Source organism: Arthrobacter sp. NPDC058288 (genome assembly GCF_042880995.1).
Lineage (GTDB): Bacteria > Actinomycetota > Actinomycetes > Actinomycetales > Micrococcaceae > Arthrobacter.
Genome location: NZ_JBHVYH010000011.1, coordinates 1 through 96,403, shown reverse-complemented (window position 1 = coordinate 96,403; position 96,403 = coordinate 1). Strand labels below are relative to the sequence as shown.

The 96,403-nt window shown below is 65.7% G+C and carries 93 protein-coding genes and 2 pseudogenes; 47 read left to right on the top strand and 48 right to left on the bottom strand.

Annotated features, from left to right (window positions below):
* The 7 genes and pseudogenes from aspA to ACFVWT_RS21545 form a co-directional block, all read left to right on the top strand.
* A pseudogene (gene aspA, locus ACFVWT_RS21575) lies at nt 1–303 on the top strand (aspartate ammonia-lyase); the annotation flags it as partial.
* A gap of 146 nt (nt 304–449) precedes the next feature.
* Nucleotides 450–1,754: a dicarboxylate/amino acid:cation symporter gene (locus ACFVWT_RS21570; RefSeq protein WP_390251523.1), complete on the top strand. Its 1,305-nt coding sequence runs from the start codon at nt 450–452 to the stop codon at nt 1,752–1,754.
* 68 nt (nt 1,755–1,822) lie between these two features.
* Nucleotides 1,823–2,116, top strand: a complete 294-nt coding sequence (locus ACFVWT_RS21565; RefSeq protein ID WP_209742383.1) for an ArsR family transcriptional regulator — start codon at nt 1,823–1,825, stop codon at nt 2,114–2,116.
* Between the two features lie 249 nt (nt 2,117–2,365).
* Nucleotides 2,366–3,967, top strand: a complete 1,602-nt coding sequence (locus tag ACFVWT_RS21560) for a PucR family transcriptional regulator (RefSeq protein ID WP_390251521.1) — start codon at nt 2,366–2,368, stop codon at nt 3,965–3,967.
* Complete coding sequence (locus ACFVWT_RS21555; protein ID WP_390251519.1) at nt 3,964–4,908, top strand: glutaminase; 945 nt, start codon at nt 3,964–3,966, stop codon at nt 4,906–4,908. Before ACFVWT_RS21560 ends, ACFVWT_RS21555 begins: the two co-directional genes overlap by 4 nt.
* A 76-nt stretch (nt 4,909–4,984) precedes the next feature.
* The gene (locus ACFVWT_RS21550) at nt 4,985–6,499 is read left to right on the top strand and encodes an amino acid permease (protein WP_390251517.1); all 1,515 of its coding nucleotides are present in this window, start codon (nt 4,985–4,987) and stop codon (nt 6,497–6,499) included.
* A 226-nt stretch (nt 6,500–6,725) separates the two neighbouring features.
* Complete coding sequence (locus ACFVWT_RS21545) at nt 6,726–8,501, top strand: thiamine pyrophosphate-dependent enzyme (RefSeq protein WP_390251515.1); 1,776 nt, start codon at nt 6,726–6,728, stop codon at nt 8,499–8,501.
* On the opposite strand, the gene ACFVWT_RS21540 is transcribed toward ACFVWT_RS21545, so the two are convergent.
* Complete coding sequence (locus ACFVWT_RS21540) at nt 8,470–9,174, bottom strand: DUF2306 domain-containing protein (protein WP_390251513.1); 705 nt, start codon at nt 9,172–9,174, stop codon at nt 8,470–8,472. The genes ACFVWT_RS21545 and ACFVWT_RS21540 overlap by 32 nt on opposite strands.
* Before the next feature lie 416 nt (nt 9,175–9,590).
* Between ACFVWT_RS21540 and ACFVWT_RS21535 the strand changes: the two genes are divergently transcribed.
* Nucleotides 9,591–9,788 (top strand): hypothetical protein, encoded by a 198-nt coding sequence (locus tag ACFVWT_RS21535; protein ID WP_011693996.1) that lies wholly within the window; start codon nt 9,591–9,593, stop codon nt 9,786–9,788.
* Nucleotides 9,789–9,904: 116 nt separating this feature from the next.
* Here ACFVWT_RS21535 and ACFVWT_RS21530 read toward each other — a convergent pair whose 3' ends face one another.
* The 3 genes from ACFVWT_RS21530 to ACFVWT_RS21520 are packed head-to-tail and all read right to left on the bottom strand — an operon-like array spanning nt 9,905 to nt 12,167.
* Nucleotides 9,905–10,402 carry an SRPBCC domain-containing protein gene (locus ACFVWT_RS21530; protein ID WP_390251510.1) on the bottom strand — a complete coding sequence of 166 codons (498 nt, stop codon included), beginning with the start codon at nt 10,400–10,402 and terminating at the stop codon, nt 9,905–9,907.
* Complete coding sequence (locus ACFVWT_RS21525) at nt 10,399–10,749, bottom strand: ArsR/SmtB family transcription factor (protein ID WP_390251508.1); 351 nt, start codon at nt 10,747–10,749, stop codon at nt 10,399–10,401. The genes ACFVWT_RS21530 and ACFVWT_RS21525 overlap by 4 nt, the downstream gene beginning before the upstream one ends.
* Before the next feature lie 41 nt (nt 10,750–10,790).
* Nucleotides 10,791–12,167, bottom strand: coding sequence for an NtaA/DmoA family FMN-dependent monooxygenase (locus tag ACFVWT_RS21520; protein WP_390251506.1), 1,377 nt, complete (start codon nt 12,165–12,167; stop codon nt 10,791–10,793).
* Nucleotides 12,168–12,329: 162 nt separating this feature from the next.
* Between ACFVWT_RS21520 and ACFVWT_RS21515 the strand changes: the two genes are divergently transcribed.
* Genes ACFVWT_RS21515 through ACFVWT_RS21505 form a run of 3 tightly spaced genes read left to right on the top strand, consistent with a single transcriptional unit; the run spans nt 12,330 to nt 14,316 of the window.
* Nucleotides 12,330–12,764: a hypothetical protein gene (locus tag ACFVWT_RS21515; protein WP_390251504.1), complete on the top strand. Its 435-nt coding sequence runs from the start codon at nt 12,330–12,332 to the stop codon at nt 12,762–12,764.
* Nucleotides 12,761–13,510, top strand: coding sequence for a cyclase family protein (locus ACFVWT_RS21510; protein WP_390251502.1), 750 nt, complete (start codon nt 12,761–12,763; stop codon nt 13,508–13,510). The genes ACFVWT_RS21515 and ACFVWT_RS21510 overlap by 4 nt, the downstream gene beginning before the upstream one ends.
* A gap of 44 nt (nt 13,511–13,554) precedes the next feature.
* Nucleotides 13,555–14,316, top strand: coding sequence for an IclR family transcriptional regulator (locus ACFVWT_RS21505; RefSeq protein WP_390251500.1), 762 nt, complete (start codon nt 13,555–13,557; stop codon nt 14,314–14,316).
* Here ACFVWT_RS21505 and ACFVWT_RS21500 read toward each other — a convergent pair.
* Together ACFVWT_RS21500 and ACFVWT_RS21495 are read right to left on the bottom strand one after the other, a co-directional pair.
* Nucleotides 14,309–15,121 (bottom strand): IclR family transcriptional regulator, encoded by an 813-nt coding sequence (locus tag ACFVWT_RS21500; protein WP_390251498.1) that lies wholly within the window; start codon nt 15,119–15,121, stop codon nt 14,309–14,311. The two genes, ACFVWT_RS21505 and ACFVWT_RS21500, sit on opposite strands and share 8 nt — an antisense overlap.
* Before the next feature lie 75 nt (nt 15,122–15,196).
* Nucleotides 15,197–16,654, bottom strand: coding sequence for an amino acid permease (locus ACFVWT_RS21495; RefSeq protein WP_390251496.1), 1,458 nt, complete (start codon nt 16,652–16,654; stop codon nt 15,197–15,199).
* A 300-nt stretch (nt 16,655–16,954) separates the two neighbouring features.
* Here ACFVWT_RS21495 and ACFVWT_RS21490 point away from each other — a divergent pair, with 300 nt between their 5' ends.
* Both ACFVWT_RS21490 and ACFVWT_RS21485 read left to right on the top strand, forming a co-directional pair.
* A complete protein-coding gene (locus ACFVWT_RS21490; RefSeq protein ID WP_390251494.1) occupies nt 16,955–18,004 on the top strand; it encodes a homoserine dehydrogenase in 1,050 nt (349 codons plus the stop codon).
* Nucleotides 17,997–19,406, top strand: a complete 1,410-nt coding sequence (locus ACFVWT_RS21485; protein ID WP_390251492.1) for an aldehyde dehydrogenase family protein — start codon at nt 17,997–17,999, stop codon at nt 19,404–19,406. Before ACFVWT_RS21490 ends, ACFVWT_RS21485 begins: the two co-directional genes overlap by 8 nt.
* A gap of 13 nt (nt 19,407–19,419) precedes the next feature.
* Here the strand turns inward: ACFVWT_RS21485 and ACFVWT_RS21480 are convergent, their stop codons facing one another.
* A complete protein-coding gene (locus tag ACFVWT_RS21480) occupies nt 19,420–19,893 on the bottom strand; it encodes an Lrp/AsnC family transcriptional regulator (protein WP_390251490.1) in 474 nt (157 codons plus the stop codon).
* 170 nt (nt 19,894–20,063) lie between these two features.
* On the opposite strand from ACFVWT_RS21480, the gene ACFVWT_RS21475 reads away from it, so the two are divergent.
* Complete coding sequence (locus ACFVWT_RS21475) at nt 20,064–21,311, top strand: NYN domain-containing protein (RefSeq protein ID WP_390251488.1); 1,248 nt, start codon at nt 20,064–20,066, stop codon at nt 21,309–21,311.
* 98 nt (nt 21,312–21,409) lie between these two features.
* On the opposite strand, the gene ACFVWT_RS21470 is transcribed toward ACFVWT_RS21475, so the two are convergent.
* Nucleotides 21,410–21,673, bottom strand: a complete 264-nt coding sequence (locus ACFVWT_RS21470) for a GlsB/YeaQ/YmgE family stress response membrane protein (protein ID WP_043484223.1) — start codon at nt 21,671–21,673, stop codon at nt 21,410–21,412.
* A 760-nt stretch (nt 21,674–22,433) separates the two neighbouring features.
* Between ACFVWT_RS21470 and ACFVWT_RS21465 the strand changes: the two genes are divergently transcribed.
* Both ACFVWT_RS21465 and ACFVWT_RS21460 read left to right on the top strand, forming a co-directional pair.
* Nucleotides 22,434–23,429: a hypothetical protein gene (locus ACFVWT_RS21465; RefSeq protein WP_390251486.1), complete on the top strand. Its 996-nt coding sequence runs from the start codon at nt 22,434–22,436 to the stop codon at nt 23,427–23,429.
* The gene (locus ACFVWT_RS21460; protein ID WP_390251484.1) at nt 23,416–24,885 is read left to right on the top strand and encodes a hypothetical protein; all 1,470 of its coding nucleotides are present in this window, start codon (nt 23,416–23,418) and stop codon (nt 24,883–24,885) included. The genes ACFVWT_RS21465 and ACFVWT_RS21460 overlap by 14 nt, the downstream gene beginning before the upstream one ends.
* Nucleotides 24,886–24,894: 9 nt before the next feature.
* Here ACFVWT_RS21460 and ACFVWT_RS21455 read toward each other — a convergent pair whose 3' ends face one another.
* Nucleotides 24,895–25,668: an oxygenase MpaB family protein gene (locus tag ACFVWT_RS21455; protein WP_390251482.1), complete on the bottom strand. Its 774-nt coding sequence runs from the start codon at nt 25,666–25,668 to the stop codon at nt 24,895–24,897.
* Nucleotides 25,669–25,733: 65 nt separating this feature from the next.
* Here ACFVWT_RS21455 and ACFVWT_RS21450 point away from each other — a divergent pair, with 65 nt between their 5' ends.
* Nucleotides 25,734–26,210, top strand: a complete 477-nt coding sequence (locus ACFVWT_RS21450) for an NUDIX domain-containing protein (RefSeq protein WP_390251480.1) — start codon at nt 25,734–25,736, stop codon at nt 26,208–26,210.
* Between the two features lie 55 nt (nt 26,211–26,265).
* Here the strand turns inward: ACFVWT_RS21450 and ACFVWT_RS21445 are convergent, their stop codons facing one another.
* Together ACFVWT_RS21445 and ACFVWT_RS21440 are read right to left on the bottom strand one after the other, a co-directional pair.
* Nucleotides 26,266–26,628 carry a TfoX/Sxy family protein gene (locus tag ACFVWT_RS21445; RefSeq protein WP_390251478.1) on the bottom strand — a complete coding sequence of 121 codons (363 nt, stop codon included), beginning with the start codon at nt 26,626–26,628 and terminating at the stop codon, nt 26,266–26,268.
* 40 nt (nt 26,629–26,668) lie between these two features.
* Nucleotides 26,669–27,715: a hypothetical protein gene (locus tag ACFVWT_RS21440; protein WP_390251476.1), complete on the bottom strand. Its 1,047-nt coding sequence runs from the start codon at nt 27,713–27,715 to the stop codon at nt 26,669–26,671.
* A gap of 178 nt (nt 27,716–27,893) precedes the next feature.
* Here ACFVWT_RS21440 and ACFVWT_RS21435 point away from each other — a divergent pair, with 178 nt between their 5' ends.
* The 3 genes from ACFVWT_RS21435 to ACFVWT_RS21425 all read left to right on the top strand — a co-directional run bounded on the left by ACFVWT_RS21435 (nt 27,894) and on the right by ACFVWT_RS21425 (nt 32,821).
* On the top strand, nt 27,894–29,768 hold the full coding sequence (locus tag ACFVWT_RS21435) for a Na+/H+ antiporter (protein WP_390251474.1): 1,875 nt from the start codon (nt 27,894–27,896) through the stop codon (nt 29,766–29,768).
* Between the two features lie 123 nt (nt 29,769–29,891).
* Entirely contained in the window at nt 29,892–31,544 is a 1,653-nt protein-coding gene (locus tag ACFVWT_RS21430) for an alkaline phosphatase D family protein (RefSeq protein ID WP_390251472.1), read from the top strand.
* Complete coding sequence (locus ACFVWT_RS21425; protein WP_390251470.1) at nt 31,541–32,821, top strand: alkaline phosphatase family protein; 1,281 nt, start codon at nt 31,541–31,543, stop codon at nt 32,819–32,821. The genes ACFVWT_RS21430 and ACFVWT_RS21425 overlap by 4 nt, the downstream gene beginning before the upstream one ends.
* A 65-nt stretch (nt 32,822–32,886) precedes the next feature.
* Here ACFVWT_RS21425 and ACFVWT_RS21420 read toward each other — a convergent pair whose 3' ends face one another.
* Complete coding sequence (locus ACFVWT_RS21420) at nt 32,887–33,264, bottom strand: nuclear transport factor 2 family protein (protein WP_390251468.1); 378 nt, start codon at nt 33,262–33,264, stop codon at nt 32,887–32,889.
* A gap of 105 nt (nt 33,265–33,369) precedes the next feature.
* Between ACFVWT_RS21420 and ACFVWT_RS21415 the strand changes: the two genes are divergently transcribed.
* On the top strand, nt 33,370–33,942 hold the full coding sequence (locus ACFVWT_RS21415) for an MOSC domain-containing protein (RefSeq protein ID WP_390251466.1): 573 nt from the start codon (nt 33,370–33,372) through the stop codon (nt 33,940–33,942).
* 75 nt (nt 33,943–34,017) lie between these two features.
* Here ACFVWT_RS21415 and ACFVWT_RS21410 read toward each other — a convergent pair whose 3' ends face one another.
* The 4 genes from ACFVWT_RS21410 to ACFVWT_RS21395 form a co-directional block, all read right to left on the bottom strand.
* Nucleotides 34,018–34,281, bottom strand: a complete 264-nt coding sequence (locus ACFVWT_RS21410; RefSeq protein ID WP_390251464.1) for a hypothetical protein — start codon at nt 34,279–34,281, stop codon at nt 34,018–34,020.
* Complete coding sequence (locus tag ACFVWT_RS21405) at nt 34,278–35,081, bottom strand: putative hydro-lyase (protein WP_390251462.1); 804 nt, start codon at nt 35,079–35,081, stop codon at nt 34,278–34,280. Before ACFVWT_RS21405 ends, ACFVWT_RS21410 begins: the two co-directional genes overlap by 4 nt.
* The gene (locus ACFVWT_RS21400; protein ID WP_390251460.1) at nt 35,078–36,439 is read right to left on the bottom strand and encodes an MFS transporter; all 1,362 of its coding nucleotides are present in this window, start codon (nt 36,437–36,439) and stop codon (nt 35,078–35,080) included. Before ACFVWT_RS21400 ends, ACFVWT_RS21405 begins: the two co-directional genes overlap by 4 nt.
* A 365-nt stretch (nt 36,440–36,804) precedes the next feature.
* On the bottom strand, nt 36,805–37,401 hold the full coding sequence (locus ACFVWT_RS21395; RefSeq protein WP_390251458.1) for an adenylate kinase: 597 nt from the start codon (nt 37,399–37,401) through the stop codon (nt 36,805–36,807).
* A 195-nt stretch (nt 37,402–37,596) separates the two neighbouring features.
* Between ACFVWT_RS21395 and ACFVWT_RS21390 the strand changes: the two genes are divergently transcribed.
* Both ACFVWT_RS21390 and ACFVWT_RS21385 read left to right on the top strand, forming a co-directional pair.
* Nucleotides 37,597–37,770: a CsbD family protein gene (locus ACFVWT_RS21390; protein WP_209742355.1), complete on the top strand. Its 174-nt coding sequence runs from the start codon at nt 37,597–37,599 to the stop codon at nt 37,768–37,770.
* 174 nt (nt 37,771–37,944) lie between these two features.
* Nucleotides 37,945–38,193, top strand: coding sequence for a hypothetical protein (locus ACFVWT_RS21385; protein WP_390251456.1), 249 nt, complete (start codon nt 37,945–37,947; stop codon nt 38,191–38,193).
* Between the two features lie 107 nt (nt 38,194–38,300).
* Here the strand turns inward: ACFVWT_RS21385 and ACFVWT_RS21380 are convergent, their stop codons facing one another.
* Together ACFVWT_RS21380 and ACFVWT_RS21375 are read right to left on the bottom strand one after the other, a co-directional pair.
* The gene (locus tag ACFVWT_RS21380; RefSeq protein WP_390251454.1) at nt 38,301–39,506 is read right to left on the bottom strand and encodes an acyl-CoA dehydrogenase family protein; all 1,206 of its coding nucleotides are present in this window, start codon (nt 39,504–39,506) and stop codon (nt 38,301–38,303) included.
* A 117-nt stretch (nt 39,507–39,623) separates the two neighbouring features.
* Nucleotides 39,624–40,532, bottom strand: a complete 909-nt coding sequence (locus ACFVWT_RS21375) for a LysR substrate-binding domain-containing protein (RefSeq protein WP_209742352.1) — start codon at nt 40,530–40,532, stop codon at nt 39,624–39,626.
* A 174-nt stretch (nt 40,533–40,706) separates the two neighbouring features.
* On the opposite strand from ACFVWT_RS21375, the gene ACFVWT_RS21370 reads away from it, so the two are divergent.
* The 7 genes from ACFVWT_RS21370 (at nt 40,707) to ACFVWT_RS21340 (ending at nt 47,556) form a co-directional block, all read left to right on the top strand.
* Complete coding sequence (locus ACFVWT_RS21370) at nt 40,707–41,957, top strand: CaiB/BaiF CoA transferase family protein (RefSeq protein ID WP_390251452.1); 1,251 nt, start codon at nt 40,707–40,709, stop codon at nt 41,955–41,957.
* Nucleotides 41,950–42,414: an acyl-CoA thioesterase gene (locus ACFVWT_RS21365; protein WP_390251450.1), complete on the top strand. Its 465-nt coding sequence runs from the start codon at nt 41,950–41,952 to the stop codon at nt 42,412–42,414. Before ACFVWT_RS21370 ends, ACFVWT_RS21365 begins: the two co-directional genes overlap by 8 nt.
* Nucleotides 42,411–43,607, top strand: coding sequence for an acyl-CoA dehydrogenase family protein (locus ACFVWT_RS21360; protein WP_390251448.1), 1,197 nt, complete (start codon nt 42,411–42,413; stop codon nt 43,605–43,607). The genes ACFVWT_RS21365 and ACFVWT_RS21360 overlap by 4 nt, the downstream gene beginning before the upstream one ends.
* Nucleotides 43,608–43,669: 62 nt before the next feature.
* Nucleotides 43,670–44,446, top strand: a complete 777-nt coding sequence (fabG, locus tag ACFVWT_RS21355; protein ID WP_390251446.1) for a 3-oxoacyl-ACP reductase FabG — start codon at nt 43,670–43,672, stop codon at nt 44,444–44,446.
* Complete coding sequence (locus ACFVWT_RS21350) at nt 44,446–45,639, top strand: thiolase family protein (RefSeq protein ID WP_390251444.1); 1,194 nt, start codon at nt 44,446–44,448, stop codon at nt 45,637–45,639. The genes fabG and ACFVWT_RS21350 overlap by 1 nt, the downstream gene beginning before the upstream one ends.
* Nucleotides 45,640–46,092 (top strand): MaoC family dehydratase, encoded by a 453-nt coding sequence (locus ACFVWT_RS21345; protein WP_390251442.1) that lies wholly within the window; start codon nt 45,640–45,642, stop codon nt 46,090–46,092.
* Between the two features lie 87 nt (nt 46,093–46,179).
* The gene (locus ACFVWT_RS21340) at nt 46,180–47,556 is read left to right on the top strand and encodes an MFS transporter (RefSeq protein WP_390251440.1); all 1,377 of its coding nucleotides are present in this window, start codon (nt 46,180–46,182) and stop codon (nt 47,554–47,556) included.
* A 136-nt stretch (nt 47,557–47,692) separates the two neighbouring features.
* Here ACFVWT_RS21340 and ACFVWT_RS21335 read toward each other — a convergent pair.
* From ACFVWT_RS21335 to ACFVWT_RS21310, 6 genes and pseudogenes are all read right to left on the bottom strand, one after another.
* A pseudogene (locus ACFVWT_RS21335) lies at nt 47,693–48,726 on the bottom strand (mannitol dehydrogenase family protein).
* A gap of 28 nt (nt 48,727–48,754) precedes the next feature.
* Nucleotides 48,755–49,720, bottom strand: coding sequence for a carbohydrate kinase (locus ACFVWT_RS21330; protein WP_390251438.1), 966 nt, complete (start codon nt 49,718–49,720; stop codon nt 48,755–48,757).
* 2 nt (nt 49,721–49,722) lie between these two features.
* Nucleotides 49,723–50,784, bottom strand: a complete 1,062-nt coding sequence (locus ACFVWT_RS21325; protein ID WP_390251436.1) for an NAD(P)-dependent alcohol dehydrogenase — start codon at nt 50,782–50,784, stop codon at nt 49,723–49,725.
* A gap of 35 nt (nt 50,785–50,819) precedes the next feature.
* The gene (locus tag ACFVWT_RS21320) at nt 50,820–51,737 is read right to left on the bottom strand and encodes a carbohydrate ABC transporter permease (RefSeq protein ID WP_390251434.1); all 918 of its coding nucleotides are present in this window, start codon (nt 51,735–51,737) and stop codon (nt 50,820–50,822) included.
* Nucleotides 51,734–52,702 carry a carbohydrate ABC transporter permease gene (locus ACFVWT_RS21315; RefSeq protein ID WP_390251432.1) on the bottom strand — a complete coding sequence of 323 codons (969 nt, stop codon included), beginning with the start codon at nt 52,700–52,702 and terminating at the stop codon, nt 51,734–51,736. Before ACFVWT_RS21315 ends, ACFVWT_RS21320 begins: the two co-directional genes overlap by 4 nt.
* A gap of 26 nt (nt 52,703–52,728) precedes the next feature.
* Entirely contained in the window at nt 52,729–54,075 is a 1,347-nt protein-coding gene (locus tag ACFVWT_RS21310) for an ABC transporter substrate-binding protein (RefSeq protein ID WP_390251430.1), read from the bottom strand.
* A 284-nt stretch (nt 54,076–54,359) separates the two neighbouring features.
* On the opposite strand from ACFVWT_RS21310, the gene ACFVWT_RS21305 reads away from it, so the two are divergent.
* From ACFVWT_RS21305 to ACFVWT_RS21295, 3 genes are all read left to right on the top strand, one after another.
* On the top strand, nt 54,360–55,283 hold the full coding sequence (locus ACFVWT_RS21305) for an AraC family transcriptional regulator (RefSeq protein WP_390251428.1): 924 nt from the start codon (nt 54,360–54,362) through the stop codon (nt 55,281–55,283).
* A gap of 162 nt (nt 55,284–55,445) precedes the next feature.
* Nucleotides 55,446–55,745 carry a DUF4193 domain-containing protein gene (locus ACFVWT_RS21300; protein WP_390251426.1) on the top strand — a complete coding sequence of 100 codons (300 nt, stop codon included), beginning with the start codon at nt 55,446–55,448 and terminating at the stop codon, nt 55,743–55,745.
* A gap of 60 nt (nt 55,746–55,805) precedes the next feature.
* A complete protein-coding gene (locus tag ACFVWT_RS21295; RefSeq protein ID WP_011693407.1) occupies nt 55,806–56,189 on the top strand; it encodes an RNA-binding S4 domain-containing protein in 384 nt (127 codons plus the stop codon).
* Between the two features lie 16 nt (nt 56,190–56,205).
* Here the strand turns inward: ACFVWT_RS21295 and ACFVWT_RS21290 are convergent, their stop codons facing one another.
* From ACFVWT_RS21290 to ACFVWT_RS21235, 12 genes are all read right to left on the bottom strand, one after another.
* Nucleotides 56,206–57,297 (bottom strand): L-idonate 5-dehydrogenase, encoded by a 1,092-nt coding sequence (locus tag ACFVWT_RS21290; RefSeq protein ID WP_390251424.1) that lies wholly within the window; start codon nt 57,295–57,297, stop codon nt 56,206–56,208.
* Complete coding sequence (locus ACFVWT_RS21285) at nt 57,297–58,067, bottom strand: SDR family oxidoreductase (RefSeq protein WP_390251422.1); 771 nt, start codon at nt 58,065–58,067, stop codon at nt 57,297–57,299. The genes ACFVWT_RS21290 and ACFVWT_RS21285 overlap by 1 nt, the downstream gene beginning before the upstream one ends.
* Nucleotides 58,064–59,008, bottom strand: coding sequence for a 2-hydroxyacid dehydrogenase (locus tag ACFVWT_RS21280; RefSeq protein ID WP_390251420.1), 945 nt, complete (start codon nt 59,006–59,008; stop codon nt 58,064–58,066). Before ACFVWT_RS21280 ends, ACFVWT_RS21285 begins: the two co-directional genes overlap by 4 nt.
* A gap of 46 nt (nt 59,009–59,054) precedes the next feature.
* Nucleotides 59,055–59,804, bottom strand: coding sequence for an SDR family oxidoreductase (locus ACFVWT_RS21275; RefSeq protein ID WP_390251418.1), 750 nt, complete (start codon nt 59,802–59,804; stop codon nt 59,055–59,057).
* 57 nt (nt 59,805–59,861) lie between these two features.
* Nucleotides 59,862–61,202 (bottom strand): MFS transporter, encoded by a 1,341-nt coding sequence (locus ACFVWT_RS21270; RefSeq protein WP_390251416.1) that lies wholly within the window; start codon nt 61,200–61,202, stop codon nt 59,862–59,864.
* A 51-nt stretch (nt 61,203–61,253) separates the two neighbouring features.
* Nucleotides 61,254–62,267, bottom strand: a complete 1,014-nt coding sequence (locus ACFVWT_RS21265; RefSeq protein ID WP_390251414.1) for a biotin-dependent carboxyltransferase family protein — start codon at nt 62,265–62,267, stop codon at nt 61,254–61,256.
* Nucleotides 62,264–62,989, bottom strand: a complete 726-nt coding sequence (locus ACFVWT_RS21260; protein ID WP_390251412.1) for an allophanate hydrolase subunit 1 — start codon at nt 62,987–62,989, stop codon at nt 62,264–62,266. The genes ACFVWT_RS21265 and ACFVWT_RS21260 overlap by 4 nt, the downstream gene beginning before the upstream one ends.
* Nucleotide 62,990: 1 nt before the next feature.
* Nucleotides 62,991–63,779, bottom strand: a complete 789-nt coding sequence (locus ACFVWT_RS21255; protein WP_390251410.1) for a LamB/YcsF family protein — start codon at nt 63,777–63,779, stop codon at nt 62,991–62,993.
* A 135-nt stretch (nt 63,780–63,914) separates the two neighbouring features.
* The gene (locus ACFVWT_RS21250) at nt 63,915–64,730 is read right to left on the bottom strand and encodes an ABC transporter permease (RefSeq protein WP_052500618.1); all 816 of its coding nucleotides are present in this window, start codon (nt 64,728–64,730) and stop codon (nt 63,915–63,917) included.
* Nucleotides 64,731–64,732: 2 nt separating this feature from the next.
* Entirely contained in the window at nt 64,733–65,653 is a 921-nt protein-coding gene (locus tag ACFVWT_RS21245) for an ABC transporter permease (protein ID WP_390251407.1), read from the bottom strand.
* Entirely contained in the window at nt 65,650–66,780 is a 1,131-nt protein-coding gene (locus ACFVWT_RS21240; RefSeq protein ID WP_390251405.1) for an ABC transporter ATP-binding protein, read from the bottom strand. The genes ACFVWT_RS21245 and ACFVWT_RS21240 overlap by 4 nt, the downstream gene beginning before the upstream one ends.
* 48 nt (nt 66,781–66,828) lie before the next feature.
* Nucleotides 66,829–67,911, bottom strand: coding sequence for an ABC transporter substrate-binding protein (locus ACFVWT_RS21235; protein ID WP_390251403.1), 1,083 nt, complete (start codon nt 67,909–67,911; stop codon nt 66,829–66,831).
* A 319-nt stretch (nt 67,912–68,230) separates the two neighbouring features.
* On the opposite strand from ACFVWT_RS21235, the gene ACFVWT_RS21230 reads away from it, so the two are divergent.
* Entirely contained in the window at nt 68,231–69,151 is a 921-nt protein-coding gene (locus ACFVWT_RS21230; protein WP_390251401.1) for a LysR substrate-binding domain-containing protein, read from the top strand.
* Between the two features lie 150 nt (nt 69,152–69,301).
* The gene (locus ACFVWT_RS21225; RefSeq protein ID WP_245198976.1) at nt 69,302–69,514 is read left to right on the top strand and encodes a hypothetical protein; all 213 of its coding nucleotides are present in this window, start codon (nt 69,302–69,304) and stop codon (nt 69,512–69,514) included.
* Between the two features lie 92 nt (nt 69,515–69,606).
* On the opposite strand, the gene ACFVWT_RS21220 is transcribed toward ACFVWT_RS21225, so the two are convergent.
* Nucleotides 69,607–70,284 carry a 4-carboxy-4-hydroxy-2-oxoadipate aldolase/oxaloacetate decarboxylase gene (locus ACFVWT_RS21220; RefSeq protein ID WP_209742324.1) on the bottom strand — a complete coding sequence of 226 codons (678 nt, stop codon included), beginning with the start codon at nt 70,282–70,284 and terminating at the stop codon, nt 69,607–69,609.
* 25 nt (nt 70,285–70,309) lie between these two features.
* Nucleotides 70,310–71,518 (bottom strand): aspartate transaminase, encoded by a 1,209-nt coding sequence (locus tag ACFVWT_RS21215; RefSeq protein WP_390251398.1) that lies wholly within the window; start codon nt 71,516–71,518, stop codon nt 70,310–70,312.
* 260 nt (nt 71,519–71,778) lie between these two features.
* On the opposite strand from ACFVWT_RS21215, the gene ACFVWT_RS21210 reads away from it, so the two are divergent.
* Together ACFVWT_RS21210 and ACFVWT_RS21205 are read left to right on the top strand one after the other, a co-directional pair.
* Nucleotides 71,779–72,321 (top strand): hypothetical protein, encoded by a 543-nt coding sequence (locus tag ACFVWT_RS21210; protein ID WP_390251396.1) that lies wholly within the window; start codon nt 71,779–71,781, stop codon nt 72,319–72,321.
* 322 nt (nt 72,322–72,643) lie between these two features.
* Complete coding sequence (locus tag ACFVWT_RS21205; protein ID WP_390251394.1) at nt 72,644–73,084, top strand: hypothetical protein; 441 nt, start codon at nt 72,644–72,646, stop codon at nt 73,082–73,084.
* Nucleotides 73,085–73,095: 11 nt separating this feature from the next.
* Here ACFVWT_RS21205 and ACFVWT_RS21200 read toward each other — a convergent pair whose 3' ends face one another.
* Both ACFVWT_RS21200 and ACFVWT_RS21195 read right to left on the bottom strand, forming a co-directional pair.
* The gene (locus tag ACFVWT_RS21200) at nt 73,096–73,881 is read right to left on the bottom strand and encodes an alpha/beta fold hydrolase (protein ID WP_390251392.1); all 786 of its coding nucleotides are present in this window, start codon (nt 73,879–73,881) and stop codon (nt 73,096–73,098) included.
* A gap of 137 nt (nt 73,882–74,018) precedes the next feature.
* A complete protein-coding gene (locus tag ACFVWT_RS21195) occupies nt 74,019–74,672 on the bottom strand; it encodes a GPP34 family phosphoprotein (RefSeq protein WP_390251390.1) in 654 nt (217 codons plus the stop codon).
* 145 nt (nt 74,673–74,817) lie between these two features.
* Between ACFVWT_RS21195 and ACFVWT_RS21190 the strand changes: the two genes are divergently transcribed.
* Genes ACFVWT_RS21190 through ACFVWT_RS21170 form a run of 5 tightly spaced genes read left to right on the top strand, consistent with a single transcriptional unit; the run spans nt 74,818 to nt 80,888 of the window.
* The gene (locus ACFVWT_RS21190; protein WP_390251388.1) at nt 74,818–75,717 is read left to right on the top strand and encodes a MurR/RpiR family transcriptional regulator; all 900 of its coding nucleotides are present in this window, start codon (nt 74,818–74,820) and stop codon (nt 75,715–75,717) included.
* 45 nt (nt 75,718–75,762) lie between these two features.
* Complete coding sequence (locus ACFVWT_RS21185; protein ID WP_390251385.1) at nt 75,763–76,680, top strand: NAD(P)-dependent oxidoreductase; 918 nt, start codon at nt 75,763–75,765, stop codon at nt 76,678–76,680.
* Nucleotides 76,681–76,715: 35 nt separating this feature from the next.
* Nucleotides 76,716–78,263, top strand: a complete 1,548-nt coding sequence (locus tag ACFVWT_RS21180) for an aldehyde dehydrogenase family protein (RefSeq protein ID WP_390251383.1) — start codon at nt 76,716–76,718, stop codon at nt 78,261–78,263.
* Nucleotides 78,264–78,291: 28 nt separating this feature from the next.
* Nucleotides 78,292–79,518 (top strand): amidohydrolase, encoded by a 1,227-nt coding sequence (locus tag ACFVWT_RS21175; protein WP_390251381.1) that lies wholly within the window; start codon nt 78,292–78,294, stop codon nt 79,516–79,518.
* Nucleotides 79,515–80,888: a DUF3100 domain-containing protein gene (locus ACFVWT_RS21170; protein WP_390251379.1), complete on the top strand. Its 1,374-nt coding sequence runs from the start codon at nt 79,515–79,517 to the stop codon at nt 80,886–80,888. Before ACFVWT_RS21175 ends, ACFVWT_RS21170 begins: the two co-directional genes overlap by 4 nt.
* 134 nt (nt 80,889–81,022) lie before the next feature.
* Here ACFVWT_RS21170 and ACFVWT_RS21165 read toward each other — a convergent pair whose 3' ends face one another.
* From ACFVWT_RS21165 to ACFVWT_RS21150, 4 genes are all read right to left on the bottom strand, one after another.
* Nucleotides 81,023–81,691 (bottom strand): GntR family transcriptional regulator, encoded by a 669-nt coding sequence (locus tag ACFVWT_RS21165; protein ID WP_390251377.1) that lies wholly within the window; start codon nt 81,689–81,691, stop codon nt 81,023–81,025.
* A 44-nt stretch (nt 81,692–81,735) separates the two neighbouring features.
* Nucleotides 81,736–82,722, bottom strand: a complete 987-nt coding sequence (locus ACFVWT_RS21160) for an ornithine cyclodeaminase family protein (RefSeq protein WP_390251375.1) — start codon at nt 82,720–82,722, stop codon at nt 81,736–81,738.
* Nucleotides 82,723–82,800: 78 nt separating this feature from the next.
* On the bottom strand, nt 82,801–84,138 hold the full coding sequence (locus tag ACFVWT_RS21155; RefSeq protein WP_390251373.1) for an amidohydrolase family protein: 1,338 nt from the start codon (nt 84,136–84,138) through the stop codon (nt 82,801–82,803).
* Between the two features lie 191 nt (nt 84,139–84,329).
* Nucleotides 84,330–85,817, bottom strand: coding sequence for an amidohydrolase family protein (locus tag ACFVWT_RS21150; RefSeq protein ID WP_390251371.1), 1,488 nt, complete (start codon nt 85,815–85,817; stop codon nt 84,330–84,332).
* 165 nt (nt 85,818–85,982) lie between these two features.
* Here ACFVWT_RS21150 and ACFVWT_RS21145 point away from each other — a divergent pair, with 165 nt between their 5' ends.
* From ACFVWT_RS21145 to ACFVWT_RS21135, 3 genes are all read left to right on the top strand, one after another.
* Nucleotides 85,983–87,440, top strand: a complete 1,458-nt coding sequence (locus tag ACFVWT_RS21145) for a DUF3100 domain-containing protein (protein ID WP_390251369.1) — start codon at nt 85,983–85,985, stop codon at nt 87,438–87,440.
* Between the two features lie 86 nt (nt 87,441–87,526).
* Nucleotides 87,527–88,759 (top strand): amidohydrolase family protein, encoded by a 1,233-nt coding sequence (locus tag ACFVWT_RS21140; protein ID WP_390251367.1) that lies wholly within the window; start codon nt 87,527–87,529, stop codon nt 88,757–88,759.
* Between the two features lie 153 nt (nt 88,760–88,912).
* Nucleotides 88,913–89,197, top strand: a complete 285-nt coding sequence (locus ACFVWT_RS21135) for a DUF427 domain-containing protein (RefSeq protein ID WP_390251365.1) — start codon at nt 88,913–88,915, stop codon at nt 89,195–89,197.
* An 82-nt stretch (nt 89,198–89,279) separates the two neighbouring features.
* On the opposite strand, the gene ACFVWT_RS21130 is transcribed toward ACFVWT_RS21135, so the two are convergent.
* The 4 genes from ACFVWT_RS21130 to ACFVWT_RS21115 form a co-directional block, all read right to left on the bottom strand.
* Nucleotides 89,280–90,173, bottom strand: coding sequence for an NAD(P)-dependent oxidoreductase (locus ACFVWT_RS21130; RefSeq protein ID WP_390251363.1), 894 nt, complete (start codon nt 90,171–90,173; stop codon nt 89,280–89,282).
* A gap of 19 nt (nt 90,174–90,192) precedes the next feature.
* Nucleotides 90,193–92,112, bottom strand: a complete 1,920-nt coding sequence (locus ACFVWT_RS21125; protein ID WP_390251361.1) for a TRAP transporter large permease subunit — start codon at nt 92,110–92,112, stop codon at nt 90,193–90,195.
* An 85-nt stretch (nt 92,113–92,197) separates the two neighbouring features.
* Nucleotides 92,198–93,229, bottom strand: a complete 1,032-nt coding sequence (locus tag ACFVWT_RS21120) for a DctP family TRAP transporter solute-binding subunit (protein ID WP_390251359.1) — start codon at nt 93,227–93,229, stop codon at nt 92,198–92,200.
* A gap of 94 nt (nt 93,230–93,323) precedes the next feature.
* Complete coding sequence (locus ACFVWT_RS21115; RefSeq protein WP_390251357.1) at nt 93,324–94,676, bottom strand: NAD(P)H-dependent oxidoreductase; 1,353 nt, start codon at nt 94,674–94,676, stop codon at nt 93,324–93,326.
* 247 nt (nt 94,677–94,923) lie between these two features.
* Here ACFVWT_RS21115 and ACFVWT_RS21110 point away from each other — a divergent pair, with 247 nt between their 5' ends.
* Together ACFVWT_RS21110 and ACFVWT_RS21105 are read left to right on the top strand one after the other, a co-directional pair.
* A complete protein-coding gene (locus ACFVWT_RS21110) occupies nt 94,924–95,958 on the top strand; it encodes a LacI family DNA-binding transcriptional regulator (protein ID WP_390251355.1) in 1,035 nt (344 codons plus the stop codon).
* Between the two features lie 9 nt (nt 95,959–95,967).
* Nucleotides 95,968–96,279 (top strand): putative quinol monooxygenase, encoded by a 312-nt coding sequence (locus ACFVWT_RS21105; RefSeq protein ID WP_390251353.1) that lies wholly within the window; start codon nt 95,968–95,970, stop codon nt 96,277–96,279.
* The last annotated feature ends 124 nt before the right edge of the window (nt 96,280–96,403 follow it).

Sequence of the window (96,403 nt, the reverse complement as noted above, 5' to 3'; positions counted from 1 at the left end):
ATCGTCCACAGCCTCCACAAGAGCATCTCCCACCTCGAAGCCGCCTGCCGCACCCTCACCGCACGCTGCATCCGGGGCATCACCGCCAACACCGAACACCTCCGCCAAACCGTGGAACAATCCATCGGCCTCGTCACCGCCCTGAACCCCCACCTCGGCTACACCACCGCCACCGCCATCGCGCAGGAAGCCCTCACCACCGGCAAAGGCGTCGCCGAACTCGTCCTCGAACACAACCTGCTCACCGCCGAGCAACTCGAAGACCTCCTCAGCCCCCAACGCCTCGCCAACCTCAGCAAGTAGTCCCCAACCGCCCCCTAACCTCGCAAGCTCGGTCAGGGAACCCGGAGTCCGTGGGCCCCCCAACCCGAGCCACACCCCACCCGACCACGGGAGCAGGGGCACACCGCCGTGCCCAAATGTCCCCGTCCCCTACCCAAGGACTGACTATGAAAAACAAATCAACGATGTGGATCCTGGCCGCACTCGTCTTCGGAATCCTCAGCGGGCTGCTCTTCCACTGGCTGCTGCCGGCGGACACACGCGGGTCCGTCGTGGCGGTCCTCGACACCGTGACGCACATGTTCCTGAACCTCATCAAAATGATCATTGCCCCGCTGATCTTCGCCACCCTCGTCTCCGGCATCGCGGGGGCGGCCAAATCCGCCGGCGTCGGCAAGCTCTTCGGGCGCTCCATGGTCTGGTTCCTGTCCGCCTCCGTCCTGGTGGGCGCCTTCGGTTTCATCACCGCCCACGTGCTCAACGTCGGTGACGGGCTCAACCTGATGCCGGGCGGTGATGCGGGGATGGAAACGAAGCCCCTCGATTACCAGGCGTTTGTTACCCACATCATCCCCACGAGCGTCTTCGCTGCACTGACCGAAAACAACCCGCTTCAGATCCTGGTCTTCGGCGCTCTCTTCGGCATCGCCCTGCTGAACCTCCGGAAGAAAGGCCGCTCCTCCATAGCGGATGCCATCGACGAACTGATGGGCGTCATGCTGAAGGTCACCGGATATGTGATGATGGCGGCCCCGGTGGGCGTTTTTGCCGGCATTGCGGCAGCCTTCACGGCCAAGGGCCTGGATGCGTTTGCCACCTACGCCTCATTCATCGGCGGCTTCTACGTTTCCCTCTCCGCGCTCTGGGCGATCATGATCGCCGTCGCGGTCGCTTTCTTGGGGCGGGCGGCCTTCCGCCTGGTCCGGATTGTGCGTGAACCCATGGTGATCGCGTTCGCCACCTCCAGCAGCGAAGCCGCACTGCCCAAGCTCATCGAAGGCCTGACCAAGTTCGGCATCGAAAAGCGCACCACCGGCTTCGTGCTGCCCCTGGGTTACTCGTTCAACGTGGACGGCTCCATGATGTACATGACCTTTGCCTCGGTCTTCCTGATCAACGCCTACGGCATCGACATGGACCTTGGCCAGCAGATCGCGATGACCGCCATGCTCCTCCTCAGCAGCAAAGGCATGGCCGGCGTGCCCCGCGGGTCACTCGTCGTGGTCGCCGCCGTGGTCCCCGGCTTCGGTATCCCCGCCGCCGGCATTGGCGTGCTGCTGGTGATCGACCAGCTCCTGGACATGGGCCGCACTGCCACCAACATCCTGGGAAATGCCATCGCCACCGCGGTCATCGGCCAGAAACACGACAGGTCCGCCTCCCGCCCCGAAGCGGCGCCTTCCTCCGGAACGTCCCCCGACGCGCTGGACGCTGAATTCAGCAGGGAGCCTGCGCGCGTTTCGATGCACTAACGGACCTCGTCCGGCCACCCTCGTTCCAACCAATTCCCACCACCCCACCGAATGAAAGGCCATAGCCAATGACCGCTGATTTTGAGCTGCAGCGCCCGAAGGACGTGCAAACCCTCGAGCGGACGGCAAGGACGCGGAGAACACCGATCAGGGCACAAATCATCGACTACCTGGCAAGCAATGGCGCTAGCAAAGTAGCCGATATCAGTAACGGCATCGCCTCCTGCCGCGACTCCGTAAGGCACCATCTGGCCGCCCTTGAGAGCGCTTCGATCGTCCGCTCTAACATCGCCCCCGGCGAAAGGGGCCGGTTCACGCCCTTCTACGCCCTCGCCCCTGGAAAAACAGAGCCGGATTCCTGACCGGCGGCGCCGGCCACTAAGCAATCGGACGACGGCGGGACCACCCGCCGTCGTCCGCTGTGCGTTAAGCGGCGTGCCGCAAGAGCCGACGTTCCTTGTCCGCTCCCCCGGCCGGCAGCGCCTTGGTACGGGGACCTAAAACGCAGCGCCGGATTTAGTCCGGCATCCATATTTTCCGCGAAATGCCCTGGATAGCATGGGGTGACCGGACAGAGCCGTCCGGCGGGGTATCAACGCAGAAGGAAGCCCATGGCCGCAGCTACAGTGGACGACATCCTGTCGGATCTCCCCCTGGGTTTCGCCAGCCTCATCCTCCGGCCGTCCCGTGCGGATTCCCCGATTGAACGTTTCCTGATCGTTGACTCCGACGACGAGACGTCCGACGGCGGCGCCGCCTTTGTCCTGCTGATCGGGGTTCGCGGGCGCTCCGCTTTGCCCGCGCTGCGGCGTCTCCTGAAGAATCCGCCCCTGGTGATTGCCGTCAAGGGCAGTCCGGGTGAACTTGAGGAAGCCGAAGAGCTGCTCCGCGCGGCAGGAACAGGCCTTCTCCTGGTGGACCCCGCCGCCGATTGGGACCGGCTCCTGTCCATCGCCAAGGACCGCATCACGCCGCGCAGCTACCAGAGCGAAGTGCTGACGCTGCTGGAAGAAGACCTGTTCGCCATCGCGCAGACGACGGCACGCCTGACGTCCAGCCACGTGGTCATCGAAGACGCCGCCAACAAGGTCCTGGCGTACTCCACGGTGACGAATGACATCGACGAACTCCGTAAGGCATCGATCCTTGCCCGCCGCGGTCCGCGGAAATACGAACTCCTCCTCAAGGACCTCGGCGCCTACCGCGAACTGCACCGGACACGCCTGCCGGTCAGGGTTCCGGCCCGGCCACAGGACGGACTCAGGGAGCGCATAGCGATCACGCTGTTCGCCGGCGACCGCATCATGGGGTACATCTGGCTGCAGGAAACCGGAGGCGGTTTCGGGCCCGACGTCGACTACGTCCTCACGGGGTCCGCAGCACGGGCATCGGCCGAGCTGATCCGCTACCGCAACCAGCAGTCCGTGCACATGCGCCAGGACAGGATTGCGCGGATCCTCTCCGGTCCGGCAGAAGCCGCGGCGAGCGCCCACAGCGAGAAGATCCCGGCGGATCGCCCCGCAGCGCTCATTCTGATCGGAATGTCAGCAACTGATGCGCAGGCCGACGATGCAGCGCTCAAACACGGGGAACTCGCCAACCTCGCCTCCATCCATGCAGCCGCCTACAAACAGTCAGCTGTCGTGGGACAGTTCAACGGCGATACCGCGGTGATCATCCCGGCACTCCAGTCCGCCAACGCCGAAGCCGGACTGCGGAGCCTCGCCGAAGCCATCGTGCGGGACGCCGGAAAGCACCTGGGCATCAGTCCCTTCGCTGCCGTTGGTCCCGTCGCCCCTGATTTGCTGTCCATCCACTCGGTGACCGCCAAAACGGAGGCACTCCTCGGCTGCATGCGGCGCTCCCGGACCGCCGGCGTGGCCACCGTGGACGATTTCGAAGTGGACATCCTCTTCCAGGAAGCCCTGGAGAACTTCACCGCTTCGGCTTTCCGCCACCGCAGCCTCTGGTCCCTCCTCCGCGATGACGGGGAACTGGCCGAGACCCTTCGGGTGTATTTCGAGGCGTCCCTGGACGTCAGCGAATGCTCCAGGCGCATGAAGCTGCACAAGAACACCGTCTATTACCGGATCAGCAAGGCCAGCCGCGTGACCGGCCTGAACTTCACCGATCCCCGCCATTCATTGGTCGCCCTGCTCCACATCCAGGAGTGGGCCGGCAAGCATCATAAGGAGCACCCGGACAACCCATGACGACAGCACTCGACTCGCCGCCCCTCGACCTGGTACTGGACGACATCGTGCGAAACCACCGGCCGCGGAGTGAAGAAGGATCAGTTCCCGCAGGCATCCCCCATCTCTCGCACCCGCCGTTCAGCCGCTTCGGCATTGCAGTGGCCACCTCGGCCGGGGACGTGTTCAGCGCCGGCGACGCCGATGTTCCCTTCTCCATCCAGAGCATCTCCAAGGTCTTCACGCTGGCCCTGGCTCTCAGCGCGGATGACCCCGGCGCGCTCTGGTCCAGGGTCCTTCGCGAACCGTCCGGCACGTCCTTCAACTCCCTGGTGCAGCTTGAAGTGGAGCACGGGATCCCCCGGAACCCGTTTATCAACTCGGGCGCCCTGGTGGTCACCGACCATCTCATGGAGGGATATCCCGACGCCGCCGAACACCTCCTGCGCTTCCTCTCCCGGGAAGCGGGCCGCCGCATTGGCGGGCAGGGCCCGTTCATCGACGAGGATGCCGCGAAGAGCGAGCTCACCAACAGCAGCCGCAACCTTGCATTGGCGCACTTCCTGAAGGACTTCGGCAACCTGCGGCGCCCGGCGCAGGCGGTAGTGGAGAACTATGTCAGGCAGTGCTCCATCATGATGACCTGCGTGGAGACGGCGAAGGCCGCGCTCTTCCTCGCGCAGGACGGCCGGGGCGCGCAGGGCACTGTCGTCTCCCGGAGCGAGGCCAAACGCATCAGCTCCATCATGCTCACGTGTGGCATGTATGACGCGGCCGGCGAATTTGCCTATCGCGTGGGACTTCCGGGGAAGAGCGGTGTGGGCGGCGGCATCCTGGCGATCGTGCCCGGCGAAGGGGCCATCTGCGTCTGGAGCCCCCGGCTGGATTCCAAAGGCAACTCCCTGGCCGGTACAGCGGCCCTCGCGGACCTGGCCGACCGCACCGGCTGGTCCGTGTTCTGACCCGCTCTCCGGCTTTTTCCGATAACTCCCGCTAGAACCCCCCATTTAGATCTTTGACAGGTCGAAAGGAACACCCATGTCCAACAACCCCAATGGCGAGGTTGCTTTGTACGAGGCCGACGGCGGCCACGCCCACGCACCCGATTCCCTCATCCACGCGGAAGACGCCGGCTACCACAAGGGCCTCAAGGCGCGGCAGATCCAGATGATCGCGATCGGCGGCGCGATCGGCACCGGCCTGTTCCTTGGCGCCGGCGGCCGCCTCAACGCGGCCGGCCCCTCCCTGGTGATCGCCTATGCCGTCTGCGGATTCTTCGCTTTCCTGATCCTCCGTGCGCTGGGCGAGCTGGTGCTGCACCGGCCGTCCTCAGGCTCGTTCGTGTCCTACGCCCGGGAGTTCTTCGGTGAGAAGGCCGCCTTCATCTCCGGATGGTTCTACTGGATCAACTGGGCCACCACCACCATCGTGGACATCACCGCCGTGGCGCTCTACATGAACTTCTTCGGCAAGTACGTCCCGTGGATGGGCGCGGTGCCGCAGTGGACCTGGGCCCTGATCGCGCTGGTCGTAGTTCTCTGCCTCAACCTCGTTTCGGTGAAGGTCTTCGGCGAGCTGGAGTTCTGGTTCGCCCTCATCAAGGTGGCAGCACTGGGGGCATTCCTCATCATCGGCACGTACTTTGTCATCTTCGGCACGCCGGTGGACGGGCAGGACGTCGGACTGAGCCTGATCTCGGACAACGGAGGCATCTTCCCCACCGGCCTGCTGCCCATGATCATCCTGATGCAGGGTGTGCTGTTCGCCTACGCCTCCATCGAGCTCGTGGGAACCGCCGCCGGTGAAACCGAGAACCCGGAGAAAATCATGCCCAAGGCCATCAACTCAGTGGTGTTCCGCATCGCGGTGTTCTACGTCGGGTCCGTCCTCCTGCTGGCGCTGCTGCTTCCCTACACGTCGTACGAGAAGGGCGTCAGCCCGTTCGTGACGTTCTTCGGCTCGCTGGGCATCGAGGGCGTGGACGTCATCATGAACCTGGTGGTCCTCACGGCCGCCCTGTCCTCCCTCAATGCCGGCCTCTACTCCACCGGCCGGATCCTGCGTTCCATGTCCATGGCCGGCTCCGCCCCCAGGTTCGCTGCCCGCATGAACAAGGCAGGCGTTCCGTACGGCGGCATCGCCCTCACTGCGGTGGTTTCGCTGCTGGGCGTACCGCTGAACTACCTCGTCCCGGCACAGGCCTTCGAAATCGTGCTGAACGTGGCCTCGGTGGGCATCGTTGTCACATGGGCAACCATCGTGGTGTGCCAGATCCAGCTGAAACGCTGGGCGGACAAGGGCTGGGTGGAGCGTCCGGCCTTCCGGATGTTCGGTGCGCCCTACACGGGCTACCTCAGCCTGCTGTTCCTGCTGGGCGTGCTGGTCATGGTGTTCATCGATTCCCCGCTTACTTTGCTGGTGACCGTCGTGGCCTGCGCGCTGATGGTGGCGGGGTGGTACTCCTGCCGGAAGCGGATCCATGAGATCGCCGAGGTCCGGAACGGATACACGGGCGCAGCGCCCGTGGTGGCCAACAGGACCCCCATTCGATAGTCAAAACACCCGCAGTCCCCAACCACCAACAACCGACGAAAGCCCGCCATGAACCGACAAGACCTGCTAAGCCCCCAACCCAGCGGGGCGCCAACGGAAAACCAGACGACGGACAGTTGCGAGGACGGCTGCTTCTTCTGCACCGGACCGGAAACCGACTAGGCGCCCACCGCAGCCTCCACCCAACGCACGTAAACCAACACCCAACCCCAGAAGACAAGCAGAGATGACAACGGAATCCGCATCCACCATGACAGCAACTGACATCAGGTCCGTCGACGCCGGCACTATTAATCACCTCGCGGTACAGACGGCCTCCGCGGCTGACCCCGGAACACAGAGCCCCCGCGGCAGTAAGGCAGGCTCCGGGACCCTGAAATCCGCCGGGCACGTGATTGTGGACTCCCTCGCGGCCCACGGGGTGGAACGCACCTACGTTGTTCCCGGCGAAAGTTTCCTGGACGTGCTGGACGGGCTGCACGGCTCCGGCATCGACACGGTGGTCTGCCGCCATGAAGGAGGCGCCGCGTACATGGCCGAAGCCGACGGCAAGATGAACCAGCTCCCGGGGGTAGCCATGGTGACCCGCGGACCCGGCGCGGCCAACGCCCACGTGGGGCTGCACACCGCCTGGCAGGATTCCACCCCCATGCTGCTCTTCGTGGGGCTCATTCCGTTTGCGCACCGTGACCGCGAAGCGTTCCAGGAATTCGACATCAAGGCCTGGTTCGACACCGGGGCGAAGCGCGTCATGGTGCTGGACCACGCCGAGCGTGCGTCCGAGATCGTTGCGGAAGCCATGTTTGCAGCGATGAGCGGGCGGCCCGGGCCCGTCGTGGTGGGCCTGCCGGAAGACATCATCCGGCAGCAGATCGATCCGGCGCTGCACCCGGCCATCCCCGTGGCTGCGGGCGGCATGAGCACCACGGATGCCGAAGCACTCGCTGGCGCCCTTGCACTGTCCAGGAAGCCGCTGTTTGTCACCGGCGGCAACGACTGGACCCAGGAAGCGGCCGCCCAGCTCACCGGCTGGCTCGAAAAGCACCACATCCCGGCCGCCGCGGAATGGCGCACGCAGGGTACGGTCTCCTTCGATTCGCCGTCGTATGTGGGCCCGATCGGCTACGGACGCCCCCGCCCCACGTATGACCTCCTGGAGGAAACCGACCTGCTCGTCTTTGTCGGTACGGTGCCCGGGGACGTCATCACGGACGGTTTTGTCTGCCGCCAGGACTGGAACAAGCAGAACTTCCTGGTGACCATCGACCCCTCCCTGCGCGGCCGGTCGGGGCCCGTCTCACGGCAGATCGTGGCGAAGCCGGATGCCTTCGTCCGCGATCTGCTGGGCATCGACCTGCCCGTCAAGGATGAATGGAAAGCCTGGACGGCCAGGATGCGCGCCGAACAGGCCTCCTTTGCCGCCCTGCCGCCGGCCGCGCCGGCTGAAGGGCCCGCCAGGATGGACACCCTGATGGCCAACCTCGTCCCGCGGCTGCCTGAGGACGCCATGGTGACGTTCGGGGCAGGCGAGCACACCAACTGGGCGCACCGGTACTTCCCCACCCGCCGTTACGCCTCCATGATCAGCGCCAGGAACGGCTCCATGGGCTACTCCATCCCGTCCGCCATCGCGGCCTCGCTGGCCAGTCCGCAACGCCGGGTGGTGACCATCGCGGGCGATGGCGAGTTCTTGATGAACGGGCAGGAGTTGGCCACGGCAGCCCAATACGGGGCCACCCCGCTCATCATCGTGATGGACAACCAGGAATACGGCACCATCCGCACCCACCAGGAACGGCACTACCCCTCAAGAGTGTCGGGGACCCAGCTGAAGAATCCCGACTTCGGCCTCATGGCCAGGGCCTTCGGCGGATTCGGCATCACGGTCACCCGTGACGAAGACGTGCCGGCCGCCCTCGACGCGGCGTTCCGTGCCATCGACCGGGACGGGACCTTCGCGCTCATTCACCTCATCGTGGAACAGCGGGTGAAGGCGTACTGACCGTCCGGCGGACCCTGCCCGCCGCCCGCCGGGCGCGGCGGTGGATGACGTACTCGGCCACCGCCATGTTGATCAGCCACCCCGCTCCCAGCAGCACTGCCCGCGTGGGCACATCGCTGGGGCCGACCAACAGCAGCCACGCAATACCCACAAACGCCTGGGTTCCCGCGCCGACGGCGATAGCGTAACCGCGCGTCATCCAGGCGCTGTGTCCCGCGAAGTCCCGGCGCCTGATGGCGAGGATCCCCAGGACGATGCTCACCAGCATGGCCGAGCCGAAGAAGAGCCGGAGCGGGACATCGGTGTAACCATCCGGGAGTGGGTAGAAGACGGACATCCACAGCCCGGAGAGCGCCGCGAGCAGGCCGGCCGGGATGAGCACGTAGCCGGCGATGCGGTGCCAGCCGCGCCTGCCGCGGAGCGAGGGAACGAACTGGAACGCTCCGAGCAGGGAGTAGACGGTGACGCTGACAATGTGTGTCACCACCGGGACAGGAGAGGCGAAGAACCGCGCATTCTGCGGCGTAACCGCCGCACCGGACGTCAATTCACTGAGCCGAAGTGCCCCGAAGATGACCGGAATGAGGCTGAGCAGGATCAGGCCGGCGGGCACGGGCCAATGACGCCGGGGGCGCCGGACGGATGCGGCGGGGGTGATGGTTACGGTTGACATGGCCGGTCCTTCGCAGGGCTGGTGTACGGCGTACACCTCTTGCGATCGACGATAGGTGTACGACGTACACTTGTCAATGGAAGCGCTCCGCCCCGCCCCGCGGACAGCCACACCCGGGGGCTTGTGATGAGTCTCACGCGCAATGAACGGATCCTGGCTTGAGCCGCCGCCACCCCTCCATGCATCATGGAAAGGACGGTTGAGAATGCGATTTCACAGCCGCGCCAGCCCTTGTTTCCGTGCTCAGGCGCAGGAAATGCAGCGGCTTGGAACAACCCAACCTGGTGGACGCAACGAGGCCAAACCAGTGAGCTCGCCGAGCTGAGCATGGCCTCTGAGCGTTCATGGATAGACCCGTCCCGGGCTCCGCGCCGACGCGAAGCCCATGACCAAATTGATGAATGAGGCACCGAATAATGACGTTCGAAACCAATCACTCCGTGACCCTTAAGATCTGGGACCGCTCCGCGATCGACCACACGCTGGACGCCCTGGTGCACGACATTTCCACAAAGGCCAACGCCCACCGGAACGATGTTGCCGTCACCCTCAGCGGGCCGAACACCTTCACGGTGAGCCTGAACCGCAGCGCCGCCCAGGGCGCCGCTGTCTAGTAAAGCCGCCGTTCAGTAAGTCAGGACCAACACAACGCAAGCGGACGACGGCGGGATGTCCCGCCGTCGTCCGCTTGCGTTGCCAGCCTTAACAGTTAGCCACGGTCCGGCCCCTGTCAGGCGTGGGAGTGCTCGGCGAGGAGGGCATCGATCTGCCCGGCTGCTTCCTTCATGCCTTCCTCCATGCCCATGTCCACCATCTGCTGCATCTGTTCTTCGGACTCGAAGGTGGAATGGACGGTCATTCGGGTGCGGTCGTCGATGTCCTCGAGGAGCACCACCATGCGGGTGATGCCCACGGCCTCAACGTGCTCGCCGTTTTCGTCGGCAAAACCGTCGTCGAGCTCCAGGCGGTTCGGAGCCTGTATGGAGGTGAAGCGCCACCAGCCGCGTGCCTTGGTGCCGTCCGGCCCGGTCATGTAATACGCGGCGTTGCCTCCGGGCTGGAAGTCGAGCTGTTCGAACGTGGCCGGCCAGGTGGGCGGACCCCACCAGCGTTCGAGCTGCCGCGGGTCTTCCCAGAGCTGCCAGACGCGCTTGACGTCGGCGTCGAACTCGGTGACGAGGGTGAAGCTCAGTGCTTCAAGATTCTTGGTGGAACTGATAACAGTCATTGCGGAACCCCTTTTTGTTCTTCAGCGAGAATGTCCGCGATCCGCTCGGCACGCTGCCGCCAGATCGCCTCGTACTCATCAAGCAGCCGCCGGGCGTTCTGCAGGCCTTCATGGTTGCCCCGCACGATCTGCTCCCTTCCGCGCTTCTGCTTCGTGACCAGGGAAGCGCGCTCCAACACCGCGACATGCTTCTGAACTGCGGCGAAACTCATGGCGTAGAGGGCGGCCAGGCCGGAAACCGAGTACTCGCCCACCGTCACGCGCCGCACTATGTCGCGGCGGGTGGCGTCGGCGAGCGCCTGGAAGAGGCGGTCGAGTTCGGCTTCACCCATCTGATCTACAACCATTTGGTTGTAGAATACGACCGCCATGCATGGGTGTCAATGGGTTAGCGCTGGCGGAAACCTGCCCCGTAACTGGAAGCGGCCATCAGGTCGGCGCCGTCGGCGCGGAGCCTGGAGCGCAGGGTGCCCTTCTTCGGTTCCGTGTCGTAGAGACCCCTGCTGGCAAGCTCCGGCACCACCAGTTCGGCAAAGTCGTTCAGGGAACCCGGACTGACCAGCGGGTTGATCATGTAGCCATCCAGCCCGGACACCGCCGAGTGCTCCTGGATCTGCGAGGCGACATCATCCGGCGTGCCGATGAACAGCAGGTCCGTTCCGCGCGTGACCTCGGAGAATTTGCGCCGCACATCCCCGGCGGTCAGCGGCCGGTCCTGCGGCGCCCCCTTGACCACATAGGAAGTGAGTCCGTTGGATGCCGTGGCCAGCGGCTCGTCGTCGGCGTACTTGCTGAGGTCGATCCCGGTGTCGCCGGCATAGCTGACCAACTGCGCCTCCAGGTGGTAGTTGCGCTGCAGTTCCTCGTACTTTTCCTGCGCTTCGATCGCCGTGGGCGCGGTGATGATCCGGGCGAGCGCCATGGAGCGGACCTCGCCGGCGGGGCGGCCGCCCGCCTGCGCCCGGCGGTCGATGTCCGCCAGTCCCGCGGCGATTTCCTGCGGGTCCTTCTTGGGCAGCAGGATCACTTCGGCATGCTTGGCGGCGAATTCGCGGCCCCGCGGCGACCACCCCGCCTGGAACAGGACGGGGGTCCGCTGCGGCGACGGGGACGTCAGCGACGGTCCGTCCACGCGGAAATGCTCGCCGTCGTGGTTGATCGGTTGGACGGCACCGGCACGCGCGTACACCTTTTCGCTCTTGCTTGCGACGACGGCGTCGCCCGCCCAGCTGCCTTCCAGCAGTTTGTAGAACACATCCATGAACTCATCGGCGCGGCCGTACCGGTCCGCGTGCTTGAGCATCTCGTCCATGCCGAAGTTCCTGGCCGCGCTGGAAAGGTAGGACGTGACGATGTTCCAGCCGATCCGGCCGTTGCTGAGGTGGTCCAGGGTGCCGAAGCGGCGGCCCAGGGAGAACGGGTGCTCATAGGTGGTCGAGGCCGTGATGACGAAGGAGAGCCGCTCCGTCAGTGCTGCCAGGGCAGGGACGTAGATGAACGGGTCATTCGCCGGCGCTTCCACGGCCCAGCCCAGGGCGGCGTCGGCAGATCCGCCGTAGACGTCGTAGAGGCCCAGCACGTCGGCGAAGAACAGCGCATCAAGGTTGGCCTGCTCCGCAGTCACGGCCACATCCCGCCAGCGGTCCAGGGAATTTACCGCCAGGCGGTCATCCAGCGGGTGCGTCCAGAGGCTCGGGGCGCCGCCGCAACCGACGCTTGCCTGTTCGTAGAGGGCGAAAAGCAGCGGGGTGGCGGGGGTGTTCAAGGGAATCGCTTCGCTTTCGTGGACGGGACAATGTCATTCGATGTGCATCATATACAAGTAAATATGCTTGTGCTGCCCATCACAGTCTGTCAGGATGATTCAAAGGCCGCCCGGACGGCTCCTGACGATCGAAGGAAGAGGCATCACCGCATGGATATTGGAATGAAAAGCGTGCGCAAACTCCGCGTCCACTGGCCCATTGGCGCAGGTTCCCTGAGGCGGCTGGTGGAGGGTGACGTGGAGGTCCTGAAGGCGGATCCGGGACTCTCGTCACTTTTCGACACACTGGAGGCCTGCCCCGATCTCGGGGACTTCGGGAACTACCGGCATGTCTTCGAATCGAGCCTCGGATTCGAGGGGTTCACGGCCTCGGCCGGGGCAAATCCCACCTTCGGCCGCGCAGACGAAAGAACGTTTTCGCCCACCTTTGTCCTGACCACGTATCTGGACGCCGATCTGTCCGACGAGGCCGTCAGCCGTCTCGTGGAGCGCATGATCGAAGTCCACCCGTGGGAGGTGCCCGTCATCGAACTCTCGGAGCCTGTCCGGGTTTCCACGGCAGCGTCTGTCCGTCCGGCACTCGGGCGGGCGTCATGACAGTTCAGACCACCGGGCTCTGGGAAGGATTCCAGGCGTTGCTGTCCGGCCGGTCGTTCACCGATCTGACGCACGCCTTCCATCCCGGCCAGCCGCACTTCCCTGCCTTTCCGGACGAGACCAGGACGGCCCTGTTCGACCTGGAAAACGGCGACGGCTTCACGGCCCATGTCTACTCCATCGTCGGCCAGTGGGGCACCCACGTCGACCCGCCGTCGCACTTCATCCGTGGCGGCCGCACGCTGGACAACATTCCCGTGGATGAGATGGTGCTGCCCCTGGTGGTGCTGGACATCAGCGCACAAGCCGCGGGCGACGCTGACGCGACGCCCACCCTGGCTGACGTCAGTGCATGGGAGGAGCGCAATGGAAGGATTCCGGCGGGCGCGTTCGTGGCGCTCCGGACCGGCTGGAGCAACCGCTGGCCGGACCCGGAGGCCATGGCCAACCGGGATTCGGACGGCGTCAGCCACACTCCGGGCTGGTCCCGGGAGGTGCTGTCCTTCCTGGTCGGCGAGCGGAACATCACGGCGATCGGTCACGAGCAGACCGACACGGACCCGGGCAAGGCGACGTCGAACCAGGACTTCAGCCTGGAAACCTACATCCTTTCCCAGGACTGCTGGCAGATAGAGTTGCTTGCCAATCTGGATGGCCTGCCGGAATCGGGGGCTGTACTGGTAGCTACCTGGCCGAAGCCGCAAGGCGGAAGCGGATTCCCGGCCCGGGTCTTCGCGATCCACTGAAGGCGGCCCCCGTCCCTCCGGCGCCAGGAACTAAGATCGGATCCATGTCGAAGATCTCCAGCATGGGCCGAGGAATGCAAGTCGTCTTCGCCGTCGGGTCCCGCCACAAGAGCGGGGCGCGGGGCGCGACTGTCGGGGACATCGCCGCCGATCTCGGCAAGGACCGAAGCCAGGTCTCCCGCGGACTGAAGGCCGCCCAGCAGGAGAACTTCCTGCTCCGTGGCGGGCACCGGGAGTATTCGCTGGACTGGAGCCTCTACACGGATGCGCAGTTGCTTACGGAGCAGAGGCTCCGGACCGAGGGATTGACCGCGCTGGAGGGGCTGGTCGAGGATACCGGCGAAGGCTGCTTCCTGGGCGTCCTCAATGGGGACAGCACCGTAACCATCGGTGAGCATGTCCCGCCGAACAGCACGATGGTGGGCTCGTGGATCGGCCGGCCCTACCCCGCGTACTGCAGCGACGCCGGCCAGGCGCTGCTGTGGGACTCCAGCGACGCCGAGGTCCGGGCCGTCTTCAGCCATACCGAATTCGTGCGCCATGGCCCCAACACTCCCGCCGATGTCGAGGACTTCCTTGTTCGCCTGGCCGGGGCGCGGAAGCGCGGATATTCCGTGGTGGATGAAGAGGCGGAGCCTCACCTGTACTCCGTGGCCGTCCCCATACGCGACTTCCGCGGCGAGACCATTGCCGCGTTGCAGGTGGTCGGGTCGAAGGCACGGCTGGAGCCGAAGCGCGACGAGATTGCCGCCGCGGCGCTGAAGTGGGGCGCGCGGCTCGAAGCGGCCCTGGGCCGTCCTAGCTGACTCGGGCGCCGTCTGCACCCACCGCTGCGAGGCGCTTTGCGGCCGAGTGCAGCGCCTCGGCTATTTCCCCGGCCCGGAGTTCAACGGCGGCACGGCTGCCCAGGACCGAGAGCGCTGCACTGACCCGCCCGTCCGGATCCCGCACGGGCACGGCCAGCTCGTGGACATCGTGCTCAAACTCCTCGGCCGCCCTGATGAAGCCCTGCGGACGGTCGTGCTCCATCAGTTCGCACAGTTCCGGCACCGAGTGGGCCGCCCGGGGGCCGCCCACTCCGATGAAGTCCATGCCCTGAAGAAGCGTCTCGACCTCGGCGGCCGTGTGGTCCCAGAGGAGGGCACGGCCTGATCCTGTGCACCAGACGGGTGTGACCATGCCCGGTTTAACAAAGCTTCCCAGCACGCCGTCATTGCTCGACGTCCTGAGGAGGATCACGCGCACACCGTCCCGGACGGACAGCCGGGCCCGCAGCCCGAACTCCGCCACGAAGAGTTCCAGTTCGCGCTTGGCCTGCCCGATCCAGCCGACATTAAGGCTGGCCGCAAGCTGGAAGAAGGCCGGACCGGCACGGAACGGTCCGCGCTCCACCCGCTCCAGAATGGCCAGCTCGCACAACTCCTGGGTAAGCCGGGAAACGCGGCTTTGGTCCATCTCGAGCTCGGCTGCGAGCTGCGATACCCCCAGCAATCCCCTGCCACGCTTCTCGCGGTCGACGATCAGCCGGACAATGCGAAGGCCCTGGCCCAGCGATGACGCTTCCGACAATTCCAAGCTGAACCGCTCCCTCTGGTGGACTTCAACGCCCATTCTCACACAGCGCCGGCGGCCGAACACTGGTTCGGCCGCCGGGCCGGGGGGTTGCAGCAGCACTGCCGCAGCAGGCTACCGGGCGAGCTGCTGCCGCCGTCCGTACTTGTAGTAGAAGAAGGCGTAGCAGGCGCCCACGAACGGAATGCCGAAGTACAGGGCTGCGACCTGGTTCGGGTCGAAGGCGATGCCGATCAGCGAGATGAGGCACAGCGCGAAGGCAAGGATCGGAACGACAGGGAACAGCGGGGCCTTGTAGGCGAGGTCGTCGATGTTCCCGCCGTTCTGCACGAAGGCCCGCCGGTGGAAGAAGTGTGACGCCGTGATGGACATCCAGACCCCCACCACAGCGAACCCGGCGACGGACACCAGCGCGAGATACACCGATTCCGGAGCGACCACACTGCTGATGAGCGAGGCCAGCCCGCCGACCATGCTGACACAAAGGGCGATGAGGGGAATCCCGCGCTTGGTCAGCTTACGGAAGGCCTTCGGCGCGTGCCCTTCCTCGGACAGGGAAAAGAGCATCCTTGCGCAGGAGAACAGGCCGCTGTTTCCGGCGGAGAGCAGTGCGGTGATGATGACGAAGTTCATGATGTCCGCAGCGTAGGGAATGCCGATGGAGGAAAAGACGGTGACGAAGGGGCTCTCGTCCAGGCCCACTTGGTCAAAGGGGATGGTGGCGGCGATGACAGCGATGGCCCCCACGAAAAAGATCAGCAGGCGGAACACCGTGGTCCGCATTGCCTTGGGAATGCTGGTCTCGGGGTTGGCCGTTTCGCCCGCTGCGACGCCGATGAGCTCCGAACCGGAGAACGCGTAGAAGACCGCCAGGGCAGTCACCAGGACTCCGGAAAAGCCGTTGGGGAACAGTCCGCCCGAGGTGTTGAAGTTCTCGAGCAGGAACGGGTGGGAGCCGCCGGCCAGCGGGTGGAACCCGACAAGCGCGGCGCCGCCAAAGGCAATCAGGACGACGATGGCGCCCACCTTGATGATGGAAAACCAGAACTCGGATTCGCCGAAGAACCGCGATGAGACGGCATTGAGGGCAAACAGTATGGACGCGAAGACGACGCACCAGACCCACACCTCGATTCCCGGGAACCAGCGCTGCATAAGCAGGCCGGCCGCGGTGAATTCGGATCCCAGGGCAACGGCCCAGCACAGCCAGTACAGCCAGGCCGTGGTGAAACCGGTGGCCGGACCGATGGACCTGGCAGCGTAGATGTGGAATGCGCCCGAGACCGGATAGGCGATGGCCAGCTCGCCGAGGCAGGCCATAACGAGGTACACGACGAAGGCGCCTACGAGATACGCCAGAACCGCGCCCAGCGGGCCGGCCTGGGAGATCGTGTAGCCCGAACTGAGGAAGAGGCCCGACCCGATGACGCCGCCCATGGCGATCATCACCAGGTGCCGCGGGCCCATGGATCGCTGGAGCCCCGGCGCCGGTCCGCGCCCTGATTCAGCGGGTCCCGATTCAGCTAATGAAGAAGCCTGCGGATCCAAGCGGGTTGTGGAAGAAAGTTCCATGAATTGCTCCCGGGAGAGTAGTCGAGGTGCGAACGGGATGGATGCACCGGAAAGCCTCGGAGGGCGTTGGGGACCAGACCGGCAAACCCAACCACCGTGATGAAAGTAACACCAAAACGCCTTTTTGATCTTTAAAAACATTCCTAGATGCATATATTGCACGATTGTTAAGGGCCGACGATACGTATGGCGTCATCCTTGGTCACTTTGCGTCGTCCTTTGGGCGGAATCACATGGCGGGACGGACACGGCGCGCCCTGAGCATGGAAACACCTAGCAATTCCGAAAGAAGGACACGGCATGACCACCTATGACCTTGCACTGATTGGCTTCGGCGGAGTGAACCGCAGCCTTGCTGAGCTGATCGCCGCCCGCGGGGAAGCACTCCGCGCCGAGCTGGGCTTCGGCCTGCGGGTAGTAGCCATCACGGATCTGCGCCTCGGGTCCCTTGTGGACGCCGGCGGTATTGATCTGTCCATGGCCCTGGCGCTGGGCGGCGACGGCGAAACCTTTGCCCGCCACGGCGGCTCCGCGGAGCCGGATAACGAGGGTGTGATCCGCACCAGCACAGCGGACATCATCTGCGAGGCCACCTTCACCAATCCCGGCGACGGTGAGCCCGGGGTGTCGCATGTCCGCTGGGCACTGGAGTCGGGCAAGAGCGTGTGCACCACCAACAAGGGACCCGCGGCGCTGCGGGGCCGGGAACTGGCAGCCCTGGCGGAGCGGCATGGTGTCCGCTTCGAGTTTGAAGGTGCCGTCATGAGCGGCACTCCGGTGATCCGGCTTGCCAAGCAGATGTTCGGCGGCCTGCAGCTGAACGGTTTCGAAGGGATCATGAACGGCACCAGCAACTACGTCCTGGGGCGCATGGAAGCCGGTCTTGAACTTGGCGAGGCTGTCCGGGAGGCCCAGGAGCTGGGTTACGCCGAGGCGAATCCCGCCGCGGACCTCGAGGGTTTCGACGTGCAACTGAAGGTGCTGATCCTCGCCAACGAACTGCTTGGCGGGAACCTTCAGCTGGAGGACGTCCACCGGGAGGGAATCTCCGCGCTGACGCCGGAAGATATCCGGGCAGCCGCTTCGGCCGGCCGGCGCTGGAAGCTGATCGGATCCGCCAGGCGGACTCCCGACGGCGGCATCGCGGCACGCGTTGCACCGCGCGCCGTTGATGTGGCGCACAGCCTTGCCGGCATCTCGGGCGCCACGAACGCGGTTTCGTTCGACACCGACCTGCTGGGCCCCGTGACGGTTTCCGGTCCCGGCGCCGGACGCATTGAGACGGCCTACGCGCTGCTCTCCGACATCATCGCCATCCACAAGATGGCGGAAGGACTGGCTCATGTCTGAGGCCACCATCCTGCAGGTCGTCCGCGCTCCCCGGCTCCACGAAGTGAGCAGTCCCTACGACGGCAGGGTTGTGGGAGCCGTCCCCGTCACCGATGTCAGTGCTGTTGAAGAAGTGATGGCCACGGCACGCTCGGGCGCCGTGGCGGCGAAGTCCCTGTCCCGCCATGCCCGCTCTGCCATCCTGTCCACGGCCGCTTCCGACATCGAGCGCAGGAGCGAAGCCTTCGCCCAGACCATCGTGGCGGAGGCCGGGAAGACCATCCGCCAGGCGCGTAAGGAGGTGCACCGGGCCGTCAACACCCTCCGGCTATCCGCAGAGGAAGCAACACGTGCCGCCGGCGAGGTCATACCCTTCGACGCCTACGCCGGATCAGAGGACCGGACCGGCTGGTTCACACGGGAGCCGCTGGGGATCATTGCGGCCATCACTCCGTTCAACGATCCCCTCAACCTGGTGGCCCACAAGGTGGGCCCGGCGATCGCAGGGGGCAACGCCGTCGTGCTCAAGCCGTCAGCACTCACGCCGTTGTCCGCACAGTTGCTGGCTGACGCCCTGTACGACGCCGGCCTGCCGCCGGAGGTCCTGACGGTGGTCCATGGCGGGAGGGACGTTGCCGCTGCCATCATCAGGACCCGGGACGTGCGGATGGTTTCCTTTACGGGCGGGTTCGCCACGGGTGAGGCAATCGCCCGCACGGCCGGGCTGAAGAAACTCGCCATGGACCTGGGCGGCAACGCGCCGGTGATAGTCCTGGACGATGCGGACGTGGACCATGCGGTGGACTCCTGTGTATCCGGCGCGTTCTGGGCTGCGGGGCAAAACTGCGTGGGAGTGCAGAGGATCCTGGTCCACCAGTCCGTCTACGGCGAATTCCGTGGGAAGTTCCTGGCTGCCACCAGCAAGCTGATGGCAGGTGACCCGGCCGAGGAGCGGACCGATGTTGGCCCCATGATTACGCCCGGTGCGGTGCGCGAGGTCCAGCTCAAGATCCGCGGGGCCGTTGATGCCGGCGCAACGCTCCTGGCAGGCAACCGGGCGGAGGGAAATGTGCTGCTGCCCACGGTCCTGGAGTCCGTCTCTGAGGATTGCCGACTCTGGCAGGAGGAAGTCTTCGGACCCGTGGTCATGCTCAAGGTGTTCAGCACCTACGACGAAGCCATCGAACTGGCGAACTCCATCGAGTTCAGCCTGCACGCGGGCATCTTCACCCGCTCGCTCGCGTCGGCCATGGGTGCGGCGCGGGATCTGGACGCAGGCGGCGTGATGATCAATGACTCCTCCGATTACAGGTTCGACGGCATGCCGTTCGGCGGGTCCAAGTACGGCAGCATGGGCCGCGAAGGAGTCCGGTTCGCCCATGAGGAGATGACACAGCCCAAGGTGGTCTGCATCAGAAACTAGCGAGACAGCAGGCCTAGGGTTCGGCTGTCCCGTGCCCGTCGGTTCCCCGCCGGCGGATGACGTTGGACAGGGTCAGTGCGGTCACGGTGTCGCCCACGCCGGGGAGGGCGGCAATCTGCTCCCAGATCTCCTGGACCCTGTCCAGCGAGCGCGCTTCCAGCCTCACCAGCAGGTCAAAGTCGCCGCTGAGGACATCGCAGAGGACCACTTCGGGAATGGTCCGCAATGCTGCCAGGACGTCGGCACCGCGCATGCGGTCCTTGCGGTAAATCATGAGGAAAGCGGAAACCATGCTCTGGCCCACGCTGCCCGCCACAATCGTGTAGCCCTGGATGTGGCCCTGCCGCTCCAGGCGGTCAACACGCTGCCGCACGGCGTTCCGGGACAAAAGCACCCTGCCGGCCAGTTCGGCATGGGACACCCGGGCGTTCTTTGTGAGTTCCGCAAGGATCTTCTGGTCGATGTGATCCAAACCCGCCCCGTCCATCCCTACCCTCCGCCGCAACCACCGGTTCGCCCTTGTCCTCTGGACTGTCCGCGCCGATACCGTAGCCAGAAAGGCTCCGCAGAAATGATACGCCGTGTCGACGGGGCCATGGAGAGCGTGTCGTGAATGAGGCGGCTGCGGGTTTCCCGGCGTGCTGGCACACTGGGCAGATGAAAGAGTCGCCGTCCCCCATCCGACGGCCCGGAATCCGGGCGGCCATGTTTGTCGACTTCGACAACGTCTACACCGGCTTGCTGGCCCTCGATCCCCTGGCCGCGAAGCGGTTCGCCGAGGATCCAAAACACTGGGCGGATGCCTTGTCCGCCGGTGGCTCAGCCGAAAACTCCCGCCGCTTCCTGATCCGAAACTGCTACCTGAACCCGGTGGTGTATTCGAAGTACCGGACGTACTGGACCCGCGCGGGCTTCCGTGTGATCGACTGCCCGTCGCTGACCCAGCGCGGGAAGTCCAGCACCGACATCAACCTGGTACTGGACGCGATGGACGCATTGTCCGGTAGCGCAGGCATTGACGAGTTCTTCATCGCCTCGGCGGATGCTGACTTCACGTCACTCATCCAGCGTTTCCGGGCGGCGGACAAGATGACCACGGTCATCGCCGCCGGTGCCGTGGCCTTCGCGTACCGCGAGATGGCTGACAGCGTGGTGGAGTCCCACGACTTCGTGGCGATCCTCAACGGCACTACCGCAGAGCCAATCCACGCCGTCGCCTCTGTTCAGCAGCCGCGGGAACAGGCAGCCGCCAAGGCAAAACCCAAGACGAAGTCGAAGACCGCCTCCGCCGCGGTCCGGGAGGTCTGCGATTTCGTCCGGGCTGCCCCCGGCCCTGTTGTCGGGGCGATGGTGGCCCACCGCGCACTCACGGCGGATCCTTCCCTGAAGACAGACTGGGGCGGATACGGGAAATTCGGGACGTGGGTGGCCCAGATCGGCAACGGCGTTGAATACTCCCCCTCACGGGGCGGCTGGGTCTGGGACGCTCAGAGGTTTTCCAGTGACGACCTGCCCGCGGATGCGGACGTCGAGCCCGGCATCGAGGAACGGGTCACCAGGGTGACGGACGTGCCCGCGCTCTCCGAGGCGCAGTTCCGGCAGCTGTTCCAGGCTTTGGCGGCACGGCTTCGCGAACTGCCGGTCAACCGCAACGAGCTCTCGCGGCTCGTCCGGGATGACTGCGTCACCGCCGGCCAGCCGGTGTCCCGCGGTGCGGTGAATTTTGTGATTCAGGGTCTGGGCTACGTCAATTACCAGCTCAATGAGAATGCGACGGCGGAAGGGCTGGCAGCGGCCTGGACCGAGAACGTGGAGGAGCTCTGCCGTGTGGCGCTGATGGAGTTCGACGACGCCGAGACGGCGGCCCTGCGCCGCTGGGCCAGCGGCGGCTACCTGGAGGCATAGGCCCCCTGCGGCAGGCATCAGCGAGGGGACGACGGCGGGGAGGAACCGCCGTCGTCTGTCTCGGTCTGCTTCGGTGTGCGGCCTCACGGACCGCGCGGTCAGGCCCTGCTCCGACGCGTCACGGCGCCGTAGATGCCCAGCACAATCACGGCGCCCAGAATAGCCAGCAGCCAGGTCCTGAGATCGAAGAACTCAGCGAGGCCGCCGCCGAAGACCAGCGAGCCGATCCATCCTCCAAGGATGGCGCCAACCACACCCAGAACCATCGTGACGACCCAGCCGCCGCCTTGCCTGCCGGGAAGTATGGCCTTTGCGATAGCTCCCGCGATCAAACCGAGCAGGAGAAAACCGAGAATTCCCATAACGCGCTTCCTTCCGAATGAAAGAACCGCATAGCTGCGGCAGGAGCAGGGATTCCTGCTGGGCGGGTCATGCCCCTTGCCTGCTGCCCTCCGCGGTCCGGGTTTGCCGGCACCTGCCGGTGACTGGATTCTAGGGATCCTCCCATGGCCCGTCACGAGTAGCCGCCACCCGAATATGCGGCCGCACACCCGCATCGGCTTCCTGGACTACCCAAGGGCCGCGCCTGAGGCCCTAATACCCTAGTGGGTATGCCTGCTGAATCATAGCCTTGGCTTCTGGAACAGGAGGCCGGTGATGCCCGTTTGTGGAATCGAAAGCGGCGGTGAGTTCGGGACGGGCGAACGGTGGGTAGCTTGCGCCGCGCTCGCCCTGCTGGCTCTGGCGGGGTGCTCATCCGGAGGCGGGACGCCGGGTGGGATTCCATCGAACGGGACACCGTCTGCGCCGTCCGTTGCCTCGTCGGGCAGCCCTGCAGCAACCGGCTTTCCGGAGGCGGTCTTCACGGACCAGGACCTAGCGGCAATCATCAACGGAGTCGGACAGAACCGGAACCTGCAGTTCCCCCCGGCCCAGGACTCCGCACGCCATCGAAGCGGAGCCTCCAGCGGCACGTTCCCCGAGGTCAGCACCGAGACAACCCCCAGCGAATGTATCGCCTTCGCCCCTCAAAACCCCTTCGTTCGGTGGGCGGACAAGAGCGTCAATTTTGCTGACGGTGTCATGCCAATCGGCGGGCAGTCGGGGCCCACTACCACCATAATGTTCACGCTCCGCAGCGCGGAAAAGGATGCGATCGCCAAGGCTGATTTCGGCTACACGGACGATCTGGCATCCCGCTGCAGCCAGTTTGACGTTGCAACAACGGAGTCCGGCCAGACCTCAACGTACACGCTCCAACTGCTGGCCGCTCCCCTGGTCAGCGAGGGGCCGGTCGGGGAGAGAGAATACGGCTTGAGGCAGACGAAGCCGATGGGGCCAGGGGGTGTCGGAACGGTCGGCCTGCGGGTCCTTGCCGGGACACTTTCCATCCACCTGGATCTCTCGGTGGCCGCGCTCGACTCCGAGTCCGCGGCCAAACCGGCCCTCGACTCCATGGCCGGCCTGGCGAAGGAGCTCATCGACCAGGCCGTGAAGAAGCCGCCCACAGGAGCCCCGGTACCGCCGAACTCCCGTTCGGCTGACGATGTCGTTGCACTCCTCAAGGGAGTCACCGGGCCGGACGGCGGTCCGGTGACCATGCCCGGCGCTTCAGTCCTCGGCCCGGTGCCCGGCTTCAGTGCCGCCCCGTCGACGCAGGGACCTGCGGGTCCCTGCACCTTCAACGACGAAGCATATTACGGCTCGCTCCCGGGCGCGGTCCTCGGCCAGGGGCAGATCCAGGGTGCCAGCAAGATGGATTACACCGAGTTCAGCGTGATCAGCATGACGACGACGGCGGCGCCGCCTTATCCCTTTGACACCCGGGCCGCTGCACTCGGGGAGTGCACTACTATCCAAGAGGTCGGTGTTGGCGGGGGCTCGCGCGAGTGGTCGGCCGTTTCGAAGCTGGACACAACCATTGCCGCCGACTCAAGCTACGCCCTCGCCTACCAGTTGCCGGATGGAACGGGCGAATGGCACGTCAGGGCCGGCGCGCGCAAGGGGACGTTGTCGGTGGAGGCCGATACCAGGACGTCCTCGCAGGCTGAAGCCCAGGCCACCGCGGACGGTCTGGCCACCTTCTTCGGCAAGGTGTTCTCCAATGCCGGGCTCTAGGGCCGTTCGCCGCCGCTGGCGCGGCTGGGTGGCCGGCACGGCGGTGGCGCTGGTCCTTGCGGGGTGCTCTCCGGCGCCTGGCGGCCCGACGCCTGGCAGCGAATCGCCGAGCGGTGTGCCGGCGTCGTCCTCGCCATCGGCATCACCAACCGCATCCGCTCAGCTGGAAGACGCATACAGCGACCAGCAGCTCGTGGACATTGCCACCACGGTGGTGCAGTCACGGAACCTGCAGGGGATGGTGGTCGATACCCGAACACTCCGCAGCACGGCCGAGACGATGCAGCGTCCCGGCAGCACCAGCGTCACCACCCCGGAGCAGTGCGGTGCGTTCCGGCTGCCCGCCACCGGGGAGACCGATCCGCGGCGGACGGACTCTGAAATAGCTTTTGCGGCGGGCACCCTGCCGCTTGGCCCCCAGCAGTCCCCGACGTCCACCATCACGTTTACGGTGAGGAGTGCGCCGCACGGGAAGCTGGTTGCGGGGGACTTCAACGGCATCGATGACCTAGCATCGGGGTGCACGGACTTCGAGCGGGCTATCACAGTTTCAGCCCCCGGCGGCGGCGCCCCCTACACCACTACGTATGTGGTCCAGCTCGTGGACCCGCCACCTGTTGGCCAAGAGGCATACGGGACCGTCCAGAAGGCGAAGGGCCTGGGCGCGGCGGACATCGGAATGGCCGGGATGCAGGTGCTGGAGGGGACCCTCTCGATCGACATGGCACTCACGCTCTGGCCAGTGAGTCCAGAAGCGACGGGACGCGCCATGGACTCCATGGCCGCCTTTGCCCGCGAATTGATCGATGAGGCCGTGAAGAACCCGCCCAGCTCCCCGCAGCCGAATCCGGCCGGCGCCCGTACCCCGGAAGAGCTCACCCAGATGCTCGCCGGCGTGCCGGGACCGTCGGCCACGAAGTTCTATGTGAGCCCCACCGAGGCACGGGTGATCACGAGGACATCAGGTTCCTCGCCGCTCCCGTCGCCGACCGGCTGCTCTTACGACGACGCCACGTATTGGGAATCGCTGGCACCCGGCGCCACCATGGCCAAAGCCATTGCCTCCACCGAGGACAAAGGGATCGCGCTCGGCATCACCGCCATCAGCACGGGCACATCGGTCCAGCCGTCCCCGCCTTTCGACACCCGAACGTCCGCCGTCGCTGACTGCACCGCAATCCAGGCCAACGTTTTAGGCCAGGGCGCCGTCTCCTGGACGTCAGTAAGGCACTTGGACGTGAAGCTCGACGCCGAATCAAGCTACGCCTTCAGCTACCAGGACGCGAAGGATCCCGGCCGCTGGTATGTCCGTCTCGGCGCCCGGAGGGGAACAGACTCAGTGGAGGTTGCGACCATGAACTGGCGGCCGCTCGGGGAGGGCGATGTCCAGGCTGCCACCGACGCCGCGGCCACCATCATCCAGCAGGTTTTCGAACGGGCCGGCACTCCGCACTGATACCCGTTCCTATGCTGCGCCGAGGCGGCCCAGGCAGTAGTTCTTGGGCCAGTGGCGGACCCGCCGCGGCAGCCGCGGGTAGACCATGGCGGACCACCGCATGGTGCGGTCGAACCAGCGGCCGTGACGCTCACTCCACGGCAGTCCGAAGCCCCGTCGGAGCTTGTCCGGCAGGAGGCCTGCGGTGATGAAGCGGGCCAGCGGCATGGCAAGGCGCTGCCACAGCAAGGGGTCATCCGGATAGAGCAGGCTGCGGCCAACGCATGATGTGACGTCGTCGGCTTGCAGCCCCTCAAGCGACGTCCTCCAGTAGCTCCCGAACGCCTCGCGGTCGGCCGGCCACAGCTCCGCGGGAAGCTGGAGGGCGGTGCCGAGCCTCGCGTAGTCCCGGTACATGAGGTCCGCGGCTTCGTCGTCCAGCGCTCCGTAGATTCTCTCGTAAACAGTGACGGCCGTGTCGTACAGGGTTGCCACCACCCACAGCTGGGCGTGCGCATCGAAGGCGCTGTAGCCCGCGGAGCCGGCGCCGGGCTTGCGGCGGACGGGGCCGTGGGCGCGGTTCACGCTGCGGCGCACGGCTGCCACCTGCTCCTCGGTCCCGTAGACAATGGCATACACGTAGGTGAGGGTGGCGCGAAGCCTGTCGAGCGGACGCTCAGCGAAGTTGCTGTGCTCTGCCACCCCGTAACCCACCGCAGGGTTCGCGATCTGCAGCAGGATTGCCCGCCCTGCCCCGGCCAGCAGGACGCCCTCTGCTCCCATGTCGGCAAGTCCACGCACCATGCCCACACACTACCCGAGAGCCGACCCTCGGTGCCGCCGCGTATAGCCTTGGAACAGGAGGCGCCATGACGGTTCGAAGCGCAGGCATATTGCTGTACCGCGGGGATCCCGCTGCCCGGCTGGAAGTCTGGATAGCCCACATGGGCGGACCTTTTTGGGCCCGCAAGGACGAGCATGCGTGGTCCGTCCCGAAGGGCGAATACCCGGAGGATGAGGACGCCCTGACGGCGGCCCGGCGCGAGTTCGCAGAGGAGATGGGCAACCCGGCACCGCCAGCCGACTACTTCGAACTGGGCGCCTTCCGGCAGCCGTCAGGCAAGGTCATCACCGTCTTCGCAGCCGAGTGGGACTTCCAGCCCGAACAGATCGTGAGCAACACATTCCCGCTGGAATGGCCGAGGGGGTCCGGCATCATCAAGCACTACCCCGAGATCGACGACGCCCGCTGGTTCAACGAGGCGGAGGCGCGCAGCAAGCTCGTAAAGGGCCAGCTTCCCATCCTTGACGCCCTCGTTCAGCGTCTGCAGGACAGCGTTTCCTGAGGTGACGCGGACTCAAAGGGCAGGGTACGACGGCGGGACGTCCCGCCGTCGTCGTTCATTGTTTTTTCGGCTTGGGACTCTTCGGCGCTTTGGGCGGCAGCCCGGCGACATAGGCGAGTGCCCGGGCCAGCCACGGCTCGATCTCTTCGGGCGGGCCTTGGACCGGAAGCCCCACATAGCCGCCCATGGGCCGTTCGGCCGAGATGAACGGCAGGGTTTCCCGGCTCGCCATCAACTCGCCACGGTCAGCGTCAGCGAGCTTCAGGCCCAGGGTGGAGCCGTAAAGCCCCGCGAACATGTTTCCGTTGACGAAGGCGCCGAGGTTCCCGAACATCGGTTTGATGTCGATGCCCGGCAGGCCGCCCATCAGCAACCTGAACTGCTCTTTGTCAGCCTCAGTGGGCTTTGCCATTTCCATGAAGGGGCCTTCCGGTCCGGGGCCTTCATTATCGCCCCGTCTACTCCTTGAAGGGGACCTTTTCCCAGGACAGGACGCCGGCGCCGCGCGCGCTGTTTGCCGCCACGGTGAACCTCACGTAGTTCGTGGCGTTGGCCGAGCCGTCAACGGTGATGCGCTGCAGGTCATCCGCCGCTTGCTGGCCGTAGATCTTCAGCCAGGGCGAGCCTTCGGCAAGGGGCTGGTTTTCGGCGTAGACGTGGCTGTCGCCGTTGATGAGGTAGACCGGTCCGTCGAAACGGTTCGTTTCCTCGGTAATCGTCCTGACGATCTCGCGGAAGCCCGAGACCGAGTCCGGGTTGGCGGCGGCTGCGTCGAGCAGTGAAGGGTCGAACATGTCGGCCTGCGTCATGAGGACCACAGCCCTGTCGTTGCGCCGGGCCGCGTCGCTGAAGGTGTCCCTGACCTGTTCCAGGACGGCTTTCGTCCGGTGGTCCACCTCGGCCTGCTGCCCGGGGGTGACTGCCGTTTCACCGATGCCGGTCCACGGCAGGAGCGAGTTGTTGCTGCCCTGGATGTTCACCACGGAAAATGCCACGCGGTTCTTGGTGAACCGGACGTTCTCCGGCAGCCCGAGTGCTTCCTGGCTCGTGACGGGCATCGTCCGGCCGAGGGTTTTTCCCGGGGCGTCGAAGAACACCTCCCGAAGCTTGTCCAGCCTCTCCAGGGGGTTGTACGCCCCGTTGTTCCCCCGGTGGCAGTCCACCCACTCGTTGTCACCGGGCGTGTAGACCAGCGGATGTTCGAAGGAGTCGAACCCGGAGCGGATGTACGCGAAATACTCGTCCGAACACACGGAAGTCCCGTTCTTGATATCACCCACGTGGGCCACAAAATCCAGGCCGCGGTCAGCGTTGATGTCCTGGATGCGGGAAGGGAACTTGGCGATCTCGGCGTCGCCGTACGGGATGTCACCGATGACACCGAAGCTGAATGCCTGCTGGCTGGAAGGGTCATCGCCCGCGCGGGCGGCGGCAGCCGACGGGGCGGCGATCCCGGTCAGGGACATGAACGCCACAACGGCGGTGACGGCGGTTTTCATGAGCACAGAGGTTCTCCTTGGTGCGGCTCAACGGGTTGGGCTCAGGCGCTCACGCGCTGAACGAGGGTGCGTGGAAAGCGTGCCCGCCACGGAATAACGCGCGAGGACCGAACGGTGTCGGCGCCGTGAACGGAAAATGTCTCTACACCGTCCTGCCCTCTCTGTCGCCTGACAGAATGGCCCCATGGAGATCGCCCTGGGACTGCTGGTTCTCGTGGCCGTTGTTTGCGCCGGCAGTGCTCTGGGCCGGAAACTCAACGTGTCTGTTCCCCTGCTGCTGGTGCTGGCCGGCGTCGCGGGTTCCTTCGTCCCCTTTGTCCCGCACATCGAACTGAATCCGGAACTGGTCCTGGTGGGCCTGTTGCCGCCGCTGCTCTATGCTGCAGCCCTGCGGACCTCGCTGTTCGATTTCGGCTCCAACCGCCGCGCCATCGCGCTGCTCTCAGTGGGCTACGTCATCTTCGGCACGGTGGCCGTGGGCCTGGTGGTCTGGTGGCTCTTCCCGGAGATCCCGCTGGCTGCCGCGATCGCCCTCGGGGCCGTCGTCGCGCCGCCCGACGCCGTGGCAGCGACCGCGATCGCCCGGAAGGTGGGGATGCCGCGCCGGATCGTCACCATCCTTGAGGGTGAATCCCTGGTCAACGACGCCACCGCACTGGTCTGCCTCCGCGCCGCCATCGCGGCGATCGCCGGGTCAGTGTCCGCGGCCGGGATCGCCGGCGGCTTCCTGCTCGCGGCCGGCGGCGGGCTGGTGGTGGGCCTGGCCGCGGCCTATGTGCTGACCGAGCTCCGCAAGCGGATCCGGAACGTCGCGATCAACACCTCGACGTCGCTGATGGCACCCTTCGTCGCGTACCTCCCGGCCGAGGCGATCCACGCCTCCGGAGTGCTCGCAGTCGTCGTCACCGGGCTGGTGATGGGCACCAAGGCGCCGTCCATGCCCAACGGCGCGGCCCGTTTGAGCCAGCGCAGCAACTGGAACACGGTGCAGTTCCTGCTGGAAAACTCCGTGTTCGTGCTGATCGGGCTGCAGGTGCGGACCATCATCGAGGGGGTCCAGGACGACTCGCTCGGTGCCGGCCGGATCTGGGCCGGCTGCGCCGTGATCCTGCTGGCGGTGCTGCTGCTGCGGCCGGTGTGGGTCTTCCCGGCGACCTACCTGCCCCGGCTGATTCCGGCTGTGCGGCGAAACGACCCTGCGCCGCCCTGGCAGTTCGCCGCGATCGTGTCCTGGGCGGGGATGCGCGGGGTGGTGACGCTGGCCGCGGTGCTGGTGCTGCCCGCGGAACTCGAGCACCGGCCGGTGCTGATCCTGGCTGCGATGGTGGTGGTTGGCGGAACCCTCACGCTGCAGGGCTTTACCCTGCCGGCACTGGTGCGGCTGCTCGGCGTGCAGGGTCCGGACCAGCGCGAGGACGCCTTGAACCAGGCGTCCCTGATGCAGCTGGCCACTGCGGCGGGGGTGCAGCGGCTGCAGGAACTGCGCACCGACGATGACCCGCCGGAGGTAGTGGCAATGCTGAAACGGCGGACCCAGGAGCGCGGGTTGGCGGCCTGGGAGCGGCTGGGCCGGCCGACGTCGGAGGCTGCGACCCCCAGCCAGCGCTATGCCCAGCTGCGGCTTGCCATGCTGGACGCTGAACGGGCGAAGGTGCTGGAGTTGCGGCGCGGCGGCGAGTACGCACACGAAGTACTCAGCGAGGTCCTTGAACGGCTGGACGTTGAGGAATCCATGCTGGACGTGTCGTTGGATGAGGTGGACGCTTCCGGCGAGGGCGGCGGGGAAGGCATCGCGAGGCCGGGCGGAGTGTGCGGACACCTCGAGTCCGCGCCGAATCCGGAGGTTCCGCGCGAGCCGTCCTGCGCGGACTGCCGCCGGGAAGGTACGACGACGGTCCACCTCAGGATGTGCCTGGCCTGCGGCAACGTGGGGTGCTGCGACTCCTCCCCCGGAACGCATGCGTCCAGGCACTTCGAGGCCACCGGCCACCCGGTGATGCGGAGCATCGAGCCGGGCGAAGACTGGCGATGGTGCTACGAGGACGACCTGCTGGGGTGACCCGGATTCAATCACTTACGGCCGGCGTGCGTCTTTGGCCAGCGGACAAACGGTGGGCAAACAGTTGGGAAACCGGGGCCGGGAAAGCCCAATCCGCTACTCGCGGGTAGGAATACTGGAACCATGAACAACTTTACTCGTCGTCAAGTACTGCGTTCTGCTGTGGTGGTGGCTGCGGGAGGAGCTGCAGGCACCGCATTGACCGGCACCGCTGGCGCCCCTGCCAACGCAGCCGGCGCGGGAGCCTTCGGTCATGGTGTTGCCTCCGGTGACCCGATGCCAGACAGCGTGCTGCTCTGGACCCGGGTCACGCCGTCGCCTGATGCGCTACCCGGAAGCGGGTTGGGCCCGGACGTGTCCGTGGGCTGGGAGGTCGCGGCAGACGCCGGCTTCAAGAAGATCGTGGCGCGGGGTACGGCCAATACAGGCGCGTCCCGCGACCATACGGTCAAGGTCATCGCGGGCCGGCTCGCCCCCGGCACGAGCTACTGGTACCGCTTCACCCTTGGCTCGGCGGTGTCCCGGGCGGGACGCACCCGCACGGCGCCGGCTGCCGGTGCTCCAGTGGACCGGCTGAAGTTCGGCGTGGTGTCCTGCGCCAACTGGCAGGCGGGCTATTTCTCCTCCTACCGCCACCTTGCCGGCCGCGGGGATCTCGACGCCGTACTCCACCTCGGCGACTACCTCTACGAGTATGGGCCGGGCGAATACCAGGCGCGTGACGTGGTGGTCCGCCCCCACGAGCCTGCCCACGAGATGACCCAGCTGGCCCACTACCGCCGCCGCCACGCGCAGTACAAGACCGACACCGACCTGCAGGCCCTGCACGCTGCCGCACCTTTTATCGTCACCTGGGATGACCACGAATCGGCCAACGACGCCTGGAAGGGCGGCGCGGAGAACCACACTGAAGGCGCCGAAGGGGCCTGGAGCGCGCGGTTTTCCGCCGCGCACCAGGCCTACGCCGAATGGATGCCCGTGCGCTACGAACCGGGCGGACAGATTTACCGGCGGCTCGACTTCGGTTCGTTGGCCAGCCTGTCCATGCTGGACCTGCGTAGCTACCGGGACCAGCAGGCCGCCAACGGAACAGACGCTGCGGTCAGCGACCCCGCCCGCACCATCACCGGCGCCGTCCAGATGGACTGGCTTCTGGGCAACCTGAAATCCGCCGGCCCGCAGTGGAAACTCGTGGGCAACCCGGTCATGATCGCACCCGTCCGGGTTCCTTCCACCCTGAGCACGGCCGAATTGGCCGGTGTGCAAAAGCTGATGGGCGGCACGAGCATCAGCGGCGTGCCCTACAACGTGGACCAGTGGGACGGCTACGAGGCGGACCGCAACCGCGTGGTCCGCCACCTGCGGGATAACGCCGTCAAGGACACTGTGTTCCTCACCGGCGACATCCACTCCGGCTGGGCCTGCGACATCCCCGCGGATCCAGCCAGCTACCCGGCCACCGGCGATTCCGTGGCCGCGGAACTGGTCTGCACGTCCGTCACGAGCGACAACCTCGATGACATCCTCAACGTCCCACCCCGGACCGGATCCGTCGCCGTCGAGAACGCCATCAAGGCGGCGAACCCGCACGTGAAATACCTTGATTTCGACTCGCACGGCTACTCGGTCCTGGACGTAACGCCTGCAGGAGTCCGGATGGACTGGTACGTCCTGGCCGAACGCACCTCGGCAAGCTCCGGATCCACACTGTCCACATCGTTCAACGTTCAAGCCAACACCGGCAAAGTCACGCCAATCCAGGGAGGACTCCAGTGAGCCGTTCAACACCCCCACGCCCGACGCCGGGACGCCGGCAGTTCCTGCAGCTCGCCGCTGCCGGCGGTGCCGCCGTCGTTCTTTCCGCCGCGCCAGGAACGGCGTGGGCCGCACCGGCGGCGGGACGGACCCGGTGCTACGTGCTCGTGGTGGACGGCTGCCGCCCGGACGAGATCACTGCCACCCTGACTCCCAGGCTGGCTGGCCTGCGCGCGGCGGGAACGAATTTCCCGGCGGCCCGGTCCCTGCCTGTCATGGAGACCATTCCCAACCACGTGATGATGATGACCGGGGTCCGGCCGGATCGTTCAGGCGTTCCGGCCAACGCAATCTACGACAGGGCCGAGGGTGTGGTCCGCGACCTCGACCGGTCCACGGACCTGCACTTCCCTACCCTTCTGGACCGCTTGCAGGAGCGCGGGCTCACCACCGGATCGGTGCTCAGCAAGAAGTACCTTTACGGCATCTTCGGCACCCGCGCCAGCTACCGCTGGGAACCGCAGCCGCTGTTGCCGGTCACCGGTCACGCGCCCGATGCCGCCACGATGGACGCGCTGCTCGCGATGGTGGGCGGGCCGGACCCGGACTTCGTGTTCACGAACCTCGGCGACATTGACCGCGTTGGCCACTCCGACCTTTCCGGCACCACGCTGCGCGCTGCACGGGAAGCCGCCCTCGCGGACACGGACCTGCAAGTGGGGCGTTTCATCGACCACCTCAAAGGCACGGGAAAGTGGGAGTCCAGCGTGGTGATGGTGCTCGCCGACCACTCCATGGACTGGTCCATCCCCACGAACGTGGTTTCAGTCGACCTGATCCTGCAGGCCCGCCCGGAGCTGCAATCCAACGTCAAAATCGCCCAGAACGGCGGGGCGGACCTGCTCTACTGGACCGGCCCTGAAACCGACCGGACCGCGGGCCTGGCCGCCGTCGAGCAGCTGGTCAGTGCGCATGAAGGCGTCCTGTCCGTCCATAAACCGGAGGACCTGCGTCTGGGGGTCGAGGCCGGCGACCTCGTGGCGTACTGCCGCGCAGGCTGGCGTTTCTCCGACCCGTATGTGGCTTCCAACCCCATCCCGGGAAACCACGGGCATCCTGCCACCGAGCCCATTCCATTCTTCATCTCGGGCGGGAGCCCGCTTGTGGTCCCGGGAACGGTGTCCTCGGAGCCGGCGCGGACAGCTGACGTCGCACCGACGATCGGCACCATTTACGGCCTCAAGGCCCCCGGCGGAGGATACGACGGAACGTCGCGGGCCGGATCACTACGGCTGTGACGTAGGGATGACGGCGGGATCATCCCGCCGTCATCCATTCGCCGTTTCTTTATGCCGCCCCGGACCTACCAGGTGGTGGCCACCGAGCGCGACGCGAGCCACTCGCCTCCCACGCGGACGAAATCCATGGTGAGTTGCAGCGGCCATTTGGCCCGTGAACCGTAGACAGTCGCGTCAGTAATAATCCGGCCCACCAGCCGGGCAGTGTCCCCGGCGATGTGGAGGGACACGTCCTTCTCCCGGGCATCGTGGTAGACAAATTGCCCCGCGCGCATCTGGGCCAGCCATTCCTGTTTGGGCTGGAAGTAACCCGTCATGTGCGTCAACGAGAAGTCCTCTGTGAGCAGCGCCCCCAATTCCTCGGTGTCGCCGTCCGTCATGGCCTCCAGCTGGGCACGGTAGTTCTCCAGGATCTCCGCCCTGTCCTGTTCATCCGAAGTCATGCCGTCAACGCTATTGGCCCGCTCGGCATTGTGGGAGGGCCTGTCAGTACTTGCCAGCGGGCTGTCACCCTGCGGCTGCCCTCCGGTGGAGGATAGCTTTAAGGCATGACCGCTAGCTACAGGTACAACGTCGAGGTCCTGCATCTTCTGGTGTCGCCGGCGCATGCCTACTTTGGCCGCGCCCGCGAGGGGGCGGCTGACGTCCCGACCGCCGACGCCGACCAGGTGGAGATGGTGGCCGGCAAGGGCATCGTGGGCGACAGGTTCTTCGGCAAGGCCGCCCACATGGATGCCGCCGTCACCCTTTTCGCCGTTGAGGCACTCGAGGCAATGGCCGCGGAGCTGGGGGCGGCGCCGTTTGACCCGTTGCTGACGCGGCGCAACGTCATCCTCAGGGGCGCCCACCTGTCGCCGTTGCTGGGCGGGGAGTTTGCGCTGGAATCGCGGGGGGATTTGGTTCGGCTGAAGGCCGGGCGGCCCGCCCAGCCCTGCGCCTGGATGGACCAGATGCTCGCTCCCGGCGCGCACAAGGCCATGCGCGGGCGGGGTGGCGTACGCTGCCAGGTGGTTTCAGGCGGCATCCTGCACCGCGGCCCGGCTGTGCTGGTCAGCCCCGTGCCCCTCGACCCCGAAAGCGCCGGCACGCCCTCACTGCTGCGAGCGTCGCGGCTGCCGTAGCGGACCCGCACCCAACGCAACGCAAGCGGACGACGGCGGGAGGTCCCGTCGTCGTCCGCTTGCCGTTTGGTGTCTTTACAGCCTGTGGCGCTCCGGCGCTGCGCGGCGGGCGTCGCCGGATCCGGCTTTGCTGGCCGGGAGGCCAGCGTAGGTCCAGATGCAGGGCCGGCCGGCATCGCTCGGGAGGAGCTGGCCCTCGAACAGCGTGACGCTTGTTCCTGCCGGACTCTGCCAGATGCCGGTCAGTTCGCAGTGCGTCCCTGTGGCCTGGCGCCGCGGTGCGGTCAGGCTGATGATCCTGCGGGCCCGTGCCTCGGCAACGGGAAGCCTCTTCTTCACAATGACACTCCTGCCGGTTGCCGGTAGTTGCTCTCGGGAATATCTGTGATGAACATGTGCCCGGGGGCGTGGCTGATGGCAAAGGAAGGCCTGGATGCCATCACGGCGCTCTGCGGTGTCACGCCGCAGGCCCAGAAGACCGGCACTTCCCCCGGCAGGATCTCCACCGGGTCTCCAAAGTCTGGGCGGTTGATGTCGGCGATGCCGAGGTCTGCGGGAGATCCGACGTGAACCGGACCGCCGTGGACCTTCGGCACTTCCGACGTCACCCGGATGGCCGTGTCGACCATACCCGGCAGCATTGGACGCATGGAGACCACCATCGGACCGTGGATGCGTCCCGCAGGGGCGCACTCAATGTTCGTGCGGTACATGGGCACGTTCCGGCCGGTTTCGGTGTGCCGCAGCGGGATGCCCTCGCTGGCCAGAGCGGCTTCAAAGGTGAAGCTGCAGCCGATGAGGACGCCCACCATGTCCCCGCGCCAGACCGATGTCACATCGGAAACCTCTTCGGCAAGTTCGCCGTCCACCCATACGCGGTAGGCGGGGATGTCGCTGCGGATGTCCGACCCCGCGGCGAGGACGCTTTCGTGGCGTCCCGCCGGAATGATGTCGATGACGGGGCAGGCCTTGGGGTTGAGCCGGCAGAATTCGATGAATTCATCGGCGTAGTCGGCGGCGACTGCAATCAGGTTCGCCTGGGTGTAGCCGTCGCTCCATCCGGAGGTGGGAGTGACCAGGCCGTTGCGGAATTTCAGGCGTGCATCGGAGGGCGCCAGGAGGGCGGTGGCCTGGTTCATCGGGCCACGGCCTCAGCGGGTTCCACCGTGGACTGCAGGTACTCCTCGTCCTCGGCAACGTTGGAGTCCCGCCCCAGTGCCAGGCCCACCAGGGTCAACAGGCACGCGACGCTGAGGTACATGGCAACGGGGACCCAGCTGTGGAAAGTGCTCAGCAGCAGCGTGAACATGAAGGGTGCGATGGCGCCGCCGATGATGCCCGCGAAGGTGTAGGCCAGCGAACTGCCGGTGGAGCGGAGCCGCGGCGAGAACTGTTCAACCACGAAGGCTGCCTGTGGCCCGTACATAAACGAGTGGCAGAGCAGGCCCAGGACCGTTCCCACGATCAGCATGACCGGGGACCGTCCTTCGAGGACGATGAAGAACAAGTACGCCCACACTGCGGCCGCCACTGCTGCGATGCCGTAGACCAGCCGGCGGTTGATGCGGTCCGAGATCGCGCCGGCAAGCGGCATGGTGAAGAGCTGGAGGGCTGAACCGATGAGCACAGCCACCAGGACCTGTCCGCGGTCGAAGCCGAGCTCCTGGATGCCGTAGGTGAGGGTGAAGACCGTGCACAAGGCGTAGGTGACGTCCGGGCCGATCCGGCTGAGCATGGCTGCGATGAGGGGCCGGCGCTGGGTGGTCAGGACTTCCCGGATCGGGGCCTTGGGCTTGTCTCCCCTGGCTTCCATGGCCTTGAAGATGGGGGTGTCCTCAAGTTTGAGCCGGATCCAGAGCCCGAAGGCCACCAGCAGCGCCGAGATGAGGAACGCGATCCGCCAGCCGTAGTCGAGGAAGGCCTGCTCAGACAGGGTCAGGGTCAGCACGGCCAGTGCGCCGTTGGCCATCAGGTTGCCGGCGGGCGGGCCGATCTGCGCGGCGGATGCCCAGAATCCGCGGCGGTTGGGGTCGCCGAATTCGCTGGAGAGCAGCACTGCTCCACCCCATTCGCCGCCGACGCCCACACCCTGGGCGAAGCGGAGGAAGACCAGGATGGCGGGGGCGATGACACCGATGTTGTCGTACGTGGGCAGCAGGCCGATGAGGAACGTGGCCACGCCGATAAGCATCAGCGTGATGACCAGGATCTTCTTGCGGCCGATCTCATCCCCGAGCCGTCCGAAGATGATGCCGCCGACCGGCCGGGAAATGTAGCCTACGGCGTACGTGGAGAAAGCCAGCAGTGTGCCCGTGACCGGGTCCGAGGCCGGGAAGAAGATCAACGGGAAAACGATCGCGGCCGCGGCCGAGTAGACGGCGAAGTCGTAGAACTCCAGCGCCGTTCCGGTCAGGCTGGCCGCGAATGCCTTGTACATGCTCTTGCGCCCAATAACGGGTTTCGGGTCACCGGGGGCCATTACTGATGGAGTGGCCATGTGTATCCTCCATGAAAAGTGTGGATGTCATCCGCGTGCGGGCGGATGGTGCTGGGGCGCCTTTTGTCCGGCTCGCGGAGTTGCAAGCGGGGCATTAGGGCAGGTGCGCGGCTACCGCGAGGGGCTGCGGGAGTCGAAATTCGAGCGATCGTTGGATCGTTGAACAATCCGAACTGTTGAACAATCTACGCGACGTAGATCACACCGTCAAGGGTTAATCGTGATTCTGTAGTAGCGGCGCGCTGCCTGCCCCAAGGCGCAACGCAAGCGGTCGACGGCGGGAAATCCCGCCGTCGACCGCTTGCGCTTGGTGCCGCTTTCCCTACAAGACAGGGTGCTCGGCTATGAAAGGTTCCCGGTCCGGATCACCGGTCGCTCGCTGCCGAGACCCTGCTTGGGTTCCCGATGGCGCCCATTACCCTGGCGGTGACTTCCTCGATGCCGCCGATGCCGTTGACCCGGGCCAAAATGGCACGCCTGCCATACGCAGCCACCACGGGCTCGGTCTGCCGGTGGTACAGGTCCAACCGGTGGCGGATGACGGCTTCGTTGTCGTCGCTCCGGCCGGTGTCCTCGGCGCGGCCCAGGAGACGCTTGACCAGTTCCTCATCGTCGGCGGTCAACTGCAGGACGACGTCGAGCGTCAGCTCTCGCGCGGCCAGCACCCCGTCGAGGTGGTCAACCTGGGCGGCAGTACGGGGGTAGCCGTCCAGGAGGAAGCCGGTTTCGACGTCGTCCTGGCTGAGACGGCTGCGCACCATCTCATTGGTGACGCTGTCCGGCACGAAATCGCCGGCGTCCATGTACTTCCGCGCTTCGATGCCAAGCGGCGTCCCGCCCTTCACATGGGCGCGGAAGATGTCCCCCGTGGAGATCGCAGCAACGCCCAGGCGCTCCGAAATGCGCTCCGCCTGCGTTCCCTTGCCGGAGCCGGGCGGTCCGATAATCAACATTCTCGTCATTCGGTTAACCTTTCGCTGCACCGTGGTTGAAAGCGTGCCCCCATGCTAGGACTTCGAAGGTTGCAACCAGGCTGCATCGGCACGTGCGCGGCAATCCAGTCAGCATGCTTACTATTTGGGCTTGATCGGGTTTACGATGAAGTTGTAGGCCGCTGGCGGATCGCCGGCGGCGACCACACCGGAGGGAGTAACACCATGGGTCTGGGAGACAAGATTGACAATGCTGCCGAGAAGCTTGGCGGCAAAGGCAAGGAAGCGGCAGGCGAGGCCAGGAACGATCCGGGCCTGAAGGCCGAAGGCCAGGCTGACCAGGCGAAAGCCGATCTGAAGCAGGCCGGCGAGAAGGTCAAGGACGCCTTCAAGGAATAGTCCGCCGCCGAGAGGAAGGGTGCCACCCCGACGCGGGCGGCACCCTTTCTTGCACGGACGGCCTCCCCCAAAGCGGCCGACGTCGTATATCGTCCAGACCGCACCACCCCAGGCTGCAACGGGAACAGGCAGCACGCACCGGAGCAAATAATCCGGCTGTCGACAGGAAGTCCAGTGGATCCGACCACGCTTGCCGGGTACGCACTCATTTACATGGCAGCAATAGCGGGGATAGTTGTCCTACTGCTGCCAATCCTGATCCTGTTTCTCCTGCTATTGCTGGTGACGGGAGCCATTGGAATTGTCCTCCTCGCAGTGAAAACACTTACGGTCGGACTCATCAGGGGCATCGCCGGACTCTTAACAAGTTCGCGCGACCGACACCGGCCCAGGAGCCACGGCGATGAACTGGTGCCGCATTAGCCGCCAGGCCGCTCGTCAACGCCCCAACCAGCCCCCTGGTGATAACCCGTCACACCGACACTGCGCGTGCGGTCCATGTGTACCCCGCTGAGAGCAGCCGCGGCCGGTCACCCTTGGCGGAACGCAGAGATGCCCGTGATGCGTTGGCCCAGGATCAGCGTATGGACTTCGTCCGTGCCTTCATAGGTGCGCACGGATTCGAGGTTGTTGGCATGCCGAAGCGGCGAGTAGTCCAGCGTGATGCCGTTCCCGCCGAGGAGCGTGCGGGCCTCCCGGCAGATGGCGATGGCCTCGCGGACATTGTTCAGCTTGCCGACTGAGATCTGGACCGGCTCCAAGGCGCCGGCGTCCTTGAGCCGCCCGGTGTGCAGGGCAAGAAGCGTGCCCTTCTGGATTTCCAGCAGCATATTGACGAGCTTCTCCTGGGTGAGCTGGTACCCGGAGAGGGGCTTGCCGAACTGCAGTCGCTCCTGCGAGTACGCGAGGGCGGTTTCATATGAGTCCCTTGCCGCACCCATGGCACCCCAGATGATGCCGTAGCGGGCTTCGTTGAGGCAGGAGAACGGGCCGCTCAGCCCCCGGGCGCGCGGAAGCAGCGCCGCGCCCGGGAGCCGGACGTCGTCCAGGGTGATGTCGCATTGGATGGAGGCACGCATCGACAGCTTCGAGCCGATGGGTGTCGCGGTGAAACCGGGCGTGTCCGTGGGCACGATGAAGCCGCGGACGCCCTCACTGGTATTGGCCCAGATGACCGCGATCTGGGCCACAGAGGCAAGCCCAATCCAGCGTTTGGCACCGTTGATGACCCAGCCGCCGCTTCCGTCGGGAACCGCGAAGGTAGCCATGCTGGACGGGTCGGAGCCGGCGCTAGGTTCGGTAAGCCCGAAGCAACCGATCCTTTCTCCCCGAGCCATCGCCGGGAGGTGCTCTTTCTTCTGCTCCTCGGACCCCCACTTGTGGATGGCACTCATAGCAAGGGAGCCCTGGACGCTAACGAAGGTCCGGAGTCCGGAGTCCCCTGCTTCCAGTTCCATTGCGGCGAGACCGTATTCGACTGCGCTGCGGCCCGGGCAGCCGTAGCCCTCCAGATGCATCCCAAGGACCCCGAGGTTCCCGAGTTCGGGGACGAGTTCCAGGGGGAAGTGTGCATCCTCGTACCAGCCGGCGATATTGGGGCGGATGCGTTCGTTCACAAACTCCCGGACAGTGCTGCGCAGTTGCAGCTCAGCCGGGCTGAGCAGGCTGTCCAGGTTCAGCACGTCGTCGTGCACCAGGGTGGTTTCGGATACGGTCACAGTGTGTTCTCCTGGCATGTGCTGGGCCGCTGGGGGCGGCGCTGGCTCTAAGGGCTGGCGATCTCCGACCACTGTGCCAGCTGGATTGCGTAAGATCCAATACCGTATTCTGCGACCACTGATGTCCTGGACGCATCAATAAGCGGCGTTGCCCGGCGACGGCAAGACGTCTTCCGAGAGTCGAAGGACCTCTCTCAGCGCCGGGCTGGTGTTGTCTTTTCGCCAAACCAGTCGCAGCTGGATGACATCGGCCGGGTCGTCCAATGGCAGGAAAGTGACCCCGGGGTGGCTGAAGTTTTCCGGGACAGACGAGACCGTCAGGGCAACGCCGATTTCGGCCGCCACGAGTGCCATGAGCGTGTGGGAATCCGGGGCGACCTGCACAATTTCGGCGGCGAATCCGGCCGCGCTTGACAGCCTCCGAAGATGGTCGTGGAGGATCGCCCCAGGGTGCTCTGGCAGGGTGACGAACGGCTGATCTGCAAGGTCCGCCATGTGCAGTGAAGCGCGGTCGCTCAGGGGATGGTTGTCATACAGGGCCACCACCAGCCGCTCGCTGGCCACGATCCGGGACTCCAGGACCGCCGGGATGAAGTTCCATCGCCCCAGACCTACTTCCATGGCGCCGCTCAAGACCTTGTCCATGGCCGGCAGGGCGAAGTTGGAGCTGGACAGTTCAAAATCGATTCCGGGATGCGTCTCCCGGACGCGCTTGGCGAGCTTGCCCACCATCACGTGTGAGGACACGCCGGCGAAAGCGACCCGCACCCGCCCGGTTTCGCCGCGGCCCACCGATGCGACCGCGAGGGCCGAACGGCGGCAGGCTTCCAGTATGTCTCGGGCCGGCGCCAGCAACGCCTCCCCCTCCGGCGTGAGCCGGACCGTCCGGGTGCTCCGAATAAAGAGAGGCGCCTTAAGTTCGTGCTCCAGTCGCTGGATGGACCGGCTCAGGGGCGGCTGGGCCATGTGGAGCCGGAGCGCGGCCCTGCCGAAGTGCAACTCCTCAGCCAGGGCGAGGAAGATGCGAATCTGTTGTATTTCCATGGCCCCGGTCAGCTCCCGCTCAGGTCAACGTCATTGTTCATATGCCCAAGATACCCACCGCTGCGAAATAGGCATTGATGGCGGTGGGGTATCACTCCCACACCTAATGCGTATTGGACGCGAATCAATCCGCTTGCAAAGGTGGTGATGCAGACCACACACCGGAGGATTTAAATGACACAACCGAGCAGTGAAGCGGCGGCTGAAGGGCCCAATCGTCCTGCCGAAGGCGGAATCCGGCCAGGCGTTGACGTCCTGGGCCGCGAAGGCACCGGGCCCCTGGCCGGCGTCGTCGTCGCGGATTTCAGCCGGGTTTTGGCCGGCCCTTACGCCACCATGCTCTTGGCTGACATGGGCGCCACTGTGATCAAGGTCGAAGGCCTTGACGGCGACGACACCCGGACCTACATGCCCCCGGTCCGAGACGGCGAGGCCACCTTCTTCCTGGCGGTGAACCGCAACAAGCACTCCATCGCCCTGGACCTAAAAGATCCGCAGGACTTGGACGTGGCGCGTTCACTCATCCGCTCCGCCGACGTGATGATCGAGAACTTTAAGCCCGGCAACATGGCGCGGCTGGGTCTGGACTATGCCGCCGCCGCGGAGCTGAAGCCGGATATAATCTATGCCTCCATCACCGGGTTCGGCACCGGGGCCGGTGCGCACATTCCGGGATATGACTTACTTGTGCAGGCCGCCTCGGGGATGATGAGTCTGACCGGGGACCAGGACACGCAGCCTTACCGGGCCGGCATCGCCCTCTTTGACGTCATTACCGGCCTGCATGCGGCCATCGGCATCCTCGGAGCCCTGCACCATAAAGACCAGACCGGCGAGGGCCAGTTGGTGGAGCTGAACCTCCTGTCCTCGGCTTTGTCTGGCATGGTAAACCAGTCCGCGGCATACGTCACGGGTGGCGTGGTGCCGACCCGCATGGGTAATGAGCACCCCAGCATGTACCCGTACGCGCCGATGCAGACAGGCGACGGCATGCTCATCGTCGCGACCGGTAACGATGCCCAGTTCGTCCGGCTGTGCGGGGCGCTGGCGATCCCTGAAGTGGCCCGGGACCCGAAGTTCGCCAAGACCCGAGAACGCAATGCGCACCGTGATGAACTCCGGGACATCCTCCACGCGCGGCTGGCCACTCAGTCCGCCGCGCGGTGGTTCAGCGAGCTCTCTGCCGCCGGGCTGCCGTGCGCGCCGATCCAGGACGTAGGCGGCGGCATCGAGTTCGCCGAACAACTGGGACTGCAACCGGTGGTGTTGGCCGGCAGCGGGTCGCGAAAGATTCCGACGGTGCGGCATCCGGTCGAGTACTCCCGCACTCCCGTGGACTATGCGCTGGCCCCACCGGAGCTCAACGAAAGCTCCGAGTTGGTCCGCAACTGGCTGCTGCACCAGAAGGCGTTAGCCCATGCCTGAGGCATACCGGACCCGGATCCGCCCGCGATGGTCGGATCAGGATCTCAATGGACACGTCAATCATGCCGCCGTCGTGACACTGCTGGAGGAGTCGAGGATCCAGTGGCGGGCCACCCTGCCGGGAAGCCGCTCCGCAGGAGCGACCCCCACGGTGGTGGCTGCCCTCGAACTGAACTATCGGAGGCCGGTCCACCACGGCGAAGACCTTGACGTTGAACTCACGGTCAGCAGGATCGGTACCAGCTCCTTCAGCCTCGCATTCAGCGGCGCTCAGAACGGCGCAGTCGCCGTGGACGGCAGGACCGTGATTGTTTCAGTCTGGCCGGAGACCGGCACGGCACGGCCGCTGGCGGAACACGAACGCCGCTGGCTCGCCCAATACCAGCCCACGCAAGCAAGCACGGAACCCCGTCAACCGCAGATTCCCGATGACACACCCCTGGAGCTGACCCAATGACACCGCACATGGCCGAACAAGGCACCGACTTCTACCTCATGGACGATTTCCTCACCGCTGAGGACCGGGCCCTCCGGCTGAAGGTCCGCAGCTTCGTCGACAAAGACCTGCTGCCCGTCATCAACGGCTACTGGGAACGGGCCGAGTTCCCGTTCGAGATGATTCCCAAACTCGCCGCCCTCGGCATCGTGGGAACCACTATCACCGGCTACGGCTGCCCCGGCCTGAGCCGGCTTGCCGCAGGGATCGTCGCCGCAGAAGTCTCCCGCGGCGACGGTTCCGTGAACACTTTCCTCGGTGTGCAGTCCGGCCTGGCGATGGGAACCATCAACATGCTTGGCAGCGAAGAGCAAAAGCAGCGCTGGCTCCCCGCCATGGCGACGCTGGATAAGATAGGCGCCTTCGCCCTGACCGAACCTGATCACGGTTCCGATTCCGTGGCCCTGGAGACCAGCGCCCGGCGGGACGGTGACAGCTACATCATCACCGGCCGCAAGCGGTGGATCGGCAACGCCAGCATGGCCGACGTCGTCATCATCTTCGCCCGGGACGAAGAGGATGCCAAGGTCAAGGCGTTCGTGATGGAGCGCAACGACGACGGCAGCTATCCGGACGGGTACTCCACTGATGTCATCACCGGCAAGATCGGCAAGCGGGCGATTCTCCAGCCGGACATCACCCTCAACAACCTCAGGGTGCCAGCGGACAACCGGCTCACTGGCTGCCGCTCCTTCAAGGACGTCACCCGTGTACTCACGTCCACTCGCAGCGGAGCGTCCTGGGAATCCCTCGGCCACGCCATGGCAGCCTACGAGATCGCGGTGGACTACGCGAAAACCCGGCAACAGTTCGGCAAACCGATCGGCAGCTTCCAGCTTGTCCAGAACAAACTGGCCAACATGCTCGCCGAACTGACGGCCATGCAACTGATATGTTTCCGGCTCGCCGTCCTGGCTGAGGACGGCCGGATGACCGGACCAATGGCCTCGCTGGCCAAGATGCACACGGCGCAGAAGGCGCGATGGATCTGTTCCGAGGCGCGGGACATGCTCGGCGGCAACGGCGTGCTACTGGAGAACCACGTCGCGCGGCACATGACCGACATGGAAGTCGTCTCCACTTACGAGGGCACCGACTCCATCCAGTCCCTCCTCGTGGGCCGCGAGATCACCGGCCTCTCCGCTTTCAGCTAGGTCCGGGCCGGGCAGCCGCCACACAGTCATCAGTCACATTCCACGCAAGCAAAGGAAACACCATGAGCAATTTCACCAACCGGGTGGCAGTTGTCACCGGCGGTGCGCAGGGCATCGGCGCCGCCACTGCGCTGAAGCTGGCCACCGGAGGCGCTACCGTCATCGTCCTGGACCTCAACGAGGACGGTGCCAAGGACACTGCGCAGCGGATCTCGGAGCACCCGCGGGTGCTCGCGACCGGCGGTAGAGCCGTCGCTGCCGGCTGCGACGTCACGGATGAGGCGACCGTGGACCGGGTCTTCGATGAAATTCACCGGGAGTTCGGAAGGCTGGACATCCTGGTCAACAACGCGGGCATTACCCGCGACAACCTGTTCTTCAAGATGGACCGGCCGGACTGGGACTCGGTCCTGACCACCAACCTCACGAGCGCCTACCTGTGCTCCCGTGCCGCCCAGCGGTACATGGTGCCCGCGAAGTACGGGAAAATCGTCTCGCTGAGCAGCCGCAGCGCGCTGGGCAACCGGGGCCAGGCCAACTATGCCGCCGCGAAGGCCGGCATCCAGGGTCTCACGGCGACACTCGCCATCGAACTCGGCCCCTTCAACATCACAGTGAACGCCGTGGCCCCCGGCTATATCGCCACCTCGATGACCGCGGCAACGGCCGAGCGCGTGGGCAGCAGCCCGGCTGAACACCAGGAGGCGGTGGCAGCCCGCACCCCGCTGGGCCGCGTGGGCCAGCCGGAGGAAGTGGCCGCCGCCGTGGCCTTCTTCGCCGGCGACGATTCCTCTTACGTCTCCGGCCAGACGCTCTACATCAACGGCGGGGCCCGCTGATGCCCGAGGCATTCCTGGTCGGCGGCGTCCGCACCCCGGTGGGCCGTCACGGGGGCGTTCTCGCCACGATCCGGCCCGACGATCTGGCCGCACTCGTTCTGCAGGCCGCCGTGGCCCGGGCCGGCGTCGATCCTGCCAGCCTTGACGAGGTCATCCTGGGCTGCGTAAACCAGGCCGGGGAGGACAACCGGAACATTGCCCGAATGGCGGTGCTGCTGGCCGGGCTGCCCGACGCCGTCCCCGCTGTCACGGTCAACCGGCTGTGCGCCTCAGGTCTGACAGCCATCAGCATGGCGGCCCAGTCGGTGCGCAACGGCGACGCCGACCTCGTGGTTGCTGGCGGCGTCGAGTCCATGACCCGCGCTCCGTGGGTGCTGGCTAAGCCGGAGAAGGCCTTCGCCAAACCTGGGGAGCTGGCGGACACCTCGATCGGTGCGCGCTTCGTGAACCCGCGGATGGACACCAATGCCCGGCAATCGATGCCCGAAACCGCTGAAGAAGTGGCCAGCCGCGAAGGGATCTCCCGCGCCGACGCGGACAGCTTCGCGCTGCGCTCGCACGAAGCGGCCGTGGCCGCGATCGACGCCGGACGCTTCAGTGACGAAATCGTCCCCGTCCCGGTCACCGGCCGGCGCGGGGAAGTAACGCTCGTGGACACCGACGAGGGGCCCCGGCGCGGGTCTACCGCCGACGCGCTGGCCGGCCTCCGGCCTATCGTGAAGCCCGGCGGGATCGTAACCGCGGGCAACTTCAGTTCGCTCAACGACGGCGCCTCCGCAGTCGTGGTCGCCAGCGGCGAAGCCGTGGCACGCTATGGCCTGACGCCGCGGGCGCGCATTGTCACAAGCCAGGCCGCCGGAGTCGCCCCGGAAGTGATGGGCATCGGCCCGGTCCCGGCCACCCGGAAGGCGCTGGCCAAGGCAGGCTGGAGCCTGGACAGCGTAGGCGCGGTCGAACTCAACGAGGCCTTTGCAGCGCAGTCACTGGCCTGCATGCGGCTGCTCGGGATGGATGCCGGCACGGTCAACAACGACGGCGGCGCGATCGCCCTCGGACATCCGCTGGGCTCCTCCGGATCCCGTATCGTCGTTACGCTGCTGGGCCGGATGGAGCGCGAAAACGCCGCCCGAGGCCTGGCCACAATGTGCGTCGGCCTGGGCCAAGGCGTGGCCATGCTGCTGGAAAGGGTTTAGATGAGACTGTTCGAGGACGCCGCCGAGCTGGCAAACATGACAGGGCAGGAAATCGGGGTGAGCGGCTGGCACACCTTGGACCAATCCCAGATCCAGGCCTTTGCCGATGCCACCCTGGACCAGCAGTGGATCCATACCGATCCGGGGCGGGCCGCTGCTGGACCGTTCGGCGCCACGGTGGCCCATGGGTATCTCAGCCTGTCAATGCTGCCGTATCTGGCCAGCCAGGTCTACCAGGTCCAAGGGGCGGCGATGATCATCAACTATGGCCTGAACCGGGTCAGGTTTCCGGCGCCGGCCAGGGTGAACTCGCGAATCAGGGACAGGTTGACACTGGCCTCGGTGACCGAAACGGCACACGGCCGGCAGTTGCAGTTCCAGCACCTCGTCGAGTTGGAAGGTTCCGAAAAACCGGCCTGCATCGCGGAGACTGTCTCCCTGCTCCGGAGCTGAAGCAACTCCGATATCACCTTGCACCACCATCCGAACAACGACGTTACGGCCGAGCCTGCGTGCAGGCTCTTCACGAGGAGAAACTCCGTGGTCACTGAAAACCCAAACCTGAAATACGCCGAGGCGAGCACTCAGGGCACTGCCCTGCATCCGGAAGTGTCACCGGCCGAACTGCGCCGCACCTCGATCTCATCCTTCCTGGGCTCTGCCTTGGAGTACATGGATTTCACGCTCTACACGCTGGCAGCAGCGCTGGTCTTCGGACCGCTCTTCTTCCCCAACACAGACCCGGCCATGGCACTGATGGCCAGCTTTGCCGCCTTCGGTTCCGGGTTCCTTGTCAGGCCTCTGGGCGGGATCTACTTCGGCTATCTCGGGGACAAGTACGGGCGGAAAACTGTTCTGGTCATTACCGTCGGGATGATGGGGATCGCCACCCTGGGGATGGGTCTGCTCCCCACTTTCGCCCAGATCGGCATTGTCGCCCCCATCCTCCTCGTGCTTCTGCGGCTCATCCAGGGCTTCGGTGCGGGCGCCGAATTGTCCGGGGCCTCGCTGCTGCTGGTTGAATCCGCCCCCATCGGCAAACGCGGTTTCTACGGCGCTGTGGTGGCACTGGGGACAGCGACCGGTGTGCTTCTGGCCAGCGGCCTGTGGCTGCTGCTATCGCAGATGCCGAAGGAAGAATTCCTTGCCTGGGGGTGGCGCATTCCCTTCCTGCTGAGCGTGGGCACCACCCTGGTGGCGCTGTACCTGCGGCGCAGCATCAGCGAATCGCCGGTCTTCGAGGCGGTCAAGGCCCGGCGCGAGGCGGCGCGCGCCGAGACCAGGCAGCAAAGCGTCTGGCGTGACGCGGCGGACGCCAAGAAGTCATTCCTGGTCTCACTGGGCATCAAGCTCGGTGAGAACGGCTCGGTCTACCTCGTCAAGGGCTTCCTTATCGGCTGGACGGTGTCAGTGGTGAAAATGGACGCCAACCTGGTCACGACCGGCGTGACGCTCGGCTCGATCCTGGGCGTCGCCACAGTTCTGCTGACCGGCAAGCTCACGGACCGGTTCGGCCGGCGCAGGGTCTGGCTCTGGCTCTCCGGCTTCCAGTTCGCCTTCACCATCCCCGCGATGCTGATGATTGAAACCCGGAACCCCGTGCTGGTGGCCCTCGTCTTCGTCATCTTCGTCGGCGGTCCGCTGCCTAACATGTACGGCGTGGAGTCCACTTGGTTGGTGGAGATGTTCGGGTCCAAGCGCCGCTTCTCCTTTATGACGACAGTCAAGGAGATTGGCGCCGTCCTTTCCGGCGGGCTGGGGCCCATTATGGCCGCCGCCGTCGTTGCTGCTACCGGGCCGGGCTGGGTCCCGGTCGCCGGCATCCTGATGATCTACGCCGCGATCGGATGGGTGGCCGGATTCTTCGCTCCGGAAACCCGCGACCGGGATCTCAATTCGGAGGCCGACGCCTTCTGAACCCATTCGCCGGCCGGGGTCCTGCGCGGACAGCACAGTGACAGCAGTGCTGAGCCGAAGGTTGAGATGCCACTTCATTCCACCACGAACGTAATGACGACGGCGGGACCTCCCGCCGTCGTCCGTTTGCGTTGACCTACGAACGGGACCGCAGGGATTCCAGCGTTCCCCGGGCACCGGCGCGGTGGAGATCGCCCAGTGCCCGGAGGTAGGTGGCAACGAAGACAGGGTTGTCCACCAAATCGCCGAAGACTTCACGGTTGGAGATAAACGCGAGCGGTTCATCGCGCTGCCGGGCGGCGGCCGCCATGAGAGGCTCTTTCAACCGGTCGACAACGTCGATGGGGTTTCCCTGTTCGTCGGTTCCCTCGTCATACCTGGCCCAGCTGGCAACGATCGCCGCGGCCCGGCGGATCTCCCCGCCCTTTTCGAGGTTAATGCGGATCACCGGGACCAGCCATTTGGGGATCCGGTCCGAACTTTCCGCGCATAGCCTGGCCAGGGTGTCCGGCACATGCTCGTTGGAGAACCGCTCAATGAGAGTCCGCTTGTAGGCGTCAAGGTCGATGCCGGGGACGGGCTGGAGCGTCGGGGTGGCTTCCTTGTCCATGTAATCCAGCAGGAATTGCGCGAACAAACTGTCCTGGGCCACCTCGTGGGCCTAGCTGGTCCTCAAGGACCCACTGTTCGAACGGTTCACACACCACGGGCCACGCGTCCTCGACGTCGAATTCCTCGGCGATTGCCTCACGGTCGGCGTCGGTGGTTACGGAGGTGATGCGGTCCACCATGCTGGCGAGCGCTTCGGTGACGAGTCCGAAGGTCGTCCTGGGTGCAGCTCCGGGTTGGAGGTCGTGGACCACGTCAGGGTTGCCGGCGTCGGAGTCGCCCGTGACATGGTGGAAGTTGTAGCCGCCCTCGGTGACTGTCAGCGAAGAGGTACTCGATGATCGAACCGATGACCCGCCCTTCCCGGGTTCCGTCCGGGTTCTTCACCACCAGGGTGTACAGGCAGCCTTGGCTGTCCATCACCTGCTTCATGCGGGCATCGCCGGGCAGGACGCCGACGCCGCAGACGGCCCAGTCGTGAGCCTTGCCGGCGTTCATCAGCCGGTCCAGGTTCATGGCCTGATGGGCGCGGTGGAATCCGCCCACGCCGAAGTGGACGATCCCGGCGGTCAGGCCGGTGCGGTCGTAGCTAACCTTCCGATGCAGTGAGGGAGCCGGTCAAGGAACCCAGTTCTGCTGACGTGGGCGGATTGGCGCCCGGCCGTGAACAGGTGATGGCAGCGGACCTGTTCGCATAGACGGCCAGGGCGTGCAGTTCACCCGGGGTGATGTCCTGCAGGCGTGACCGTGCGGGAGCACCCAGCGCGTCCAGCTGGGCGAGGCCGCAGATAAGACCGGCCATGAACGAGTCTCCGGCCCCGACGGTGTCCGCCACCGTGATGGGTTCGGCGGCCAGTTCCACGCTGCCGCTCCGGGTCATGAGAACCGGACCGTCCGCGCCGCGAGTGAGGGCCACTAGGGACGGTCCGGACTCGAGCCAGGCTGCCAGCGACTCCTCCGGCGACCTGTCCGGGTAGAGCCAGGACAGGTCCTCATCGCTGGCCTTGACCACGTCGCTGGCGGCCACGAAGGCTTCCGCCTGCGCGCGTGCCGCCGCCACATCGGGACTGATCCCCGGCCGGCAGTTCGGGTCATAGCTGACGGTCGCGTTCTCCCGGGCCGCCTTCACGAGGGCAAGCGTGGCCTGGTCCCCCGGCGGGAGCACAGCTGCGATCGACCCCGTGTGGACGTGGACGGACCCCTCGACGGCGGCCAGGGCAGGAAGCGACGCCCCGTTGATGTCCCAGCTGATGTCGAAGACGTACGTCGCTGCGCCGCCAGGATTGAGCGTGGCGGTCGCGGTTGACGTTGGTGCGCTGCCGCCCCTGATCACCGCGACTCCGTTGGAGTGCAGGTGCTCTTCGATCATGAGCCCGTACCGGTCATCGGCGTAGTGCGTCACGAGGTTCGTCGCCGGGCCGAGCCGGGCAACCCCCACCGACACGTTAAGCGGGCTCCCGCCCGGGTGTTCCCGGGTGGGCCCTGCGTGGGTGGAGCCCGACCGGCGCGGGTCGCTGATGATGTCGACGAGGGATTCGCCAATGACGGTGATCATGGTCAGCGGCCCGGGTAGACCACGGCTTTGAGCTGCCCGGGCTGCTTGCCGGCCTTGAGCGCCTCCTCGGAGTCGGCGAGGGCGAACCTGCCGGTCACCAGGATGTCCAGGTCCACTTTCCCGTCGGCGATCAGCTGGATGGCCAGCGGCCAGGTGTTGGTGTAGCGGAACACTCCGGAGAGCCAGATCTCCCGGTTCTGGATGTACGAGACGGGGAGTTCGACGTCGCCAGCCCCGAGCCCCACAAGGATGACCCGCCCGGCCGGCCCCACGGCCTTGATGCCGGACCGGACAGCCTGGGGTGCGCCGGAAGCGTCAATGAAGGCATCGACGTCGAGTCCCTCCGCGCTGTCCGTCTTCGCGTTCAGCGCGTGGGTTGCCCCGTGTTCCAGGGCGAACGCGAGCCGGTCTTCGGCGATGTCGCTGATATAGATTTCGGTGGCGCCGAACGCACGGGCGGCTTGGGCGGCGATGATGCCGATCGGACCGGCACCGGCGATCAGGACCCGGCTGCCCGGCTTGATCTCGGCACGTTCGCAGGCCCAGAGCCCTACCGAGAGGGGTTCGATCAGGGCCGCCGCCTCATCGCTGACGCTGTCCGGGATGTCGTAGGCGAAGTCGCTCTGGATGGTCACGTATTCGGCGAACGCGCCGTCGATCGGCGGGGTGGCGTAGAACTCGATGTCCGGGCACAGGTTGTAGCGGCCGGCCTTGCACTGCTTGCAGGTGCGGCAGGGGCGCTGGGGTTCGACGGCGACCCGCTGGCCGACGCGGGCAGGGTCAACGGAACTGCCGACGGCGGCGATCCGGCCGGAGAGTTCGTGGCCCAGGATCAGCGCGTGGTCCACCACGTAGGGGCCGATCCGGCCGTGCTCGTAGTAGTGGACGTCGCTGCCGCAGACGCCGACGGCGGCGACCTGGACCAGGACCTGGTCGGCGTCGAGCTGCGGGACGGGCAGGGTCTCCAGGGCCATGTCGCCCTGGCGCTTGAGGATGGCGGCACGCATGGTGGCGGGCAATTGGGCGTGCCCCTGCGAGACGGACTGGGCGGTTGGTGTTGTCATCTGGGTAATCCTCTGGGAATCGAAGGGACGGCGGGCTATTTCACGGCGCCGAGGGAGAGTCCCTGGACGAGCTTGTCCTGGGCGGCAAAGCCGGCGAACAGCACCGGGAGCGAAATGACGACGGCTGCGGCGCAGACCTTGGCGAGGAAGAGGCCCTGGCCCGAGACGAAGCCTGTCAGGAAGACCGGGGCGGTGCCTGCCACCACACCGGTCAGGACCCGGGCCAGGAGCAGTTCATTCCAGCTGAAGATGAAGCAGATCAGGGCGGTCGCGGCGATGCCGGGCATCGCAACGGGGGCGATGATCTTGCGGAGGGTCAGCAGAAGGTTGGCGCCGTCGATCTGGGCGGCTTCCAGCATTTCCACCGGTACTTCTGCAAGGAATGAGCGCATCATCCAGACCGCGATGGGGAGGTTCATGGAGGTGTACATCAGGATCAGGAACCAGATGTTGTCCAGGGCTCCGACGGTCCGGGCGAAGAGGTAGAGCGGCAGGATCGCGGCCACCACGGGCATCATCTTGGTGGAGAGGAAGAAGAACATCACGTCGGTCCACTTCTTCACCGGCCGGATGGACAGGGCGTAGGCCGCGGGGATGGCCAGGACCAGGACGAGGACCGTGGACAGGATGGAGGCGGTGGCGGAGTTGATCAGGGAAGGCCACGGGCTGACGCCGGACGTTTCCCCGAAGAACTCCTTGTAGGCGTCCAGGGTCAGGTTCGCGGCGATCGACGGCGGGTTGGTGGCCGCGTCCGTTTCGGAGTGGAAGGACGTGAGGATCATCCACACGACCGGGGCGGCGAAGAGCAGGGCGAGCAGCCAGGCCGCGAAGCCGGCGGCGGTGTTGTTGCGGGTGGGGTCCATCCGGGATTTGCCGCGCCGGCGTGAACCGGCGTTCAGGGCGGTCGGTCCGGAAAGGGATTTACTGGGTGCGGCCGGGGTGAGGGTGCTCATCGTGCTGCCTCCTTCTTGAAGAGTGAAAAGACGGTGCGGAGTGCGAAGGTCGCCACGATGATGGTGCCGATGACCACCACGACGCCGGCGGCTGATGCCAGGCCGTATTCGTTGGCGAAATAGAACGTCTGGTAGATGGCGTACGGCAGGTTCGCCGTGCCCAGTCCCCCTGCGGTGAGGGTGAAGACGGCGTCGAAGTTCTGCACGATGTAGATCGCGCCGAGCAGGCCGCCGAGCTCCAGGTACTGGCGCAGGTGCGGCAGCGTGAGGTGCCGGAAGATCGCCCACGACGTGGCGCCGTCCATCTGGGCCGCTTCCACGGTGTCCATGGGCCGTGACTGCAGGCCGGCGAGCAGGATGAGCATCATAAACGGGGTCCATTGCCAGACCAGGGAGACGATGACCGCCATCAGGGGTGCCTGGGAGAGCAGGTCCAGCTGGGGCGGCGTGACGCTGCCGAAGAGGGACCAGATCCAGGTCAGGATGCCGTTGATCAGCCCGTACGCGGGGTTGAGGAGAGCATGCTTCCAGATGAGGGCGGCGGCCACGGGGACCACCAGGAACGGCGCGATCAGCAAGGTGCGTGCCAGTCCGCGGCCAATGAACTTCTTGTCCAGCAGCAGCGCCAGGCCCAGGCCGATGAGCAGGCTCGCCAGGACGACGGCGACGGTAAGGAGGATGGTGGTGAAGATCGCCTGGCGCAGGTCCGGGTCGGTGAGGACCGTGATGTAGTTTTCCAGGCCGGCGAATGCCGTCTTGTCCGGGCTGAGGCTGTTCCAGTTCAGGAACGAGATGATCAGCGTCACCACGAACGGGAGCTGGGTGACGACGATGAGGAAGACCAGGGCCGGGAGCAGCGGCGCGCGCCGTGCCCAGGCCAGGGCGCGTTCACGCGACTTGGCGTTCCTGGATGGTTTGGCTGCGGTGTGTCCCGATCGGGAGATACGCGCCGTTGCGGTAGTCATGGGATTCTCCTGCGGTTTGGTTGGTGCTACTTGTACTTATTGCCGATTTTTTGGGCGGCTTCCTGGCCCTTGGCCAGCGCGTCAGCCACAGAACCCTGGCCGGCGATGACGGAACTGACACCCTGTGAGACGTTGGTGCCCAGCGCAGCGAACTCCGGAATGCCCACGAACTGGATGCCGACGGCGGGCCGCTCCTGGGCGCCGGGGTTCTTCGGGTCGGCGTTTTCAATGGCGAAGCGTTCGGCCTCGAAGAACGGGGCTGCCTTCTGGAATTCGGCATTCTCGTAGGTGGAGATGCGCTTGCCGGAGGGGACCTTCGCCCAGCCGAGCTTGGACGCCACGAGTTCCTCGTACTCTTTGGAACTGGCCCAGGCGATGAACTTCCCGGCGGCATCCTGCTTCTTGGAGGCGGCCTGCACGGCCCAGGACCAGGTCCACAACCAGCCGGAGGACTTGGTTTCCTTCACGGGGGCCTGGGCGTAGCCGATCTTCCCCTTGACGGGTGACGCCGCGGCTTCCAGTGCCCCGGCGGCGGAGGTGGCGTCGTACCACATGGCCACCTTGCTCTGGCTCATGTTGTTCAGGCACTCGGTGAAGCCGGCCTGGGCGGCGCCCAATTCACCGTGCTCGCGGACCAGTTTGGTGTAGAACTCGGTGGCTGCGGTGAATTCCGGGCTGTTGACCTGGGCGTTCCAGTCCTTGTCGAACCAGGTGCCGCCGAAGGTGTTCACCACGGTGGTCAGCGGCGCGAAGACCTGGCCCCAGCCGGGCTGTCCACGCAGGCAGATACCCTTCATTCCCGGGGCCGCGCCGTCCACCTTTGCCGCGATGTCAGCCACCTCGTCCCAAGTGGGCTTCTCCGGCATGCTCAGGCCCTTGGCGTCCAATATGTCCTTCCGGTACATCAGGAAGGACGATTCGCCGTAAAATGGTTCACCGTAGAGCTTGCTGTCCCTGCCGGTGAGGGATGCCGTGTAGGCCGGCAGGATGTCCTCCTGGTTGAACCCGGGGTCCTTGGCCACGTTGTCCAGCGGTGCGAGCCAGCCGTTGGCGGAATAGAACGGAATCTCGTAGTTGGACAGGGAGGCAACGTCGTACTGGCCGGCCTGGCTGGAGAACTCCTGGCTGATCTTGGCGCGGACGTCGTTCTCGGGCAGGATCGTGTAGTTGACCTTGACGCCGGTCTCCTTGGTGAAATTCTCCGCGGTGAGCCGCTGGAGGTCCTCCATCTGGGGGTTGTTCACCATCAGGACGTTGATGCTGTTCGGGTCACCAGCGGAATTGCCTCCGCCAGCACCGGCACAGGCCGTGGCGCTCAGGGCGACGCACAGGGCGCCAGCTGCCAAAGCGGCAACGCGGGTTTTTGGGCGCATTAAGGACTCCTTTGTACTTCAGGGGGTGCAGCCGCTGTACTTCGACTGCTGCGTCGAGGTATCGGACCGGGGCGGGGCCTGCCATCGGGTATCCGTGGTGCCGCGCTGATGTTCCTCAACTTTAGGCGTGTGCGGTAGCGCACAACTAGCGCCCTGGTTGCCAGTTTCTGATACTTATTTTCCCGACGGTTCCCGGCTGTTCGCCTCCGGCAGGGGCTAACCTAGGGGAAAGGCTCCTGCCCGCCGTCCATTTTTCATAACCACCGATCCCATGGAGAACCACCATGAGTGCCGCCGACCCCACCGACGGAGCCACCGCCAGGCTGGCCGAAAGGCTGCTGGGGATGCGGGCCAACAGGGAGGTCATCCCGCCCGATCCCAACCACTCGGTCCGTTGGCACCAGCACGACTACCCCAGCCCCGTGGCCCGGTGGAACTACCATCCCGAGTACGAGATCCACCTGATCCGGAAGGGCACCGGGAAGTTCATCGTGGGAGACCACATCGGCACCTTCGAGGCAGGCCACGTGTCCCTGGTCGGCTCCGGCCTGCCGCACGACTGGGTCAGCGACCTTGAGCCAGGCGAAGTGCTGGCGAACCGGGACGCCGTCATCCAGTTCGACGGAAAATGGGTCGAGCAGACCGCGGCCCTGGTCCCGGAGATGGCGGAGGTCAAGCCCCTGCTGGAACAGTCCGCACGCGGGATTGAGTTCCTGGGCCGCTCCGCCGGGAAGGCTGCCGCGTCCATTGAGGCGATGGGCACCTCCTCCGGACTGGAACGGCTTCATCACCTCTTTGAACTGTTTGCTGTCCTTGCCCATGCACCTGCGGAAGAGCGGCGGTATCTTGCCGATGAGTGGTTCCGGCCGCAGCTGGACGGCCAGGCCGCGGCCGTGGTGGACATCATCCTGGAGTACGTGTTCAGCAACCACGCCGGAAACGTCAAGATGTCCGAGGCCGCAGCCCTGGTGGGAATGCCTGAGCCCACCTTCTCGAAATACTTCAAGCGCGCCACCGGGCAGAACTTCAGCGACCTGGTCCGCAAGCTCCGGCTGGCGCACGCACGGCGCCTGCTGGAGCGCAGCGACAAAGCAATTTCCGAGATCTGCTACGAAGTCGGCTTCTCCAACCTGTCCAACTTCAACCGGCATTTCCTCAACGATGCCGGGGAAACCCCGCGGCATTACCGGCAGCGGGTACAAAGCTGACCTCCTCCCCCAGCGGACGACGACGGGACTTCCCGCCGTCGTCCGCTGACGTTTGGTGCCGCAGCGGAAGCCCTTTTATGTTCCCGCCGGAGTGGCTAAGATGTGTTTTCTTCGGACGGTACACAGACGCCGTCTTCGTCTTCTCCAGGGAGAGACCGGCTCATGGCAACCGACTACGACGCGCCCAGGGTGTCCACCGAGGACGAGGCAAACGAAGCGGCCGACGTTCTCAAGCCAGAGCGCTCTGCTACGCAAACGTCCCAGATCGACGTGGACGAGTCCGACCTTGCCGACTCCTTCGAGCTCCCGGGAGCTGACCTGTCCCATGAGGAACTCCTGGTGCAGGTCATCCCTGTCCAGAAAGACGAGTTCACCTGCATGTCGTGCTTCCTGGTCCATCACCGCAGCCAGCTGGCCCGCGAAAAGGACGGAATGAAGTACTGCAAGGATTGCGAAGGATAGGTCACGCCTGCTGCTGGACGGTCGCTGGACGATCGCGTCCCGCTATACTCGGCTGCAGTCATGAGCAGCCTTCCGTCAGCCCCCGCCACAGTCCGTATTGATGCCTGGCTGTGGGCCATCCGTGCCTACAAGACCCGCTCTGCGGCCACTGCCGCCTGCCGGGCCGGGCACGTCCGGCTCAACGGAAACCCCGCCAAGGCCTCGCAGTCGCTGGTTCCGGGCGACACCGTCCGGGTCCGCCAGCCGGGTTACGAACGGATCCTTGAGGTCCGGCGGCTGATCGCCAAACGAGTGGGCGCCGAGGCAGCCGCACACTGCTTCACCGACCACACCCCGCCCAGGCCGGTGGCGCCCGCACTCGGTCTTCCGCAGCGCGACCGCGGAACCGGGCGGCCCACCAAGAAGGACCGCCGCGAAATGGAACGCCTGCGCGGCCCGGCCTAGGTACTAGACCTGGCGGTCACGCTGCGGCCCCGAAGCTCAGGAGCACCTTGCCGGATTCGGCGGAGTTCCGGGCGACGCCGAACGCCTCGAGGGCTGCCTCCACCGGGTACTCATGCGTAATCACCGGATCGATCTGCAGGGTGCCGTCGGCGAGGGCCGCGATGACGTCGTCGATCTCGTCGTTGAAGCGGAAGGAACCCTTGAGCTCCAGTTCGCGCGTGATGGCCAGGGAGATCAGGACGGGCTGGGGCCCGGTGGGCAGCAGGCCCACCATCACCACCGTGCCGCCGCGGGTCGCGCCCTGGATGGCTGATGCCAGTCCGTGGTGGTTGCCGGAGGATTCAATCACGACGTCGGCCTCGACGGCGGCGATCGCTTCCGCGTCGCCGGCGGCGAGGACCTCGTCCGCGCCCACGGCCGCAGCGATCTCCAACGGCTTGGGATGCATGTCCACGGCCACGATCCGGGCCGCGCCGGCCCGTTTCAGGACCGCGACGGCCAGCGCGCCGATGGGGCCGCTGCCGATCACCAGGGCAGTCTTCCCGGCGACGTCCCCGGCGCGGGACACCGCGTGCCATGCCACGGAGGCGGGCTCGATCAGCGCGGCCGTGCGCAGGCTAAGTCCCTCCGGCAGCGCGCGCAGCATCCGTACCGGCAGGTTCACGTACCGGCTGAACGCCCCGTCGGTGTGCGGGTAACGGGCGGCGCTGCCCAGATAGGTGCAGCCCGGGGACAGGTTGGGCCGGTCCGCCGGATACCGCGCCGCGCCGGGTCCGGGTGTGGCCGGATGAACGGCGACGGCGGTCCCCGCGGCCGGGCCGGTGCCGTCCGCCGCGGCGCGGACCACGGTCCCGGAAATCTCGTGGCCCAGAACCAGGGGCGCCTTCAGGATCGATTCACCGGCCGCACCGTGCAGCCAGTAGTGCAGGTCCGAGCCGCAGATGCCGCCGAATGCCACTTCCACCACCGCTTCACCGGCAGCCGGGGCCGGGACAGGCACGTCGTCGATCCGCAGATCGCCCGCGGCATGGGCAACAACCGCCGGGCCCGAGACGGGAAGGGCTCCGACGGGAAGGGCTGCGCTGACGGACTCCGGTGACATCGACATCAGACCACCACCGTCATTCCGCCGTCGATGAAGATGGTCTGGCCGTTCACGAAGTCCGAACCGTCCGAGGCCAGCCACACCGCGGGCCCGGCCAGGTCCTGCACCGTCCCCCACCGGTTCGCCGGGGTCCGGCCCAGGATCCAGGCGTTGAAGTCCTCGTCATCGACCAGGTTCTGCGTCATCTCGGTATGGATGTAGCCCGGGGCGATCCCGTTGATCTGCAGGCCCGAGGCCGCCCACTCCGCGGTCATGGCCCGGGTCAGGTTCCGCAGCCCGCCCTTCGCCGCGATATACGGGGCGATGGTCGGGCGGGCGAGATCGGCCTGCACCGAACAGATGTTGATGATCTTCCCCCGCCCGCGCGGAATCATGTGCCGCGCCGCTTCCCGCCCCACCAAAAACGCGCTCGTCAGGTCCGTGGAAATCACCCGCTCCCAGTCCGCGACATCCAAATCCAGCATCGGCACCCGGTGCTGGATCCCGGCATTGTTCACCAGGATCTCCAGCGGCCCCACGTTCTCCTCCACCCACGCAACACCCCGCGCAGCCTCAGTATCGCTGGTGACATCGAACGCGCAACTGTGCACCCGCCCCGGCGCATACTCCGCGGCCATCGCAGCCTCAGCAGCTTTCAGCCGTTCAGGATTGATGCCGTTCAGCACCACCGTCGCGCCGGCGTCCGCCAGCGCCCGCGCCAGGGCATTGCCGATCCCCCGGCTCGAACCCGTCACCAGGGCAACACGCCCCGTCAGGTCAAAAAGTGCATTCATGCGAAAGGACCGGCCTGCACCAGGTTGGCGGGAGCCTGTCCCGCCGCAAGGGCTTCAAGCTGCTGCCGCAGGAGCTTCAGGATCCTCGGCTGGAACGCCGATGCATTGCCGCCGATGTGAGGGGTGATCAGGGCGTTCGGAGTGGACCACAGCGGGTGGTCCTGGGGCAGCGGCTCGGGATCAACGACGTCGAGCGCGCACTGCAGGCGGCCGGACAGGACTTCCTTGGTCAGGGCAGCCGTGTCCACCACGGAGCCGCGGCCCACGTTCACCACAAGTGCGCCGTCCGGGAGGGCGGCGAGGACCTCTTCGCCGATCAACTGGTGGGTCTGCGGGTTCAGGGGCAGCACCGTGACCAGGATGTCGTGCGTGGCGGCGAGCGCGGGCAGGTCCGCGGAGGCGTGCACCTCGCCGTGTTCGTCAGTGCGGGCTGCACTGCCCACCCGGGTGACAGTGACTTCGAAGGGTTCCAGGCGACGGGAGATTTCGTGCCCGATCCCGCCGACTCCCACCAGCAGCACGCGCCGGTCCGCCAGGGATTGGCGCCGCTCCGGCCGCCACAGGCCGTACTGCTGGTCCCGGACCGCCTGGTCGATGCCGCGCAGCTTCGCAAGGATCAGTCCCACGGCCAGTTCGGCGGTGGCCGCGGCGTGGACGCCGGAGGCGTTGGCCACGCCGGCCGCCGGCCCGGCAGCCTCGATGACGCCGTCGTAGCCGGTGGACTGCGTCTGCACGAACTTCAGGTCGTCGACCTTGGCAAGGGAACCCAGTACGGCGGACGCGTCGATGTACGGGAGGATGACGCCGTCGATCTCACCCGGCGTCCCGCCGTCGGGATCCGTCTTCAGGTCCCACACCACTCCCCTCAGCCCTTCGGGCAGGGGTGAGAGATCGGCCAGCAGTTTCGGGTCGGGGAAGCTGACGGTGCGGACTGTTTGCATCGAAGAACCTATCAATCGTGGGGAGTAATGAAGCGGGCGCGGGCGGTTAGCGCCGGTCGAAGGTGAGGCCGCCGGGGACCTGGAAGGTGGGCATGAGTTCGAGCATGCCCACGTTCACGTGCCTGGGCGTTTCGATCGCGTAGTCCATCGCGTTGACGATGTCGTCCGTGGTCAGCGATTCGTAGCCCTCGTAGTACGTCTTCCACGCCTCTTCCATGGCTTCCGGAGTGCCGCCCATGTTGCGGCCGAAGATCTCCGTTTCCACCCGGCCCGGGCAGATCTCGGTGACTCGGATGCGCTTGCCCACGGTGTCGTTGCGCAACTGCCGGGATACCTGGTGGACCGCTGCCTTGGTCGCGTGGTAAACGGTGTGGCCATAGAAGTTATAGAGGCCCGCGATGGAGCTGATGTTGATGACGTGCCCGCGGTCCCGTTCCACCATGCCCGGCAGCACCAGCCTGGTCAGCTGGAGCAGGCCGCGCAGGTTCACGTCAATGAGTTCGTCGATGTCGCCCTCGCTGGAGTCCAGGATGTTGCCCGGCCGGGATACACCGGCACAGTTCACCAGGACGTCCACCTCAAGATCACCGACGACGGCGGCCAGCGCCGCGGTGTCGGTCAGGTCGACGACGTGCGGGACTGCGCCGGTCTTGTCCGCCAGTTCCTTCAGGCGGTCCTCGTTGCGGGCGAGGGCATGGACGGTGAGTCCGCGCTTGGTAAGGCGTTCGGCGATCGCGGCGCCCATTCCGGTGGAAGCACCGGTGACGACGGCAGTTGAATAATCTGAAAAAGGCATGGAAGTCTCCTGGTGGATTGCGGTGCAGTAATGCAGGTGCAGTGATGAAGCGGGTGGTCAGGCGTCGCGGAGCGGCAGGTGCGCCCGGTCCTTGACCGTGCTGACGGCGGCAAGGGTGCCCAGCGCAGTGATGACGGCATAGAACGCTGGCATGTAGATGTTGCCGGTGGATGAGATCAGCCAGGTCATCAGCAGCGGTGCCGTGCCTCCGAAGAGTGCCGACGAGATGTTGTAGCCCAGTCCGTAGGCCGAGTAGCGGACCCGGGTGGGGAAGAGTTCCACGATCAGGATGTGGATCACTGCGGTGTGGCCGGCGAAGACGACGGCCATGATGCAGGCGCCGAGGATGGCCAGTGCCATCTGGCCGGTGGCGATGAGCGCGTAGGAGGGAATGCCGAGGACGGCCATGGCGATCGCGGAGCCGGCGATGACTTTTTTGCGGCCGACGCGGTCCGAGAGGGCGCCCATGAAGGGGATAGCGATGCAGATGACCACCAGGCTGCAGGCAGTGACCAGGAGGGCTTCGCCGATGGTGAAGTTGAGCTGCTTGCCCTTGAGGAAAGTGGGCATGTAAGAGAACAGGACGTAGTAGCCGGAGCCGTTCATGAGCGGGATGAAGAGGGCCAGCAGCATTGCCCGGCGGTGTTCGGCCGAGGCAAACGCTTCCTTCAGCGGGTTCTCGGACAGCCCGCCTTCTTCCTTGAGCTTTTCAAAGTTGGGGGTGTCGCTGATCGCCTTGCGGATGTACCAGCCAATGATGCCCATGGGGATGGCCACCAGGAACGGGATGCGCCAGGCGAACGCGCCGAAGCCGCCGCCGTCAATCGCTGCCTGGGTGAGCCAAGGAGACATGGAGAACGCGACGAGCGTGCCGGTGAGCAGGGCGGCGAAGGAGGCGATCTGGGCGTAGGACGTGATCACGCCGCGCTTGCCTTCGGGTGCGTGCTCGGCGAGGAAGGTCATGGCGCCGGCGGCTTCTCCGCCAACGGAGAAGCCCTGCAGCATGCGGAGCAACACCAGGAGCACGGGGGCCGCGACGCCGATGGCCGCGTAGGCGGGCAGCAGGCCGATGCCCGCCGTCGCAACGCTGATCAGCAGGATGACGAAGACCAGGAGCTTCTGCCGCCCGATCCGGTCGCCCAGGTAGCCGCAGACCACGGCGCCGAGCGGCCGCACGAAGAATGATACGGCGTATCCCGCAAAGACGAACAACAGGGCGTTGTCCGGGTTGCCGGGTGCCAGGAAGACGAGGGCAAGGGTGCCGGCCATGAAAGCGAAGATGCCGTTGTCGTAGAGTTCGACGAAAATCCCCACGCACCCGGCGGTAATGACTTTCCGGGTTTGCCTGGCACTGAGCCGGTCCTGCTGCGGGGTGGTCTCGCGCATTGATGTTGACATGTTCATTCCTAACCTAAATCTTGTGCGAAAAGACGGGGCCATCGGTGTTTCTCAGCTGCCTGCTGCCGGTACGAGTTCCGGCCAGCCGGGCTGCCTGCCGATGCCCAGGAGGGAGAAGACGGTGCTGACTGTGGACCGGAGGGTTTCCAGTTCCCGCAGCGCGGCCCGATGCTTGGCTGTTGCTTCCGGGACGGTGGTCTTGCGGAAAGTTATGGTGTGCCCGGGCCTTGCCTGGGCAAGGACGTCCAGTGAGCGGCTGGTGACCACCGCGAGCACGGGATAGCCGGCGGTGACTCCGCGTCCGCGGTGCAGCACCAGGAGTTCCTCCCGGGACGGCACTTCGATAGCCCCCACCGGAACGCCGCGGGACAGCACTTCCGCTGTGGACTGGCGTTCGGGAAGCGCGCCGCCGAGGCGCAGGCCGATGTGGTTGCTCCGGCCGCTGACGGTGTACTCGGTGTTGTAGAGAAGGTCGGCGGTATCCCCGAACTCGTCCACGTCCGGGCCGTCCGTGACTTCCACAACCGCCCGGCTGCTGAATTCGGGCCGGGTCAGACCCAGCCGGAACAGCGGCAGGTCGAAGTACGGCTGCCGGATCGGTCCGACGCTTCGTGAGGTCTTCAGTTCGGTGCCTTCTGACAGCCGCAGGCCGAATCCGACGACGGTGTCCGGGGCGCAGCTGCCGAGAAGGACGGGCGCCTCCACCGAGCCGTGAACGGCAACGTAGGCCCGCAGGCCGCCGGTGATCCGGCGCAGCGCCACCGTTTCACCGGCCCGGACGGACACCGGTTCCCACTGCGGGCATTCGCGCCCGCCCACCGTGAGGTGCAGGGGTGCTCCGGTGACGGCGATGAGGATGTCGGTGGTGGCGCGCATCCGGAAGTCCAGGGCGGTGACCTCCAGCAGCGGTGCGTTGTCGGCGTTGGCGGCGAGGATGTTCGCTGCGCGGGCGGAGAACTGGTCCAGGGCGCCGTTCACGGGCAGCCCGAACCGGGGTCCCCGGAAGCGCCCCAGGTCGGTGACCACCGAGTTGCCGGGCTGCTGGATGATCAACGAGCCGTTCATCGTGCCGCCTCCAGTTTCAAGCCGGCGAGGCTGGCGAACTCTTCGGGCTGGATCTGGTGGAACCTGACCACGTCGCCGGGAACATACGGGACGAGCGGTTCGCTGGCGGCGTCGAGAACGGCCAGGGGTGTCTGGCCGATGACGCACCATCCGCCGGGTGCCGCCGCCGGGGCGATGACTGCCTGACGGCCCGCAACGGAAACGGCACCTGCCGGGACGGACAGGCGGGGGTCCTTCAGCCGCGGGACCGGAAGCGGGAAATCGGGCCCGTCCATCATGGGCGAGCCGGCCGGGGCACCGAGGCAGCGGATCACGTAGGACTTGGCCGTATGGAGGGCAATAACCTCCTGGATCGACAGCTGCTCATGGGCGGCAACCCGCTCCAGGTCCGGACCGTACTCCCCGCCGTAGACCACGGGGACCTCGAACGTGCGGGGAGCCCGGGACGGCGCACCGATGAAATCGAGCTGGCGCAGGCCCATCAGTACAAAGGCTCGGACCTGGCGTGCCGAGGTGACCCCGGGGTCGAATTCCACGAGCAGTGAGTCGTACGTCGGCACAGCGCCGTGGACGCCGTCGGCGCCGGCTTCCTCAAGCCATTCGGCGAGGGCATGCACGGTGGTCCAGTTGGCTTCGGTGTCCGGAGAGGAAGCGACGACGCGCAGTGAGGCGTCCCCTGATTCGTAAACCTCCACCGGAGTTGGGATTGGGGTGGCTGCCATGTCAGGCGGTCTTCACTTTGGCGCCAAGGACCTGTGCCAGCGGGGCAATCGTCACTCCGGCACTTTCGAGTTCGGCGCGTACCTGCCGGGCCAGCTTCACCGCGCCAGGGGTGTCGCCGTGCAACAGGACCGTGTCGGCGGCGATGGGCAGGTCGGTGCCTGCCACGGTGGAAATAAGCCCTTCGCAGACCATCCGGACGGTGCGGTCCACGATGGCCGAAGGATCATGGATGACGGCGCCGGGGCGGCTGCGCGGCACCAGTGTGCCGTCCGCCTCGTAGGCGCGGTCTGCGATGCCCACGATGGCCACCGGGAGCCGCCGCGCGGCCGCCGCGGTGGCCAACTCGCCGTCCTGGGCCAGGACGATGAGGTCCGGGTTGATACGGGCGGCGGCGTCGGCCACTGCGTCGGCATAGTCGGCGCGGGTGGCCACGAGGTTCCCGAGGCGGCCGTGCGGTGCAAGGTGGGCGACGCCGGCGCCGTGATAGGCGGCGAAGGCGCTCAGTGCGCCGAACTGGTAGACGACGTCGTTGCGGACCTCGTCCGCGGTCAGGTCCATGGCGCGGCGGCCGAAGCCGCGGAGGTCGGGGAAGCTCGGGTGCGCCCCGATGCTGACGCCGCGGCGGACGCATTCGGCCACGGTCGCGTGCATGATGTCCGGGTCCCCGGCATGGAAGCCGCAGGCGATGTTGGCGCTGGAAACCACTTCGAGCAGGGCCGCGTCGTCGCCCATTGAGTAGGCGCCGAAGCCTTCTCCGAGATCTGCGACGAGATCAACGATGGGTCCCATTGAGTGCCTTCCTGGGTGGGTGTGGTTCGGTGTGCCGTTTTGACCGGCTTCTGCAAAAAAGTCTGACACCGCGAGTTTGATCACACAAAGACGTAATCGGTGTCACGGGATAGCTGGCGGTTATGACAGGAGTGCTCAGCGGAGGGCTTTGCGGAGGCCCATGACGCGTTCCACCACCACTACTACCGCGAGGGATATCAGGATGAGGATGACGGACAGGGCCGCAACGGCGGCGTCTGCCGAGTTTTCCACGTACCTGAGCACCTGCACCGGCAAGGTGGGCAGCCCGGATTCAGCCACGAAAAGGGAGATGACGGCTTCATCGAAGGAGACGATGAACGCAATGACACCGCCGGCAATAACGCCCGGCTGGATGATGGGCAGGGTCACCCGGCGGAAGACCGTCCATGAGTCTGCGCCGAGGACGCGTGCGGCCGCTTCACAGGACGTGTCGGTGGTGGCCAGGCTCATCAGGGTGGTGCGGATGACGAACGGGATGGTGATGGCCACGTGGCCGATGATGATGCCGGCGTAGGTGTTGGTCAGCCCCAGCGGACCGAACAGCAGCACCATGCCCAGGGCCAGCACGATGCTGGGAATCAGCAGCGGCGAGAGGAAGAACGACTGCACGGCTGCCTTGGCCTTGAAGTCGAACCTGTCCAGCGCCAGCGCGGCCGGCACGCCCAGCGCCAGGACAATCAGCGTGACGATGACGGCCACGATGAGGCTGACCTTCATGCCCTCCATGAACGTGCTCTCCTGCGGGAGCATCTCGTACCACTTCAGGGTCAGCCCTTCCGGCGGGAAGGACAGGTACTGGTTCGAGGCGAAGGAAACCACGCAGACGATCAGCAGCGGTGCCAGCAGGAACAGGTACAGCAGGAACACCAGCAGCCCGAAGGCCGGCTTGGCGGGGTTGAAGCGCGGCTTGAATATCCGGACGTCGCTCACGGTCAGCCTCCGATCTTTTTGGTGAGGCGCTGGTAAACGGCGATGATCAGGCCGAAAAGCACCAGCAGGATGACGGACAGGGCGGCGGCGAAGGGCCAGTTGAGCAGGCCGGTGGTCTGGTCATAGATTTCGGTGGCCAGGACCTGCACGCTGCCTCCCCCCAGGAGCCGCGGGGTGATGAAGGTGCTGATGGCGAGCACAAAGACCAGCAGGAACGCCGTCAGGAGGCCGGGCAGGCTCAGCGGGAGCGTGACCCGGGTGAACACCTTGAACTTGCTGGCGCCCAGGGAGCCGGCTGCTTCCTCGAGCTGGGGGCTGAGCCGGCCGAAGCCGGAGATCATGGCCAGGATCGCGTAGGGCATGAAGATCTCCACCAGCCCGATGGTCACACCGGTCATGTTGTTGGTGAGCTTCAGGGGTGTGTCGATCAGGCCCAGGCCCTCGAGGGAGGAGTTGATGAGGCCGTTGGTTCCGAGGATCACCATCCATCCATAGGTGCGCACCACGGCCGAGGTCAGCAGCGGGGCGATGGCGATGGCGATGAGCAGCCCGCGGTACTTGCTGGTGCTGCGGGCCAGGAAGAGGGCCACCGGGTAGGACACCAGGACGCAGAGGATGCCCACGGTCACGCCCATCTGGAACGTGTCCAGGGTGACGCGCCAGTAGTACGGGTCGGTCAGGGGTTGGATGTAGGTGTCCAGTGTGAACGTCTCAACGATGACGCCGTCCGGGGCGCCCTTGTTGAAGGACATCCGGATCATGTAGGCGAGCGGGAACACGAAGCTGACCAGCAGGCCCAGGAGCCCGGGCAGGAGCAGGGCGAGGTAGGTGCGCCGGTTGCGCCGTTCGGTGGCTTTTTCCAGCAGGCCCTCGTCCTGGGCTGGCCGCTTTTCCGCGGCAACCGGCGTTTGCAGGAGAGTCATGCCGCCAGCCTTGCCGCAGACGCAGGCGCAGGCGCGGGCAGGAGGTAGGCGTCCTCGGGCGCCCATGACAGGTACGCTGCGTCCCCGGCGCGGGGCAGGTCGCCGCTGGAGGTCAGCAGCTGTGCCTGCAGCTGCTGGTCGCCCACGCGGACGGCCACCGCCAGGGCATCGCCGGTGTAGCTCACCCGTTCGATGGTTCCCGCGACGGGTGCCTGGTCCGTTCCGGGGCGCAGGGCCACGGTGAGCCGGTGCGGGCGGATCACCACTTCGTGGGTGCTACCTGAGAGGCCCGCTTCGCCGACGGCGCCGAACTGGCCCAGGCCGTCGACGTCCACCTTGTAGTAGCTTTCGCCGGCGAGGCTGGCCCGTCCGGTTTCAGCGCCCACCCGGGCGGTGAGGAAGTTGGCCTGGCCGATGAAGTTGGCCACGAAGTGCGTGCGGGGGCGTTCGTACACGTCGGTGGGCGAACCGAACTGTTCGATCAGGCCGCCGTTCATCACGGCGATCCGGTCGGCCATGTCCAGGGCCTCGTCCTGGTCGTGCGTGACGAAGAGCGTGGTGGCCCTGGTGCGCTGCTGGATGGACCTGATCTCGGTGCGCATGGTTTCGCGGAGCTTGGCGTCCAGGTTGGACAGCGGTTCATCGAGAAGGAGAAGCGTGGGCTCCACAACGAGGGCCCGGGCCAGGGCGATGCGCTGCTGCTGGCCGCCGGAGAGTTCCTTGGTCTGCCGCTTTCCGAGGTGGCCGAGCTGGACCATATCGAGCGCCGCCGCAACACGGGCTTTTTGCTCGGATTTCGGCGTTTGGCGCATTTCCAGGCCGAAGGCCACGTTTTGCTCCACGTTCATGTGCGGGAAGAGGGCGTAGGACTGGAACACCATGCCCATCCCCCGCTTGTTGACCGGTGTGTGGGTGATTTCCTTGCCGTCCACCACAATGGAGCCGGCCGTCGGGTCCATGAGGCCGGCCACCATCCGCAGGGTGGTGGTCTTGCCGCAGCCGGACGGGCCGAGGAGCGCCACCAGGTGCCCCTCCTCAACTTCCATGTTCAGGCGGTCGACGGCGGGTTCAAGACCTGCTGCATATCTTTTGGTCAGATCTACGATCGACAGTTTTGGTTCAGTCACGGGTTCAGTTCTCCTGAAGTGAAGTTGGGGAGGGGCACCGGCTCGCGGTTACTTGGTGATGATCTGGCGCTTCCAGATGTCGGTCCACTTGTCCCGGGCGGAGGACAGGAATTCCACATCCAGCGGGACGATGTTCAGTGACCCGTCCGTGGGGACCACGCGGTCCTTCACGTCTGCCGGCAGTTCTGCATTGCTGACGGAGGGGGCGTAGAAGAGTGCTTTGGCGAACGCGGTCTGCGCCTCGGCGGACAGGGCGTAGTCCACGAACGTCTTGGCTGCGGCGGAGTGCGGCGCATCCTTCACCACGTTGATGGTGTTGATCTGGTAGACGGTGCCTTCCTTCGGGAAGGTAACGCCCATCTTCTTGTTGCTCTGGTCGCTGTAGAACTGGCCGCGGGCATTCTGGCCGAGGCCAAGGACGGTCTGGCCCGTGATGACGTTCTGGTATTCGTCCGGGTTGGGTGCGAAGGTCTGCACGCCCGGGGCCATCTCCTTGAGGCGGGTCACTGCGGCGTCAATGCCCTTGGTGTAGTCCTCCCCCGCCATTTTGGCGGTGATGGCCGTCAGGGACAGGCCCAGCAGCGACGGCGGGGCGTTGACGTTGATCTTTCCGGCGTACGCGGGGTCCCACAGTACGTCCCAGCTCTCGGGAGCCTTCGGGAAGGTGGCAGTGTCATAGACCAGGCCCACGGCGTCGAGCATGGCCACCGGGCCGTACCCGTCCTTGTTGCGGAACTTTTCCGGGACGTTGGCGAGGTTCGGGACGCCGGCGGCGTCCACCTTCTCGAAGAGGCCCTGCTTGTTGCCGGTGGTGGAAACGGAGTTGTCCATGATGGCGACGTCGGTCGCCGGGTTGTTCTTCTGGCCCTGCAGGGCGCTGAGCATCTCAGCCGAGGACCGCTTGGAGGCGTAATTGATCTTGATGTTCGGATACTTGGCCTTGAAGGGCTCGATGACTGCGGCGGTGTACTGGTCCTGCCATACGCCCGAGTAGGCGATCAGGTTCACTTCGCCTGACGTGGCGCTGTCGTTGCTGGCTGCTCCGGCGCCGCCCCCGCAGCCGGAAAGTACCAGTGCCGCAGCGGACAGCGCGGCCACGGCTGTGATCTTGCCTTTGATGGTTGCTCGCATTTGTCATCTCTTTCTCATAAAGAAGAATCCGGGCTGTTGGTGGCGGATCCTGATGTTCCGACGCTAGGGAGTGCACATTTCGGAAATGTAAAAGAAAACGTCTATTCCGGTAAAACCCATTAGCATGCAAAATGCGTCTGGGGTCATCGTTAATTTGCATATCCACCGGAGGGGTAGAATGTTCGATGAATGAAATAGCGTTCTGGGTTCAACCTAGTGTCAGAGATGTGGATCACACAAAGACCTGTTGCGTATCCCTCCATAGCATCCGGTTATGACCCTTCCTGGGTTCAGGACGCCGCGAAGAGAGAAGACGGCCATGGATACGCGGAAGCTTGCGTACTTCGTCCAGATTGTGGATTCGGGAAGCATCACCAAGGCAGCGGCGGCGCTGCATGTGGCACAGCCTGCCCTGAGCCAGCAGGTTTCGGCACTGGAAACGGACCTCAAGCAGCGGCTCCTGATCCGCAGCAAGCAGGGCGTCAAGCCTACGGCCGCGGGGCACACCTTGTACCGGCATGCCCAGTCGATCCTGCGGCTTGTGGAACAGGCACGCCAGGACGTCGCCGCGTCGGGCGCCGCCCCGTCCGGGCGCGTGTCCATCGCCATCGCCCCCTACAGCATGGCCTCAAGCCTGACACCGAGGATCATCAGCGAGGTGGGCCGCCGCTACCCGGAAATCGTCCTGCATGTCACGGAGATCTACGGCGGTGTGCTGAGTGAAGCGATCAAGAACGGCCGGCTCGACATGGCCCTCATTTACGAGCCGGGGCCTATCCGCGGCGTCCAGTTCACCACCATGATTGTCGAAGACCTGCACTTTGTGGTCAACGCCGGCAGGTCAGACGTGGCATCCGAAAACGGTGAAATCTCGCTGGCGGAAGTGGCGCGCTTCGGGCTCTTCCTGCCCGAGAAGATCCACACGCTCCGCCAGGCTGTGGAGGCCGGCCTCACCAGCAAGGGACTCACCCTCAAGCTCGTTGGTGAGGTGGAGTCCGTGCCGTCCCTGGCGCGCCTCCTGCGGGCCGACCTGGGTGCCACGATCATGCCCAAGTCAGCGGCGGACGCGCTCTTCCACGAGGAGGACTTCCACGTCCTGCGGATTGTGGATCCGGCACTGCAGTGCAAGATCGCGCTATGCACCCCGGATCATGATCCGCTTTCCGAGGCGGCGTCGGCGGTCCTCCTGGTGCTGAAGGAAATGCTTCAGGAAATGCTGAGCAATAAATATGCGCGATAGCCCTGCCATAGCATCTGCTTATTAGGGCACTTATCATTCGTCTTAGTATCCGAGGGCTCCTAATCCTAAAATTGTCATCAGGCCGATAAATTGCGGCGGTTGCATTTATGGAGAATTAATTGGGAGCGAGCCGTGAAAAAAATCAGCAGCATGCGCAGGAATTCCGACACAAACCCCGGGCTGATGGCCAAAACGGGTTTCCACTGCCCTGCAAATGGTTTTTGGCGCCCTGAGGACCGCTCGGTGGCGCCTGTCTTTGTTTTCGAAGGCAGCATCATGCCGGCCGGCAGCGGCGGATCCACCGTGTGGTATCTGGAGGACGCCGTGTTTGGCCCGCCCACCCATCAGCTTCCGGCCCGGTAGGGTTACTGCCGCCAAAGGCGCAGCGGGAACGCCAGTGCCGCCGTACGGGAATTCCCGTACGACGGCGGTGCTGCCGCGGCTTGTGCGAGCGGCTAGGCCTCTTCGACGAGCAGCCCCTTGGCTTTGAGGACCTCGGTGAGGTTGCACAGCTCGATGGTGGTTCCGCCGGCCTGGTAGAGGCTGATGAGTTCGCGCTCGGCGTCGTCGCGTTCCTGCGAGAGGCGGATGACGTCCTCGATTTCGTCCTTCCGGACCACCACCACGCCGTCCGCGTCGCCGCGGAGCACGTCGCCGGGGTAGATGATCTCGTCGCCGAAGACCACGGGGTGGTTGATGGGGCCGATCGTTTCCTTGACGGTGCCCTTGATGGAGACACTGCCGGAGAAGACGGGCAGTCCCAGTTCGATGAGGTCCTGGGTGTCGCGGACGCCCGAGTCGGTCACCAGGCCGGCGAGGCCCTTGGCCTTCATGGCATTGCCGAGGACGTCGCCGAACGTTCCGGCTTCCTCGTACTCCCCCGCCGCGGCCAGGATGACGTCCCCGGCCTCGGCGTAGTGGATCGCCACCTGCAACATGAGGTTGTCCCTGGGGGCGCAGCGCACGGTGACGGCGGGGCCGCAGAAGGACATGCTCCGGTCGATCGGCTTGATCCTGGAGCTGAGGGCGCCCTTGCGTCCCTGTGCCTCGTGGATGGTGGCGGACGAGAACTTGGCGAGGCGGCTGACTGCGTCGGCTTCGGGTCGTTCGATGGTGGTCTTGACGTGGATCACGGCGTTTTCCTTCGGTGGGTGTGGATCAGTTGAGGGCCTGGACGGCCTTGTCGATAGCCGCGATGGACTCTTCGATGACGTCGAGGCTGGTGGCGTAGGAGATGCGGAAGTAGGGGCCCAGTCCATAGGCCGATCCCTGGATCACGGCGACGGAGGCCGCTTCAAGGAGGTAGAGGGTGAAGTCCTCGTCGTTTGCGATGACCTGCCCGTCGGTGGTCGTCTTCCCGATGACCCCCGCGCAGTTGACGTACGCGTAGAAGGCGCCTTCCGGCGTCGTGCATGACAGTCCGTCGATGGCATTCAGCGCGGCGACTGCCGCATCGCGCCGGGCGCGGTAGATTTCACGGCTTTCCTGCACGAAACCCTGGTCGCCCGTGAGCGCCGCGGCGCCGGCGGCCTGGCTGACGGAGGACGGGCAGGACGAGATCTGCGACTGGAGCTTGTTGATTGCGGCGATCAGCGGGGCGGGTCCGGCCGCGTACCCCAGGCGCCAGCCGGTCATGGCGTAGGCCTTGGACACACCGTTGACCGCCAGGATTCGGTCCTTCAGTTCCGGAGCCACCTCCACCAGGCTGGAGAGCTTGCCGGTGCCGAAGTAGATCTGGTCATAGATCTCGTCCGTCAGGATGTTCACGTGCGGGAAGCCGGCCAGGACGTCCGCGAGCGCGCGCAGTTCGGCCGGGGAATAGACGGCGCCGGTGGGGTTCGACGGTGTGTTCAGGATGACCCATTTGGTCCGCCCGGTGAGGGCGCCAGCCAGCGCCCCGGGGGTGAGCTTGAACCCCGCCTCCTCACCGCAGGCAACCACCACGGGCGTGCCCTCGTTCGCGAGCACCATGTCCGGGTACGAGACCCAGTACGGCGCGGGCACCACCACTTCGTCGCCGGCGTCCAGGGTGGCCATGAAGGCTGTGAAGATCACCTGCTTGGCGCCGCCGCCAATGGTGATCTCGGCCGGGGTGTAATGGGTGCCGGAACGCAGCTCGAGGGTCTGGAGGATCGCCTTCTGCAGGGCGGGGGTTCCGGTGACGGAGGTGTATTTGGTCTCCCCGCGGGTGATCGCCTCAATGGCGGCCGCCTTGATGTGCTCCGGGGTGTCGAAGTCAGGCTCGCCGACCGTCAGGTCCAGGATCCGGCGCCCTTCTGCCTTCAGCTCACGCACACGGGCCGCGGCGGCCACGCTGGCGGAGGACTTGATGCGGGACACCCGTGATGCAGGTTCAAATTTAGGCATGGTCTCTTCCTACGGATTCAGGAGGGAGCGGTACTCGCTTCCTTCGACCCTAGGGAATCCTGGCGCGTCTGGATAAGACCTAAAGTGCGTGGACGGATAAGCGTCTCTTATGGCCTGTGCCCACATTTTTAGGTTATGGCTCCACGCAGTATTGGTATTTCCGCGGGCGGACCGTTGTCTCTAGCGTTCTACGTATGCTGGCCCGATTGGGGTTCTTTCCGCCGGCGCCAACTGACGTGTTTCCGAACCGAGGAGTGCATGTGGCCGTTCTGCCCAGCCCTGTTTTGCACAGCCCTGTCCTGCACCCGGCCGACGGCGGTTACTACCGTTACCGGGGGCGGCGGAAGCCAGATGCGGCTGCTGCCCGGGCGGAAGAGCTCCGGCAACTCCTCAGGGAGGACCGGCAACGGATATCCTTCAATGCCAGCAGCATGCGGGCGCTCTCGGTCCGTTTGAACCAGCACATCGCCCAGGCGTTGTGTGACGGCGTGAAGATGACCGGCCTTGCCAAGGCCGCAGGGCTCTCCCGCTGGGCAGTGCGGACCATCGGCTTGTCCTCTGATGACCTGGCGCCGTCAGGGCTGCCGGCTGAGCAGCAGCTTGCGGAGATCAGCCGGTTGAAATCCGAACTGGCCGAACTCGAGGAGTCGAAGGCGCACCTGGAGGGCCGGCGGCTGAAGCTCCTGGCCGCGGCGCGGCAGCTGGGAGTCATGGACGAGTATGAGCTTGCCGCGCTGAGCGGGCTCCAGAGCGAGGCGATCCGGAAGATGACCTGGGGGCTCCAGCGGGTGCGGGCCACCTGAACCACTGGTATGACTCCCGGGAGCCATGCGCCCAACACGGCCAGCGCACTAATCCAGGTTGTTCTCCGCCGTTTCCGGCCCGCACCGTTTAATAGTACGAACTCGTGCGTTGTCGACGGCATCGGGCAGGCTTTGCAATGGCTATTGTCACGCAGGCAGGTCGTGAGTAATGTACGGCAAACCGGACTCTAAGCCGCATCAGGCGGCCCCGGAACGGCGCTGTCGTCAGGGGCTATGCCCCGTACATATAAAGCGCCCGGTCACCGCACTGGCCGATCATGCGGAACGCAGGACGCCACGCTTCCATTCAAGGGAGAACCTGATGTTAGGCACTAGAAGCTGCCTCGCCGCCGCTCTTGCAGCAACCCTCATGACCATAGCCACCCCCGCGCAGGCGGCCCCCGCCACGCTCGTGAGCGCGGGCCCGGGAATCCTCGTTGCCGACGGCGCCGCCGTGGATGTTCCCGTCACCTTCGTGTGCGATACCGACCCGGCGTTGATCATCGCACTACCCGTGGTCCAAGTTACCCAAAGAGTCAGCGACGGACGGCTCGCCGGCGGCGGCGGAAGCGATCAGCTCAGCTGCACCAAGCAATCCCAAACAGTCACCATCCGGGTCATTCCAAATATGATGGCGTTCAACGAAGGGACCGCCGCAGCCTCGGTCTACCTGCGAACCTGCAGCGCGCAATTCCAGTGCTCCGTGGTCATTATCAACACCGAAATAACGCTCGCCAATCCAGCCGGCGCAGAACAGGACTGAGTCGTTAAGCGCTACCCGTCGAGGAACCGCAGCAGGAACGGGACGGTGGCGTGCAATGTCCGCAGGTCCCCGCCACTGGCGGCCTGCTCGCCGAGGTAGTCGCCATGGCCGCCGGGGACGACCAGCAGGCGGGAGCCGGGGATGGCACCAGCCATCCGGTCGGCGTACGCGGCGGTGACGATATCCCGGTCGCCGCACACCACCAGCGTGGGCGCGGTGATGGTGCCCAGTTCGTCGTCGGACCAACCGGGGAAGTCCGTGATGCGCCGGTGGTCCAGCTCGAAGAGCCGTTCGAGGTGGCCGGGCTCGGGGTTGAGCAGGCGGTCGGCGTCCTTGTAGGTGTCGGGCATGTCGTCGAGCGTGGCATTCGCCATCCCGTCCCAGAACTCGTCCGGCACCGCGTCGCGGCTCGCAAAGGTGGAGGCTATGATCAACCGCCGGACAGCGGCGGGACGCGCGAGTGCCAGCGCGATCGCGGTATGCCCGCCGGCGCTGAATCCCAGCACATCGACGGTTTCCACCGTGAGGTGGCCCAGGACGGCGAGGATGTCTCCGGCGGAGTTCTCCGCAGTAAGCGGGCGGCTGGTGGGCTGGGTGCGGCCGTGGCCCTCTTCGTCCACGGCGATAACTTCACGGTGTTCGGCCAGCAGCGGGATGAGTTCGCTGAAGTTCGTGCCGATGGTGGAGCCACCGCCCGGGATGAGGAGCAGCGGCGGCCGGCCCGGCACCGCCTCCCCGTGGACCTCGTAATACATGCGAAGGCCGTTGTTGTCCGCGTAGCCGTGGGTGAAGGTCACACGGCATCCTAACCCTGTGCGCTTCCGGCGGAAAGGGGTGGATCGGGGCGGATCCTCCGTCGGCCAGCAGATCCTGCTCGTGGATCCGGCCGGGAACGTCGTCGAGTTGTTCCGGCCTGCAGGCGAATAGCGCCTGCCTAGGTCATGGCCTCGGCTTCCGCCATCCTGATCATGCGCAGTTCGTCGGCCACGGCACGGGCCGGCCAATAGCCCTTCGCCAGCTTTCTTGGCAGGTCCCGATCCGCTTCCGGAAACATCTTGTCGAGCAGTCCGGCCGCCTCGAGCAGGGCGATGAGGGCAGTCGTCCTCGCATCGGATGGCTTACCCTCGAGCGCGGCGCGGATCTTGTTCAACAGCGCCGCCTCGGGACCGTGGTCCTTCTCCGGGTACCGCATGGTCCGGAACAGGCCAAGATGCTTTTCGCCGACCTGGTCCACGACGCCCTGCGACGCCATCCCCTCGTAGGCGCGCTGTACTTCGGCGCGCCCCTCCAGCATGGAAACCCACCGCTTGGGGGTGTGGGGCCGTGATTTGTGGCGGATGAGCTCCAGCTGATGCTGGAAGTCCGTGCGCGGCCCGGTGCCGGTGGCCCTCACGTGCTTCCCCTGCAGGCCGATCGCGCCGACCAGTTCCAGTTCCGCCAATATTGCCCCGGCCACGGTGGTCCTGAGGATGTACGCAGGCACGCCGGGGGCGCCGTCAGTGTCGTTCGTGGCCAGGAGGAGGAAAGCCTGGGGAAGGTTCAGATCCTGGGTTTTCGGTTCATCCCTCTGGGGTGTTTCATCATCCATAACATCATGGTGGCCCCGTTCTGCGGCCACGACAATGAGGATTTACAAGCCGGAAACCAAAAAGCCTGTTCGCAAACGAAATTGCATAGTACATTTGATGCAATCAGCCTTGCAGAGTGATGTGCGTTACAGAAGAGGTCCGGACTTGAACACCAACGCGGTCGATCTTGAAGCCAGCGGAGCAGGCGCCAGCGGCGCCGGAAACGTCTCCCAGGCGTGGCTTGGCGACGCCCTTCCGGACGTTCCGCTCTCCAAGGCGCAGACCCGGGTGGTGGATGTCATCGCCCGCAATCCGCAGCTCTCCTCCTACGCGGACATTGCCGAGATCGCCCAGCGGGCCGACGTCAACAACTCCACGGTGGTCCGCACGGCCCAGCACCTGGGCTACCGCGGCTGGCCCGATCTCCAGCGGGAACTCCGCTCGCGGTACCTCGTTATGATCTCCACCGAGGACACCCTGACGGAGCACGGCGAACACCGCAGCCCCCTCCACGACGCGCTCAACCACGACATCGAGAACCTGCGCCTGACGCTGGACTCCAATACGGGAGACGACGCCGAAGCCGCCATTGCGGCCATGGCCGCCGCCAAGTCCATCACCGTCGTCGGGCTTGGCTCTTTCGCCGGTCCCGCCAGCGTAATGGCCCACTTGGGATCCACCATGGGCTACCCCATCACGCTGGAGAACCGTGCCGGCGTCCACCTGGCCTCCAGCACCAACACCCTTGGTGAAGGGGACGTCCTGGTGGTCATCAACATGTGGCGTTCCATCCGGCAGATCATCGTCACCGCCGAAGCCGCCAAGCAGGCGGGCGCCACGGTCGTCGCCATCAGCGACATGCGCCGCGGCCGCCTGGCCGCTGCTGCCGACCACCTCCTGGTGGTGGCCTCGGAAGGCATCTCCTTCTTCCAGTCCGTCACCGCAGCAAACTCAGTGGTCTATGGCCTGCTCGCGGGCATGGAGGCTGCTCACCCCGAACGCAGCCGTGCCGCCATCCGCCGCACCCAGCAGCTCTGGAAAGACCTGGACATCTACCTCGACTGACCCCCCGCACCCTTCACGCCCCCACGCATATTCCAGGAGTAGTTCATGAACACCAGCACCCGCATAGCCGTCATTGGCCTTGGAGCCATGGGCGGAGCCATGGCCGCCACGCTGCACAAAGCCGGCTGGGACGTCACCGGCTTCGACCCCTCCGAGGCCGCCCGGACCGCCGCCGCCAAAACCGGCATCGCCACCACCGCCAGCCTTGAGGACGTCGCCGGAACCCCCTACGCCGTCCTCTCACTGCCCGCAGCCAGCATCGTGGAAACCACCGTTCCCCGGCTCCTGGCCGAACCGGGGACCGTGGCGATCATTGACACCACCACCTCCGAACCCGCCACCAGCAAGAAGATGGCAGACCTCGCCGACGCCCAGGGCGCGGCCTTCGTGGACGCTCCGGTCTCCGGTGGCCGCGATGGTGCGGCAACGGGCTCCCTGAGCGCCTTCGTCGGCGCAACAGACGCCGCCCTGAAGGCCGCCGAACCCGTCCTGCTCGCCCTCACCGGCGGCAAGTACAGCCACATCGGCGGCCCTGGCAGCGGCAACGTGGTCAAGCTCCTCAATAACGTCCTGGCGGCGGCCAACCTGGTCTCCGTGGGTGAGGCGCTCGGCGTCGCCAAGGCCTACGGCATCGATCCCGCCAAGGCGGCGGCCAGCATCAGTGACGCCTCGGGCGGCAGCAAAGTCTCCGCGAACATGTACCCCAACTGGGTTCTCAGCGGCACGCACGATTCCGGCTTCTCGCTCGGCTTGATGGCCCGTGATGCCGCCCTCGCCGTGGAGGTCGCCGCCCAGATCGGCGAAAGCCCGGCCCTGCTGGCAGCCGTGGCCGGGCAGTGGCAGGACGCCCTCGCCGCCCTCGGGCCCCGCGCCGACTTCACCGAAATCGCCAGGACCGTCGCCCCCGCCATCACGCCGGCCGGCGCGCCGTCCACCACACACGGCACCCCCGCCGTCGCCTAAGCCTCCGCACCCCCAGCCCCGAAGGACCATTCACCTTGAGCATCATCACAGCACCTACCTCCTCCTCGGCGGCCACCGCCCGGGCCGTCCTGGACGCGGCCTTCCCGGCCGGCTTCGGCGCCTTCCTCGACGGCCGCGTTGTCACCGGCAGCGGGGAAAGCATCACGCTCACTGCGGCGGCCACCGGCGAAGCCTTCACCAGCTACTCGGACCCCGGCGCCGAGGGCGCCAACGCCATCCTGGAAAGTTCGACGGCGGGCGCGGCGGCCTGGGGCGCGATGAACGGCTTCGAACGGGCAGCCATCCTGCGCAACGTGAGCCGCGTCGTGGAAGCCCACGCGGAGGAACTTGCCGTCCTCGAATCCGCCACCACCGGCAAACCCATCCGCGACGCCCGTGTCGAAGCCGCCAAGGTGGCTGAAATGTTCGGCTACTACGCCGGCTGGGCGGACAAGCTGACGGGCCTCACCATCCCGGTCCCCGGCCCGTGGCACACCTACACCGAACGCGTCCCATGGGGCGTCGTCGTCGCCATCACGCCCTGGAACGCTCCGCTGTTCACGGCCGGATGGAACTCCGCCGCACCGTTGGCCGCCGGCAACGCCGTGATCATCAAGCCCAGCGAATTCACTCCGGCGTCCTCGGTCCGGCTCGCCCAGCTGGCGCACGAAGCGGGGCTGCCGGCAGGCGTCTTCAACGTGGCGGCAGGGCTGGGCCAGACCGTGGGCGCCGCCCTCACCACTGACCGGCGCGTGGGCAAGATCAGCTTCATCGGCTCGGTCCCCACCGGCCGACACGTGGCTGTTGCGGCTGCGCAGGCCGGGATTCCCGCCCTGCTGGAACTCGGCGGCAAAAGCGCCAACATGGTGTTCGCCGACGCCGACCTGGACCGTGCCGCGGACGGCGCCATATCGGCGATCTTCTCCGGTGCGGGGCAGTCCTGCGTGGCCGGGTCGCGGCTCTTGGTAGAACGGAGCGTGCACGCACAGTTCATTGAGCTGGTGGCCAACCGTGCCGCCCGGCTGCGGGTGGGCGACCCGCTCAGCGCGGACACCGAGGTGGGTCCGATCATCACGGCCCGCCAGTTCGCCACCGTCAACTCCCTCATCGAGGCAGGAATGAACGACGGCGGCCGCCGGGTCACGGGGGCGGCGCTTCCGGAGGCCCTGGCCGGGTCCGCGCTGTCCGGCGGGCACTGGGTCATGCCGACCCTGCTGGACGGCGTCACGCCCGCGAACCGCCTGGAAACCACGGAGGTGTTCGGCCCGGTGGTGGGCGCGGACGCGTTCGACACCGAAGCAGAGGCCATTGCCCGGGCCAACAACACCAACTTCGGCCTGGCCGGGGCGGTGTGGACGTCCGACATTTCCCGCGCGCACCACATTGCCCGCGAGGTGAAGGCCGGCACCTTCTGGATCAACTCCTACAAGACCATCCACGTGGCGGTTCCATTCGGCGGCTTCGGCGATTCCGGCCACGGCCGCTCCTCCGGCCCGGGCGTCCTGGACGAGTACACCCAGACGAAGGCGGTCTGGGTGCCCACGCGGGCGGCAGGCTCCCCCTTCCCGTCCCTGTCCTACTAAAGCGTCCTACGAGAGCAGGCAGATACTCATGGAACTGACAGACTCAAGCCCCGCTCTGGCGACGCTCCGCGGCGCCCTCGCGGACGGCGTCGAAAACTGGAAACCCCGCGTCCAGGAATTGGCCAGGGAGATCCACGACCTCCAGGAGATCTCCTTCGAGGAGGTCCGCTCAGCCGAGGCGGCAGCGGCACTGCTGGCCGAAGGCGGCTTCGAGGTGGAACGCGGCACCGGCGGACTGCCCACAGCGTTCACCGCGAGCGCGGGCAGCGGCGACCTCACCGTGGCGCTGTGCGTGGAATACGATGCGCTCCCGGACATCGGGCACGCCTGCGGGCACAACCTGATCGCGGGCGCGTCGGTGGCCGCCGCGCTGGCCCTGCAACCGTACGTGGATGAGCTGGGCATCACGCTGAAGGCCATCGGGACCCCGGCCGAAGAGCATGGCGGCGGCAAGGTGCTCATGCTGGAGCAGGGTGCGTTCGACGGCGTCGGCCTGGCGCTGATGGTCCATCCCGTCCAGGACGGGCTGACCTACAACCCGGCCGGCACCAGCGCGCAGGCCGTGGGCCGGTACAAGGCGACGTTCACCGGCAAAGCCGCACACGCGGCAGCGGCCCCGCACCTGGGCGTGAACGCCGCGGACGCGGCCGTGCTGAGCCAGGTGGCGATTGGACTGCTCCGCCAGCAGATCCCCGCCGACCACCGCATCGCCTGCTTCGTTGCGGAGGCCGGACACGTCACCAACATCATTCCGGAACGGGCGGTGGTCCAGTTTGAATGCCGGGCCTTCACGCTGCCGGAATACGACGCGCTGCACCAGCGCGTCCGCCGCTGTTTCGAGGGAGCGGCGCTGGCCACCGGAACAACGCTGGCCATCGAAGCGGCTGAACCCCTCTACGAGCCCCTGCTCCAGGACGATGCCCTGGCTGCGCACTGGACCGATGCGATGGAGGCGTTCGGGAAGGACATTTCCCGTTCGTCGGGCCTCAGCGGCGGCTCCACCGACATGGGCAACATCTCCCAGGTCATCCCGTCGCTGCATCCGTGGCTGAGCATCCCGGGTGCCGACGTCCCCATCCACTCGCATGCGTTCGCCGCGCTTGCCGACACCCCGGAGGCGTACGGGGTGATGTTCGAGGCAGCCACCGCGCTGGCCTGGACCGTCGCCGCTGCAGCCTCAACCCCCGCCCAAAGAGAACGCTTCATCACAGCGGCGTACCGCCGTCGTACTTTCACCCAGGAAGGCACATCATGAGCACCACCAAAACAGCGCGGATAGATAAGGCCGGCACCAAGCTGACCATCCCCATTGCCGCCCTGGCCCTGGTGATCGCCGTCGCGGTCCAGTTCATCGGCCAGGCCAAGATCGACGTCGGAATCGGCGCCATCATCATCTTCCCCATGGTGTGGGGCCTCATTGTGGGCCTGCTGGTCTCCATCCAGAAATTCAAGCCGCTGGGCCTTGACCTCCAGCGCGTTGCCGCCGCCCTGGTGGGCGTCGCCGTACTGCTGCTGGTGGCCCGGCTGGCGTTCAACATCGGCCCCAGCCTCCCCAGCCTCATCAAGGCCGGGCCGGCGCTGCTCCTCCAGGAGGTAGGCCACCTGCTGGGCACCATCGTGCTGGCACTCCCCCTGGCCGTCCTGCTCCGGATGGGCAAGGCAACTGTGGGTGCCACCTTCTCCCTGGACCGGGAACCGTCGTTCGCCATGGTCTCGGAAAAGTACGGACCGGATTCGGACCAGTACCGCGGCGTGCTGGCCATGTACGTTTTCGGCACCCTGTTCGGGGCCGTGTTCATCACACTCCTCACCTCGCTGGTGGCCAACTGGAAGATCTTCGATCCGCTGGCCCTGGCAATGGGCGCCGGCGTGGGTTCCGGATCCATGATGGCGGCCTCCGCGGCCAGCATCGTCGCCGCCTACCCGGCCGATCAGGAAGCCATCCTGGGCATGGCCGCCGTGTCCAACCTGATCACCACGGTCCTGGGCGTCTACGTCGGCATCTATATTGCCCTGCCGCTGGCCGATCGCTTCTACAAGGCCCTTACCCGGAAGCAGACAGCCCGCGAAGCCGCCGCCGTCACGGCAGGCGCCCCCGCCGAGCGCAGCGCCGCCGACATCGACCGCGAAGCAGCACAGGCCGAGGAAAACCGCTTGTTCCGCGAGCGCGTCGCCGAATCCTCGGCAGCCATCAAGCTTCCGCTGTGGCTGTCCCTGTCGGTCCTGACGGTCCTCGGCATTGCCACGGCTTCGGTGGCGGCCAAGGGGTTCAGCCTGACCATTGTGGCCGGGTACGCCATCATGCTCGCCCTGGTGCTGGTCAGCATTGCCCTGGCGAAGGCCACCCGGAAGATCTCGGCGATCGTTTTCATCACCACCATCGGCGCGTACATCTCCAGCCCTTGGTTCTTCGGGGCCGAGGCGCTCAACGCCGCCGTCAAAACGGTGGACTTCCTGTCCATCGCCACGGTCATGCTGACGCTGGCGGGCCTGTCGCTGGGCAAGGACATCCCGCTGCTGAAGAACATCGGCTGGAAGATCATCCCGGTGGGCCTGGTGGCCATCACGGCATCCTTCCTGCTCTCCACCGTGATTGCGGAGTTCGCGCTGGGACTCTGGCACTGATACGGAGTTTTTGTCCAGATACAGCGACCTACGGGGTTCTCAACTCGCGCTATCTGGACAAAAACTCCCCCAGGCTCTCGACATAAGTGAACGGACGACGGCGGGACCTCCCGCCGTCGTCCGTTTTCGTTTGGTCAGCTCTCGGGCAGGCGCCCGGCCAGGCCTTGGAGCGACGGCTCGCGGCCCAGCTCCACATGGGCGAAGGCCAGCGCCGCCGCCAGCTCCGCCTTGCCGTCGTAAATGGCCTTGCACAGGCTCAGGTGCTCAGCGCACTGCACCTGCGGATCACGATGCCCGGTCAGGGTGAAGAGCCATTGCATCCTGCCGAGCAGAGGCTTCATGGAGTACTCCAGCAGCGAGTTGCCTCCCATCGCGACAATCTCTGCATGCAGGGCCGTATTGCTGAGCGGTATCTGCGCATGGTCGTGTCGCAGGGTTGCTTCCTCCGCCTGGTCCATCATGTGCTGCAGCCGAGATGAGGACTGACCCTTTGCCGCGGCCTGGGCAGCGAGGCGTGCGGCGAGGACTTCCAGGCTGAGCCGCACATCAAAGAGTTCGTTGACGTCGCGCAGGGTGATCTGCTTGACGGTGGCACCACGCCGGGGTGACGTGTCAATGAAGCCTTCGGCTTCGAGCTGCTGGAGGGCTTCCCGGACGGGTACCCGGGAAACGGCCAGGGTCTGGGACAGCTCACGTTCCCTGAGCCGGGATCCTGGAGCGAAGTCGCCTGAAATGATCAGTTCCCGGATCCGCGCCCGGGCCGTGTCAGACGAGGACGCGGGAGATTCCGCTTGGACCGTCATTCATGCCTCCCGTTATTGCTGCGGCGTCTTGCTTCCGCAGCCTCTCAGTTATTCAGCGCCACCCGGGTGCCAACGCCCTTGTTGAGCGCGGCGTCGTACAGGAGCCGCCCGATGGCAAGGTCCTGCAGACCGATACCCACCGAATTGAACAAGGTTACGTCCTCATCACTGACGCGGCCTGCTCTCGTCCCGGCGGCCACGTCACCAAGCTCGGCTTCCACGTCCTCAAAGCTCATCACACCTTCGGCCACCGGGATGATGAGCCCGCCGGATTTTGCCCTGGCCGTGGCCAGGCTGTCCACGAAGACCCTTGCCCTCACCATGCCCTCCGAATCTATCTCCCGGTGATCCGCACGGGGACGGGATCCGACGGCGTTCACGTGCAGTCCGGGCTTGAACCACTCGCCTTTTACCAGCGGCTCAACCGCCGGCGTGAGGGTGCACAGCACATCGGCAGACTCCACAACTTCCCGGACGCTGGACGCCCGCGTGACGTTCAGGCCGTGCTTGGCAATCTCGCCACAGAAGGCGGCGACGGTGTCCGCGGAACGGGACCACACCACCACGTTTTCAATCGGGAGGACGGCCAGCATGGCTTCCACATGTGCCACCGCCAGGGCACCTGCACCGACCAGCCCCAGGGTGGTGCTGCTTGGCCTTGCGAGGAGCTTGGTCGCGACGGCGCTGGCGGCGGCAGTCCGGACCCGTGTGGGTACTTTGCCGTCCAGGATGGCCAGCGTTTCGCCGGTCAGCTGGGAGACAAGCATGATCGTGGACCGCTGCGTGGGCAGGCTGGACTCCCGATTCGCCGGGATGTCCGCCAGCAATTTGACGGATGCCAGCTCCTCGGCGCTGGACAGCGCGGCCATCGGCAGGAACCTGGCGTCAGACGACGGCAGGAGAAGGGAATCCGGAGCCGGCTGAACGGCGGTGCCCCGGCTGAGGCCGGCAAAGACACGTTCGACGGCGGCAATCGTCGCGGGCATATTGGCCAGGGCCTGGAGCTCGGAGGCCTTAAGTATCAGGGTCATGGGTGGCTTTCTAAAATGAGTGCGCTCGGGCAGGGGAAGGCGGGAGAGGACAGCGGCGCCGCTATCCACGGCGCTCGATCAGAGGTCATTCCGGACAAGGACTCCCTGTGCCACCACAGCCCGGATTTCTTCCAGGGCCGAGGCGTTGCCCAAAGGATCAGAGTCAACAATGACGACATCCGCAAAGGAACCGCGCACCAGACGGCCTGCACTCTCACCCCAGCCGAGCAGGGCGGCGGCGTTCACTGTCGCGGCCCTCAGCGCGTCCAGGGGCGAAAGCCCGGCCTCGGCAAGAAGCCGCACTTCCGTGCCTATCGGGGTGACATCTGATCCGAACGAGTCCGTCCCTGCAACCACCGTCACGCCGGCTTCGTGGGCAGCTTTGACGGCGGCTTTGATAATGGGTGTGTATTCCTTGCCGCGGGCGGCGAGGATGGGATTGGGCGAGCCCGCCATACCCGTGATGGCATCCATTGTTGGCGTGAAGTAGGTCCCTCGGCGGGCCATCCGGGAGATGGTCTCCTCGGTGACGAAGACGCCGTGCTCGATGCTCCGAACACCGGCCCGGACTGCTCCGTCGATCCCTTCCGCGCTGTAGGCGTGGCACAGCACCCCTGCTTTGCCTGCGGCCTTGACCACCGCAGAGAGCTGCTCATAGTTGTAGACCAGTTCGCGGGGGTCTTGTTCCGCCAAGCCTGCACGTGGGTTGGCCCGGGTCTTGATCACTTGGGCGCCGCGTTTCAGGTTGACGCGGGTGAGGTAGGCAAGGTCCGCCGGTTCCGTGACTCCCCCGGACAGGGACGCGAGCGGCGCAAGGTCAGGGTCTGCGAGGAGCGAGTCCCCCAGCTCGGGTGAAATGAACAGCCCTGCCGGGCTCATCCGGGGCGAGGCGCCGGCCGCCCAGGCAGGCAAGGCGGCGAGGGCGACGTCCTGGTAGAAGCTGGTGGAACCGCTCCTGACGCTGGTCGCTCCGCCCTGGAGGATGGCCCGCGCATCAGACAGCGCGTTGGCATGAACATGCACGTCGATGAGGCCGGGAAGGACCCAGCGCCCGGAGGCATCCACGATGCGGGCGCGTCCTGCGAGTGCGGCTACTGCCCGCCGTGTTTCCTCCCGGCTGCCGACGGCTGTTACTTTGCCTCCTTCCAGCACAAGGACCCCGTCTGCCACGGCATTGCCCGTTTTGGGGTCCACGATGGTGCCGCCCTCGATGATCATGGGCGCGGGCGAAGCGGGGCGGTCAGGGTAGCCGGGGCTTGATGTGTTGTCCCCTGCATGCGCGGCCGGGGCACTTCCCAGCTGGGCAGCCAGGGTTGCCACCGAAATTCCAGCGAGGGCGGCCGCTCCAGCCAGGATGCCGCGGCGTGGAACCGCAGCGGGAGGCAGGGCGGCAGGGGTGTGATCGTGCAGGCACATTGTTTTCTCCAATGGAACGGGCCGCTCCGCGGCACTGCGGGCGCTTATGTCAGCAGGTCAAAGTCATGGTTTTACTGAGGGCGGAGGAGCTTTCCCCACAATGAGCTGGTAACCCTCGTATGTCCCCACCATATCGCCTTTGGTATACCAAGCCAAGAGCGAGCCAGGTGAAGAGTTTGTGGCTCCAGCCCCTACGGGACAACAACCGGACTGGCAATTTCGGCGTGCGGATAGGTGGGCGGAAACAGCTCATCGGAAGCACGGCGCCGGACGTCCCGCTCCGAGTAGGCGGCCCGCATCTCGTCGAACAGCCGCTGCGCCTCAGCCCGCAGCGCGTCGAGGTCGACGCCGGGCAGGGCACCGCCGACCACCACGGGACGCCCGGCAACAAAGGTGTCGGTCACCTGGCGCGCCGTCCCGTTGAGCACGAGGGTGCGCAGCGGGTCTTCGACGACGCCGTCGCCGAAGTGGCCCAGGGAGACCACCGTGATGTCGGCCTGCATGCCCGGGGCAAGCTTCCCCAGGTCAGCCCGCCCGAGGGCTCGTGCGCCGCCGAGGGTCGCGGCGGTGAAGTAGTCGGCCAGGGTCCCGGCATCCGGCCTCTCCTCAACCATCCGGGTCAGGTGCATGCCGACGTCCATGCCCCGCACAAGGTCCGGCGGGAAGGAGTCAGTACCCAGGCACAGGTTGATTCCGGCCTTGCGGAAGCGGTCGAACGATACAAGCTGTTTCTGGTAGCGAAACGATGTTAGCGGGCAATGGACAACGCTGACGCCGTGCCGGGCCAGCATGTCCAGCGGGCCTCCGGAAGCCGACGCGGCGGGGTCCCTGGCGTCAATCACCACACCGTGCGGGATGAGCAGCCGGGTGCCGAACAGGCCCGTGGATTCGAGCAGTTCCAGGACGCCGCGTCCGGCGGAACGCCGCAGGAGCCCGTCCTCTAGCGGGGACTGGAGGCAGTGCAGCCGGACGAGCGCGTCCCGCTCCCGGGCGATCCGGGCAGTCTCCCGCATAAGGCCTTCGGACAGGGTCTCGATGCGGCACGGCAGCAAGACACCCGTGACGAGCGGGTCTTCGAGACCGGCGGCATAGTCCAGGAAACGCTCTGCGTCGCGGAGCCCGGCGAGCCCTTTCGCCTCGTCGAAGTGGACCTCCCTGTCGCCTGCGGCAGTGGTGACATGGACCCCGGACCGATAGGCCGGCCCGAGGTAGCCGCGCAGTCCGATCCGCCGGCTGGTCTCCGCCATGTTGACGAGCTCGTCCAGGCCTTCAGCCCAGGAACTGTGGATCTCCGACGCGATCGGCATGTACGTCGTGATGCCGTGCAGGGCGAGCTGCGCCAATGCGAACTCGCGGACCCCGGCCCGCTCCGATGGCGTGAACACGTCCCGGCGACGGTTGGCGAAGTAGTCGTCCGACCACAGATGGCCGGCTGCGACATCAGGCGAGGGCCACGAGTCAAGGATGAGGTGGTCGATGTCGGCGAGGGCATCCAGGTCGATCAGGCCGGGCATGATCAGGCTCTGGCCGAAGTCGCGGTCCTCATCAACCGGGCCGTCGTAGTTGCGCCCCACGAAGATGATGGAATCTCCTTCGAAGACGACTTCGCCGTCCTCGATGAGCGTGTGCTGTGTTCCGTCGAAGCCCAGAACGTACCGGGCCGAGATTCTTTTGTACAACGTGCCTCCTTGGGCAGCGGCCGGCCGGTTGGCCGGTGTTCGAAAAATGTGACTTGCCTCTCAATGGGTACGAGTATACAGTCACTTGGTATACCAAAGCATGATTCCGCAAATGCGAGAAGTCTTTGATCCGATCCCTCACTCCCCCTTGGAAAGGCCTGCGTCATGCCCAATGAAGCAAAGACCACAGGCGGCTCTGTGTCCGCCTTAGTGGACGCGCCGCCCTCCCGCTCTTTCCGTGCACGCCCCGCCGAGTGGCTCGCGATGATCGCGATCTCCACCGCCGTCTGTGCCGTGGCAATCACGATCGGAACTCACAAGTTCCAGCTCGGTCCGGCCGCAATAGTCCTGATGCCCATCCTGTGGACCGTGCTCATCGGCGCATTCCTCGGAGTCCAGAAATGGAGGCCGATCGGAGGGCGTGCCCGTGCGGTGTCCACGCACCTGATGGACGTATCCATTGTTTTCTTCCTGGCGGGCCTCGGGACTCAAATCGGACCGTCGCTGACGAAGTTCACCGACATCGGTCCTGCGATACTCCTGCAGGAGGTCGGGCACGTGGTGGGCACAGTGATCCTGGCCCTTCCGGTCGCAGTTGCCCTTGGATTGGGCCGCACTGCAATCGGCGCCACTTGGTCGATCGACCGTGAGTCCTACCTTGCCTTCGCCATCCAGCGCTTCGGCGTCCGTTCCCCCGAATACCGCGGAGTTTTCGCGGTGTGGGTGCTGGGCAGTGTATTTGGCGCCGTGTTCATCTCCCTCTTGGCCGGTCTACTCGGCGGACTGGACTTCTTTGATCCCCGGGCGCTCGCGTTGGGCCTCGGACTGGGTTCCGCCTCCATGATGCTCGGGGGCGTCGGCGCCCTGTCCATCCTCTACCCCGAGATGGCCGGGGAGATCATGGCCCTCGCAGCACTGTCCAACCTCGTCACCAACATCGTTGGCTTCTACGCAGGTGTCTTTATCGCGCTGCCGATGTGCCAGAAGCTCTACAAGATGTGGTCCCGCATCTTCGGGCGGGACGACCTCGGCCGCCGTGTCCGCCGCGGCATTCTCAGTGGCGCTGCAGCTGGTGCCCGAGCGGGCAGCTCAGCCCCGGGGCTCCGGGGCGGGGCATTGACCGGGTCCGATGCGGTGTCGGACATCGACACCGTGGACGTCAATGGAATCGAAGAGGACCCCATAGTTGTGCGGACTCCCAAGACGTGGCTTATCGCGTTCGCCGCAACCGGGGTGGCCGGCATCCTGCTGAACGCCCTTGGCACCGGTTCAGCACGGCCGCTGGATGTGGTGGGCGTGCTCATACTCCTGGCCCTTACGGCCATCGCGCTGGTGCTCGCGAAGGTCGTCCCGGTTGTCCCATCCAGCATCTGGGTCCTGGCTCTGGCCACCCTTGCCTCCGCGACGTTCCTGCCCATCGGTCCCTTCGTCGCCTCCGCCACGCAGCACATCAGCGTCCTCTTCGCCGGCCTGCCAATGATCGCCCTGATCGGCATGTCGCTCGGCCGCGATGTGAAGGCGCTGCGCTCACTGAGCTGGAAGATCATCATCGTCGCCCTGATGACGTTCACGGCGAGCTTTGTCGCCGCTGCAGCGATTGCACAGGTTGCCTTCCACTTCTAGTACATGGTGCGGTAGGGAAGGCGCCGGTCCTGCGGGACCGGTGCCTTCCCTACCGTCGTCCCCAACCCACCTGAAAGGAATGAATCATGCTCATCACCAACGTCCGCCCTTGGGGCGGGGACGCAGTAGACCTCGAGGTTCACGAGGGGCGGATTGCGGCCGTTCACCCTGCGGGGACCGGCGAAATATCAGCAGGCGCGGGCGGCAGGGCAATCGACGGGCGCGGCCGGATTGCCATGCCGGCGTTCACAGACGTGCACGTCCACCTTGACTCGACCCGGATCGGACTGCCGTTCCGGGAGCACACCGCCTCGCCCGGCGTATGGAACATGATGTGCAACGACAGGGAAAACTGGCGTGACACCCCCATCCCCTACAAGGATGTCGTGGCGGGAACGCTGGAGCGGATGATTGCGCGGGGCACAACGCGCGTACGTTCCTACGCGCAGATCGATGTGGACTGCAAGCTTGAGCGCTTCGAGGCAGTCCTGGCCGCCAAGGAGCGCTTCGCCCATGCCGCCAACGTAGAGGTCATGGCATTCCCCCAGGCAGGCCTCCTGCTCGAGGACGGCACTGTCCCGCTCCTCGAGGAGGCCCTCCGTGCGGGGGCGACGACCATCGGCGGCATCGACCCCTGCCAGCTGGACCGCGACCCGGTCCGCCACCTGGACATTGTCTTCGGCCTGGCTGAGAAATACGGGGTCGACGTCGACATTCACCTGCACGAGCCTGGCCATCTGGGCGTCTTCAGCGCGGAACTTGTCTTCGAACGCACCCGCGCGCTGGGCATGCAGGGACGCGTCTCACTGTCCCATGCCTACGATCTGGCCAACGTCCACCCCGACGTGACCGCCCGGCTCGTGGAGCAGATGGCCGAGCTCGACGTTGCCTGGGCGACGGTCGCCCCCGCAAGCGGCGGCACGCAGTTCGACCTGGCCCGGATGACCGAGGCGGGGATCCGCGTCGGTCTGGGCGAGGACGGCCAGCGGGACTACTGGAGCCCATACGGCAATTGCGACATGCTCGACCGCACGTGGCAGCTGGCCTTTACCCACCGGCTGCGCAAGGACCGGCTGATCGAGCACTGCGCGGCGATCGCCACCATCGGTGGCGCGTCCATCATGGACCGCACTGTCCAGCGACTCACCAGCCCCGCCGACCGGCCGGGCATGGCTCCCGGAGACCGGGCCGACATCGTCCTGGTCGACGGCGAGACCATCACGAGCACCATCATGGACCGCGGCACCGACCGCACTGTCATCCACGACGGCCGGCTCGTCGCCGACGGGCTGGTTGTTCTTCCGCATTCAGCCGGGTAGCTGATTGACCGGGAGGAATGCGGCGAGCGGACGACGGCGCCGCCTCCCGCCGTCGTCCGCTCCCCGCCGGGGAACAACTCCGCCGCCCGGGCCGTTGGGATACCTACGACGTGCCGTCCGCTGACGCCGGCGGCACCTACAGGACGGAACCACATGGTCAGGGCTATCTGGAACGGAAAAGTCATCGCCGAATCCGCAGACACGGTGGTGGTGGAGGGCAACCATTACTTCCCCCGCGACGCAGTGAATGCGGGGTACCTGAAGGACAGTGACATGTATTCCGTGTGCCCGTGGAAGGGGCAGGCCAGCTACCACACGCTGGAGGTGGACGGGAAGCTGAACGTGGACGCGGCCTGGTTCTACCCGGAGCCAAAGCCTCGCGCGAAGCAGATCGAGGGCCGGATCGCGTTCTGGCGCGGCGTGACCGTCGAGGACTAGCCAGCTCCTGTTCGACAGCGGACGACGGCGGGACCTCCCGCCGTCGTCCGTTTGCGTTTGGCGCCGTTCCCCTGTCCGGAGACTAGGAAAGGATGGTCCGGTAGATCCCGGTATGGTCCATGTCACCGTCGCCGGCCGCGATCATCTGTTCGAAGGAACTGTGCAGGCACGCTGCTAAGGGAAGCTTGAGGCCTGCGTGCCCGGCAACCTCGGTGATGAACCCCAGGTCTTTGAGCTGGTTCTTCGCCGAACCGCCACCCTGGAAGTCCTGGTCAATCCAGCGATGTCCCTTTTGCCGTAGGACCTCTGAGCTGGCAAGGCCGCCGGCCAGGATGGTCTGCACCTTCTCAAGGTCCAGTCCGGCGGCGCTTGCGAGGGCCATCGCTTCGGCCAGCGCCGTTACCGTGGCGGCAACCACGATCTGGTTGCACGCCTTCACCGTTGACCCCGCGCCGGCGCGGCCGAACCGGACGACCGTGGAACTGTACAGCCCGAAGAGCGGTGTGAGTCGTTCCACGACCTCGGGCGGCCCGCCCACCATGATGCTCAGCCGGCCCTCTTCGGCACCGATGGTTCCGCCGCTGAGGGGCGCGTCCACGACGGTCACTCCCCAGGTGCGCAGGCAGGCGTCAGCGAACTCTGCGACCGCCACCGGTGACACCGTTCCGTGAATCACCAGGACGGGATGCTCGATGCCGGCGGTCTTCCATCCTTTCAGCAGGCCGTCTTCGCCTGGAAGCAGAGCTGCAACCTGGGGCAGGTCGGGCATTACGGTCAGCACGACTTCCGCCGCTGCGGCGGCCGGGGCGGCGGCGACGGTCCCTCCCCCAATCGCCCGGGCTTTTTCCGGAGTGCGGTTCCAGAGGGTAAGGGGAACCTGGCCGGCGATGATGTTCCGGGCGATCGGGGCTCCCATCGGTCCTGTGCCGATGAGGGCCACGGAGCTGCGGAAGCCGGGCATTCTTTTCTCACTCATTGCGGGTGCTGTCATGTGCTTAGAAGGGGATCAGTCCGGCAAGGGCGGGAAGGAATGTGCTGAACCAGGGAACCGCCGCAAGAACGAGGAGCCCGAGGAACACGGCAATGAGGTAGGGCCAGAAGTGCTTGAGGCTCTTCTCGACGGTTTCGTGGGCGGTGGCGCAGGCGACGTAGAAGCCGACGCCGGCCGGCGGTGCGAACGAGCCGATGCCCATGGAGATGATCAGGACCATGGCGTACTGCACGGGGTTGACGCCGAAGTCGACGGCGATCGGCAGGAGCAGGGGCGCGAAGATCAGTACCGCAGGGAGGCCTTCGAGGAGCTGCCCCATGATGATCAGCAGCACGACGGTGAACAGCATAAAGAGCACGGGTGAGTCGCCGAGGCCCGACATGAGGTCGTGGATCTGCTGTGAGACGCCGGCGAGGGCGAGGGTCTGGGCCAGCGGGGACGCGGCGGCGATGATGAACAGCACCATTCCCGCCGTCGTCGTCGTTTCCCGGAGTGTGTCACCGAGCAGCCGCTTGCTGCCGCGCCGGTACGCGGCGGCGAGGATGAAGGCGTAGGCGACCGCCACGGACGACACTTCCGTGGGCGTGGCGAAGCCGCTCAGGATGCCCACCACCATGCCGACCGGCAGCAGGAGAGTCGGAATTGCGAAGAACGTTGCCGACCCGCGTGCACGCCAGCTCGACTTGGGGCTGGCGACGCCGCCCTGTTTGCGGGCGCGGAAGAAGACGAGCGCCATGACACAGAGGGCCAGGAAGGCTGCGGGAACAAATCCGGCCAGGAACAGCGTGGTGGTGGAGATGGTGGTGATGGACCCGAGGATCAGGAGCACGATGCTCGGCGGGATGGTTTCGCCCATGATGGCCGAGGCCGACAGGACCGCGACGACCTCGCCACGGGGGTATTTGCGTTCTTCGAGCATGCCACGCATCGTGGTGCCCACTGCTGCGACGTCGGCCACTTTGGAGCCGGAGATGCCGGAGAAGATGTACATGGTGACGACGACCACCTGCAGCAGGCCGCCGCGCAGGTGCCCGATCAGGGCGTCGACGAGCTTGGCCAGCGGGAGGGTCAGCCCGGCGGAGTTCATGACCGTGCCGGCGAGGATAAAGAAGGGGATTGCCAGAAGGACAAAGCCCTTGGCTCCGGACGCCATTCCGATGGGGATGGCGCTGACCTCGGAAATGCCGCCGAGGTACAGGTAGATGCCGGATGCCAGTGCAAGGACGAATGCGATGGGCAGGCCCAGGAACAACAGCATGAACAACAGCAGGAGAACGACGCCGAGAAGGACGTTGGGGGTGGCGTAGTAGAAAAGCGGCTGGGCCAGAAGGACAAGAACAATGAGTACTGCCGCGATTCCGGCCGCAGTGAGCGCCGGGCGGCGGTCCTGGCGCCACAGCTTGAGGAGGGCGAACCAGGCGATCAGCACCATGCCGACGGAGAAGGGCAGTGAGACCCAGAAAACGGGCAGCTGCAAGATCGGGGTCTTTTCCTCGATCTGCTGGACAAGGGTGGGAACGAACAGCGCAAATGCCCCCGCGCTCATGACGAAGACCAGCCAGTCGACCAGGGCGGCCAGGTAAGGCTTCCATGCAGCCGGGAGGCGCATGATGAGGGCCTGGACGGACATGTGCGCACCCTTGGGGTATGCGATGGCGCCGCCGATGAAAGCGATGGTCAGCAGCGCAATTTCGGAGACTTCCTGGGTCCAGAGCACGGAATCGCCGGTGACGACCCTGACCATGATGTTCAGCAGGATCACGACGAGCTCAGCGAGGATGGCAGCGCCCACAACCCCTTCGAGCGTTTTGTCGAGCCACAGGGCACCGCTCCAACGCGGGGGGACATGGCCGTGGTGGAGGATCTCTTCCGCGTCCGAGGGGAGGACCTCCTCGAGTTCCTCGGGCGTAGTGACGTTTTTCATGGGCTTCCAGACTGTCGACATTGAGAGTGGGGGCTTTTCCGTGCGGGTGGCCCGGGGAGCATTCGGCTCCCCGGGCCGGCGGCTGCTACTTGGTGGTGGTGAAAGCGATGGCCTGATCGAAGAAGTCCTTGCCGATCAGCTGCGAGAAGGTCGGGTACAGGCTCTTCGAAACGGCTTTGAATTCCTCCAGGCCGGAGGCGCTGAGCTCGTTGGATTTCATGCCCTTGGCGGTGAGTTCCTCGAGCTGTTTCTTGGACTGCTCGGCGTCGTATCCGGTCTTAAAGGTGGCGGTTTCCGCAGAGGCGTCCGTGAGGGCCTTCTTTTGCTCATCGGTGAGGGTGTCCCACTTCTTCGAGGAGAGGGCCAGCACCCAGGCGTCGTTGATGTGGTTGGTCATCGAAACGTACTTCTGGACTTCTGAGAACTTGTTGGTCCACGGCACCTCAATCGGGTTTTCCTGGCCGTTGATCGTTCCGGTTTGCAAACCCGTGAACACCTCCGAGAACGCCATGGTGGTGGGGCTGGCGCCGAGCTTGCTGAAGTAATCGGTCCACAACGGGTTGCCGGGGACCCTGATCTTCAGTCCCTTCAGGTCCGAAGGCTGCTCAATGGGGCGAACTGAGTTCGTAATCTCGCGGCCGGTACGGGTGAGGAAGGACAGCGCGACGGTGTCTTTGGCGGCGAGCTTTTCCTTCAGCGCCTGGCCCGGCTTGCCTGCCAGGAACGCCGCTTCCTCGGTGGTGTCCTTGAAGAGATAGGGAATGCTGATGGCGTTCATTTCAGGTACGACGGCGGCGTAGACGGACGTCGACAGGATGAGCGCATCGAGGGATCCGCCCTGCAGGCGGGTCACAGCCGCGTTCTGGTCCCCGCTGAAGCTCGTTCCGTTGGGAACTACGGTGACGGTCACGGACCCGTTGGATGTTTTCTTGACCTGGTCGGCGAAATGCTGGGCCGAGACGCCGACGGAGGACGTGAGCGGATCGGGGATGGAGAGCTGGATCTTGGCCACCGGCGCTCCGGCCCCGCCGGAGGCCCCGGAGGCACATCCGGCGAGGACTGAGGCTGCGAGCGTGCATGCCAGCACTCCGGTGAGGGCGCGGGTCTTGGATTTCATGTGATGCCTTTCTTCATTGGAAGGAGTCTTGTTCCGGAGGCGTGAACGACGTCGGCCGAAGTTCATTGCCGCGCCCGGATTGTTGCGGGGAGGGTCAGGCGTTGAGTGCGAATTCCGCGACGAGTGCTTCGGTTTCCCGGCGAACCTCCAGGGCCTGGGCCAGGGAGTCGTCCATGATGACGTCGTCCCAGCCAACGATGCCGCCCTTGGCTACGTCGTTCCGCAGCTCCACGTGGTGGGCCAAAGCAACCGGGAGGGCGCCGGTTGCGACGGAGTGCTTGGCCGAAACCAGCTGGCCCCAAACCGTGTACCCGCCTTCGCCGTCGAGGAATTCGCCGGCCTTGAGGTCCTTCTTCGCGGTGGCAACAACGTCGCCGAAGAACCCGATCGGCGAACCTGTGGAGATCCCGCGGAGAGCCGCGTTGGCGATGGACATGTTCAATTCGAGGCCCACGTAGTGGTACGGACGGTAGAGCGCGGCGTACTGGCCGGTGGGGTCCGGGTGCCAGGGGTACTCAGTGAAGCAGCCGGAAACGTAGGCGTTGGTGGCCTTGACCACAACGAACACGCCTTCCTGGGTGTTGTGCGGGATCCACGTGCCGTCGCGCTTGACGCTGGACATGACCTCCACGGTTCCTTCGTGGGCGAGGACTCCCCCTGCGTCTGCCGGACGGCAGATGGTGGCGATCTCCTCGACATCGCCCGGCGTAAACGTCAGCCCGGTGTCGGAGGGCACCAGTCCGGCGCCGTTGGCAACAGCGGCCATCTCGATGGAGGCTTTTGTGCCGTCACGGAAGGAAGTGTGCATGTTCGGGTTAAGTTGCCCGGAATCGGTGAGTTCCTTGGAGAACTCCCAGTTCTCCCAGACATTGTCAGGATTCATCTCGTGATAGTGCTCAAGGAACTTTGCGCCCTTGCCGGCACAGACAACGTCGAAGCCGCTGGTCCGTGCCCAGTCCACGAGCTCCATGATGAGGGCGGGCTGGTCACCGTACGCCATCGAATAGACCACGCCGGCGGCTTCTGCCCGCCTGGCCAGGGCAGGCCCGGCCAGTGCGTCTGCCTCTACCGTGACCATGATGATGTGCTTCTTCGTCTCAATGGCACGCAGTGCGTGCTTCACTCCGACGATGGGGTTGCCCGTTGCTTCGACAATGACGTCGATGTCGACGTCGAACAATTCGTCCGCGTTGGCCACGATGGTCGTGGAGCGGTCCTTGAGGGCAGTGGCGATGTCCGGTGCGATCTGGCTCTTGGGCCAACCCACAAGCTCGAACGCCCCTTCAGCGCGCTTGACGTTGATGTCGGCGATCGCCACCACATGGATGCCCGGGATGTTGTTTGCCTGAGCCAGGTACATGGTGCCGTAGCGGCCGGCTCCGATGAGTCCGACTCGGATCGGACGGCCATCCTGCTCGCGGTCGCTAAGAAGCTTGTGGAGGTTCATGGGGATCTCTCTGATTGACGTTCCGCATCGAGAAGGGCCCTCCACCGGATGGGCGGAGCAACTTCTTCGTCGCAAACTGGAATTTTAGGACCGGAGTGGAACCGGTTCCACTTTTGTACCAGTCGGTGATAGGCTGTGTCAACAGTCACACCGGAACGCAAACGAAGGTTTCTCGGGGAGCATCACAGGGCTAATGAACAGCCCTGGTGATCGCATGCCGGGTCAGGACCCTCACCGAGGAGGAGAAGTGAAGAAGGCGCCAACTATTCGCGATGTCGCGTCGGCGGCCGGAGTTTCAGTCTCGGTGGTGTCCCGGGTCCTGAACCCTGACTCAGGCCCGGTTGCGCCGGCCAAGCGCGAAACGGTGCTGCGGGTCATTGATGAACTCGGGTACCGGCCCCGCGCCGCAGCCCGTGAACTCAGCGTCGGCCATACCCCCACAATTGGCCTGGTGGTAGCAGACCTGGCCAACCCCTTTTTTGCGCAACTGGCCGACCGCGTCGTCTGGGAGGCCCGCAGCCACGGCGTGCAGGTGATGGTGATGACCACCCAGGAAGACCCCCACCTTGAGGCCGACAGCCTGGACACACTCCTTGACCGCTCCGTCGGAGGAGTCATTGCCACGCCCACCGGCGCAAACATTGAGAAGTGGGCACGCCTCCAGTCCCTGGGTGTGAATGTTGTCTTCGTCGACCGCACCATTCCGGAACTCGAGGACGTGGACCTGGTGAGCATCGAAAACGTAGATTCGGCCCGACGCGCCACCGAACACATGCTCGGCCTCGGGCACAGGCGTATTGGCCTCATTACCGGGCCCGTCAGCACCTCGACGGGGCGGTCCAGGATCGAGGGCTACAAAGCCGCGCACAACAACTTTTCGATCAGCGTGGACCCCCAGCTCATCCGGGATGTAGCGTTCCGGGGAGACGGCGGGGGTGACGCCGTCGGGTCTCTTCTGGCCCTGCCGGACCGCCCCACCGCCCTCATTGTGGCCAACACCGCCCAGGTTCTGAGCTCCGTCCGACGCCTTGTCCAGATCGGCGTGCGGATACCTGACGACCTGTCGGTCATTGTCTTTGACGACAACCCCTGGACAGAACTGACCAACCCGCCGTTGAGCGTGATCCGCCAGCCGATCGACATGCTCGCGGTGCACTCGTTGGAGCTGGTTCTGGGGAGGATGCAGGGACGGCTCCCTGCGGCCCCCCGCACGATTGAAGTTAAGGCCGACTTTGTCCCACGCAGCAGTTGCTCACCTCTCACCCTCTCCCCTATCAGCTAAGGAAAATTGATGACCGTCATCGTTACCGCCGTGTTCACACCCAAGGAAGGGGCATTCAGCAAGGTCGCCGCCGCCCTTTCCCCCGCCATCGCCGAGGTGCATCAGGAACCCGGTTGCCTGCTGTACGCCATCCATGAAGCGCCTAACGGGCAGATTGTCATGATTGAAAAGTGGGAAAGCGCCGAGCTGCTCGATGCCCACGGCGCCGGCGATGCCGTCAAACGGCTCAACGCTTCGCTCGAGGGGCTCCTGGCAGAACCCGTGGAGGTGACCCGCCTGGTGCCGATCCCGGCCGGGACTTCCCAGCAGGGCGCACTCTAAGAAGCAACCGAAACGCAAGCGGTCGACGGCGGGACTTACCCCCCGACGACCCCGAGCGGTTGGTCCGCGGCCAGTCCCAGAAACCCGAGGTCGGCCGCAAGTCCGGCACCCTGCCGACCTCCTT

Excerpts from the sequence above, each read along its gene's own strand:
- ACFVWT_RS21310 (WP_390251430.1), bottom strand. The coding sequence starts at position 54,075 with ATGCGCCCAAAAACCCGCGTTGCCGCTTTGGCAGCTGGCGCCCTGTGC.
- ACFVWT_RS21140 (WP_390251367.1), top strand. The coding sequence starts at position 87,527 with ATGCTCATCACCAACGTCCGCCCTTGGGGCGGGGACGCAGTAGACCTC.
- ACFVWT_RS21320 (WP_390251434.1), bottom strand. The coding sequence starts at position 51,737 with ATGAGCACCCTCACCCCGGCCGCACCCAGTAAATCCCTTTCCGGACCG.
- ACFVWT_RS21305 (WP_390251428.1), top strand. The coding sequence starts at position 54,360 with ATGAGTGCCGCCGACCCCACCGACGGAGCCACCGCCAGGCTGGCCGAA.
- ACFVWT_RS21515 (WP_390251504.1), top strand. The coding sequence starts at position 12,330 with ATGAAAAGCGTGCGCAAACTCCGCGTCCACTGGCCCATTGGCGCAGGT.
- ACFVWT_RS21135 (WP_390251365.1), top strand. The coding sequence starts at position 88,913 with ATGGTCAGGGCTATCTGGAACGGAAAAGTCATCGCCGAATCCGCAGAC.
- ACFVWT_RS21275 (WP_390251418.1), bottom strand. The coding sequence starts at position 59,804 with ATGCCTTTTTCAGATTATTCAACTGCCGTCGTCACCGGTGCTTCCACC.
- ACFVWT_RS21360 (WP_390251448.1), top strand. The coding sequence starts at position 42,411 with ATGACACCGCACATGGCCGAACAAGGCACCGACTTCTACCTCATGGAC.
- ACFVWT_RS21145 (WP_390251369.1), top strand. The coding sequence starts at position 85,983 with ATGCCCAATGAAGCAAAGACCACAGGCGGCTCTGTGTCCGCCTTAGTG.
- ACFVWT_RS21530 (WP_390251510.1), bottom strand. The coding sequence starts at position 10,402 with ATGACTGTTATCAGTTCCACCAAGAATCTTGAAGCACTGAGCTTCACC.
- ACFVWT_RS21165 (WP_390251377.1), bottom strand. The coding sequence starts at position 81,691 with ATGACGGTCCAAGCGGAATCTCCCGCGTCCTCGTCTGACACGGCCCGG.
- ACFVWT_RS21525 (WP_390251508.1), bottom strand. The coding sequence starts at position 10,749 with ATGGTTGTAGATCAGATGGGTGAAGCCGAACTCGACCGCCTCTTCCAG.
- ACFVWT_RS21390 (WP_209742355.1), top strand. The coding sequence starts at position 37,597 with ATGGGTCTGGGAGACAAGATTGACAATGCTGCCGAGAAGCTTGGCGGC.
- ACFVWT_RS21400 (WP_390251460.1), bottom strand. The coding sequence starts at position 36,439 with ATGGCCACTCCATCAGTAATGGCCCCCGGTGACCCGAAACCCGTTATT.
- ACFVWT_RS21370 (WP_390251452.1), top strand. The coding sequence starts at position 40,707 with ATGACACAACCGAGCAGTGAAGCGGCGGCTGAAGGGCCCAATCGTCCT.
- ACFVWT_RS21565 (WP_209742383.1), top strand. The coding sequence starts at position 1,823 with ATGACCGCTGATTTTGAGCTGCAGCGCCCGAAGGACGTGCAAACCCTC.
- ACFVWT_RS21375 (WP_209742352.1), bottom strand. The coding sequence starts at position 40,532 with ATGGAAATACAACAGATTCGCATCTTCCTCGCCCTGGCTGAGGAGTTG.
- ACFVWT_RS21570 (WP_390251523.1), top strand. The coding sequence starts at position 450 with ATGAAAAACAAATCAACGATGTGGATCCTGGCCGCACTCGTCTTCGGA.
- ACFVWT_RS21225 (WP_245198976.1), top strand. The coding sequence starts at position 69,302 with ATGCGCAGGAATTCCGACACAAACCCCGGGCTGATGGCCAAAACGGGT.
- ACFVWT_RS21475 (WP_390251488.1), top strand. The coding sequence starts at position 20,064 with ATGAAAGAGTCGCCGTCCCCCATCCGACGGCCCGGAATCCGGGCGGCC.
- ACFVWT_RS21490 (WP_390251494.1), top strand. The coding sequence starts at position 16,955 with ATGACCACCTATGACCTTGCACTGATTGGCTTCGGCGGAGTGAACCGC.
- ACFVWT_RS21235 (WP_390251403.1), bottom strand. The coding sequence starts at position 67,911 with ATGCGAGCAACCATCAAAGGCAAGATCACAGCCGTGGCCGCGCTGTCC.
- ACFVWT_RS21270 (WP_390251416.1), bottom strand. The coding sequence starts at position 61,202 with ATGTCAACATCAATGCGCGAGACCACCCCGCAGCAGGACCGGCTCAGT.
- ACFVWT_RS21395 (WP_390251458.1), bottom strand. The coding sequence starts at position 37,401 with ATGACGAGAATGTTGATTATCGGACCGCCCGGCTCCGGCAAGGGAACG.
- ACFVWT_RS21195 (WP_390251390.1), bottom strand. The coding sequence starts at position 74,672 with ATGGATGATGAAACACCCCAGAGGGATGAACCGAAAACCCAGGATCTG.
- ACFVWT_RS21285 (WP_390251422.1), bottom strand. The coding sequence starts at position 58,067 with ATGAATGCACTTTTTGACCTGACGGGGCGTGTTGCCCTGGTGACGGGT.
- ACFVWT_RS21265 (WP_390251414.1), bottom strand. The coding sequence starts at position 62,267 with ATGAACGGCTCGTTGATCATCCAGCAGCCCGGCAACTCGGTGGTCACC.
- ACFVWT_RS21260 (WP_390251412.1), bottom strand. The coding sequence starts at position 62,989 with ATGGCAGCCACCCCAATCCCAACTCCGGTGGAGGTTTACGAATCAGGG.
- ACFVWT_RS21540 (WP_390251513.1), bottom strand. The coding sequence starts at position 9,174 with ATGTCAACCGTAACCATCACCCCCGCCGCATCCGTCCGGCGCCCCCGG.
- ACFVWT_RS21435 (WP_390251474.1), top strand. The coding sequence starts at position 27,894 with ATGGAGATCGCCCTGGGACTGCTGGTTCTCGTGGCCGTTGTTTGCGCC.
- ACFVWT_RS21380 (WP_390251454.1), bottom strand. The coding sequence starts at position 39,506 with ATGCCAGGAGAACACACTGTGACCGTATCCGAAACCACCCTGGTGCAC.
- ACFVWT_RS21405 (WP_390251462.1), bottom strand. The coding sequence starts at position 35,081 with ATGAACCAGGCCACCGCCCTCCTGGCGCCCTCCGATGCACGCCTGAAA.
- ACFVWT_RS21415 (WP_390251466.1), top strand. The coding sequence starts at position 33,370 with ATGACCGCTAGCTACAGGTACAACGTCGAGGTCCTGCATCTTCTGGTG.
- ACFVWT_RS21500 (WP_390251498.1), bottom strand. The coding sequence starts at position 15,121 with ATGGGCGTTGAAGTCCACCAGAGGGAGCGGTTCAGCTTGGAATTGTCG.
- ACFVWT_RS21550 (WP_390251517.1), top strand. The coding sequence starts at position 4,985 with ATGTCCAACAACCCCAATGGCGAGGTTGCTTTGTACGAGGCCGACGGC.
- ACFVWT_RS21485 (WP_390251492.1), top strand. The coding sequence starts at position 17,997 with ATGTCTGAGGCCACCATCCTGCAGGTCGTCCGCGCTCCCCGGCTCCAC.
- ACFVWT_RS21510 (WP_390251502.1), top strand. The coding sequence starts at position 12,761 with ATGACAGTTCAGACCACCGGGCTCTGGGAAGGATTCCAGGCGTTGCTG.
- ACFVWT_RS21330 (WP_390251438.1), bottom strand. The coding sequence starts at position 49,720 with ATGATCACCGTCATTGGCGAATCCCTCGTCGACATCATCAGCGACCCG.
- ACFVWT_RS21245 (WP_390251407.1), bottom strand. The coding sequence starts at position 65,653 with ATGACTCTCCTGCAAACGCCGGTTGCCGCGGAAAAGCGGCCAGCCCAG.
- ACFVWT_RS21325 (WP_390251436.1), bottom strand. The coding sequence starts at position 50,784 with ATGACAACACCAACCGCCCAGTCCGTCTCGCAGGGGCACGCCCAATTG.
- ACFVWT_RS21350 (WP_390251444.1), top strand. The coding sequence starts at position 44,446 with ATGCCCGAGGCATTCCTGGTCGGCGGCGTCCGCACCCCGGTGGGCCGT.
- ACFVWT_RS21300 (WP_390251426.1), top strand. The coding sequence starts at position 55,446 with ATGGCAACCGACTACGACGCGCCCAGGGTGTCCACCGAGGACGAGGCA.
- ACFVWT_RS21120 (WP_390251359.1), bottom strand. The coding sequence starts at position 93,229 with ATGAAATCCAAGACCCGCGCCCTCACCGGAGTGCTGGCATGCACGCTC.
- ACFVWT_RS21160 (WP_390251375.1), bottom strand. The coding sequence starts at position 82,722 with ATGACCCTGATACTTAAGGCCTCCGAGCTCCAGGCCCTGGCCAATATG.
- ACFVWT_RS21495 (WP_390251496.1), bottom strand. The coding sequence starts at position 16,654 with ATGGAACTTTCTTCCACAACCCGCTTGGATCCGCAGGCTTCTTCATTA.
- ACFVWT_RS21105 (WP_390251353.1), top strand. The coding sequence starts at position 95,968 with ATGACCGTCATCGTTACCGCCGTGTTCACACCCAAGGAAGGGGCATTC.
- ACFVWT_RS21155 (WP_390251373.1), bottom strand. The coding sequence starts at position 84,138 with ATGTGCCTGCACGATCACACCCCTGCCGCCCTGCCTCCCGCTGCGGTT.
- ACFVWT_RS21465 (WP_390251486.1), top strand. The coding sequence starts at position 22,434 with ATGTTCACGCTCCGCAGCGCGGAAAAGGATGCGATCGCCAAGGCTGAT.
- ACFVWT_RS21205 (WP_390251394.1), top strand. The coding sequence starts at position 72,644 with ATGTTAGGCACTAGAAGCTGCCTCGCCGCCGCTCTTGCAGCAACCCTC.
- ACFVWT_RS21430 (WP_390251472.1), top strand. The coding sequence starts at position 29,892 with ATGAACAACTTTACTCGTCGTCAAGTACTGCGTTCTGCTGTGGTGGTG.
- ACFVWT_RS21125 (WP_390251361.1), bottom strand. The coding sequence starts at position 92,112 with ATGAAAAACGTCACTACGCCCGAGGAACTCGAGGAGGTCCTCCCCTCG.
- ACFVWT_RS21170 (WP_390251379.1), top strand. The coding sequence starts at position 79,515 with ATGAGCACCACCAAAACAGCGCGGATAGATAAGGCCGGCACCAAGCTG.
- fabG (WP_390251446.1), top strand. The coding sequence starts at position 43,670 with ATGAGCAATTTCACCAACCGGGTGGCAGTTGTCACCGGCGGTGCGCAG.
- ACFVWT_RS21345 (WP_390251442.1), top strand. The coding sequence starts at position 45,640 with ATGAGACTGTTCGAGGACGCCGCCGAGCTGGCAAACATGACAGGGCAG.
- ACFVWT_RS21470 (WP_043484223.1), bottom strand. The coding sequence starts at position 21,673 with ATGGGAATTCTCGGTTTTCTCCTGCTCGGTTTGATCGCGGGAGCTATC.
- ACFVWT_RS21420 (WP_390251468.1), bottom strand. The coding sequence starts at position 33,264 with ATGACTTCGGATGAACAGGACAGGGCGGAGATCCTGGAGAACTACCGT.
- ACFVWT_RS21175 (WP_390251381.1), top strand. The coding sequence starts at position 78,292 with ATGGAACTGACAGACTCAAGCCCCGCTCTGGCGACGCTCCGCGGCGCC.
- ACFVWT_RS21185 (WP_390251385.1), top strand. The coding sequence starts at position 75,763 with ATGAACACCAGCACCCGCATAGCCGTCATTGGCCTTGGAGCCATGGGC.
- ACFVWT_RS21480 (WP_390251490.1), bottom strand. The coding sequence starts at position 19,893 with ATGGACGGGGCGGGTTTGGATCACATCGACCAGAAGATCCTTGCGGAA.
- ACFVWT_RS21215 (WP_390251398.1), bottom strand. The coding sequence starts at position 71,518 with ATGCCTAAATTTGAACCTGCATCACGGGTGTCCCGCATCAAGTCCTCC.
- ACFVWT_RS21560 (WP_390251521.1), top strand. The coding sequence starts at position 2,366 with ATGGCCGCAGCTACAGTGGACGACATCCTGTCGGATCTCCCCCTGGGT.
- ACFVWT_RS21365 (WP_390251450.1), top strand. The coding sequence starts at position 41,950 with ATGCCTGAGGCATACCGGACCCGGATCCGCCCGCGATGGTCGGATCAG.
- ACFVWT_RS21280 (WP_390251420.1), bottom strand. The coding sequence starts at position 59,008 with ATGCAAACAGTCCGCACCGTCAGCTTCCCCGACCCGAAACTGCTGGCC.
- ACFVWT_RS21230 (WP_390251401.1), top strand. The coding sequence starts at position 68,231 with ATGGATACGCGGAAGCTTGCGTACTTCGTCCAGATTGTGGATTCGGGA.
- ACFVWT_RS21460 (WP_390251484.1), top strand. The coding sequence starts at position 23,416 with ATGCCGGGCTCTAGGGCCGTTCGCCGCCGCTGGCGCGGCTGGGTGGCC.
- ACFVWT_RS21315 (WP_390251432.1), bottom strand. The coding sequence starts at position 52,702 with ATGACTACCGCAACGGCGCGTATCTCCCGATCGGGACACACCGCAGCC.
- ACFVWT_RS21450 (WP_390251480.1), top strand. The coding sequence starts at position 25,734 with ATGACGGTTCGAAGCGCAGGCATATTGCTGTACCGCGGGGATCCCGCT.
- ACFVWT_RS21130 (WP_390251363.1), bottom strand. The coding sequence starts at position 90,173 with ATGAGTGAGAAAAGAATGCCCGGCTTCCGCAGCTCCGTGGCCCTCATC.
- ACFVWT_RS21445 (WP_390251478.1), bottom strand. The coding sequence starts at position 26,628 with ATGGAAATGGCAAAGCCCACTGAGGCTGACAAAGAGCAGTTCAGGTTG.
- ACFVWT_RS21115 (WP_390251357.1), bottom strand. The coding sequence starts at position 94,676 with ATGAACCTCCACAAGCTTCTTAGCGACCGCGAGCAGGATGGCCGTCCG.
- ACFVWT_RS21255 (WP_390251410.1), bottom strand. The coding sequence starts at position 63,779 with ATGGGACCCATCGTTGATCTCGTCGCAGATCTCGGAGAAGGCTTCGGC.
- ACFVWT_RS21535 (WP_011693996.1), top strand. The coding sequence starts at position 9,591 with ATGACGTTCGAAACCAATCACTCCGTGACCCTTAAGATCTGGGACCGC.
- ACFVWT_RS21555 (WP_390251519.1), top strand. The coding sequence starts at position 3,964 with ATGACGACAGCACTCGACTCGCCGCCCCTCGACCTGGTACTGGACGAC.
- ACFVWT_RS21455 (WP_390251482.1), bottom strand. The coding sequence starts at position 25,668 with ATGGTGCGTGGACTTGCCGACATGGGAGCAGAGGGCGTCCTGCTGGCC.
- ACFVWT_RS21295 (WP_011693407.1), top strand. The coding sequence starts at position 55,806 with ATGAGCAGCCTTCCGTCAGCCCCCGCCACAGTCCGTATTGATGCCTGG.
- ACFVWT_RS21545 (WP_390251515.1), top strand. The coding sequence starts at position 6,726 with ATGACAACGGAATCCGCATCCACCATGACAGCAACTGACATCAGGTCC.
- ACFVWT_RS21290 (WP_390251424.1), bottom strand. The coding sequence starts at position 57,297 with ATGTCGATGTCACCGGAGTCCGTCAGCGCAGCCCTTCCCGTCGGAGCC.
- ACFVWT_RS21505 (WP_390251500.1), top strand. The coding sequence starts at position 13,555 with ATGTCGAAGATCTCCAGCATGGGCCGAGGAATGCAAGTCGTCTTCGCC.